Raw genomic sequence first — 115,343 nt, forward strand, 5'->3', positions numbered from 1 at the left:
GGGTGCTGACGGTGACCGAGCCGCGCGCCATGTCCAGCGTGTTGGCCGGCGCCTGGGGCGGCAAGCCTCCTGCCGAATTGACCGCCACTGCCGCCGCCACCCCGAAAATCCACCCGCCGCGGGTAGAAAAAGTCACCCCCGACGATGGCTGGGCCGTCGCCAAGCCATACTCGCCGGAACCGTCGGTCTCTGCTGCAGCAGCACCGCCGATTAAGGTGCTGGCCCTGTCGCAGGTAGTGCTGCCCGGCGCCGCGGTCGATTGCGAGGCCGAGGTTGCCCCATCAGTCGCGCCGAACGGCGAACCATGGCCGGTCCAGTCCGGCTACGTGGAAGGTTTCCCGGTCGGGAACAAGGGCGAAGACATGCAGCTGACGCTGGACAACAGTGCCAACGCCGCCCCGGTCTTCATCAAGGTGTACGACCTCGAGCGCCGCTCAAATGTGCGCTACGCCTACGTGCAGCCGCACGACAAGCTGGTAGTCGACCAGCTATCGAACGGCAAATACGAAATTCGCTACCAGAACCTGAACCTCGGCGCCGGCCAAAACGGCTGTACGCACAAATGAAAGTCGGGGTCAGGTCTGGCAATCCGCCACATTTTTCGCGATGCGAAAAATGTGGCGGATTGCCAGACCTGACCCCGACTTTTGTCTTTTAAGCTGCGCCGGCGGTCAGCGTTTCGCTCAGGCCCATTTCAGGGCTGGCCATCAGGCGGTAGATGTCCACCAGGATCAGCATGCGCTCGTCGATCGTGCCGAGGCCGATCATGTATTCGGAGCTGAAGGCGGTGCCCATGTCCGGCGCCGGCTTGATCTGCTCGGGTGTCAGCGTGGTCACGTCGGAGACCGAGTCCACTACCATGCCCACCACGCGGCCATTGATGTTGAGGATGATGACCACCGTAAACTGGTCATACACCGGCTCGCCCAGCTTGAACTTGATGCGCATGTCCACTACCGGGATGATGATGCCGCGCAAGTTGATCACGCCCTTGATGAATTCGGGCGCATTGGCGATGCGGGTTACCGCTTCGTAACCGCGGATCTCTTGCACTTTCAGGATATCGATGCCGTACTCTTCGGAACCCAGCTTGAATGCCAGGAATTCCTTGCCTTGGCTCGCGTCTTCTTGCGCAGTAACTTGCATGGTTTTTTCCTTTAGCAAAATCTGTGTTGTCAAAGCGTATCAGAGTGCAAAGCGATTTACGAGCGGGCAATTTTTAATTGCTAGCCAAGTCAAATCTGATTATGCTGGATGTAAAGATTAGCGCATTTTGATCAAGGAGACTTCATGGCGGACCCTCAAGCCGTCGATGACAACTGGCTGCTCGAAGAAGACGAAGAAGAAAAGCCAACGCCATCGGCCGGATCCCCTGAACAGCGGCTGTGGCGCGTGCTGATTGTGGACGACGACCAGGACGTGCATGCGGTAACCCGCCTGGCGCTGCGCAATGTCAGTTTCAAGGGGCGCGAGCTGGAGTTGTTCTCGGCCTACAGCGGCCGCGAGGCATTCGAGATCCTGCGCGACACGCCGGACATCGCCCTGGTATTGCTCGACGTGGTGATGGAGACCGACGATGCCGGCCTGCTGCTGGCGCGCCGCATCCGTGAGGAGCTGCACAATTCCATCGTGCGCGTGGTGCTGCGCACCGGCCAGCCGGGCCAGGCGCCGGAACAGCGCGTCATCATCGAATACGACATCAACGATTACAAGGCCAAGACCGAGCTGACCACGCAGAAGCTGTTCACCACCGTGATCTCGGCCCTGCGGGCCTATGAAAGCCTGAACATGCTGGAGCGTTCGCGCATCGGCCTGGGCAAGATCCTGGCCGGCGCGACCAACCTGTACCAGATCCATTCGTTGCGCGAATTCGCGTCGGGCGTACTGAACCAGGTGTCGGCCATCCTCGACGTGGGTGCGGACGGCGTGCTGTGCCTGATGCAGGTCGACACCGGCGACACGACTGTGGTGGCGGCGACCGGCGGTTATGCGCCGCTGGCGGAAAAGGAACAGATGCCGGAAAGCCATCCGCTGTGGCCGACCATCCAGAAGGCGTTCAAGGAAAAGAAAAGCCAGTTCGAACACCCGGCCAATGTGCTGTTCATCCATACCCAGGAGAGCCGCGACGTGCTGATTTCGGTGACGCCGCCCTGGCCGCTGGCCCAGATCCAGCGCGACCTGCTGGAAGTGTTCTGCGAGCGTATCGCCGCTGCCTTCGACAACCTGTACATGTTCGGCCAGCTGCGCAAGGCGCAGGAGGCCACGGTGGTGGCGCTGGCCGACCTGGCCGAATTCCGCGACGGCTGCACCGGCGGCCATGTGCGGCGCGTGCAGCAGCTGTCCTCGGCTATCGCGGCACGCATGAAAGAGCGCGGCATCTACGATGACGAGCTGACCCCGCAACTGGTCGACATGATCGGCCTCGCTTCGATCCTGCATGACGTGGGCAAGGTCGCCACCCCGGACCATATCCTGCTGAAGCCTGGGCCCCACACCGACGACGAGCGTGCGCTGATGCAAACCCATGCTGCTGTCGGGCGCAGCGTGCTGGAGCGTGCAGCCAATATGGTCGATGGCGTCAGCTACCTGACTTACGGCGCGGAAATCGCCGGCGGCCACCATGAGCACTGGGATGGCGGCGGCTACCCGAACCAGCTCAAGGGCAAGCAGATTCCTTTGTCGGCGCGTATCGTGGCCGTGGTCGATGTCTTCGATTCCTTGCTGCACGAACGTCCGTACAAGGAGCCGTGGCCGTATCCGGAAGTCATGACCTACATCCGTGACCGTTCCGGCACCCAGTTCGATCCCGAGGTGGTGGCAGCCCTGAACGACGTGGTTGAACGCAACCCGGGCCTGGGCCAGTCCTGAGCAAAACCCGCTGAGGCAACCCGACTGTGGCAGCCGCGCCGCGCTGCCACCTTCATTCTCACCAAAGTTCACGGCATGCAGCGTGCAAGCGCTAAAATAAGGACAGCCCTCGCTCTTGTCCTACGCCGAAAGCCATGAATGAACTGAAGGGCCTGACAGCGCTGGTCATCGAGCCCAACCCCAGCATGCGCGCCAGCTTGCACAATATGCTGAGCTTGTGCGGTTTGGTGCGTATTGACGATGCCGCCAGTTCCAACCAGGCCATCCGCGCGCTGGAAACCCGGATCTACGACCTGGTCCTGTGCGAATACGCCCTGGAAGGCGGCCAGGATGGCCAGCAAATGCTGGAAGACCTGCGCCACCACCGCCTGGTCAATGCCTCCACCATGTTCTTCATGGTCACCGGCGAAGGCGAGTTCAGCAAGGTAGTCAGCGCCGCCGAGCTGATGCCCAACGATTACATCCTCAAGCCTTTCGCAGCCGATGCCATGCTGGAGCGCATCTGGCGCGCGCTCGACCGGCGCAACGCCTTGCTGCCGGTGTACCAGTTGATCGACATGGGCGATTTGCGCGCAGCGATCGAAGCTTGCGAGGAAGGCGAGGAAGCGCAGCCGCGCTTTGCCATGGACTTTCGCCGCCTGCGCGCCGAAATGCACATCCAGGCCGGCGAACCGGACCTGGCGGAACCGCTGTATGCCGAACTGTGGAACAGCCGCCAGGTACCCTGGGCACGGCTGGGCCAGGCCAAGACCCTGTACCTGCGCAGCCGCTACGATGAAGCGCGCGCCATGCTGGAAGACCTGCTGGGCAGGAATACCCGCTTCCTCGATGCCTACGACTGGCTGGCGCGCACGCATGAAGCAAATGGCGACCCGGCGGCAGCGCAAGCCGTACTGGCCAATGCGGTTGAACTGTCGCCGCACGCGGTGCGCCGCCTGCGGCGGCTGGGCGAAGTGGCGCTGGAGGCGGGCGACGTCGATGGCGCCGAGCGCGCTTTCAAGCAGGTGGTCAGCAAGACCCGCTATTCCGAGTTCCGCACGCCGGAAGACCATGCCAGGCTGGCGCAAACCCTGGTCAAGAAGGGCGACCCGGTGCAGGCTGCCGCCGTGATCCGCGACCTCGACAAGTCGCTGTCGGGCACGCCCAACGCCGACGTGTGCAGCGCCATCGCCTCGGCCGCGCTGCATGAATTCACCGGCAACGTGGCGCGCATGAATGCCTCGCTGGACTATGCAGTGACGGGCGTGCGCACGGCCAGCGGCCTGTCGAATGAAATGAAGATGGAACTGGCGCGCACCTGCCTGGAGGTGGGCAAGGAGGAGCAGGCGACGGAAGTGATGCGTGACGTCATGCGCAACTCCGCCACGCCGGGCGCCATGGAGCGCGCCATGCGCATGATGGAAAAGAGCGGCCATGCCGAGTTGGGCCAGCGCTTGGCCGACGAAAGCCGCAACGAGGTCGGCGAGATGGTGGCCGCCGGCGCGGCGCTGGCCAAGAAGGGCGATTTCCGCGGTGCGGTCGACCTGATGCTGGAAGCCGTGGCCAAGCTGCCGGACAACTCGCAGGTGGCCTTCAACGCGGCGGTCGCCATCCTGAAATGCCTGGAAAACGAAGGCTGGGACGATGCCCTCGGGCGCCATGCGCTGGCGCTGGTGGCCACGGTGCGCCGCCTTGATCCTGCCAACGACAAGCTGAACGCGCTGGCCGGCCTGCACCAGGACATATTGAAGAAATACAACATCCGTCCCGCCGCGCGGCGCGAAGCCGGGGTGCGCGTCGCGATCTGATAGCCGCTGGGGCTACAATGGGCTATGAGCTCCCATCCACCAGAAGAACGCCCGGTCCGCGCCTACCTGCTGAAAAAGCTATGCAGCGACGACGAGGGCTTGTTTGCGCTTGGCGTGTCGATCGCGCGCGTAGTGCAAATGGCTGACTCGGACGACCAGGGCACGCAAAGCCTGGCCTACCACGTGCTGTCCGACGTCGCGCTGACGCAGAAGATCCTGCGCCTGGCCAATACGCCGCAGTACCGCCAGGCGTCGGGGGCGCCGGTAACCACAATTTCCCATGCAATTTCGCTGCTTGGTTTCGATAACGTGAAAACCACGGCGCTGGCCATGCTGCTGGTCGACACCATGGCCAACAGCAAGCATGCGCAAAGCGTGCGGGTCGAGCTCGAAGCAGCGCTGTGCGCCAGCCTGGTGGGGCGTGAACTGGCGCGCTACAGCCCTTACCAGAAGGCGGAAGAAGCGGCCATCGGCGCGTTGTTCAAGAACCTGGGGCCGTTGCTGATTGCCTCGCGCGAGCATGAGCGCTTCCGCGAAATCAATGCCCTGGTCGTGGCTGGCGAACATTCGCAGGCCCAGGCTTCGCAAATGATCCTGGGCAGCACCTACGACACCTTGACGGCGACCGTGCTGCGCGAATGGAAGATTCCCGATGTGATCATCCGCTCGTTGACTCCCTTGTATGGCAGCACCTTGCGGCCACCGGCGGACCGCACGGAGTGGATACGGCAGGTGGTGCACTTCAGCATGGATGCGGCACGTGCACTGACCCGGCTGGGCGGCGCGGCTGCCGACGACGTGCGGCTGCTGCACCAGCGCTTCGGCAATGCGCTCGGGCTGGAGCGCGAGCAGGTGACCACGGTGCTGACCCGCGCGCGCAGCAGCATGGATGCCTTGTTGAACAGCATGCAGCTGGATGGCGCTTCCGGCGGCAGTGCCGGTGAGCCGGGCGATCCTTACGCGGAATCGGCCGAGGCGCCGGGACCGGCGGGGACCTTGCCGAGCGTGCTGGCGCTGGCCAGCCTGGATGCGGGCGCGAAGGAGGGCGCTTACCCGAGCGGCAAGCCGTATGATGCACGCGAACAGCTGCTGGCGGGGGTGCAGGAGCTGACCGAGATGCGGGTGGAGGGCAAGGCGCGCGTCAATGAGCTGGTGCAGGCGGTGCTGGAGACTTTGTATCGCAGCATGGGCTTCCGCTTTGCGACGGTGTGCCTGAAGGATGCGAAGACGGGGCAGTTCCGGGCGCGTATCGCGCTGGGCGATAAGCGGGCCTTGCGCCTGGAGGGGTTTGTGTTTCCGCTGCAGGGCAAGGATCTGTTCCACCTGGCGCTGGATAACGATGCGGATTTGATGATCGCGGATGCGAATGTGGCCAAGATCCGCGACCTGCTGCCGAAGTGGCATCTGGATCTGTTGCCCGATGCGCGCAGCTTTATCGTGCTGCCGCTGGTGGTGCAGGGCGTGCAGCTTGGCTTGTTCTATGCGGATCGGGCGCTGCCGGCGCCGGAAGGCGTGCCGCCGGATGAGACTTCGCTGATTCGGGCGTTGAAGGCGCAGGTGTTGGCGGCCTTGTCGCCCTAGAACCGGTAAACCCGGGTCCGACCCAAGGGTCAGACCCTTCTCAAAAAGTCAAAGGCCCGGAACCACCCCCGCGGCAGGGAAGCCGTTGGGGGTCTGACCCTTCGGGTCTGACCCCGGTTTACCGGTTTTAAGCGGTCTCCGGCAGCCGCCCGGCAAGAGCCTCAAACTCAGAAACCGGCATCGGCCGCGCAAACAGATACCCCTGCGCCTCGTTGCAATACTTGCTGCGCAAGAATTCCACCTGCGCCTCGGTTTCAACACCCTCCGCCACCACCCCCAGCCCCAGCGCATGCGCCAGCCCGATGGTCGCGGTAACGATCACCGCATCATTCGGATCGCTCTCGATATCCTTCACAAACCCCCGGTCGATCTTGATCCGGTCGATCTCGAACAACTTCAGGTAGCTGAGCGACGAATACCCGGTCCCGAAATCATCGATCGCCACCTTGATCCCGCGCGCCCGCAGCTCGCGCAACAGTTCGCGGCTACGCTCCGGATCCTGCATCGCCGCCGATTCGGTGATTTCCAGCTCCAGCAAGGAGGGATCAATCCCGCTCTCGCGCAGCAACTGGTCCAGCAGCGGCAACAGCGCACCGCCGTGGCACTGGCGCGCCGACAGGTTGACCGCGAGCCGCAACGAACCTTCCCAGCGTCGCAGCAGGCCAACGGTCTGCTGCAGCACCCATTCCCCCAGCGGCAGGATCAGCCCCGACTCTTCCGCGATCGGAATGAAGCGATCCGGGCCCACCATGCCCAGCTCCGGATGGTGCCAGCGCAGCAGCACCTCCGCGCCGATCACGCGGCGCGTGGCCAGTTCCACCTGCGGCTGCAGGTAAAGCTCGAATTCCTTGCGCTCCAGCGCCTGCCACAGGCGGTTCTCCATCATCAGCCGGTCGTGGGTGGCGGCATTCATGGCCGCTTCGAAGAACTGGAAGTTGCCGCGGCCCTGGCTCTTGGCCGCATACATCGCCGTATCCGCATGGCGCAGCAGGGTGGCGCTGTCGTGGCCATCGGGCGGGAACATGGCCACGCCGACGCTGGTGCCGGTGTGGATGGTCTTGCCCGTCAGCTGGAACGGCTCGGCCAGGGCGGCCACGATGCGCACGGCAATCTGGCTCGCTTCGGCCGGCGTCACGTTGCCGCCCGTGACCACGATGAATTCATCGCCGCCCAGCCGGGCGATGGTGTCGACTTCGCGCAGCAAGTCGCGCAGGCGGTCGGCCACGGCCACCAGCAACTGGTCTCCGGTGGCGTGGCCGTGGGTATCGTTGATTTTCTTGAAGTGATCGAGGTCGAGGAACATCACTGCCGCCGTGCCGTTCGCGCGCCGGGTTTGCGCCAGCAGCTGGTCGAGGCGCAGGTTGAGCGACAGGCGGTTATCCAGACCGGTCAGCGGATCGTGGTGGGCCAGCTTGTAGATGCGTTCCTGCGCGCGCTGCTGCTCGGTCAGGTCGTGCAGGATGGCGACGAACACATTGCCGTCGGGGAGCTCGACCTCGCTCACTGAAATTGCAATCGGCAAGATGCTGCCATCGTGCCGGCGTCCGCTTGATTCGTGTTCGTGGGTGGCGCCGCCGGCGATATTGCGCAGCAGGCGCGCCGCGCTGTCGCTTTCCGCTTCCGGCAGCAGGATCGCCAGCGGCATGCCCGACAGCGCTTCCGTCGGATAGCCAAACAGGCGGCAGGCCGCCGCGTTGGCAGACACCAGCAAGCCCTCGGCATCGATGGTCAGGATGGCGTCGGCCGCCTTGTCGAGGATGGCCTGCAGGCGCGCTTCGCGTTCGCGCAAGCGTATCGTGCTTTCTTTCACCTGTTGCTGGATCTGGGCGCGTTCGCCGCTGGTCAGCAGCATCAGGGCGCCGAGCAGGCCGGTCAGCATCAGGCCCGCGCTCAGGACCAGCCAGCTTTGCCAGCCATGCTGGTGCACCATGTAGGCCGCCGAGGGAACCAGCACCAGTTCGTAGTCGCGGCCGCCAAGGCTGAGCTTGCGCCAATAGTCTTCGTCGTTCGGCGCGCGCGACAGCTGGTCGATCAGCGTTGTCGGGCCGGGCATGCTGCGATCCACCAGGCGCGCCTGGATATGCGGGAAATCGGCGTTGGCCAGCGCCCCGTTGACGTAGGAGTCGATCTGCATGGCCAGCAGCAGCATGCCCGCCGCCGGCTGGCCGTCGCCCGGGTCGACGGCTTGCAGCAAGACCACGCCGCTGCCTTCGCCAGGCATGGAGAGTGCCACCGGTGCGCTGGCGACCGGCTTGCCGGTACGCAGCGCCTCATGCACCGCTTGGGCGCGTACCGGTTCGGCCAGCCAGTCCAGGCCCTGGTAATGGCGGCGCGCGGCAGGCTCGATGAACAGTGTCACCATGTGGTCGCCTGGCGGCACCTCTGGCTGCTTGGAGGCGGCGTGGCTGTGCGTGTGGCCGGGACCGGTGGCGGGGGCGATCATGCGGAAATCGGGGTCGATGGCATCGCGCGCCCAGGTTTCGAAAGCCGGCCGTTCCGCCTCCGACACGAGGCGCAACCAGGCCATGGACAGCAATTCAGGGCGCTGGTCGAGGTAACCGTGCGCAATCTTGTCGAAGCCTTGCGCCGACATCACGCGTCCATAGCGGTTGATGGCGCGCGCCATGGCCAGGACATAGCGCTCATGCTCGCTGAAGCGCGACTGCAGCAAGTCGCCTACCTGTTGCGCCTTGAGACGGAAGCCTTCCAGGTGCTGCCGGGTTTCCCAGCGCGCCACCAGCACGTACAGCATGACGCACAGGGTGACCAGGAACAGTTGCGGCACGCCCACCAGCAGGCGGCGGCGCTGCCACAGCGCGCGCGGCTGGCCGAACAGCACCCAGCACAGCGGCGCCGCAAGCAGGACGCCGATGGCATCGCCGATCCACCAGGTGAGCCAGCTTGTCAGCAGCTCCGCTGGGGCAATGGCGCCGGCGGCAACTGCCGCAAGATTGGACAGCGTACTGCTCACCAGCGTGACGCAAACCGCCAGCAACAGGAAGCGCAGCACATCGCGGCCGGCGCCGATTTCCGGGCGGATGGCGCGCTGGAAATACAGGCCGCCCAGCCAGGCTTGCAGGGCGGAGCCGAAAGCGGCGGCAAGCGCAGCCAGTCCTTGCGGCAACGGTGGCAGGGGCAGCGGATTGGGCGCGCCCGGCAGGGGCAGGAAATTGATCAGCAGGGCGCCGACCGCAACCCCTGGCAGCAAGCGCGGGCCAAAGGTGACCACGCCAGCCAGGGCAATCCCGGCCGGCAGGAAGAGCGGGCTGGCATAACCGGGCGCCAGCGACAGGTAGAGGCAAAAGCGGCCGATGACCGCGTAAGCCGCCAGCATCAGCAGGTTGGCGGCCAATGTTTGCGGCCAGCCGGGAGAGGTATTCTTCACAGAATGAGCGCTCGGAGGCACAGGACAAGTTGACCGATTTTATAGCAAACGGTGCAACCCAAAAACAACACTTGCAAATTTGCAGGACTAGCCATTACAATCTCGCCCCGAAGCGCACGTCATGCAGCGTTTGCGAAATAAGCAAATAACGTTCTTGACAGTGTAAGAAAGTTGCTTCATACTCTGCGGTTCCTTCGCGGAGGGGTGGCCGAGTGGTTAAAGGCAGCAGACTGTAAATCTGCCCTCTTATGAGTACACTGGTTCGAATCCAGTCCCCTCCACCAAAATGCAGGAAGCTGAGTGAAGTTGTAGTCGAAAGAAGTCGGACCTCGCGGGTGTAGCTCAATGGTAGAGCTGAAGCCTTCCAAGCTTAAGACGAGGGTTCGATTCCCTTCACCCGCTCCAAGCAGCACAGTAGTAAAAATAAGCCCTTGTAGCTCAGTGGTAGAGCACTCCCTTGGTAAGGGAGAGGCCACGTGTTCAATCCACGTCAAGGGCACCAGAATTCTGCAGTATCTATCTGATTAGTCGGGCGCGTGCCCAGCAACTCAACATTTGTTAGGAGTCTAAAATGGCAAAAGAAAAGTTCGAGCGGACTAAGCCGCACGTGAACGTTGGCACCATCGGTCACGTTGACCATGGCAAGACCACCCTGACCGCTGCTATCGCAACCGTCCTGTCGAAGAAATTCGGCGGCGAAGCGAAAGCTTACGACCAGATCGACGCTGCTCCAGAAGAAAAAGCACGCGGCATTACCATCAACACCGCCCACGTCGAGTACGAGACCGCAACCCGTCACTACGCTCACGTTGACTGCCCAGGCCACGCCGACTACATCAAGAACATGATTACCGGTGCTGCGCAGATGGACGGCGCGATCCTGGTTTGCTCCGCAGCTGACGGCCCAATGCCACAGACCCGCGAGCACATCCTGCTGGCACGTCAGGTTGGCGTTCCATACATCATCGTGTTCCTGAACAAGTGCGACCTGGTTGACGACGCAGAACTGCTGGAACTGGTCGAAATGGAAGTGCGCGAGCTGCTGTCCAAGTACGAATTCCCAGGCGACGACCTGCCAATCATCAAGGGTTCGGCACGTATGGCCCTGGAAGGCGCTGCTGGCGAAATGGGCGAAGACTGCATCATGCGTCTGGCCGATGCACTGGATTCCTACATCCCAACCCCAGAGCGCGCTGTTGACGGCACCTTCCTGATGCCAGTGGAAGACGTGTTCTCGATCTCCGGCCGCGGCACCGTGGTGACCGGTCGTGTTGAGCGCGGCGTGATCAAGGTCGGCGAAGAAATCGAAATCGTTGGTATCGTTGACACCGTCAAGACCACCTGCACCGGCGTGGAAATGTTCCGCAAGCTGCTGGACCAGGGTCAGGCAGGCGACAACGTTGGTCTGCTGCTGCGCGGCACCAAGCGTGAAGACGTTCAGCGTGGTCAGGTTCTGGCGAAGCCAGGCTCGATCAAGCCGCACGCTCACTTCACCGGCGAGATCTACGTTCTGTCGAAAGATGAAGGCGGCCGTCACACCCCGTTCTTCAACAACTACCGTCCACAGTTCTACTTCCGTACCACCGACGTGACCGGCTCCATCGAGCTGCCAGCGGACAAAGAAATGGTTATGCCAGGCGACAACGTCTCCATCACCGTGAAGCTGATCTCCCCGATCGCTATGGAAGAAGGTCTGCGCTTCGCAATCCGCGAAGGCGGCCGTACCGTTGGCGCCGGCGTGGTTGCCAAGATCATCGACTAAGTAGTCGAAAAGAATCCAGCCAAGACTAGCGCCCGTCGCTGATGGGTGCTAGAATTACGGATTCCACTGTAAAGTTTTACGTAGGGGCGTAGCTCAATTGGCAGAGCGTCGGTCTCCAAAACCGAAGGTTGGGGGTTCGATGCCCTCCGCCCCTGCCACCGAATCTGGTGCAGGGCACCGAAAGTAAAAAGTAAATGTCTAATCAATCCGTGCAAACCGTTAGCACGACGAACGATAAGTTCAAAGTCGTGTTGGCAGTTGTGGCGTTGATTGCAGGCGTGGTCGGATTCTTCGTCCTGACCGGTAAACCAACCCTGGTGCGGGCAGCCGCGCTTGTGGTTGGTTTGCTTATTTCCGCCGGCATCGCGTACACCTCTGCTGCAGGCCGTGATTTCCTGAATTTTGCGAAAGAATCCGTTCGCGAGACCAAGAAAGTTGTTTGGCCGACCCACAAGGAAGCCCGTCAGATCACTCTGATCGTGTTCGCCTTTGTGCTGGTCATGGCGATTTTCCTCTGGGGCACGGATAAGATCCTCGAATTTGTGTTGTACGACCTCATCCTGGGTTGGAAGAAATAATGAGCGAAATTGTACAAGACGAGCCAGGCAAGGAAGAGCCTGCGCAGGCAGTGTCGACGCCAGTCAGCAACAAGCGCTGGTACGTCGTGCACGCCTACTCCGGCATGGAGAAAAGCGTACAGCGCGCCCTGATGGAGCGCGTCGAGCGCGCCGGCATGCAAGACCAGTTCGGCCAGATCCTGGTGCCGACCGAAGAAGTCGTTGAGGTTCGTAACGGCCAGAAGTCCGTTACCGAGCGCCGCTTCTTCCCGGGCTACGTCCTGGTGGAAATGGAAATGACCGACGAAACCTGGCACCTGGTGAAGAACACCAGCAAGGTGACCGGCTTCATCGGCGGCAAGTCGAACAAGCCGACCCCGATTCCTGCGCGCGAGATCGAAAAGATCATGACGCAAATGCAGGAAGGCGTGGAAAAGCCACGTCCAAAAGTGCTGTACGAAGTGGGCGAGCAAGTCCGCATCAAGGATGGCCCGTTCACCGACTTCAACGGCAACGTGGAAGAAGTCAACTACGAGAAATCCAAGGTGCGTGTGTCGGTCACCATCTTCGGTCGCGCTACTCCGGTCGAACTCGAGTTCGGCCAGGTCGAAAAGATCTAAACCGGTAGTTCGGTGTCTGACCCATTGGGTCAGACACCGGTTTGCCGGTTTTGCGGTAAATCGCCTGCCAGCGCGTCTAAGCTGGCAAAACCAAGAGGAGCCCCGCCGCGTGCGGGGCGCTACTACTCAATCCAACGATAGGAAGTGCCCAAATGGCAAAGAAAATCATTGGCTTTATCAAGCTGCAAGTTCCAGCTGGTAAGGCAAACCCATCCCCTCCAATCGGTCCAGCACTGGGCCAGCGCGGTCTGAACATCATGGAATTCTGCAAGGCGTTCAACGCGCAGACCCAAGGTATGGAACCAGGCATGCCAATCCCAGTCGTGATCACTGCGTTCGCGGACAAGTCCTTCACCTTCGTGATGAAGACCCCTCCAGCGACCTTCCTGATCAAGAAGCACTCCGGCGTGCAAAAGGGTTCGTCCAAGCCACATACCGACAAGGTAGGCAAGCTGACCCGCGCTCAAGCTGAAGAAATCGCTAAACTGAAGACCCCGGACCTGACCGCTGCCGACCTGGATGCTGCTGTTCGCACCATCGCTGGTTCCGCACGTTCCATGGGCATCACCGTAGAGGGCATCTAATCATGGCAAAACTGTCCAAGCGCGCTCAAGCCATCAAGGCTAAAGTAGACCGTACCAAAGTGTACGCTTTCGACAACGCTGTCGCCCTGGTTAAAGAACTGGCTACCGCCAAGTTCAACGAATCCATCGACGTGTCCGTTCAACTGGGCGTGGACCCTAAGAAGTCCGACCAGGTTGTGCGTGGTTCCGTGGTTCTGCCAGCTGGCACCGGCAAGACTGTTCGCGTTGCTGTGTTCGCAACCGGCGACAAGGCTGAGCAAGCTAAAGCTGCCGGCGCTGACGTCGTTGGTATGGAGGACCTGGCTGAGCGCGTCAAAGCCGGCGACATGCCTTTCGACATCGTGATCGCTTCCCCAGACACCATGCGTATCGTTGGTACCCTGGGCCAGATCCTGGGCCCACGTGGCCTGATGCCTAACCCGAAAGTTGGCACCGTCACTCCAGACGTGGCCGGCGCCGTGAAGAACGCCAAGGCCGGTCAGGTTCAGTACCGTACCGACAAGGCAGGTATCATCCACGCGACCATCGGCCGCAAGTCGTTCAGCGACGCAGATCTGAAGACCAACCTGGTTGCTCTGATCGACGCCCTGAACAAGGCTAAGCCAGCTTCGTCCAAAGGCGTGTACCTGCGTAAAGTATCCCTGTCGTCCACCATGGGCGCTGGCGTACGCGTAGACCACGCTGGCCTGAACGGCTAAGTTTTACACTTCGGTGCCAGTGGCTGACACGCGCAGCGTGTTGGCCCCTGGCACCGACTGAATAGTATTAAGTCCTCAGCCGGAAGGTTGAGGCGGATCTTTGGGTTGGCGGCGGTTCTGCCGCCGCCATGCCTTCAAAGACCGTTGGGCTCGGAGCATCAGGTAGGCTCTGGGTTAATAGTGAAAGCTCCCAACGCAGATGGTGATCCCGAACAAGTTTATGTAGTCCCTTTTGACTCCTAAACCTCGGACGCCGTTGTTCGAACCGATGCGAGGCGAAAGCCGAGCATTATTTAAGGAGAAGACCGTGGGTCTCAATCTGAATGACAAAAAGGCCGTCGTAGCCGAAGTTTCCGCAAAAGTAGCAACTGCGCAAACTATCGCTGTGGCCGAGTACCGTGGCATCCAGGTTGGTCACTTGACTAAACTCCGTGCTAATGCGCGTGCGCAAGGCGTGTACATCCGTGTTCTGAAGAACACCCTGGCACGTCGTGCAGTAGAAGGCACGCAGTTCGCCGCTCTGGCCGACTCCATGACCGGTCCGCTGATCTACTCGATCTCGGATGATGCTGTTGCTGCAGCGAAAGTCCTCGCCGACTTCGCCAAAACCAACGACAAACTGGTCCTGAAGGCTGGTAACTATGCAGGTAAGCAGCTCGACGTAGCTGGCGTTACCGCACTGGCGAGCATTCCTTCCCGTGAAGTCCTCATTTCGCAGCTGTTGGGCGTTATGCTGGCTCCGGTGTCGGGCTTTGCACGTGGCTTGGCTGCTCTGGCAGCCAAGAAAGAAACCGAAGCTGCTTAATCGCTGGCCTCGTTTCTTAGTCAATACCAATTCTGTAGTACTACAAACAAATTAGGAGTTTCAAATGGCAATTTCCAAAGACGACATCCTGAACGCAGTGTCCGAAATGTCCGTAATGGACCTGAACGAACTGGTCAAGGCATTCGAAGAAAAGTTCGGCGTGTCCGCAGCTGCAATGGCAGCTCCAGCCGCTGGCGGCGCAACCGGCGGCGCAGCTGCTGCTGAAGAGCAAACCGAATTCAACCTGGTTCTGTCCGAAGTCGGCGCTAACAAAGTTGGCGTGATCAAGGCTGTTCGCGAAATCACCGGTCTGGGCCTGAAAGAAGCCAAAGACCTGGTTGACGGCGCACCGAAGACCGTGAAAGAAGCAATGGCTAAGGCCGACGCTGAAGCAGCTAAGAAGAAGCTGGAAGAAGCCGGCGCGAAAGCTGACCTGAAGTAATTGAACCAAGGCGGGTTAACTGCCTTAGTTTAGGAAGCCAATGCGGCGGATCTCTCCCGAAAGGGAGGGTCCGCCCTTGGCTCCTTTGTCGTCTCTGAAGTAGAAGTTGTTGTTTTCTAGTGAATTGAGCTTTGCGAAGCGCGCCCGCAACGCTGAATTCTCTACCTTTTCCTGTCTCACACGGAGTGTCCATGCACTACTCATTTACTGAGAAGAAACGCATTCGCAAGTCCTTTGCGAAACGCGCCAACGTCCACAACGTTCCGTTCCTGCTGGCTACCCAGCTCGAGTCGTACGAGAACTTCTTGCAAGAGCACACTCCCGTTGCAAACCGCAAGAACGAAGGCCTGCAATCGGCTTTCACGTCGATCTTCCCAATCGTTTCCCACAACGGCTTCGCCCGTCTGGAATTCCTGTCCTACGTCCTGGGTGACCCGGCGTTCGACGTCAAGGAATGCCAACTGCGCGGCCTGACCTTCGCTTCCCCGCTGCGCGCCAAAGTGCGCCTGGTGATCCTGGACAAGGAATCGCCAACCAAGCCGGTCGTGAAGGAAATGAAGGAACAGGAAGTCTACATGGGCGAACTGCCCCTGATGACGACCACCGGCTCGTTCGTGATCAATGGTACCGAGCGTGTCATCGTATCCCAGCTGCACCGTTCGCCAGGCGTGTTCTTCGAGCACGACCGCGGCAAGACCCACTCGTCCGGCAAGCTGCTGTTCTCGGCACGTATCATTCCTTACCGCGGTTCCTGGCTGGACTTCGAGTTCGACCCGAAAGACATCCTGTACTTCCGCGTCGACCGCCGCCGCAAGATGCCGGTATCGATCCTGCTGAAGGCGATCGGCATGACCCCGGAACAGATCCTGGCGAACTTCTTCGTCTTCGACAACTTCAACCTGCGTTCGGAAGGCGCGGAGATGGAGTTCGTGTCCGAACGCCTGCGCGGTGAAGTCGCGCGCTTCGACATCGTCGATCCGAAGTCGGGCAAGACCATCGTCACCAAGGACAAGCGTATCAACGCCAAGCACGTGCGCGAAATCGAAGCAGCCGGCATCCAGCACATCTCCGTGCCGGAAGACTACCTGCTGGGCCGCGTACTGGCGAAGAACATCGTTGATCCGGAAACCGGCGAAGTGGTGGCACTGGCCAACGACGAGCTGACCGAAGACACCCTGGGCAAGCTGCGCGAAGCCAATATCTCCGCGATCCAGACCCTGTACACCAACGACCTGGACCAGGGCGGCTACATCTCCCAGACCCTGCGTATCGACGACACTGCCGACCAGACCGCAGCCCGTATCGCGATCTACCGCATGATGCGTCCTGGCGAACCGCCAACCGAAGAGTCGGTGGAAGCCCTGTTCAACGGCCTGTTCTACAGCGCCGACCGCTACGACCTGTCCGCCGTGGGCCGCATGAAGTTCAACCGCCGTATCGGCCGTGACGAACTGACCGGCGCCATGACCCTGTCGAACGACGACGTGCTGGCCGTGATCAAGATCCTGGTTGAGCTGCGCAATGGCCGCGGCGAAGTCGACGATATCGACCACCTGGGTAACCGCCGCGTACGTTGCGTGGGCGAACTGGCCGAGAACCAGTTCCGCGCCGGCCTGGTGCGCGTTGAGCGCGCCGTCAAGGAACGCCTGGGCCAGGCCGAAGCCGACAACCTGATGCCGCACGACCTGATCAACTCCAAGCCGATCTCGGCTGCTATCCGTGAGTTCTTCGGTTCGTCCCAGCTGTCGCAGTTCATGGACCAGACCAACCCGCTGTCGGAAATCACCCACAAGCGCCGCGTATCGGCCCTGGGCCCTGGCGGCCTGACCCGCGAACGCGCAGGCTTCGAGGTGCGAGACGTTCACCCGACCCACTACGGCCGTGTGTGCCCGATCGAAACGCCTGAAGGCCCGAACATTGGTCTGATCAACTCGCTGGCACTGTACGCCCGCCTGAACGAGTACGGCTTCCTGGAAACCCCGTACCGTAAAGTTGAAAACAGCAAGGTGACCGACAAGATCGATTACCTGTCCGCGATCGAAGAAGGCCGCTACATCATCGCCCAGGCAAACGCCAAAGTGAATGAAGAAGGCCAACTGGTCGACGAACTGGTATCGTCCCGTGAAGCCGGCGAAACCATTCTGGTCTCCCCAGAGCGCGTGCAGTACATGGACGTTGCGCCAGGCCAGATCGTGTCCGTTGCAGCATCGCTGATTCCATTCCTGGAACACGATGACGCGAACCGTGCACTGATGGGCGCCAACATGCAGCGTCAGGCCGTGCCTTGCCTGCGTCCTGAAAAGGCGCTGGTCGGTACCGGTATCGAACGTACCGTGGCAGTCGACTCCGGCACCACCGTGCAGGCCCTGCGCGGCGGCGTGGTGGACTACATCGACGCGGGCCGCGTCGTGATCCGCGTGAACGACGAAGAAGCACAGGCTGGCGAAGTCGGTGTGGACATCTACAACCTGATCAAGTACACCCGTTCCAACCAGAACACCAACATCAACCAGCGTCCGATCGTCAAAGTGGGCGACCGTGTGGCCAAGGGCGACGTGATCGCCGACGGCGCATCGACCGACCTGGGCGAACTGGCACTGGGCCAGAACATGACCGTGGCCTTCATGCCATGGAACGGCCTGAACTTCGAAGACTCGATCCTGATCTCGGAAAACGTCGTGAAAGACGACCGTTACACCTCGATCCACATCGAAGAACTGTCCGTTGTTGCCCGTGACACCAAGCTGGGCGCGGAAGAAATCACCCGCGATATTTCGAACCTGGCAGAGAACCAACTGGCTCGCCTGGACGAGTCCGGCATCGTGTACATCGGCGCTGAAGTGCAAGCCGGCGACGTGCTGGTCGGTAAGGTGACCCCGAAAGGCGAAACCCAGCTGACCCCGGAAGAGAAGCTGCTGCGCGCGATCTTCGGCGAAAAAGCATCCGACGTGAAAGACACCTCGCTGCGCGTTCCATCCGGCATGGTTGGTACCGTCATCGACGTGCAAGTGTTCACCCGCGAAGGCATCCCACGCGACAAGCGCGCCCAGCAGATCATCGACGATGAACTGAAGCGCTACCGCCTGGACCTGAACGACCAGATGCGTATCGTGGAAGGCGACGCCTTCCAGCGTCTGGAAAAGATGATGATCGGCCAAGTGGTCAACGGCGGTCCGAAGAAGCTGGCCAAAGGCGCCAAGGTCACCAAGGACTACCTGGACGACCTGGACAAGTTCCACTGGTTCGACATCCGTCCTGCCGACGAAGACATGGCCAAAGCCCTGGAAGCCATCAAGGAATCCATCGCCGAGAAGCGCCACCAGTTCGACCTGGCCTTCGAAGAGAAGCGCAAGAAGCTGACCCAGGGCGACGAACTGCAGCCTGGCGTGCAGAAGATGGTCAAGGTGTACCTGGCCGTTAAACGCCGCCTGCAGTCCGGCGACAAGATGGCAGGCCGCCACGGTAACAAGGGTGTTGTGTCCCGTATCGTTCCGGTGGAAGACATGCCATACATGGCTGACGGTACCCCGGCAGACGTGGTGCTGAACCCACTGGGCGTTCCGTCCCGTATGAACGTTGGCCAGATCCTGGAAACCCACCTGGGTTGGGCAGCGAAGGGCCTGGGCATCCGTATCGGCGAAATGCTGCAAGCGCAGATCAAGGTCGAAGAGATGCGCAAGTACCTGACCACCGTGTACAACGAGTCCGGCGCCAAGGAAGACATCGCTTCCCTGTCCGACGACGAGATCATGAAGCTGGCATACAACCTGAAGAAGGGTGTGCCGTTCGCGACTCCGGTGTTCGACGGCGCGCACGAATCGGAAATCCGCCGCATGCTGGACCTGGCGTATCCGGACGATATCGCCAAGCACCTGGGCATGACCCCGTCCAAGAACCAGGTCACCATGTACGACGGCCGCACCGGCGAAGCGTTCGAGCGCAAAGTCACCGTGGGCGTGATGCACATGCTGAAGCTGCACCACCTGGTCGACGACAAGATGCACGCCCGTTCCACCGGTCCTTACTCGCTGGTGACGCAGCAGCCTCTGGGCGGTAAAGCCCAGTTCGGCGGCCAGCGCTTCGGTGAGATGGAGGTGTGGGCACTGGAAGCGTACGGCGCGTCCTACGTGCTGCAAGAAATGCTGACCGTGAAGTCCGACGACGTGAACGGCCGTACCAAAGTGTACGAAAACCTCGTCAAGGGCGACCACGTGATCGACGCCGGCATGCCGGAATCGTTCAACGTGCTGGTGAAAGAGATCCGCTCGCTGGGTATCGATATCGACCTCGAGCGCAACTAAAACCGGTAAAGCAGTGTCTGACCCGCAGGGTCAGACACTGAGCCCGCGGCAGCCGCGTACCGGGTGTCGGACCCAGTGGGTCTGACACCGGTTTACCGGTTTTAAGTAAGTAAAGAATTCGTCACTATCTGGAGTGATACATGAAAGCCCTGCTCGATTTATTCAAGCAAGTACAGCAAAACGAGTCGTTCGACGCGATCAAGATCGGTCTGGCCTCTCCTGAGAAAATCCGTTCGTGGTCCTACGGCGAAGTCAAAAAGCCGGAGACCATCAACTACCGTACCTTCAAGCCAGAGCGCGATGGCCTGTTCTGCGCCAAGATCTTTGGCCCGATCAAGGACTACGAATGCCTGTGCGGCAAGTACAAGCGCCTGAAGCACCGCGGTGTCATCTGCGAAAAATGCGGCGTTGAAGTGACCCTGGCCAAAGTGCGCCGTGAGCGCATGGGCCACATCGAACTGGCTTCGCCGGTTGCCCACATCTGGTTCCTGAAATCGCTGCCGTCGCGCCTGGGCATGGTCCTGGACATGACCCTGCGCGATATCGAACGCGTCCTGTATTTCGAAGCATACGTCGTGACCGATCCAGGCATGACCCCGCTGAAGAAGTGCCAGATCATGTCGGAAGACGACTACGCCGCCAAGTACGAAGAGTACGGCGACGACTTTACCGCCTTCATGGGCGCTGAAGGTATCCGCGAACTGCTGCGCTCGATCGACATCCACCGCGATGCCGAAGCCCTGCGCGTGGAACTGAAGGAATCGAAGTCCGAAGCGAAGATCAAGAAGTACGCCAAGCGCCTGAAAGTGCTGGAAGCATTCCAGCGTTCCGGCATCAAGCCAGACTGGATGATCATGGAAGTGCTGCCGGTGCTGCCACCGGAACTGCGTCCACTGGTCCCGCTGGATGGCGGCCGCTTCGCGACCTCCGACCTGAACGACCTGTATCGCCGCGTCATCAACCGTAACAACCGTCTGAAGCGCCTGATGGAGCTGCGTGCTCCAGAGATCATCACGCGTAACGAAAAGCGCATGCTGCAGGAAGCAGTTGACTCGCTGCTGGACAACGGCCGTCGCGGCAAAGCGATGACCGGCGCTAACAAGCGTCCGCTGAAGTCGCTGGCTGAAATGATCAAGGGTAAGGGCGGCCGCTTCCGTCAGAACTTGCTGGGTAAGCGCGTCGACTACTCCGGCCGTTCCGTGATCGTGGTGGGTCCACAGCTGAAACTGCACCAGTGCGGTCTGCCAAAGCTGATGGCCCTGGAACTGTTCAAGCCATTCATCTTCAACAAGCTGGAACTGATGGGTCTCGCGACCACCATCAAGGCCGCCAAGAAGCTGGTCGAAGTGCAAGAGCCAGTGGTGTGGGACATCCTGGAAGAAGTGATCCGCGAACATCCGATCATGCTGAACCGTGCACCAACCCTGCACCGTCTCGGTATCCAGGCTTTCGAGCCTGTGCTGATCGAAGGTAAAGCGATCCAGCTGCACCCGCTCGTCTGCGCCGCGTTCAACGCGGACTTCGACGGTGACCAGATGGCAGTCCACGTTCCTCTGTCGATCGAAGCACAGATGGAAGCCCGCACCCTGATGCTGGCTTCGAACAACATCCTGTTCCCATCGAACGGCGAACCATCGATCGTTCCTTCCCAGGATATCGTGCTGGGCCTGTACTACGCGACCCGCGAAGCAGTGAACGCCAAGGGCGAAGGCATGATGTTCCCGGACGTGTCGGAAGTGATCCGCGCGTACGACAACAAGGAAGTGGAACTGGCGACCCGCATCACCGTGCGTATCGTTGAGAATCCAAAGGATCCAGCAACCGGCGAGTTCGTCCGTACCGTGACCCGTTACGAGACCACCGTTGGCCGCGCCATCCTGTCCGAGATCCTGCCGAAAGGCCTGCCATTCAGCGTACTGAACCGTCCGCTGAAGAAGAAAGAGATCTCCAAGCTGATCAACACTTCCTTCCGCAAGTGCGGCCTGCGCGCAACCGTGGTGTTTGCCGACCAGCTGATGCAGTCGGGCTTCCGCCTGGCAACCCGCGCCGGTATTTCGATCTGCGTGGACGACATGCTGGTACCGGAAGTGAAGAAGACCCTGATCGCGACCGCCGAAGCGGAAGTGAAGCAGATCGAGCAGCAGTACGCTTCCGGTCTGGTCACCGCCGGCGAACGTTACAACAAGGTCGTCGACATCTGGGGCAAGACCTCCGACGAAGTCGGCAAGGCGATGATGGACCACCTGAAGGTGGAAGACGTGGTGCGCCGCGACGGCACCCAGTCGACCCAGGAATCGTTCAACGCGATTTACATGATGGCCGACTCCGGTGCGCGTGGTTCCGCAGCACAGATTCGCCAGCTGGCCGGTATGCGAGGCCTGATGGCCAAGCCAGACGGCTCGATTATCGAGACGCCAATTACCGCGAACTTCCGCGAAGGCCTGAACGTTCTGCAGTACTTCATCTCGACCCACGGCGCTCGTAAAGGTCTGGCCGACACCGCGCTGAAGACCGCGAACTCCGGTTACCTGACCCGTCGTCTGGTCGACGTGACCCAGGACCTGGTGGTGATCGAAGACGATTGCGGCACTTCCAACGGCACCCTGATGAAGGCGATGGTCGAAGGCGGTGAAGTGATCGAAGCCCTGCGCGACCGTATCCTCGGCCGCGTGGCAGGCACCGACATCGTCAACCCAGAGACCCAGGCTACCCTGTACGAAGCCGGCACCCTGCTGGACGAAGACATGGTGGAAGAGATCGAACGCGTCGGCATCGACGAAGTGAAGGTCCGTACCCCGCTGACTTGCGACACCCGCTACGGCCTGTGCGCCAAGTGCTACGGCCGCGACCTGGGCCGCGGCCTGCTGGTCAACGCCGGCGAAGCAGTCGGTGTGGTGGCAGCGCAGTCGATCGGTGAACCTGGTACCCAGCTGACCATGCGTACCTTCCACATCGGTGGTGCGGCATCGCGTGCAGCAGTGGCATCGTCCGTCGAAGCCAAGTCGAACGGCACCGTGCGCTTCACCGCCACGATGCGTTACGTCACCAACGGCAAGGGCGCCCAGATCGTCATTTCCCGTTCCGGCGAAGTGCTGATCACCGACGACCACGGCCGTGAGCGCGAGCGTCACAAGGTACCGTACGGCGCGACCCTGATCGTCAAGGATGGCATGGCTGTGAAGGCCGGCGCTCCTCTGGCAACCTGGGACCCGCTGACCCGTCCGATCATTACCGAGTACGCCGGTACCATCCGCTTCGAGAACATCGAAGAAGGCGTGACCGTGGCTCGCCAGGTCGACGAAGTGACCGGCCTGGCCACCCTGGTGGTGATCGACGCCAAGCGTCGTGGTTCCCCAGGCAAGGCCCTGCGTCCACAGGTGAAACTGCTGAACGAAGACGGCGGCGAAGTGAAGATCGCCGGCACCGAACACGCAGTGGCGATCGGCTTCCAGGTCGGCGCGCTGATCATGGTGAAAGACGGCCAGCAAGTGTCCGTGGGTGAGGTTCTGGCGCGTATCCCGACCGAATCGCAGAAGACCCGAGACATTACCGGTGGTCTGCCACGCGTGGCGGAACTGTTCGAAGCACGTTCGCCGAAAGACGCGGGCATGCTGGCGGAAGTCACCGGTACCGTGGCCTTCGGTAAGGAAACCAAGGGCAAGCAGCGTCTGGAAATCACCGACATGGACGGCAACAAGCACGAGTTCCTGATTACCAAGGACAAGCAAGTGCTGGTGCACGACGGCCAGGTGGTGAACAAGGGCGAGATGATCGTGGACGGCCCAGCCGATCCGCAAGACATCCTGCGCCTGCTGGGTATCGAAGCGCTGGCACGCTACATCGTTGACGAAGTGCAGGACGTGTACCGACTGCAGGGCGTGAAGATCAACGACAAGCACATCGAGGTGATCGTTCGCCAGATGCTGCGCCGCGTGCAGATCACCAACGCCGGCGACACCGACTACATCGTCGGCGAGCAGGTGGAGCGTTCCGAACTGCTGGAAGAAAACGATCGCGTCAATGCCCTGAACAAGATCCCTGCAACGTACGAAAACGTACTGCTGGGTATTACCAAGGCATCGCTGTCGACCGACTCCTTCATCTCGGCCGCATCGTTCCAGGAAACCACCCGCGTGCTGACCGAAGCCGCGATCATGGGCAAGCGCGACGGTCTGCGCGGCCTGAAGGAAAACGTCATCGTCGGCCGCCTGATCCCAGGCGGTACCGGCCTGGCCTTCCACCGCGCCCGCAAAGAGAAGGAAGTGTGGGAAGCCGAAGAGCGCAAAGCGCTGCTGGAAGCAGAACGCGCCGCGATCGTGGCCGAACTGCCAGCGGACGAACCGCACCACAGCGACGAAGCGTAATCCGCTTCAACGCCAGAAAAAACGCCACCTTCGGGTGGCGTTTTTTTTTGCGCTACGGCAGAGCCCGTGTCACACCATGGGGTCACACCCCAAGGGTGACACGGGCTCTTCAGTTGATCCTGGCCTTGATCAGCACAGGCAGGTGATCGGATGGGAAGCGGCCGTGGAGTTAATCGGTCAGTGTTGCGTAGCTCAATACCGGGCCATAGGCTGGCTTCGCGCTGATATCGAATGCATCGGCCAGCCGAGACTTCATGATGGCAACCTGTTCGGTCTCCGGGACGGAATTCAAATCGCCGGCCACGATCACTGGCTCGGAGCCGGCAATTTCCTTTACCTTTCGCAGCATGAGCTTAGCCGATTCCCGGCGCGCCACCTCGCCTTCGTGGTCGAAGTGAACGGAAAAGAAGTAGAACTTGCGGCCAGTCTGGCGATCCTGCAGTTGCGCCCAGGAGGCGATATGGTTGCAGCAAGTAGCATCCCACCCCAACGTTGTCATGTTCCACGATAGGTAGTTCGGACTCACCAGTATAGGCGAGACGCATTGCTGGAAGCCCGCTGGCGCGAAATGGTAGGGTCTAATTAACAAACTGCTGCAAAAATGCCACCATTGGGTGGCGTTTTTATTTGCGCCAGCCCCAGAAATATTGTCAGGCGCCAATTGCATACTACAATCAGTATTTTCTGCATTCTGTTTGAGAGCGCTATGGCCGAATCCCTCCAAATCACCTGTGACGCGACGACTGTGGGCGATGATGGAAAAATGTACCTGCATGAGTCGATGTTCAGCGGCCTGTATGACTTGCCAAACAATCATGCGGAAATCGTGGCACGCCTGCACCCTGCCAAGCGCAAGCTGTTTGATGCACTGGTAGGCGGCGAGGAGATCGAGGTCGAGACGAAAGACGCGAAGGGTGCCGTTGTCAAGGTCAGGCTGGACAATGATGTCACGATCCATGTAAACCAGCGCTACGGCGGTGTGCGCCGCTTCAGCTATTCGTCCATTATTGCGAAACATGCCCGAAGCTATGGCGAAGTCCAGGCGAGAGGCTTCGACGCCAATTGCGAGCCGGTGATTCGGCAGATGCCTGACCGCAGTTTCAGGATCATTTTCAACACGATGCCGCCGCGTGGGCATGCGCTTGGGGCAGCCTTCAATATGGATCACTTCGGCGCCCACATGGTCAAGCTGACCGAGTCCAAGATGACCTGGGATGATCGTGACGTATTTCACCTTCCCTCCGCGACTGAGGCGGAAATTCGCGCCATTTTGCAGTTCATGCTCACTTACGGGAAGGCCTGAGGCCACGAGATGTGACCTCACTCGTTTCTCGACTACTTTTTATCGCTTGCCGCGGCCTTCGAATCGTCAATCAAATCGAACTTGCCGTCGGATGTCATGAAGAAGGTGCAGTCTGCACCGGTTGCACAGCCGCTGACGTGCTTTTTGCCGGGCGCTTGCATCAGGTAAGAGCCCGGGCCCAGCTTGGTTTCAGGGGCGCCATCGGATTTATGCACGAAAGTGCCGGACATGATCACGATCTTCAGCGCGTGGGTGTGGTGGTGCAGGGCGTTGACCTGCCCGGCGTCGAACTTCACCAGCACGCCGTAAGGGCCGCCTTTCATCCAGTCGCCCCACAGCTTGGCAACCTTGGTGCCGGCAACCGGGCCGGCTTCCCATTTCACCGACTCGGCCGGCCAGACCACATCTTCCATGGCCTTGCCTTTATCCTTGGCTGGCGCGTTGGCGCTCAGCAGGGTAGAAACCGCTAGTACCGCAAATGCCATTGTTCTCATGGTGGCGCTCCTTCTTATGGTTGGCGGGGAAACTGGCGTCCATTTATCGTTATAGCCCATCCGCAGCGGATTCCAAGTTGGTAGGCAGCGACACTCCTGTGCTGAAACGCCCGGCCTGGACGCTGATTCCAGCCGAGCCCGTGTCACACTTGGGGTGTGACCCCATGGTGTGACACGGGCTCGGCTGTAGGTGGGGTATATTGCTTCGATGGAGAGCGTCGAAGAGCTTGAGCGGTGGTTCAGGATGGCGGGCGTGCACTCGCTGAATGCCTGTGTCGGGCCGCTTCCCGGATCGGGGGCTGCGTTGGGGCGGTGGACCAGCGATGGGCCGGATCACGCCATTCGCTCCGTAAGCCCGCATCCGGGCACTTACCGCCTGGCGCTGATGATGGAGCCGCTCGATGCGCGCATCTGGCACGGCGATACGCCGGTCTGGGGCGGGACCATCGGAGCGAGCCGCTTTCGTCTTTGTCCGCCAGGGGAGCAGGGGCGCTGGAGCCAGTTGAGCGGCTGCGATATCGTGAATGTCTTCCTGCCGGTGCAGCTACTGGACCGCTTGGCGGCGCAGCGCGGCGAGGATATCGATGCCACGCTGGCGGCTAGCCAGTTCACTTCCGACCGCATGGTATCCGACCTGGTGCGCAAGATGCTCGATGCGCAGGCGCTGGCCGGGCCGCTGGCGGCGGAGATGTGCGACCACCTGGCCATGGCCCTGGCTTGCTACCTGCTCGAACATTATTCGCGCCCGGCCCAAGGCGCCGACAGCTCCCTCGGCGGTGCGCGCCTGCGCCGCGTGCTGCGGCATATTTCAGATCACCTGGATGCGCCGCTGGCCAATGCGGAACTGGCGTCCCTGTGCGGCATGAGTGCGGCGCATTTCTCGCGCGAGTTCCATCGGGCGGTCGGCTTGCCGCCGCATCGCTATGTGCTGACCCGGCGCCTGGAGCAGGCATGTATGGCACTCGCAGGCCGGGAGGCGCGCATTGTCGACATTGCGGAGGAGTTCGGGTTTCATAGTGCCAGCCATTTCACGCGCGCTTTCACGACGCAGTACGGCCTGTCGCCTGCGGCGTGGCGCGCCAGCCGCTGTAACAATTGTTAAAAGCAGGATTGTGCAAATTGCGCGCGTTTTTGCACGCGCCGCCTCTTTGATCGGCCACAGAATCTCCAGTTCCAAACCACAACAAATGGAGAGAGAACATGGCTTTACTTCGAAACTCACTGGTGCTGCTCGCGCTGGCGGCGGCGGGTGCTGCACAGGCCGACAATATCTCGCTGCGCATCGGCTTTGCTGAAGGCCGTAGCGGGGCGGAGTTCAAACCCCTGCATGCGGAAGTGGGCAAGTTTGCTGTGACGCCCAATGTGCGCCAGGGCGCGGAGGATGACCAGTGGGTGGTGGTCGCCAAGGATGCCCAGGGACGCGTGCTGCATGAGGTGAGCGTCAACAATGGTTTGCGCCGACATGTGGAGACCTTCAATCCGCGTTCGGGCGCTATCGACCTGTCGACCACGGTGCAGCAGCGTGAGGGCAGCTTTGAGGTGTCGCTGCCATTCGACAAAGCCACCGCGAGCGTGGAGGTGCTGCCGAAGAAGGGTGCCAGCACCGGCGCCAAGACGGCTCTTGCAGCACCTGCTGCGCTGGCGCGTTTCGATCGCGGCACCCTGGAACAGGCGGCAGCGAGCGGCAAGGCCTCGCGCTCGGCCATGCTGGCGGCGACGCCTTCCGCCACCGCGACGACCATCCTGAACAACGGCAGCGCGGCGACGCATATGGACTATGTGTTCATCGGCGACGGCTACACCGCTGCGGAAATGGATAAGTGGCGCGCCGATGCGCAGAAGGTGATCAATGGCTTCCTGGCCGATCCGCTGTTCAATGCCAACCGCGCTTCGATGAATATCCATCGAGTCGACGTGGCCAGTAACCAGTCGGGCGTGGACGAACTCGATAAGGGCATCTATCGCGATACGGCGATGGATGGGGAATTCGCTTGCTACAACATCGAACGCCTGCTGTGCGTGAACAATACCAAGGCGACCAATATCGCGGCTTCCGTGCTGGCGCCCGATGCGCGCGATGTGATTGTGGTAATCGCGAACTCGACGCGTTACGGCGGTTCGGGTGGCGCAGTGGCAACGCTGTCGATGCATGAGCAGTCGATCGAGGTGGCCTTGCATGAAATCGGCCATACGGCGTTTGCATTGGCGGACGAATACGAGTACGGCACCTGCAACACCAGCAGCGAGCCGACCGAAGTCAATGTGTCGCTGAACGGCACGCGTTCCGTCAAATGGGGCAGCCTGATTGCGGGCAGCACGGCCGTTCCGACCGGCCTGGGCGTGTATCCGAACGGTACTGTCGGCACTTTCGTGGGCGCGCAGTACTGCGGCTCGGGTAAGTACCGTCCGACAGAGAACTCGCGCATGCGCACGCTGGGGTATCCGTGGCATGCCGTGAATGAGGGCGCGGTGAAGAAGGTGTTTGCCAAGTACACCGGCTCCGGCTCGGTCACGCAAACCGGCACCCTGGCCAACGGCGGCAGCGCCATTGCGCCTAGCGCGTCGCCTGGCTGGGTGCAGGCCGGCGCTGGCGCCTTCTCGCTGCAACTGAGCGGTCCTTCCGGTGCCGACTTCGACCTGTTCCTGTACAAGTGGTCGGGTAGCGCGTGGACCAAGGTCGCTTCCAGCGAGGGCAATACTTCCAGCGAGTCGATCAGCTACAACGGCACGGCGGGCTATTACTACGCGCAGGTGAAGTCGTATTCGGGCAGCGGCAACTATTCGCTGACCTACGCTTTCCCTAAGCCTTGATCTCGCGCTGGCGTGCCTTTGTCAGCGAGGAGAATGCCTTGTCGTAGGACCATTGCACCAGTTCGACCAGGTAGTCTTCCGGGAAGCGGCGCACGTCGACAATCGTGACCCAATGGAAGCGGCCCATGTAGCGTGCCGGTTTTACGCCGGGCATGCCGGTGAGTTCGAGGAAGCGGTCGGGCGTGGCGCGGAAACTGAAGCGCCACTGTTCCGGTTCGCTGGTCTTGAAGTAGGCGAAGGTCTTGCCGCCGACCTTGTAGCTCAGTACATTGACCGGCGGTGCATGCAGCAGGCTGTCTGCGCCAGGCAGGCTGGCGCAGTGGGCTTTGACTTGAGTGATGTCCACTTTCGCTCCCGACTCGAAAGTGGACATTCTAGCGTCAACTGACCAGTAGTTTGGCCGATTTCAAGGTTGCGCTGTCCGGGCCCACCGAAATGGTGAAGTTGCCCGGTTCGACAACGCGCTTCATGTCGGCGTTGTAGAACTGCAGGTCGGCCGGCTTGATGTTGAAGGTGACGGTGCGCTTCTCGCCAGGCTGCAGCGTGATGCGCTGGAAGCCTTTCAGTTCCAGTACGGGACGGGTAGCGCTGCTGATGTCGTCGCGGATGTACAGCTGCACCACTTCGTCGCCGGCGCGCTTGCCGGTGTTGGTGACGTCGACGCTGACTTTCGTGCTGCCGTTGGCGGCGATGGTGGCTTGCGCCAGGCGCGGCTCGCTGAATGCGAAGCTGGTGTAGCTCAGGCCATAGCCGAACGGGTAGAGCGGCTTGGTGCTGCCGTCGATGTAGCCGCGGCGGGCGCTTGGCTTGTGATTGTAGAAGATCGGCAGTTGGCCGACGTGGCGCGCTACTGACACCGGCATCTTGCCGCCCGGGTTGGCGCGGCCGAACAGGACGTCGGCGGCGGCGTGGCCGGTTTCCTGGCCGAGGTACCATCCTTCCACCAGCGCGTCGGCACGTTCGGCCAGCAGGTTGACCGACAACGGGCGGCCGTTCAGCAGGAAGACCACGGTTGGCTTGCCGAGGTCGAAGATGGCCTTGGCCAGTTCGTTCTGCTGGCCCAGCATATCCAGCGTCTGGCGGTCTCCCAGGTGGTTGTCGGCCCAGGCTTCGCGGCTGGTCTGTTCGTTGTCGCCCAGGACCATGATGATGGTGTCGGCGTTGCGCGCGGCGGCAACGGCTTCGGCAATCAGCTTGGCGTTGGTCTGCGGTGGGGTGAAGATGATTTCGTCCTTGCCCCAGATCCGTTCTTCGGTGATGCGCACGCCTTCGCGGTATTCGAGCTGGAAGCCCTGGCGCTGGCTTTCGGCTTGCAGGCCTTCGTACACCGAGACCACGTGGCGCGGCACGTCGGAATAGCCGCCGATCGGGGTGTCCTTGGCGTGGGTGCCGAGCAGCAGCACCTTGCCGACCTTCTTGCCGTCCAGCGGCAGCAGGCCTTTGTCGTTCTTCAGCAGCACGACGGCGCGCGCGGCAGCCTCGCGGGCCAGGGCAACGGCCTCCGGCGTGGCGGTCAGGCTGTCGGCGATGGCGGCGTCGACGTAAGGCTGTTCGAACAGGCCGGAGAGGAATTTCCATTCGAGGATGCGGGACACCACGGTGTCGATTTCTGCGACGCTGACCTTTTTCTCCTTTACCAGTTGTGGCAGGAGCTGGTAGCCGAAGGCGTCCGGGGTTTCGATGTCAACGCCGGCTTTGACGGCGCGCGTGGCGGCGTCCTTCGGCATGTCGGCGAGGCGGTGGCGGGTGATCAGTTCCTTGACGCCGAAGTAGTCGGATACTGTCAGGCCTTTGAAACCCCATTCTTCGCGCAGCACTTTGTGCAGCAGCCAGTGGTTGGCGTGCGATGGCAGGCCGCCGATCTCGTTATACGAAGGCATCACGGCGGCCGCATTGGTTTCCTTGATGATGCACTCGAATGGCGGGAAGAATTCTTCGCGCAGCGTGCGTTCGGTGACTTCGGCGGGACCGATGTTGGTGCCGCTTTCCGGTTGGCCGTGGCCGGTCATGTGCTTCAGCGTCGTGAACACCTTGTCCTTGGCCAGCTTGCGTTCCTCACCCTGGAAGCCCAGCACGGCTGCTTTGCCCATCTCGGCGCACACGTGCGGGTCTTCGCCGAAGGTTTCTTCGATGCGGCCCCAGCGCGGTTCGCGTGCCACGTCGACCACCGGCGCCAGTGCCAGGTTGGCGCCGCGGGCACGCATCTCGCGGGCGGCGACGCTGAATACCTTGCGTACCAGCGGCGGGTCGAAAGTCGATGCGAGCGCGATCGCCTGCGGGAAGCTGGTGGCGTCCTTCGCCACGTAGCCGTGCAGGGATTCTTCGTGCATGAACAGCGGAATGCCGAGGCGCGTCTGTTCGACGGCCCATTTCTGCGCGGCGTTGGTGTAGGTTGCGGTCTCCTGCGCGTTGCGGTTGGCGCGGGCGCCGCTGTCGCCGGCGCCGCCTGCTTCGGCGCCGCCCTGGCGGTCGGAAGGGCGGGCCAGCATGCCGAGGCCATTCGGGTAAGCCTTGGCGGCTTTCGCGGCCGAGAATTCACCGTTGGCGTCCTGGATGATGCCTTTCTCCTGCCAGATGCACAGCATTTGCGCGACCTTTTCCTCCAGCGTCATGCGACCGAGCAGGTCTTTTACGCGGGCCGGCACCGGCGCGGCGGGGTCTTTGTACACGGGCCTTGCCGCTGCGGCAGCCATGGCTGCCGGCGTGCCGAGGGCGGCTACGCTAGCCGCGCCGGATAGGGATGAGAGGAACTGCCTGCGTTTCATGCTGTGTCTCCAGTAGTTGTATTCGTTTTATATTTTTCTTGAACCTGCTTAGCCTTCCATCTGCTCCAGCTCTTTGCCGCGCGTTTCATGCACATAGCGCAGGACGAAGAACAGGGAGATCACGGCGGCGACGGTGTAGATACCGTATGCGCCAGCCAGGCCGATGCCGCCGAGCAGGATAGGGAAGGTCACCGTGATGATGAAATTCGATGTCCATTGCGCAGCGCCTGCGACTGCCAGGCCGGAGCCGCGAATCTGGTTGGGGAACATCTCGCCCAGCATGACCCACATGACCGGGCCCCACGACAGGTTGAAGAAGATCACGTAGACATTGGCGGCGATCAGCGCAAGCACGCCCATCGAGCCGGACAGCGTCAGCTTGCCGCTTGCGTCGAGCGACGCGCTGGCGAATGCGAGCGTGACCAGGCCGAGCGTCACCGCCATGCCGATGGAGCCGATCCACAGCAAGGGCTTGCGGCCAATGAGATCGATCAGGAACACGGTGACGATGCAGGCGCCAATGCTCAGTGCACCCGAAAGGACATTAATCAGCAGCGCATCGCTCTCGGAGAAGCCAACGGCCTGCCACAGCACCGCGCCGTAGTAGAACACGACGTTGATTCCGACCAGCTGCTGGAATGTCGCCAGGCCGATGCCGACCCAGACGATAGGACGCAGCTTGCCGGTTGCCTTGTTGATCAGGTCGGACAGGCGTGGGCGATGGTGGTCTTCGGACAGCGAGACGTCGATCGCCGCGAACTTCTCCTTGGCTGCGGAGGCGCCATACAGGCGCTCCAGCACGGCCATGGCTTCGGATGTGCGCTTCTTCACGACCAGGAAGCGCGGGCTTTCAGGAATCGCCAGCAGGAGCAGAAGGAACAGCGCGGATGGAATCGCCATCATCCAGAACATCCAGCGCCACGCTTCCTGGCCGAGCCACAGTACGCCGGTCGAACCGCCGGCTGCTTTCGCCAGCATATAGTTGCTGAGGAAGGCACAGAACAGGCCGCTGATGATGGCGATCTGCTGGACGGTTGCGAGACGGCCGCGATAGCGGGCCGAGGCGACTTCGGCGATGTAGGCCGGCGACATCACGCTGGCCGCGCCGACGGCAAAGCCGCCCAGTACGCGGGCGGCGATGAACACCGCCGATGTCGTCGCGCAGCCTGCGCCCAGCGCCGACAGCAGGAACATCACGGAGGAAATGATCAGCACTGCACGGCGCCCCCAGCGGTCGCCAAGGCGGCCGGCGAAGAAGGCGCCGATCGCGCAGCCAAGCAGCATCGAAGCGACTTCGAAGCCGATGCCGGCGGAGGTCGAGTGGAAAGCCTGCTTCAGGCCATCGACCGTACCGTTGATGACGCCACTATCGAAGCCGAACAGGAAGCCGCCGATGGTGGCTACGCAGCTGATAAGGATGATGAGGCCAGTGTTCTCCTCTTCATGACTGGGTTCGGTATTTTCCAGGGCAATGCTGTTCATGGATGTCTCCTCTTTATTTATCGGGCCCGGTTCGTGCCGGGTCAGTGATTGTGGCGCGGCGTGTCGTTCGCGACGCCCCGGTAAGCCAGTGCCAGCTCCATGCACGCGCCGTTGGCCATCTGGCCCACGGTGGCACGATAGATTTCCTGCCATGGCGTCTGGCTAGGCGGTACAGGCGGCACGCCGTCTTGCTTGCGGCGTTCAATTTCTTCGTCGTCCACCAGCATATTGCAGCTGCCGGTGTTCAGGTCGATGCGCACCGTGTCGCCGGTGCGGATCCAGGCCAGGCCGCCGCCCACCGCGCTTTCGGGCGAGGCGTTCAGGATCGACGGGCTGTCGGAGGTGCCGGACTGGCGGCCGTCGCCAAGGGTCGGCAGGTTGTTGATGCCTTTCCTGATCAGCGCATCCGGCGGTTGCATGTTCACCACTTCCGCCGAACCGGGCCAGCCCACCGGCCCGGCGCCGCGGATCACCAGGATGGTGTTCTCGTCGATGCCCAATGAAGGATCGTTGATGCGGGCGTGGTAGTCGCCGGAGCCGTCGAATACCACGGCGCGGCATTCAAAGATGTTTTCCTGGCCGGGACGGCGCAGGTAGCGGTTGCGGAAGTCTTCCGAGATCACGCTGCTTTTCATGATCGCGAAATCGAACAGGTTGCCGCGCAAGACCATGAAGCCGGCTTGCTCTTTCAGCGGTTTGTCAAACGGCGTGATCATTTCGCGGTCGGCGCTCTCGCGGCCTTCCAGGTTCTGCGCCATGCTGCGGCCGGTGACGGTCGGGCGGTCGGCGCGCAGCTTGCCCGCCTTGTGCAGCTCCCACATGATGGCTGGCACGCCGCCAGCGCGGTGGAAGCGCTCGCCGAGGAATTTGCCGGAAGGCTGCATGTTCAGCAGCAGTGGGATGTCGTGGCCGTAGGTCATCCAGTCGTCTTCGTGCAGCTCGACGCCGGCGTGGCGTGCCATGGCCATGATGTGCTGCTGGGCGTTGGTGGAGCCGCCGATGGCGGCATTGACCACGATAGCGTCCAGGAAGGCTTCGCGCGACAGGATCGACGACGGCCGGATGTCCTGCTGCGCCAGTTCGACGATGCGGCGCCCGGTTTCATAGGCCATCTGGCCGCGCTCGCGGTAGGGCGCCGGGATGGCGGAACAGCCGGTGAGCGACATGCCCAGTGCTTCGGCCATGGCGTTCATGGTGGAGGCGGTGCCCATGGTGTTGCAGTGGCCCGCTGACGGTGCCGAAGCGGCGGCGATCTCGAGGAACTTTTCGTTGTCGATCTGGCCTGCTGCCAGTTGGCGGCGGCCTTTCCAGATCGCGGCGCCCGAGCCAACCAGTTCACCATCGAGCCAGCCATCGAGCATCGGCCCGCCGGACAGCACGATGGCGGGAATGTCGACGGTGGATGCGGCCATCAGCTGCGCCGGGGTGGTCTTGTCGCAGCCGGTGGTCAGCACCACGGCGTCGATCGGGTAGCCGTGCAGGATCTCGACCAGGCCCATATAGGCCAGGTTGCGGTCGATGGCGGCGGTGGGACGGCGGCAGTTCTCGAAGATAGGGTGCAGCGGGAATTCCATCGGTATGCCGCCCGCGTCGCGGATGCCGTCGCGCACGCGCTTGGCCAGGTCGAGGTGGATCCGGTTGCATGGGCTGATGTCGCTGCCCGATTGCGCGATGCCGATGATCGGGCGGCCGCTGCGCAGCTCTTCCGGCGTGATCCCGTAGTTCATGAAGCGCTCGAGATACAGCGCGGTCATGTCGATGTGGTCCGGATTGTCGAACCAGTCCTGCGAACGATAGCGGCGGGTGCTCATGCTGCTTTCCTGTCGAATTGATGTTGCGGCAGGCCGGGCACGTCCACGCGGAAGGTGAACACGCCGCCAGCCAGCGGGTGTGCGGCCAGGGCTTCTTCGCTCATGCCCTTGCGCGCGGTGGTGACGAAGACCGTGCGCAGGTCGGCGCCGCCGAAAGCGACCTTGGTGATGTTAGGGCAGGGCATCGGGATAGTTTGCGCCAGCTTGCCGTCCGGCGCATAGCGTTCGATGCGGCTGCCGCCGAACAGGGAGATCCAGAGGTGGCCCTCGGCGTCGACCGCGCTGCCGTCCGGGTGGCCGGGCACGCCATGCGCGTAGCGTACGAATTCGCGCTTGTTCGACAGCGTACCGTCAGCTGCGCTGTCGTAGGCATATACCACGCGCGCCAGGGTGTCGGTGTGGTAGAAGGTCTTGCCGTCCGGGCTGTGGCAGGGGCCATTGGTGATGATGATGTTGCCATCCATGGCTTGCAGGCCGCGTGCATCGAGGCGGTACAAGGAACCAGTGGGAGCGGATTCGCCGTTGTCCATGGTGCCGAACCACAGGCGCCCGTTGGCATCGATATAGCCGTCGTTGCAGCGGTTGCCCGGCTGCCCGGTTTCGATTTCCAATACTGTCTCGAACTTGCCGGCGGCGGTGAAGCGCGCAAGCTTTCCCGGCAGGCCGCAAATGAAATCGCCATCGGCCATCGGCAGCGCAAAGCCGATCTCGGCAGGAGCCTGCCAGCTCAGGCGTTCACCGCCATTCTCATTGCAGCGGTGCAGGCGGCGGCCCTTGATGTCGACGAAATAGAAGGCGCGTTCCGCGGCATGCCAGACCGGCCCTTCGGCCAGTGTGGCGCCGACTTCCCAGATGCATTGCGGCGAGCTCACGATCCGTACCATCCAGCGTCGACGAAGTAATCGCGGCCGGAGCAGCGCGCCGCATTGCCGGAAGCGAGGAACAGGGTCAGCGCAGCCACGTCATCCGGTTCCACGCGCTCGTGCAGGCACTGGGCGGCCAGGATCGCGGCTTCGTCTTCCGGCGAATGCCACAGCGCCATCTGGCGCGGCGTCTTGATCGAGCCGGGAATGATGCAATTGACGCGGATGCCGTCGGCGCCGAGGTCGCGGGCTAGGCCGCGGGTCAGGCCTTCGATTGCCGCCTTGGCGGTCATGTACAGCGACAGCTTGCCCAGCGCCAGGTGCCAGGAGATCGAGCCGAAGTTCAGGATCACGCCGCCGCCCGCAGCCTTCATGCCCGGCGCCACAGCCTGCGCGCAGAAGAACTGGTGGCGCAGGTTGACGGCCAGGCTGTCGTCCCAGTATTTGGCGGTGACGTCTTCCACCTGGTGGCGGTTGTCGTTGGCGGCGTTGTTGACCAGGACTTCAACCGGGCCGAGTTCGCGCTCGATCTGCTGGAACACGGCGCCGACCTCGTCGAGGTTGGTCAGGTCGCAATGGATGAAGCGCGGCGGATGTTGCGCACCTGCCAAGCTTTGCTCCAGCGCCTTCGAGGCCTCGTCCTGGATATCGAGGAAGACAACGTGCGCGCCCTGTTTGGCGAAGGCGTCGACGATGGCCGCGCCAATGCCGGTGCCGCCGCCCGTGATCACGACGCGCTTGCCGGCGAGGTCAGGGTAGGTGGCGTATACCACGGGTTTTCTTGCTGCTGTCATGTATTTATTCTCCTGCCGCGATGCCGCGGCGTGCCAGGTTGCGGTAGAGGGCGCGGACACCAAACGTCCACGGCGGCAGCTGGTCGCTGCGTTGCACGTGGTTGACCAGCGCGCCAAGCGCCGCGCTGCTGATGGTGACCCGGTCGCCCAGGTGATGGGTAAAGCCGGCGCCTTTCTGGCCACGGTCCTTGATCGGCGAGAACATCGTGCCGAGGAAGAGCATGAAGCCGTCCGGGTATTGGTGGTGGGCGCCCGCGGTTTGCGCGACCAGGTCGAGCGGGTCGCGGCTGATTTCGCACATGCGGCTAAGGCCGTCGAGCACGAAGTCGTCGTCGCTGCCTTCGATCGCCAGGCGGACTTCGGCGTTGCGCACGTCGCCCATGGTGAAACTGCTGTCGAACAGGCGGATGAAGGGGCCGATCGAGCAGGAAGCGTTATTGTCCTTGGCCTTGCCCAGCAGGAGTGCGCTGCGGCCTTCAATGTCGCGCAGGTTGACGTCGTTGCCCAGGGCCGCGCCGACAGCTTCGAAGCGGCTGTTCACTGCCAGCACGATCTCCGGCTCCGGATTGTTCCACTGCGAGGCAGGGTGCAGGCCGACATCGGCGCCGAAGCCGACTGCCGACATGGGCTGGGATTTCGAGAAGACTTCGGCGAAGGGGCCGATGCCCACTTCCATGTATTGCGACCATGCGCCGCGCGCATGGAATTCGCGCTTGAGCTGCTCTGCCTCCGGCGAGCCGGGTTTGATGCTGGACAAATCGCCGCCGATGGTGGACAGCAGTTCCGCGCGCAGCGCATTGGCGCGAGCGGGATTGCCGCCGGCCTGCTCTTCGATCACGCGTTCCAGCAGGCTGACGGCAAAGGTCACGCCGCAAGCCTTGATGGCCTGCACGTCGCACGGCGCCAGCAGGCGCACGCCTTTGACGTCACCAGCCAGTGCAGCGCCGATCAGTTCCTCGGCGCTGCCCAACTGTTCGCCGTCCACATCGCGTGCGAACTGCAGCACGTCCGGACGGTCCAGCAGGTCCGCTACCGTGGCCACATGCGCGGTGATATCGAATACCACGCCATTTCGTACCACGACGACGCAGGGGCCATCCACCGGCGCCGGGCGCCACACGCGCCCCACCAGCAGGGTATCTTCCAGGTCGTGCGGCAGGCACGCCGATGCATTAATCGTTTGCATAAAGTCTCCTTTGAATTCTTAACGGCCCAGGCTTGGCAGCTTGGGCGAGTACTGCCAGCCTGGCACCAGGTATTGCATGGCCATCGCGTCGTCGCGCGCGCCGGTGCCGACCTTCTTGAACAGTTCGTGCGCAGCTTCGATGCGCTCCATATCCGGCGCGATGCCCAGGCCCGGCGCCTCTGGTACCGCTACCTCGCCAGCTACAATTTGCGGCGGATTAACGGTCAGGCGTTCCTGCCCTTCCTGCCAGATCCAGTGGGTGTCGATGGCGGTGATACGGCCTGGCGCCGCAGCCGCCGCATGCGTGAACATGGCCAGCGAAATATCGAAGTGGTTGTTGGAGTGTGAGCCCCAGGTCAGGCCCCATTCGGCGCAGAGCTGGGCCAGCCGCACCGAACCTTGCATGGTCCAGAAATGCGGATCGGCCAGAGGAATGTCGACAGCCCCCAGCAGGTGCGAGTGCGCCATCTGGCGCCAGTCGGTGGCGACCATATTGGTGGCGGTTGGAATGCCGGTGGCGCGGCGGAATTCGGCCATGACCTCGCGGCCGGAATAGCCGTCCTCGGGGCCGCATGGATCTTCGGCATACGCCAGCAGGTGACCCTGGCCGCGGCACAGGGCGATCGCTTCGCCGAGCGACCAGGCGCCGTTAGGGTCGAGGGTTACACGGGAATCGGGGAAGCGCGCCTTGATGGCGGCGATGGCTTCCATCTCCTCGGCGCCGCGCATGACGCCGCCCTTCAGCTTGAAGTCGCGGAAGCCATAGCGATCTGCCGCTGCCGCGGCCTGGTCGGCGATGGCGGCCGGCGTCAGTGCTTCGCGGTGGCGGGCAGCGTACCAGCCGGTGCTGCCGCTGCCGGACAGGTAAGGCAGGTCGGTGCGCTGGCGGTCGCCAATGTAGAACAGGTAGGCCAGCATCGGCACGCTGTCGCGCTGCTGGCCGGCGCCGAGCAGTTCGCACACCGGCACGCCCAGGTGCTGGCCCAGCAGGTCGAGCAAGGCCGCTTCGATGGCGGTGACCACATTCTCCAGGCGCAGGTTGATTTCGTGCGGCTGCTTGAGCACTGCGGCTTCGGCGGCGGAGGTGACCTGGTGCTGCATGCCGCTGCCTTTGCCGGAGATCGCGGCGCGCACGGCGTTCAGGGTGCGGTTGAAGCGGCCGGTTTCGGTGCCGACCACCAGCGGAATGGCTTTTTCCAGCGCTTTGGTAATGCCGGCGCCGCCAGGTACTTCGCCAACGCCGGTGCGGCCCGCGCTATCCTTGAGAATGACGACGGTGCGAATGAAATAAGGAGCGTGCGCGCCGCACAGGTTGAGCAGCATGCTGTCGTGGCCGGCGACCGGAATCACCCGCATTTCGACGATGGCAGGCGTGCTGCCGCTGCCCTGAATTGTTGCGTGTACCATTTGATTACCCTAAAATGAATAGCGCTACCATTTCTCAAGTGTGAGGTATTTATGCGGGCAAGTCAACAGAAGTTGTGTGCATGGATTGCGGGGCTGGCCCTGCTGGCTGGCGCTGCCGGCGCCGGGGCGGCAACGCCGCAATGGCGCTGGGTTGCGTCGTGGGGTACGGCGCAGATGGTGCCTGAAGGACCCAATGAATTACCCGCCGCGCAATGGCGCGATGGCAGCCTGCGCCAGGTGGTGCGTGCCTCGCTCGGAGGGAAAGTGTTGCGGGTGCGCGTCAGTAATGCCTTCGGTACCGCTCCGCTGGCGCTGGAAGCGGCCAGCATTGCCCGTGCGGTGACGGCCGGCTCCCCCGATGTTGACGCTGCGACAATCCGCCCCCTGACCTTCGGCGGCCAAGCTGCGGTCGTGATCCCCGCCGGCGCCGAGTATTACAGCGATCCAGTTGAACTGCCGCACGCAGCCGGGACCGACCTGGCAGTGTCCTATTACTTCAAGGGCGAACCTGCGCGCCAGACCGGCCATCCCGGTTCGCGCACTACCAGCTTTACGCTGGCGGGTCGCCATGAGGCGGAAGCGAAATGGCCGGAGGCGGGCAAGGTGGTGCGCTGGTACGCACTGGCAGATATCGAGGTGCAGGCGCCGCGCGGCACTGCTGCGGTGGTGGCGATCGGCGATTCGATCACGGACGGCTATGGCACCACGACGGATGGCAATGACCGCTGGACCGACTTCCTGGTGGCGCGGCTGGCGCGGGAAAAGATGACCATCGGCGTGGTCAATGCCGGCATCGGCGGTGGACGCCTGCTGCGCGATGGCCTGGGCCCCAACCTGGCATCGCGCTTCGAGCGCGACGTCTTGGGACGCAGCGGCGTCACGCACGCGTTGGTGCAGATTGGCGTGAATGACCTTGGCGGCCAGCACCGCGCCGGTGAAGATACGCCTGCCGCGCGCGCAGCCCTGCTGGAAGCTTTGAAGGTGGCGCATCGCCAACTGGTGGAGCGCGCCCATGCCCAGGGAATCTGCGTGATTGGCGCGACCGTCACCCCCTATACCGGCAGCGATTACTACCGCCCTGCGCCACACAATGAAGAAGACCGCCAGGCCTTGAACAAATGGATACGCACGTCGGGTGTGTTCGATTCGGTGGCCGACTTCGATGCAGCGTTGCGCGATCCCGCGCAGCCGGAGCGCCTGCTGAACGCGCTCGATGTCGGCGACGGACTGCATCCTTCGATTGCCGGATATCGCGCAATGGCGGAAGCGTTGCCGCTGAACGCCCTGCTCTCTTGCGGAGCTGCGAAATGAGGCGGTTGTGCGAACTGTTGCTCGCCGTCGCCTTGCTTGGCGCCGGCGTTGCCGGACCGGCCCATGCGCTCGGACAGAAACCTTTCGTTGCGACTGAGCGTGCGGCTGCGGCGCCGGGCTCTGTCGTGCTCGTGGAAGCTGGCCGCGCGTCCACGCTATACGTCGATGCCGGCGACCATGCCGGCGTGCTGCATGCGGCAGCCTCGCTGCAGGAAGACATCGGGCAGGTCAGCGGCGTCTGGCCAGCGCTTGAGAAGTCCACGCCGCGCGGCAAGGACGTGATCATCATCGGCACGCTGGGCAAGAGCCGCCTGGTGGACGGCCTCGTGAAAGCCGGCAAGCTCGATGCAAAGGCTATAGTGGGTAAATGGGAGGGCTGGCTGGTGCAGTCGGTGGCGGAGCCGATGCCTGGCGTCGAGCGCGCCCTGGTGATTGCCGGCAGCGACAAGCGCGGCACGATTTTCGGCATCTACGAGCTGTCGGAACAGATCGGCGTATCGCCTTGGTACTGGTGGGCCGACGTGCCGGTGAAGCGAGCGAACGCACTCTACGCATCGCTGCCGGCACCTGTCAGCGATGCGCCGGCAGTGCAATACCGCGGCATCTTCCTGAACGACGAAGCGCCGGCGCTGACCGGCTGGGCCAAGCAGCGCTACGGCGGCTACAACCACCAGTTCTACGAAAAGGTATTTGAGCTGATCCTTCGCTTGCGTGGCAACTACCTGTGGCCTGCAATGTGGGACGCGGCGTTTTATGACGACGATCCGCTGAACGGCAAGCTGGCCGATGAATATGGCGTTGTGATCGGCACTTCGCACCACGAACCGATGGCGCGCGCCCACAAGGAGTGGACGCGCTACGGCAAGGGGCCGTGGGATTATTCGCGCAACGAGGCAGTGCTGAAGGACTTCTGGTGGAAAGGCGCTGTGCGTGCGAAAGACTACGAGAAGATCGTCACCCTTGGCATGCGCGGCGACGGTGATGAGCCGATGTCGGAAGAATCCAACGTCGCGCTGCTGCAGCGCATTGTCGGCGACCAGCGCAAGATGCTGTCGAAGCTTCCTGCCGCGCCGCAGGTATGGGCGCTGTACAAGGAGGTCCAGGACTATTACGAGAAGGGCATGCGCGTGCCGGATGACGTAATCCTGCTGTGGTGCGACGACAACTGGGCCAATATCCGCCGCTTGCCGACAGCGGAAGAGCGCAAGCGCCCAGGCGGTGCCGGCGTGTACTACCACTTCGATTACGTCGGCGGCCCGCGCTCGTACAAGTGGCTGAACGTGACGCCGATCCCGAAGATCTGGGAGCAGATGCACCTGGCGTGGGAATACGACGCCCGCAAGCTGTGGATCGTGAATGTCGGCGACCTCAAGCCGATGGAGGTGCCGATCGAGTTCTTCCTGAGCTATGCGTGGAAGCCGGATGCATGGCCGGCATCGCGCCTGCAGGAGTACTTGCAGCAGTGGGCGGCGCGCGAATTCGGCCCGGAGCATGCCGTGGAGATCGCGGACATCGTCGCGAAGTACACCAAGTACAACGGTCGACGCAAGCCAGAGCAACTGGAACCGGAGACCTACAGCCTGGTGAACTACAACGAGTCGGAGCGCGTGGTGGGGGAATATCGCGCGCTGGCCGAGAAGGCAGAGCGCATCAATGGCCAGCTGCCGGAGGCGAAGCGCGATGCTTTCTTCGAACTGGTGCTGTATCCGGTGAAAGCCGGCGCCGTGGTCAATGAGCTGTACGCAACGGCTGGGATGAACCGCTTGTATGCCCGCCAGGGCAGGGCCGCTGCCAATGTACTGGCCGAGCGTGCACGCGAGCTGTTCCGCCAGGATGCTGCGCTGTCGGAGCAATACCATGCGCTGCGCGGTGGGAAATGGAACCACATGATGTCGCAGACCAGGCTTGGCTACACCTACTGGAACCAGCCGCCGCTGAACGTAATGCCGGCCGTGAACGAAGTGCAGTTGCCGGCTGCCGGCGCGCTCGGTGTAGCCGTTGAAGGGCACGCGGCCGTGTGGCCTGGCCCGGGAGCAGAAGCGCTCGCCTTGCCGGCGCTGGACGCATACGAAAAGCGGGCGCGCCATGTTGAAGTCTTCAATCGGGGATCGCTGCCGCTGTCTTTCACCATTATTGCTGACCAGCCCTGGCTCGTCCTGTCGCGCACCGAAGGCAGTGTGGAAGTGCAGGAGCGGATCAGCGTCGACGTCCGATGGGCCGACGTGCCGCGTGATGCGCGCGAAGCGACGCTGACCATCAGCGGCGACGACGGCTCGCGGGCCATGGTCCGTGTTCCGATCCGGCAGCGCGAGGTAGCGGTCGAAACGGCCGTAGCCGGGCAGGGCGGCCGGTTCGTGGAGACTGGCGGTGTGGTATCGATCGAGGCGGCCCACTTTACGCGGCAGGTGACACCGGCGGGACGCTCCTGGCTTCTGGTTCCGGATCATGGCCGCACCTTGTCGGCCATGACCGCATTGCCGGTCCACGCGACAGGCGGCCTGGCTGGGCCGCAAGCGATGCGCCTTGAGTATGACGTCGCGCTTGCCAAGCCGGGCAGGTTCACCCTGCATACCACGCTGGCGCCGACCCAGAAGTTCCAGCCCGGTGGAGGTTTGAAGTTCGCGGTGTCGATCGACAACGAAGCGCCGCAAATCGTCAACATGCACGCCGATGCATCGCTGGCTGTGTGGGAGCGCTCGGTGAGCGATGGTGCGGTGACCTTCCGCACCACCCATGCCGTGCGCAGCGCGGGAGCCCACACCATCAAATTCTGGGCGATCTCGCCTGGCGTAGTGCTGCAGAAACTGGTGCTGGATGCCGGCGGGCTGAAGCCAAGCTATCTCGGCCCGCAGGAAAGTCCCCGGCTCTAAGCGGCGGAGCGCTGCGGCATCGCTCGCAGCGCCCCTGCAATCGCCTCGCGCAATGGCTTGGCGCGAAGCTGCGCGTCGTAAGGACACGGCCGCATTGGCAAGTTGTCGGTGCGCGGCGCCTCGTGCCAGGTTTGCAGCCAGCTGATATCGTCCGACATCCCCCACAGCAGGAAATCGCGGCACTGTGGATAGCTGAACGTCGCGTCAAGGAAGTCGCGCGCCAGTGCCGCCACGCCCGCGTCGCGCGCTGCGATATCGCCCGGCAGCTTGCGGTCGTTGACGTCGAACTCCGTGACCAGCAGATCCAGTCCCATGCCCGTTACTTCGTCGAGGAAGCGCCGCCATTCAACCAGGTCGTGCGAGGCATTGCGGGAATCGTCCCAGGAGCCGATGTGGCCCTGGATGCCGAGCGCTTGCACCGGCGTGCCGCGCTTCTTCAGCGCCTGCAGCATTTTCAGCACGCCGGCGCGATGCTTTGTGCTGCCTTCATCCCAGCGCATGTAGTCGTTGTACACAAGCTGCGCCGACGGCAGCTGCTCGCGTGCGAGGCGGAAGCACAAATCCACCTGCTCGATGGCGCCAAGCCGTTCCGTGAACACATTGCTGCGCATGCTGCCGGTATCGGGATCGACCGCCTCGTTCACGACGTCCCAGCTATAGATGCTGTCGCCGAAGTGGCGGGTAACGGCGCCAATATGGGCTTGCAGCAGGCGTTCGGCTTCACGCGCCGGCGCAGCGCCGAAATCGTGCTGGTTGACCCAGTCAGGCAGCCATTTGGACGGTTGCCACACCAGCGTGTGGCCACGCACGTTCATGCCTTTGGCGCGAGCCCATTCGAACATTGCATCGGCGCGGGTGAAGTCGAATTGGCCGGGCCTGGGCTGCACGGCCTGCCATTTCGTTTCGTTCTCGGCAACGATAGTGTTGCATTCACGCGCCATCAGTTCGAGATAGGCGGGCTTGCGATGGGCGTAGCCGAGGGCGTTCCCAAAACGCATGCCTTTCGCTGCGGCGATTGATTTCAAAGGGGTTTCTGCCCCGATGGCGAGTGCGGGAAGGGAGGCCGCTGCCGCCCCCGCGGCAAGCCATTGCATCACCTGGCGTCGATTTTTATTCATGAAAAGTCTCCTGTTGGCTTGAATTTTGAGATAAGCTACTACGAAATGGTTGCGCAAACATAATAAAAAACTGGGAGACGAAGGATGGCTATTTGGCAGCGTGTCGTGCTGGCGCTGGCCCTGCTGCTGCCGCTTGCGGCAGCGCAGGCGGAGCAGGAAGACGGATATGAGCTTTGGCTGCGCTATCGGACGCTTGCCGGCGTAGCGTTGCCCAAGCAGATTGCGTTGGCAACGCCTGGATCGCCGACGGTGCAGGCGGCCGTGCAGGAATTGCAGCGTGGCTTGCGCGCCATGGCTGGCAAGGAGCCATCACTTGCCGTGCTTTCGGCGGGCGCCCAGCCGGCCAGCGGCGCTATCGTGCTGGCAACCCGCACGCAACTTGCAGCAAGCGGTGGCCAGGCTGCCGTGGCCGGCGCGCTGGAAGGACTGGGCGACGAAGGATATCTGCTGCGCTCGATGTGCGAGCCGAATGGGCGCAGGTACACGCTGATCGCAGCCAACAAGGATATCGGCCTGCTGTACGGTGCCTTCGCCTGGCTGCAGGCCGCGCAACTAGGCAAACGACTCGATGCGCTGGATGAACGCAACGCGCCGAAGCTGGCGCGGCGCGTCTTGAACCACTGGGACAACCTGGATCGCACCGTGGAGCGCGGATACTCAGGTGAATCGATCTGGAACTGGTGGGAGCTGCCGGATATCCGCGACCAGCGTTACATCGACTATGCGCGCGCCAATGCTTCTCTGGGCATCAATGGCACGGTGCTGAACAACGTCAACTCCAAGCCGGAGATCCTGACTGCACCCTGGATCGCGAAAGCTGCCGCCCTTGCTGACGTTCTGCGTCCCTACGGCCTTCGCGTCTATCTCTCGGTGCGCTGGTCGACGCCCCTGGAGCTGAAGCAAACCCGCACCGCCGACCCGCTCGATCCGCAAGTCGCGCAGTGGTGGCGTGACAAAGCCGACGAGATCTACCGCGTCATTCCCGACTTCGGCGGCTTCCTCGTCAAGGCCAACTCGGAAGGCCAGCCCGGCCCGCAGGATTACCACCGCACGCACGCTGAAGGCGCCAATATGCTGGCCGCCGCACTGGCCCCGCACAAGGGCATCGTCATGTGGCGCGCCTTTGTTTACGCCTCGGAACAGCCTGACGACCGCGCCAAACAGGCCTACAGCGATTTCGCACCGCTGGACGGCAAGTTCGCGCCGAACGTGGTGGTGCAAGTGAAGAATGGCCCGCTGGATTTCCAGCCGCGCGAACCGGTGCATCCCCTGTTCGGCGCGATGCCGAAAACGCCGCTGATGATGGAGTTCCAGGTCACCAAGGAGTACCTCGGTTTCGCCACCCACCTGGCCTACCTCGGCACGCTGTACGAAGAAACACTGCGCGATGCGGCGCCTGCGGTCGCCGGCATGGCAGGCGTCGCCAATATCGGCAGCAGCCGCACCTGGAGCGGTTCGCACTTCGACCAGGCCAACTGGTACGCCTTTGGCCGCCTTGCCTGGAACCCGCAGGCCAGGGCGCGCGATATTGCGCTGGAATGGGCCGGCCGTACTTTCTCTGCGAAGGCCGCGCCGGACATCGCCGGCCTGATGATGATGTCGCGTGAAGCCGTGGTGGACTACATGACGCCCCTCGGCCTGACACACCTGATGGGTACCGGACACCACTACGGCCCCGCGCCGTGGGTGTCGGACCTGGCGCGCCCCGAATGGAACCCGGCCTATTACCACCGTGCCGACAGCAAGGGCATCGGCTTCGACCGCACGGCGACCGGCAGCAACGCCCTGGCCCAGTATGCGCCGGCGCTGGCGCAGCGCTGGTCGGACCCGCGCAACACGCCGCCTGAATACCTGTTGTGGTTCCACCACCTGCCGTGGGATTACGCGATGCCGTCCGGCCGCACGCTGTGGGCCGAGTTGTTGGCGCATTACGACAGCGGCGTCGCCGCTGTGGCGGAAATGCAGCAGCGCTGGCAGCGCCTCAAGCCGTTGATCGACGCCCGTCGCCACCAGGAAGTGGCACAGCGGCTGGCCGTGCAACGCCAGGAGGCGCAATGGTGGCGCGACGCCAGCATCGCCTACTTCCAGTCCGTATCGAAGCTGCCGCTGCCCGCTGGCGTGCAGGCGCCGCCGCATAGCCTGGAGTACTACAAATCGCTGCACTTCCCGTTCGCGCCGGGACATGGCTGATACAGAACGATACTTTTTTTGTTTGTGTTGGTAGCGGTAACAATTTATGTTACCAAATGGTAGTAATAACTATAATTTGGAGAAGACAGATGCAAGTAATATGCAGAGAGACCCTGCTGGGACTCACCGTCATGGCCGGCATGATTGCCCAGGCCTATGCACAGGAAACGGTAACGCCAGAGAGCAATGTGGTGAAGGTGACCGGCTATCGCGGCAGCCTGGAAACTTCGGCGCGAGACAAGCGTGAGGCGATCGGCTTCCAGGATTCCGTGTTCGCGGAAGACCTGGGCAAATTCCCGGATACGAACATCGCCGAATCCCTGAACCGCATTCCAGGCATCCAGGTCAGCCGCGAGATCAGCGGCGAAGGCCTGAACATCCAGATCCGCGGCCTCGGCACCAGCTTCACCAAGGTCTTGCTGAACGGCGCCCCGGTGGCGGTGGCATCGACCGGCCGCACCGACAACCAGAACACCAACCGCGAGGTTGACCTGGACATGCTGCCGACGGACCTGTTCCGCAAGCTGACCGTCAACAAGAGCCCGACCGCCGGCCTGCTGGAAGGCGGCGCCGCCGGCGTGGTCGACATGCGAAGCGCCCGCCCGTTCGACAACAAGGGCCGCTACATTGCAGCCAACGTGACCGCTACCGAAAATTCGGTCGCCAAGAAAGTCGGCAACCGCGGTTCCGTCCTGGCCAGCAACACCTGGGGCAATACCTTCGGTATCCTGGGCGGCATCGCCTGGGGTACCAACAAGGTCCGCACCGAGGGTTTTGAAACCATCGGCTGGACCAATGCCAACCTGAGCGCCGCGCAAAGCAGCTCGCCTACACGCAACAACACCGGCGGCGGCAACTGGACCATCCCATCGACCGTGCCGGCCGGCGCGGGCAACGGACTCACCACCGGCGCCACCATCGACCAGGCCTTCCTGCTGGCGAATAATCCGGGCCTGAACATCACCCAGATCGACAACGCCATCATCCCGCGCCTGGGACGCCAGATGGTCGAAAGCGGCAAGAAGGACAAGGTCTCCATCGTCGGCAGCCTGGAATACCGCCCGACCGAAAACCTGCAGTTCTACCTCGACACCCTGGGCGGGAAGAAGAAGAACACCCTGCAGCGTATCGACATGAACTGGGTCGGCCGCAACGGCGCCATGATCCCGCTGAACATGAAGGTCGACCGCGACGATTGCACCAATGGCTGCGTGGTCACCAGCGGCACCTTCGCCAATGCCCAGCACTTCCTCGAATTCCGTCCTTATACCGAAGACGTGACCTTGTGGGGCGCCAACCCGGGCATGGAATGGAAGATCAACGACAAGTGGAAGATGGATGCGCAAGCCAACATCACCCGCTCCACCTTCCTGCGCGATTCGCCGACCGTGATGCCGATCACCGCGCTGGGCACCGGTAATACCGTCGCCTTCGACAATACTTCGGGCGACGTCCCCACCATCAGCTCGAACATTGACCTGAACAACCCGGCCAACTTCCAGTGGAGCGGCGGCCGCGTGAACCTGCAGCAGGAAAAGCGCAACACCGAAACCAAGGGCGCGCGCGCCAATGTGACCTGGGGCGAAAAGTCCTTCAACGTCAAGGCCGGCTTCGCACTGGACGACATTTCGCGCCGCATTACCGCCAAGGACAATTCCGGCGCGTGGCAGGCAGCTGTTTGCGGCAACAATCCGAGCGTGTTCCTGCTTGGCCCGAACGGCGCACCGTCGTGCAACGGCGCCAGCACCCCGGGCGCCAGCGCGGCTGCGCTGTATCCAGGTTTCGGCACCGGCTACACTGCCGGCCGCACTGACACCCTGGTGTACAACGGCTCCCTGATTCCGGCGACCGCGCTGCAAAGCTACCTGCAGCCTGGCCCCGGCTTCGTCACGCTGGACTGGAACAAGTTCCGCCAGGACTCGCACTACGACCAGTTCGTGGCGACCGCGCCGGAAACCGGTTCCTCCAACACCAGCGCCTCCGCCGGCTACATCAAGGAAAAGACCAAGGGCTTCTACACCGAGGTCAATGGCGAAGCGGACCTGGCAGGCATGCAGCTGCGCTACAACGCCGGCGTGCGCCGCGTGAAGACCGACCAGACCGTGGGCGCCTTCAATTCGATTCCCGATCCGCGCAACGCAACGCTCACGCTGAACGGCAGCAAGTACCCCAACATCGACAGCTTCTACTACCTCGACACCAGCTACAGCAACACGCTGCCATCGGCCAGCGCCGCCCTCAGCCTGCGCAAGGACCTGCTGCTGCGCGCCTCCGCATCGCGCTCGATGACCCGTGCCGATCCGAACGCGTTGCGTCCGGGCATCAACTTCTCCAATCCGTCGGCCGATATCGGCAGCGTCGGCAACGCCTCGCTCAGCCCCTACCTGTCGGATAACATCGACGTCGGCCTGGAGTGGTACACCGGCCGCGAAGGCTATGTCAGCCTGACCCTGTTCCAGAAGAAGATCAACGGCTTCACCGTCAGCGAAAACGTCACTACCCCGTTCCGCGACCTGGCAGCCTACGGCGTGACCTGGGACGCGCTGACCCCGGTGCAGCAGGCAGCCATCAATGCGCGCGGCGGTCCCGACGCGGCCACCGTGGTCCTGACCCGCCAGAAGAACGCTTCAGGCGAGCTGAAGATCCAGGGCGTGGAACTGGGCTGGGTGCAACCGCTGGACAAGCTGCTGCCGGTGCGCGGCTTCGGCTTCTCCGAGACCATGACCTACACCAGGCAGAAAGCCAGCGGCGAAGGCACCAACGGCTTCGTGGCGCTGGGCGTGCCGCGCCTGACCAACAGCTTCACCGCCTACTACGAGCAGTCCGGCTACAGCATCCGCTTCTCGCACAACTGGACGGAAGGCAGCCAGGTATCGGGCGCCAACCAGAACGGCATCACCAATGCCGCGCTGTTCGTGAACGACTACAAGCAGCTGGACATGTCCTCCAGCGTGGACCTGGCCAAGGTCTTCGACCGCGACAACTGGCCAACGCTGACCTTCGACATCACCAACCTCAGTGATTCGGCGCAGCGTACCTACTTCCAGTACGAGAGCGCAGCCTTTACCAGGTACAAGCCAGGGCGGACTTTCAGCCTGGGGCTGCGTGCAAAGTTCTGATCGCCTGTGGTAGAGTCCCTTTGTTGTCCAACCACAAAGGGTCTTTTAAGCAGATGTCGAGCAAGAAGGTAAAGCCGAAGCCAGGAGCCACGGCGCCGCGCAGCGGGGCGCCGACCATGTCCGACGTGGCCAAGCTGGCCGGCGTCTCGCCGATGACGGTGTCGCGCGTGATGAACGGCGACCCGAACGTACGCAGCACCACGCGCAAGAAGGTGGACGAAGCAGTAGCGGCACTGAATTACGTACCCAACCAGGCGGCGCGCCGCCTGGCCGGGGTACGGCCTGTACGCATCGGCTTCCTCTATTCGAACCCCTCGGCTGGCTACCTGACCGAATTCCTGGTCGGCTTGCTGAACCAGGCGTCGCTGAATAACGTGCAACTGGTGGTGGAGAAGTGCGAAGGGGAGCAGTGGAAAGACAAGACCCAGCGCCTGCTGGATAACGGCGTCGACGGCATCATCCTGCCGCCGCCGCTGTGCGATGTGCCAGGCTTGATCGACCTGGTGGCAAAGGCCCATGTGCCGGCAGTAACGGTTGCCTGCGGCCAGCCCGACAAGCGCGTCAGCGCCGTCAGCATCGACGACTACCAGGCCGCCTACACCATGACCAACCACCTGATTGCGCTGGGCCACCAGCGCATCGGCTTCGTCATCGGCCATCCGAACCAGACCGCCAGCGCACGCCGCCTGGCAGGCTTCAAGGCTGCCATGTCCGACAAGGGACTGGCGATGCCGAAAGAATTGACGGTGCAAGGGATGTTCACCTACCGTTCCGGCCTCGACGCGGCCGAGCAGCTGCTGGCACTTGAGCATCGCCCGACGGCAGTTTTCGCCAGCAACGACGACATGGCCGCCGCCACGGTGGCGATTGCCCACCGCATGGGACTGGACGTGCCGGGCGACCTGACGGTAGCCGGCTTCGACGACACCGCGCTCGCCACCACCATCTGGCCCGAGCTGACCACCGTGCGCCAGCCGATTGCCGACATGGCGGAAACCGCCGTCAAATTCCTGGTGCACCAGATCCGCGCCCAGCGCGAAGGCGACCCGCAGCAGCCGGAACACCTGGTCATGGATTCGACCCTGGTGCGCCGCCAGTCCGATGCCGCGCCGCGCATGCGCCCGCCGGCCAGGAGCGTCGCCAAAGCCTGATGAAAAATGGGGTACGTCCCCATTATTTGGTCATGCTAATATTTGGCTCATGATCGCTTCGGCCCTGTTTACCCCGGCCCAGCAAAAGCTGCTGGGCTTATTGTTCGTGCGCGTGAATGAGGGATTCCACCTCAATGAAATCATGCGCCTGACAGGGCTGGGCAGCGCTTCCGCACAGCGCGAGCTCAAGCGCCTGCACGAATCGGGGCTGATCGTTTCCGAACGCATTGGCAATGTGCGCCGGTTTCGCCCCAACAAGGAAAATCTGGTCTATCCGGAGCTGGCCAGCCTGGTCAAGAAGACTTTCGGCCTGGTCAGCGTGCTGAACTCGGCGCTGGCGCCAATGCGCAAGCAGCTCAGCGTGGCTTTCGTCTACGGCACCACCGTCAAGCAAGCGGAAGATTCCAGCGCGCCGGTCGAGCTGCTGCTGATCGGCGAAAACACCACGTATGGCGAGCTGCTGAGCCGCTTGCCGGTGGCCGAGCGCCTGCTGCGCCGCAAGATCAATCCCAACCTGTATTCCGTCGACGACTTCCAGCGCCGCTTGCGCGAGCAGCAGCCATTCATTCTCAAGATGCTGGGAGAGCGCAAGGTGTTTGTGCTGGGCGACGATACCGACCTCGATCACATCATCAAGGAAGTCCACCCGGAGGATGAGCATGGAGACGCGTTACCGGACATTTAAGGAGTTCTACCCCTTCTACCTGAAGGAGCACTCCAACAGCACCTGCCGCCGCCTGCATTTCGCCGGCTCCACCATTGTCCTGCTGCTGGTGGCGATGGCCATCGTCAGCGGCGAGCTGGCGCTGCTATGGCTGCTGCCCGTGGTGGGCTACGGTTTCGCCTGGGTCGGCCACTTCTTCTTTGAACACAACCGGCCGGCCACGTTCAGGTATCCGTTGTTCAGCCTAATGGGCGACTGGGTAATGTTCCGCGATATGCTTACGGGCCGGGTTGCATGGTGAGGGCGCCGTGCGCGGCAGGCTGATGGCCACGCGGGTATAGCGCCCCGCCTCCGATTCGCAGCCAATCTCGCCGCCGAAGGCCGACACCACGCGCTTGCAGAAGGCCAGGCCCATGCCGGTGCCGCCGCCATTGCGGTGTGTGGTATAGAACGGCTCAAAGACGTGCGGCAGCACGTCGGGCGCAATGCCATGGCCGTTGTCGCTTACCACCAGCCAGTTATGGTTGCCGCGGGAATAGCACTCGACATCCACTGCACCGCTGCCACCGGCCTTCACCGCCTGCAGCGCGTTCTTCAGCAAGTTATACAGCACGAACATCAGCAGTACGTCCGAACCGTGAAAGCTGTACTCGTTGCGGATGGTGACGCGCACCTGCGCGCGTTCGCTTCCGGAGAAAGGATAGCAAGCCATCGCTTCATCCACGCAGACGCTGATGGAATGCACGGCGAAGCTCTCGCTGCGCATGATGCCATCGCGCGCAGAGGCCAGCAACATGTCCACGATGAAGTTCGAGCGCGACACTTCGGCGTCGATGCTGCGCGCAATCTCGCCCAGGTGTTCCAGCTGGCGCGTGCCGAGTGCGCCCTGGTGTTCCGGCCGGTAGCCAGCGATCAGCTCGGGCAGGTTGCGCGCCAGGATGCGGGTCTGGCTGCGAATGCTGGCCAGCGGGGTGCGCATTTCATGGGCGATGGTGGCGGCAGCGGCCATCGGGTCGGCCAGCAGGTTATGGCGCACCATGGCTTGGGCGATCAGGCCCAGGGAGGCCATGATGAACAGCACGCCCGGCGGATACATTTCGACCCCGTAGTTGCATAGGTAATCGCTGGCCGCGCCGAAGTAGATGAGAATGCTGACCAGCACATAGCGCAGGCGCGTGCGCTCGGTTGATACCGCGCGCTGCTGGCGGTGGTACAGCAGCCACAAGGCGCGCCCGATCACAATCACGGTCTGCGCCAGGTGCAGCGGGTGCAGCCAGCCGGCCTTGGGATAGGCGCCGTAGAAATAATGCTGCAGCCCGGACAGCATCCAGTCCGTGGTTGGCAGCAGCAGTCCCAGGCCACCGGCAAACAGGTAGCTGAGGTAGAGGCCGGGACGCTCGTCCTTGCTGCCGGTCAGTTCGATGATGAAGTGGTACAACGTGGTCGGCAGGAACAGGATGGGCAGGTAGCCCAGGCGCGCCAACACCATGGCGGTGGTGTCGTTATGCGTCAGGAACAGCAGCGCCCAGCTCGCCTGCCAGAAGAAGGTGGTGGCGCATACGGAAAAAAAGGTCATGCCGACCCGGTTTGGGCCGCGCGAGCGCAATACGTACAGCCCATAGCAGATAAATAGGGCTGAGACCAATGCCGGAATTAGCGCATACATTGAGTTTCCTCAGCTTAAAAAGGGATTGTTAACAGCTTATTGTCAAGAAATTAGACAAGTATTGAGGAATATCAATAGTTCGGCGCGCCAATCGGAAAAAGTAAGGGCTGGCATTAAGCCGTTTTACTTTTATGGAGAAATAGTCCTATGTACGTCCACGTCCCAGCCCCCGACGCTCCTGCCGCAGCCGAAATGACCTTCCACCACAAGCTTTCGATTTTCCTCAAGGATTCCAATGCCTACGGCAATACCTACTTTGCGCGGTATTTCGAATGGCAAGGCATTTGCCGGGAGAAGTGGTTTTATGAATGTATTTCCCGCGACATGCTGCAGGCGGAGGGGGTATTTATTACCAAGCATGCCCAGAATGATTACCTGCAAGAGACCTTCCCATTCCAGGAAGTGTCGTGCGAGGTAAATACCTACGACGTCAGGAAATGCTCGTTCTGGCTTGAATTCCGCTTTTATGCCGATGGAAGCCCGGTATCGGTGGGCCGGCAGCAGATCGTGTTTGCCAACCACGCGAAACAGATTTCGCCGCTGCCCGAGCTGGTGCTCAAGCGCATCAAGCGCTACGCCCTCAAGAAATAACTGCCCAGCCCGTGTCCCACCATGGGGTCACACCCGAAACGGGACACGGGCACGGCCATTGCGCGCTTGAGGTCGTGTCTCACTTCGGGTGTGACCCCACGGTGGGACACGGGCCCATCTGTTAGCGCGATGCGGCGATCCAGGCGTCGACTTTGGACTCCAGCAGGGCCAGCGGCACGGTGCCGTCGCCCAGCACGATGGCGTGGAACTTGGCCAGCGTGAATTTGCTGCCCAGGGCCTTCTCGGCCTTGGCGCGCAGCTCCTGGATCTTCAGGGCGCCGGTCTTGTACGCCAGTGCCTGCGCCGGCCATACCATGTAGCGTTCGGTCTGGTTGCGCGCGACACTTTCGTCGCCCAGGGTTTCGGTCATGTATCGGATCGACTGCTCGCGGGTCCAGCCTTTGGCATGCATGCCGGTGTCGACCACCAGGCGCACTGCGCGCAGCATTTCGTCGTTCAGGTGGCCGAAGTATTGGGCAGGATCTTCGTACAGGCCCATTTCCTTGCCCAGGGTTTCCGCGTACAGCGCCCAGCCTTCGGTGAAGGCGGTATTGCCGCCGAATTTGCGGAACTTCGGCATGTCCAGTTCCTGCATCAGGGCGATGTGGAAGTGGTGGCCAGGTTTGCCTTCGTGCAGGAACAAGGTGTTCATGCCGGTGCTGCCGTATTTGGTCGGGTCGGTGACCACGGACCAGAACACGCCTGGACGCGAGCCATCCAGCGCTGGCGCGGTGTAGTGGTCGGATGCGGTATCGCGGCTCAGTTCAGGCTCCAGGCGCAGGTCCAGCTTGGCCTTGGGGATCAGGGTGAACATGGCGGGCAGCTTGGTGTCCAGCAGGTCGTTCAGCTTGTGGTACACGGCTTGCACTTCGTCTTCCGTTTTGAACGGGAAGAACTTCGGCTGCTGCGACACCCAGGTCGGCAGGCCGGCGGCCGGGCCGTTGTAGCCGAGTTTCGGGCCCAGCTTGGCGTATTCGGCCTGGATGCGCGCTACTTCGCGCAGGCCGGTCTGGTGGATTTCTTCGGCGCTCTTGCTGGTGGTGGTGGCATCGGCGATGCGTACCTTGTACCAGGCGTCGCCGTTCGGCAGGGCATTCCAGCCGGTGCTGGTGCGGCAGGCCGGGATATATTCTTGCTCCACGAAGGCGGACAGCTTGGCCAAGGCTGGATTCAGCTTGTCGGCCACGGTGGCGCGGAAAGCGGCGGCCAGGCGCTGCTTGTCGGCGTCGCTGAAGCTGGCCGGGAATTTGGTGACCGGCGTGAAGTAGATGTTCTTTTCAGGCGTTTCGCTGACCAGTTTTTGGAACTGCGGCAGCGCGGCAATCATGATGGCTTTCGGCTGGGTGATGCCCTTGGCCATGCCTTCCTTCATGTTGGCGATGGCCTGGTCGATCCAGGCTGGAAGCTGGTTCAGGCGGCTCAGGTAAGCTTCGTATTCCTTGACCGTGGTCAGTGGCTGCGATGCGTCGCCGCTCGAGAAGTTGGCCAGCGTGACCGGCATGCTGTCCATATGGCTGATCGGCAGCAGGTGTTCAGGGAAAGGCTCGTACGCCAGGTAAGTCTTCAGCTCGAAGGCCATCACGTCGTAGCTGATGCGGTCGCCGCGATTGAGCTGCGCGCGCGGGATGGCCTGCAGGCGCTTGGTGAAAGTGCGGTACAGGTCGAACTGCTTGCTGCGCGAGGCGGGCCAGATGGCGGTGCCCAGCTGGTCGTCGAAGCGGTTGTCGCCATTCTGCGTCGCGCCTACCGGATCGAACTTGGCGATGGCATCGTAATACTCGTCGGCCAATGCCCAGAACTGCTTCTTTGCCGCCTCATTGCTCTTGGCCGGAGCTTTTTCCAGCGCCGCAGGTTTGGCCGCGGCAGCATTGGCGTGGACCGGGGCATACGCCAGCAAAACGGCGGCCGCCAACGCGCCGAGGGTAATACGATGTTTCATTTTTCTTGATCCGGGTAAATGAAGGAGCGATAAGCATAGCCGAGCAAGCCCGCTGCTACAATGTTGCAAGATCGCTAAACTGGAACGAGGGAGCCGCATGTCGTATCCGCACATCGTTCCCCTCCAGAGCGCACCTGATGATCAACCGCGGCACGGGCCCTATGAAAAAAATCCTGGCAATGATGATTCCAGTGGCGGCGATGGCTGGATGCGCAACGGCGCCAACCGCGCAGCGTGGCTGCGTAGCGGAAAAGTTCGACAGCTTCCTGCCGCGCTACATGAGCGATCGCCAGTTCGCCGCCGAGCGCACGGTGTTCCCGCTTGAATCGCTGGCGACGGCGGAAGAAAAGAAAACGCTGGTAGCGCGTGAGCAGTTTGCGGCATCGGCCCTGCTGGCAGACATGATCAGGACCGATCACCTGTCGACCAGGCAGCTCGCAACGCCGGGCGGCATGGAGTTGAACGTGTTCCGGCCCGACTCGGATTCGCTGGTTTATTTCTACCGCTTCCGCCAGCAGGATGGCTGCTGGTACCTGTGGCAATTCGAGGACTCGTCGCTGTGAAAACAGGCGGCATCCGCCGGCAGCCAGGCCGGCCGGGAGCCGCGGCGGGCCGAGTCCCGGGCCTTAAGTAGCGTCCAGCGACTCCGCGCCGGTCATCAGCGATTCCACTGCCCGCTCGAACAGCGGCGAGTATTCCACCGGCCGCAGGCTGCCGTCGCGCATGGCTGCCAGCAGGGCTGCGCGCGAGTACACCAGTGGCGTGGTGTGGTCCGGCGCCGTGAACAGGAAGCCTGCATTGCGCGCCGCCACGGCACCCAGGCGCAGCGGCACGTAACTGCCGCCAGACAGCAGTTCGAAGCCGTTGCCGGCTTGCGCCCATTGCAGCCATTCGTCCTCGTAGCTCGATACCGGGGCCAGTGCCGGGTCGGGCTGCACGGTGGCCAGGACGCCATGCAGCGCAAACTCGGCGCTGAACTGCGGCTGTGCCGGCAAGGCATCGGCATGCGTGGTGGCGGCCAGCGCCGGCTGTCCCGCGTCAATGGCGGCGAAGCGTTCGCGCAAGCCTGCCACGTTCATGCGCGGCGTGGTCGGCATTGGCATATTGTTGGACAGCACATCCATGTGCAGCGACACCAGCTGGTCCAGTGCCGCCTGCGCATCGGCTTCGCTCATGCCGATCGTTGCCAGGCCGGCCCTCAACTCGCGGCCCAGCGACGGCAGCATTTTCATCAGCACCGAGCGTTCCTCCGGCAGGATTTTTTCCTGCGCGCTCCACACCAGTTCCGGCAGCAGCTTGCCGTAATCGGGCTGCTTGCCATAAGTGTGTACCATCACCTGCGCCCAGGTGCCGGTGATGAAATCCATCATGCGGCGGTCGACATTGACCGATTCGAGATGGCCGCGCAAGTTGTCCGCCAGGGCCGCCACGAAAGGCGCCACTTTCACCGCCCGTTCGAAGGCCGGCATCGAGCGGCGCACCACCGGGTCGCATTCGCGCAGCAGGGCGGCCAGGAAGCTATCCAGTTCCAGGGCCGCATCGGCGAACACGGAAGCGTCGTGCTCGTATTGCTGCAAGACCTGGTTGACCAGCCGTTCCACTTCGCCCTGCAGCGGCACGACCAGCGTCGAATCGGCACCGATGCCCACCGCGGCGCTGCCGATGCGGTCCAGCAGATGGCGCGCCGGCAGGTGGGCGCCTTGCAGCACCGCCAGGTCTTTCAGTGCCGCGCGCAGGAAGGGCGCGTGCAGGCGGCTCAGTTGTTCGCGGATGCCTTTGGGAAGCTGCTCGTCATTCAGGATGAACTCGAACAGCAGGCCGACCAGTTCCACCACGATGCGTTCCGAACTGTGCGGCAGGTTTGCCATGCGGTCGAGCAGGGCCAGCGGCGGTTGCGGGCCGCTGCCGGCATGTTCGCGCTGGAGCTGGCGCAAGGCGGTATCAAGCTGCACGCGCAGCGTGTTCTGCGCCTGCGGCGCACTGCGCCGGATGCCCGAGGGATTGAACATGCTGAAGACCAGCTCCTGCAGTTCCGGCTTGGATGGCACATCGGCTTGCCCGTGCAGGATGCTGGGCGGCGAGTCTTGCTGGATTTCCTTCCGTACCGCCCCCAGGCGCGCCACGCGCTGGCGCATGGCGACGTCGGCGTCGGCCTGCCCGGTTGCGGCGCGTTGCCATGCCAGGCGGTCCTGCTCCAGCCGGCTCAGGGCCGAGGGACGTGCCACCAGGCGCGAACGGATGCCGCGCGATTCGAATACTTCGCGCAGGCGGTTGTAGAACTCACCCAGCTCCGCCGTCATGGCGTGCGACAAGGTATCGAACAGCAGTTTGCTTTGCGCCTCGTCTGCCACCATGGCGCTCAGGGCGTCGTACAGGGAGCGCGCCAGCAGGTAAGGGCGGAACGGGTTTTCACGCTCGCGCACTTCGCTGTCGCCGTGCATCTGGGCGATGATCAGGTTCAGGTGGCCCAGGCTCAGTTCGTCCGCGTCGCGCAGCTTCAGCAGCAGGCGCTCGACTTCGATCTGACGCGTTACCACTTCGTCATCGATCAGGGTCAGGGTATCGGCGCGGAAGTCGTGCAGCCCGGTGCGCAGGTCGGTGTGCATGGTCTGCATGGCGCGCGCCAGCAAGCCTGCGTAAGAGCGCTCCATGCGCGCACGCATGGCAGCACCCTGCTCACGCAGGAAGAGGCGGCACGCCCCGGCAAGACGCTGGTCCGCCGGCGGCGCCGTACGCAGGGCTTCGCCCAATACTGCGTCCGCCTGCTCGGTCATCCGTTTGCACATTGTCGCAAAGCCTGTTTGCGCTTCTTCTAGGGCGAGTGCAAGCACCCTTTTCAACGTTTGCATATGCCTAGATTCTATCGAAATGTTGCGCCCAACAGTCAACAATTTAACGGTCGAAAATGTGTCAAAATGCAATTTTGACCGGAGTTTCCTGCAATGCGTATCGCGCTAGTTGCTGCCTTGATGTTAACCGCAGTGTCGGCCCAGGCCGATGTCAGCCTGGTGGGCACCATGAAAGAGAGAGCCCTGTTATCGGTTAACGGCGGTGCACCACGCACTTTCCCGGTCGGTGCCACGCTGCCTGATGGTAGCAGACTGGTTGGCGTCACGTCGGGCGAAGCCACCATTGAAGACGGCGGAAAACGCTATGTCATTCGCCTGGGCGAGTTCGCCGCGTCCAAATCCGATGGTGGCGGCAATTCGATGGTGCTGTCGCCCGATATGAATGGCCATTACGCGGTGGCTGGCGAAATCAATGGCTTCCCGGTGAAAATGATGCTCGATACCGGCGCCACGCTGGTGTCGATTCCGGCCGCGCTGGCGGGCAAGATGGGCATCGACTACAAGAACAAGGGCCGCCGGGCCTTTACTCAGACGGCAGCCGGCACGGCGCCGGTGTGGATTGTGAAACTGGACAAGGTGAAGGTGGGCGAGTTCGAATTCGCCAACGTGGAAGGCTCCATCAACGAAGCCGGCCTGGGCGTCATCCTGCTCGGAAATTCGGTGCTCAAGCGGCTTGACATGAAGACGGAGTCTGGCCTTCTGACGCTGACAAAGCGTTTCTAGCATACAGCGCCGCTACCACGTCCGATTGCGTCACGATGCCGGCAAAGCGGTCTTCGTGATCAAGCACGGGGATGTGGTGGAAGCCGGAATCGGCCATCAGCGGCACCAGTTCCGTGATGGGCGTGTCGATGCTGGCCGTGCGCGGGTGCTTCACCATGATCTGGCCGACCACCTCCGGCTTTTCCGAATGCGTGGTGCCTGACGGACGCAGGAAATCCAGCAACTGGCGGCGCATGCCGTGGTAGTCGTCCAGCCCGCCGTGCGCCATGAAGTCGCTGGTGGTGACGATGCCGATGACGCGCCGCACGCGGTTCAGGACCGGCACGGCTGCAATACGGTGCTGGCGCATTTCGCGCCAGGCATCGGCCAGCGGGGTGGCGAATTCCGCCGTCACCACGTCCTTCGACATGATGTCGCCGCAGGTGATGATGCCGAAGCGGCGCTGGTAGGCGCGCATCTCGGTCTTCAGGAACAGTTCTTCCAGGTCGTCGCGGCTGATATCCAGTTCCTGGTTGTACTGGCGCAGCACCGCGTCCAGGTCTTCCGGCTGGAAGCCGAAGCGCACCGTCGGCACCTCGTCTTTGGTTGCGTGCGGGTTCGGGTGTGCCAGCTGCTGGCTGTGGGGATAGCGGCGCCCGGTCAGATTGTTGTAGACGATTGCCGCCAGCACGACCAGCACGCAGTCCACCAGCACCGGTCCCAAAGGCAGGCGATAGCCCATGGCATGCACGGCCGGCCCGCCGATCACCATCATCAGCGCCGTGGCGCCGCCGGGCGGGTGCAGGCAGCGCAGCGCGTACATGGCGGCAATCGCCAGCGGCGTCGCCAGTGCCGCCGCCAACGGGCCGGGGCCGAAGAACTGCACGCAGGCCACGCCCATCAAGCCGGACACCACATTGCCGCCAATGACGGCCCATGGCTGCGCCATCGGGCTGGCGGGAAGGCAGAACAGCAGCACGGAAGAAGCGCCAACCGGGGCCACCAGCCACATCGCGTTATCGCCCAGCAGGTAGTGGGCGGCGAAGCTGGTTATCAAAAGGCCAAGCAGGGCGCCGACACTGGCGCGCAGGCGCTGGCGCTGGCTGGTATTGCTGCGGGCGGGAAGCAGGGAAAGAAGCACGGAATTCAGCATCCGGCCATTATCCCACGGTTGGCCGTGACTCTCAGCCACCGGCCCCGTGCGACACAAGGTCAAGCGGCAGGCTGGTGGTGTACTTGATCTGCTCCATTGAGAACGCGGACGAAACGCCGGTCAGTTGCGCGGCCTTGATCAGCTTCTTGTAAAAACGGTCATACCCATCGATATCGGTGGTCACGACTTTCAGCAGGTAATCGATGTCGCCGCTCATGCGATGGAATTCCTGCACTTCCGGCAGCGCCACCACGGCGGCGGCAAACTTTGCCAGCCACTTCTCGTCATGCTGGCTGGTGCGCACGCTGACAAAGACGGTCACCGGCAAGCCCGCCTTGCGGCGGTTGATGATCGCCACGCGGCGGTCGACATAGCCATCCTCCTCCAGGCGCTTCAGGCGCTTCCAGCATGGCGTGGTCGAAAGGCCAACCTTTTCCGCCAGCTCGGCCACGGACAGCGTGCCATCGACCTGCAGCGCCCCCAGGATCGCGTAATCGAAGCGGTCAAGATCATTCATTTTTATTTATATGGTTATTTGGAATGCTTATTCTACATTAAGGCTTGTTTGAGGTAATTTTGGAATGCCTGATTCACGACCAGTTCGTAAACTATTGAGTATGAGCAAAGAAATCTACCTCGACGGGAATGCCACCACCTGCGTGCTGCCGGCCGCCATTGATGCGGCGGTGCAAGCCATGCGCGACTGCTTCGGGAATCCCAGCAGCACCCACGCAACCGGCCTCAAGGCCAAGGCCATGATGGACGCCGTGCGCCAGCGCGCCAAACGCCTGCTGGGCGTGGGCAACGGCCGCATCATGTTCAACAGCGGCGCCACGGAAGGCATCCAGACCGCGGTGCTGTCAGCGCTGTGCGCCTTGCGTGAACGCCGTGAGCGCGGAGAAGCGATCGGCGCCCTGCTGGTGTATGGCGCCACCGAACACAAGGCCGTGCCGGAAGCGCTGGCGCACTGGAATCGCTTGCTGGGCCTGGGCCTCGAACTGAAAAAGCTGCCGGTGGACGGCGACGGCCGCCACGACCTGGCCGCGCTGCGCGCCTTGGCGCCGCAAGCGGCCTTCGTCTGCACCATGGCGGCCAATAACGAAACCGGCGTGGTGTCCGACCTGGTTGGCATTGGCGCCACGCTGGCAGCCAGCAAGGCGCTGTGGATGGTCGACTGCGTGCAAGGCCTGGGCAAGCTGCCGCTGGACCTGGGCAACACGCGCATCGACTACGCCCCGTTCTCCGGCCACAAGCTGTACGCGCCGAAAGGCATCGGCATGCTGTATGTGCGCGAAGGCGCGCCATACACGCCGCTGGTCATGGGCGGCGGCCAGGAAGCCGGGCTGCGCTCCGGCACCGAAAACATGGCGGGCATTGCGGCGCTGGGCGCCGTGCTGGCCGCGCTGGAAGAAGGCGGCACCTTCCGTTCGCCGTCGGAGCTGCACGGCTTCCGCGATAAACTGGCCGCCAGCCTGCGCGCAGCTTTCCCCGGCATCGTGTTCAACGCACCGCTCGACAAGGCGCTGCCGACTACCCTGAATTTCTCCGTGCCCGGTTTGTCGAGCAAGGAGCTGCTCGATGTATTCGACGCCGCCAATGTGCGCGTCAGCGCCGGCAGCGCCTGCTCCGCCGCCAAGGCTGCACCAAGTTATGTGCTGGATGCCATGGGCCTGCCGGCCTGGCGCAGCAGCAGCGCGGTGCGCATGTCCTTCGGTCCGCTCGCCAGCGAAGAGATCATCAACGAAGCCTGCGCCCGCATCGAACGCTGCGGCATGGCGCTGCGCGACGCAGGCCTGATGGATACGCCGGTGTCCGGCGCCGTCGTGCCGGAAGGCGTGCTGCAACTGAGCCTGGCGGGCAATCACACCTGGCTGCTGCTGGACGAGCCGTCGCGCCAATGCATCGTGATCGACCACCAGGCCGAACTGGGCGAACGTATTGACAGCCTGCTGCACAGCCACGGCTACAAGCTCGCGGCGCGTCTCAGCACGCGCGACGGCGGCGAAACCGACAGCTTCGCTTTCGGCGCACACGCGGTGCGCCGAGTGGCGCTGGATTCAACGCGCTCGGCTTACCTGCTGTGCAGCGGCGACAAAGTCGACTACGCCTTCACCGGCCTGGCGGCGTTGTCCGAACTTGCCGGCAAGGTGCCCGCCGATGCGTTGGTATGCGCCGGCCGCGAAGAAGTGAACGCCTGCTGCACCAGCTTGCGCGCCGAGGCTCAGGCCAGCAAGGCGAGCACGGAACTGAACCTGGACAGCATCGCCCTGGCGCGCCTGCTGGAAGCGCAACCCCAAGCCGTGCTGGTGGACGTGCGCGAAACCTACGAACAAGCCGCCTGCATTCCCGGCGGGCGCGCAGCGGAAAGCGTGCCGCTGAGCCGTCTGGCGGCCTTCGTGCCGGGCTGGCTGGCGGCCGTCGACCAGCCGCCGTTGGTGTTCTTCTGTCGCAGCGGGAACCGCAGCGCCAAGGCAGCGCAATGCCTGCGCCGCCTTGGCTACCGGAATGCCTACAGCCTGGCCGGCGGCGTCGCGCTCGCCGCGCCCGAGTTGGCGCTGGCTGCATGATTTTGTGAGCTTGTATCCTGTTTGCGGCGGCCTGCGGGCCGCCGTTTTTTTTGTGCCAACCGGCTCAGAGCTTCATTTCCAGCATTGCACGGAACAGGACGCTGGTCGGGGTGATGGTGGTGTCGCTGCGTCGCCCGGTGGCCTCGACATAGGAAGACTGCGCCAGGTTGTCCTGACGCAGCATGTTCGATGCCGACAGGCGCAGCTGCGTCTTCGGCGTGAACTTCCACAAGCCATACAAGTCCAGCGCGCGCTTCGGCACCGAATAGGCGTACTGCCTGTCGGAGATGCGCACTTCGCCGCCGCCCTGGTAGCTGTAGGAGCCGCCCAGGGTCAGCGGCAGCTTGTCCAGCTTCCAGTCCGCGCCGACGGTGCCGCTGACCGGCACCTGCTGGTCGAGGCGGTTGTTCGGGCCCGGTACGGTGTCGAGCTTCGACCAGCTGCGCGTCAGGTTGGCGCGCATCTCGACGCCCGGTGCTTCCTTCATGATCGAGCGCAAAGGCAGCTTGGCTTCCAGCTCGATGCCGTAAGTGTTTGCGGTGCCGGCATTGACCGGGCGCGACACCCACACGCCATCGATCAAATCCACCCGGCGGCGCGTGATGTCTTCGATGCGGCGCGCGTAAGTGCTGGCCGACAGCAGGCCGCCGCCTTCACCCAGGTAGTGCTCGAACGCCAGGTCCAGGCCCCAGGCCAGTTCCGGCTTCAGGTTCGGGTTGCCCATCATGTCCGGCGAAGTCGAGCTGTTGTTGTTGGAGGTGAAGCGGCGCGGAATCAGGTCGCCCACCCCCGGCGCCTTGTAGGTGCGGGTCAAGCCGAAGCGCACCTGGTCCTTCTTCTTGTCGCCCAGCTTGTACAGGGTCTGGAACAGCGGGCTCAATACGCTGGAGTTGTTGTCGATGCTGCCGTAGTCGGTGCCGGTGCTCTTGATGTTCACGCCTTCCCAGCGCAGGCCAAAGTAGACGGACCAGCGCTCGGTCACGTTCCATTCATCCTGTGCGTAGGCCGCCAGGCGGGTCACGTCGGCGGAATAGACTTCGTCAAGGTTCTGCGGCGCGATGCCGGCCGGCGCGCGCAGGTATTCTTCGCGCTGGATGCGGTCCTCATCGCGCTTGCTGTAGCCGATATCCCAGCCGGTAGCCAGGGCGTGGCCCGGCACGATCGGGCTGGAGTACTTGCCGGTCGTGGTGAAGCCCTTGTCGGTCGACTCGGAAGTGACGCTGCGCTTGCGCTCAACCTGCGTGCCGGTCTGCAGGTTCGGCGCGCCCACGTTGCGGTGGTTGTAGTTGAGGCCTGCCTTCATATCCAGCTTGGCGCCGTCGGCCAGCGGGCGCGCCCAGCTCAGATCCGTGCGGAACAATTCCATGTCGGCCTTGATATCCTGGTCCAGGCTGCTGAACATCGGCTCCTGGCCGTGCACGGTGCTGATGCGTTCCGTGTTGTGGGCGCGGAAGCGGTTGACCGCAATGAAGCTCTGCGAAGTGATCACGTCGCCCGGCTTGATCGTGTAGTTGATGCGCGGCGCCAGGTTGAAGTTGCGGAAGTAGCCTTCGCTGGTGGCTTCGCCCCGGCGCAGCAATGGTGCACTGCCGCCAGCTTCGGTGACGGTATGGCTGGGGCGATCGAAATCGCCGTGCAGGAAGCCGCCGCCGATCGAATACGACCACGGTCCCTTGCGGTCCGACATCTGCAGGTTGACGCTGGCGCCGGGCTGGCCGTTATCCGATTGCAGGCCGGCCTTGATCTCGGTCTGCGCGGTGGAGATGGCTTTCTTCAGCACGATGTTGATGCCGCCGGCAATGGCCTGGGTGCTGAACTCGGCGGTGGCGGCGCGCATCACTTCGATGCGCTCGATCATGTCCGGTGTCAACGAATCGAGCGAGAAGCCCGGTGGCGCAGGCTCGCCGTTCAGCATGATGGAGGTGTAGCCGCTGCCCAGGCCGCGCATGCGGATATTGCCGCCGCGGCCTTGCACGCCGTCCAGCGTGATGCCTGGCAGGCGCTTGAGCACTTCGCCGATGCTGGTGTCGCCATTCTTCAGGATCTCCTCCTGCGTCACGACGATCTTGGTCGCGGTGTCGTTGCGGCGGATATCCATCGCCGCGCTGCCCTTGATTTCAACCTTGGGCGTGGCGTTTTCGACGGGAGTTTGTTCCTGGGCGTAAACGCCGTGCAGGGCCTGGACGATCAGCAGCAGGGGGAGGGCGATTTTCTTCATGCAAATGGCGGTGGCTTTTGGGAAACTCAACAGGATACACTGCCGCGTGCCGAACTTAGCAAAAAAACTCGTGCTCTTTCTGATGCGAAATTTTGCGCCTGAAACGCGCTGATCTGTAAGAAACCCATATGTACGCTAGCGAACAGTCGCATGTCGTGCGCCCGCCTACCATTGCTTGGAACATACTGCCGGTCTACACGGCAGTTCCAAGAATAAGTGTGAGGCCCCCCTTGAAAGAGAACCCTTTTTTATGGCCGGCCGCAAGTGCCGGTTTCAAGGAATCGGAATCGGGGTCCCTGGAAAAGGGGACCGGTGAGGAAGATGATTTGCCGCTGCGCGGTGAGCTGTTCAGCGCGCAACAGATGGAGCAGCATGGCCGCGCGCTTGCCGCCAGCCATGAGCTCAGCAAGCGTGGCGGCGGCGACCGCCTGCTGGCAAGGCTGAGCGAGAACGAAGCGCTGATCGGCGCCACCTGCGAGGGCCTGACCGAAGCGGTCAAGGAAGGCCGCCAGATCACGCCGGCATCGGAATGGCTGCTTGACAATTTCTACCTGATCGAAGACCAGATCCGCACCGCGCGGCGCCACTTGCCCAAGGATTACAGCAAGGAGCTGCCGCGCCTGGCGAAGGGCGCGCCGGAAGGCACGCCGCGCGTCTACCAGATCGCCCTGGAAATCATCGCGCACGGCGACGGCCGCGTCGATCCGGAAAGCCTGAGCCGTTTCGTCGAAGCCTATCAGGAAGTGGCGACCTTGAAGCTGGGCGAGCTGTGGGCCATCCCTATCATGCTGCGCCTGGCGCTGATCGAGAACCTGCGCCGCGTGGCGGCGCGCGTGGCGGAAAACCGCTTCCAGCGCGACCTGGCCAATAGCTGGGCCGACCAGATGGTGGAAATCGCCGACAAGAACCCGAGCGGCTTGATCTTGCTGGTGGCTGACATGGCGCGCTCCGAGCCGACCATTACCAGCGGCTTCGTGGCCGAACTGGCGCGCCGCTTGCAGGGACAAAGCCCGGTGCTGACCCTGGCGCTCAACTGGATCACCTACCGCCTGGCGGAGTCCGGCCAGACCATCGAGCAGCAGATCCAGGCTGAAATCCATTTGCAGGCAGCCGAGCAGGTCTCGATCGCCAACAGCATTGGCAGCCTGCGCTTCCTCGGCACCATGGACTGGCAGGAGTTTGTCGAGACCATGAGCGTGGTCGAGCAGTCCTTGCGCGAAGATCCGGCCGGCACCTACCCGGACATGGACTTCTCCACGCGCGACCAATACCGCCACAGCGTGGAACGCATGGCGCGCTATTCGCGTGCCACTGAGGCGGAAGTGGCGCAGCAGGCGCTCGAGCTGGCGCGCACGCGCGCCGCCGACCAGGACACGCGCCTGCATCACGTTGGCTATTACCTGGTCGGCGACGGCATGCTGCTGCTGGAGCGCCAGGTCGGCGTCCGCCTGCCGCCGCTGCGCTCCCTCAAGCGCACCATGCGCACCTCGCCCTTGCTTTCCTATCTCGGGGCAATCGGCGCGCTGTCGGTGATCGCCACTGCGCTGATGCTGGAGCGCGCCTGGCGCGACGGCGTGCAGCCGTGGGCGCTGCTGGTGCTCGGCATGCTTGCCCTGATGGGCAGCAGCCAGCTGGCGCTGGCCCTGGTCAACTGGGTGGCGACGCTGTTTGTCGAGCCGCGGCCCTTGCCGCGCATGGATTTTCGCAATGGCATTCCGCCCGATGCGCGCACCATGGTGGCGGTGCCGGCCCTGCTGTACAGCCGCGAGAACGTCGATGAACTGTGCGAGCAGCTCGAGGTGCGCTTCCTTGCCAACCGCGACCCCAACCTGCGCTTCTGCCTGTTGACCGATTTCGCCGACGCGCAGGAGGAAACGCAGCCGGCCGACGCCGCCCTGACCGAGCGCGCCGCCGCCAATATCGCGCGCCTGAACCTGAAATACACGGAGCAGGGCGCGGCCGCGCCCTTCCTCCTGCTGCATCGCCCGCGCCGCTGGAACGCTGCGCAGCGTACCTGGATGGGCGAAGAGCGCAAGCGCGGCAAGCTGTCCGACCTGAACCGCTTCATGCGCGGCGGTGCGCAGGATGCGTTCGCGCTGATCGTTGGCGATATAGACGACCTGCCCGCCTTTAAATACGTGATCACGCTCGATAGCGACACACAGCTGCCGCGCGATGCCGCGCGCCAGTTTGTCGCCACCATGCGCCATCCGCTCAACCTGCCGCGCATCGACCTGCGCCTGCGGCGCGTGGTGGCCGGCTACGGCATCCTGCAGCCGCGCGTCGCGGTCAGCCTGCCGAGCGAGAACGCTTCGCGCTACGAAAAACTGTGCGGCGGCGAACCGGGAATCGATCCGTATACCCGCACCGTCAGCGACGTCTACCAGGACGTCTTCGCCGAGGGGTCCTTCATCGGCAAGGGCATCTACGATGTCGACGTGTTCGAGGAAGTGCTGGGCGGGCGCCTGCCGCAGAACCGCATCCTGAGCCACGACCTGCTGGAAGGCTGCTACCTGCGCGCCGGCCTGCTGAGCGACGCGCAGCTGTATGAACACTATCCGTCGCGCTACCGCGACGACGTGAGCCGGCGCCAGCGCTGGATGCGCGGCGACTGGCAACTGCTGCCATGGCTGATGCGGCGCGTGCCGCTGGCGGGCGGCAAGCATGAAAGGAATCCGCTGTCGGCGCTGTCGCGCTGGAAGCTGTTCGACAACCTGCGCCGCAGCCTGGTGGCGCCGGTCCTGACCTTGTCGCTGCTGATGGCCTTTGCCGCCTTGCCGCACCCGTGGTTCTGGGCCTGCGCCGTGTTGGCGATCATCTTCCTGCCGCCGCTGGTGAGCGCCATCCACGACCTGGCGCACAAGCCCGACGACACGCTGTGGAGCCAGCATGCGCCGGCTTCGCTGCGCCGCAGCGGCATGCAGTTCGCGCACGCCTTGCTGACGCTGGTATTCCTGCCGTACGAGGCCTATGTCAGCCTGGACGCCATCGTCCGCACCGGCTGGCGCCTGCTGGTATCGCGGCGCCGCTTGCTGGAATGGCGGGCATCGGGGCTGTCGCATGCCGGCACCAGCCTGGCCAGCAACTGGCGCACCATGTGGATCGCGCCGCTGCTGGCGCTGGGAGCCGGCGCCGGCCTGGCCGTGTTGCGCCCGCAGGCCGTCGAGGCGGCGCTGCTCTTCGTCGCAGCATGGTTCGTCTCGCCGGTGGTGGCATGGTGGATCAGCCTTCCCATAGCGCGCGTGCAGCGGGCGCTGAAGGAAGACCAGAACCTGTTCCTGCATAAGCTGTCGCGCAAGACCTGGCTGTGGTTCGAGACCTTCGTCGGCCCGGAGGACAATTGGCTGCCGCCGGACAACATGCAGGAGCATCCAACCCAGGTGGTGGCGCATCGCACCTCGCCCACCAATATGGGCATGGCCCTGCTGGCCAACCTGACCGCCTACGACTTCGCCTACATTTCCGGCGCACAGCTTGCGGCGCGCACAGCCAGCACGCTGGACAGCATGGCGCAGCTTGAACGGTACCAGGGCCACTTCTACAACTGGTACGACACCCAGTCGATGAAGCCGCTGCATCCGATCTATATTTCCACCGTCGACAGCGGCAACCTGGCCGGGCACTTGCTCACGCTGCAGGCCGGCCTGGTCGGCATCGCCGAACTGCCGATCGTGAATCCGAACCTGGCGCAAGGCCTGGCCACCACCTGCGCCCTGGTGCGTGAAGCGGCAGCAGCGGCGGGCAGCGTGGCGGCCGATTCGCTGGCCGCGCTGGAAGCGGCCATTGCTGCGCCGCCGCCCGCCTATCCGCCAAGCTTGCGGCAGCAGCGCGCCTGGCTGCTGCGCGCTTGCGAGGGCGCGGAACTGTTCCTGCGCCAGGCCGCGGCGGCACTCGATCCGCAAGTTGCAGCGTGGGCCGGTGCGCTGCATGTGCAGTGCCGCAGCCTGCTGGACGAACTGGATGGCTTCGCGCCCTGGATCACGGCGCAGGCCGAAGCGCAATACGACACGACGCTTGACCGCGTACCGACCTTGCGCGAACTGGCCAGCTGGCCCCTGCCGGGGGCGGTGCTGAGCGACCTGGCGCCCGACGAGCGCGAACGCCAGCAGCAGCTGGCGACGCTGGTGGAGCAGGGCGCGGCGCGCGCGCGCGAGCGGCTCGACACGCTGAACCGGCTGTCGCACCAGGCCAACGAATTCGCCCAGTGCGAGTACGGCTTCCTGTTCAACCAGACCACCAAGCTGCTGGCCATCGGCTATAACCTGAGCGAGCGGCGGCTGGATGCGAGCTGCTACGACCTGCTGGCCTCCGAAGTGCGGCTGGCCAGCTTTGTCGCCATCGCCCAGGGACAACTGCCGCAGGAACACTGGTTCGCCATGGGACGCCAGCTTTGCATCGTGCACGGCCAGCCGGTGCTGCTCTCCTGGAGCGGCTCGATGTTCGAGTACCTGATGCCGCTGCTGGTGATGCCGACCTACCCGAGCACCTTGCTGGACCAGACCTACCAGTCGGTGGTGGCGGCGCAGGTGGAATACGCCAGGCAGCGCAATGTGCCGTGGGGGATTTCCGAATCGGGCTACAACACCACCGACGCGGCGCTGAACTACCAGTACCGCGCCTTCGGCGTACCGGGCATCGGGCTGAAACGCGGCCTGGCGGAAGACCTGGTGGTGGCGCCGTATGCCACCATGCTGGGGCTGATGGTCGACCCGGATACCGCTTGCCAGAACCTGCAGAAGATGGCGGCCATGGGCTTCATGGGACGTTACGGCTTCTACGAGGCGATCGATTACACGGCGGCGCGCCTGCCGCGCGGCCAGCAATACGCCATCATCAAGTCCTTCATGGTGCACCACCAGGGCATGGGCTTGCTGGCGCTGAGCTACGTGCTGAACGGCCGGCCGATGCAGCGCCGCTTCGAATCCGACCCGCTGCTGCAGTCGACCCTGCTAGTGCTGCAGGAACGCAGCCCGCGCATCGGCGCCTTCCATTCGGCCAGCGCGGAGCAGGCCTCGGTGCGCAGCACGGTGCCCGAGCAGGCGGCGCCGATGCGCATCATGAGCCAGCATACGCCGCCGGTGCCGGAAACCCAGCTCCTGTCGAACGGCCGCTACCACGTGATGGTGAGCAGCGCCGGCGGCAGCTACAGCCGCTGGAACAACCTGGCCGTGACCCGCTGGCGCGAAGACAGCACGCGCGACAACTGGGGCCAGTTCTGCTACGTGCAGGACGTGGAGGACGGCGCCGTCTGGTCCACCACCTACCAGCCGACCCAGGCCGAGCCGAAGCGGCTGGAGGTGATCTTCTCCGAAGGGCGGGCAGAATTCCGCCGCAGCGACAACGAGATCGAGCTGTACACGGAAATCGTGGTGTCGCCGGAGGACGATATCGAAATGCGCCGCACGCGCATCAGCAACCATTCCGACCGGCGCCGCATCATCGAGGTCACCAGCTTCGGCGAAGTGGTGATGGCGCCGGCGCCGGCGGATAACGCACACCAGGCATTCAGCAAGCTGTTCGTTCAGACCGAGATCGTGGAGGACGAAAGCGCCATCCTGTGCACGCGCCGCCCGCGCGGCAAGGATGAGAAAACGCCTTACTTGCTGCATGTGATGACGGTGCACGATGCGCAGGTCCAGCAGGTCTCCTATGAAACCGACCGGGCGCGCTTCATCGGCCGCGGCAACACGGCGCACGCGCCGCTGGCGCTGCGGGAGCCTGGGCCGCTGTCCGGCAGCGAGGGCTCGGTGCTCGATCCCGTGGTGGCAATCCGCTACCGTATTGCGCTGGAGCCGGGGCAGGTGTCGGTGATTGACGTGGTGACCGGCATGACCGACACGCGCGATGCCGCGCAATACCTGATCGACAAATACCAGGACCGCCACATGGCGGACCGCGTGTTCGAGCTGGCATGGACGCACAGCCAGGTGGTGCTGCGGCAGCTGAATGCCAGCGAAGCCGAGGCCCAGTTGTACGCGCGCCTGGCAAACCATGTGATCTATCCGAATGCGGCCCTGCGTGCCGATGCCGGCGTCCTGGTGCGCAACCAGCGCGTCCAATCCGGCCTGTGGGCCTACGCCATTTCCGGCGACTTGCCGATCGTACTGATGGAAATCCGCGACGCCGCCAATATCGAACTGGCGCGGCAGCTGGTGCAGGCGCATGCCTACTGGCGCCTGAAAGGGCTGGTGGTGGACTTGGTGATCTGGTACGAGGACCGCTCCGGCTACCGCCAGGCCCTCCATGACCAGATCATGGGCTTGATCGCTTCCGGACTTGATGCGCAGGCGATCGACCGGCCGGGCGGCATCTTCGTGCGGCCGACCGATGGCATCGCGCCGGAAGACCGGGTGCTGCTGCAGACGGTGGCGCGCGCCGTGCTGAGCGACGAACGCGGCACGCTGGCCGACCAGTTGAAGCGCGGCGTGGCGCCCACGCTGCGCATGCCGCCGCTGATGGTGGAAGCGCGCGCCGAAGCGTTTGAACGCGATGCCGCGGCGGGCGTCCCGTTGCCGGATGACTTGATCCTGGTGAATGGCCTGGGCGGTTTCACGCCGGACGGCAAGGAATATGTGATCGCCACCAGCGCCGGACAACGCACGCCGCTGCCGTGGTCGAACGTGATCGCCAACGCGCAGTTCGGCAGTGTTGTATCGGAAAGCGGCCAGGCCTACACCTGGCAGGAGAACGCGCATGAGTTCCGCCTGACGCCATGGCATAACGACCCGGTATCGGATCTGAGCGGCGAAGCGTTCTACCTGCGCGACGAGCAGAGCGGCCGTTTCTGGTCGCCATGCGCCTTGCCCGCGCCGGGCGCAGGCAGCTACCTGACGCGCCACGGATTCGGCTATTCTTCGTTCGAGTACGCGGAAGCGGGCATCAACAGCCGCATGACCACCTTCGTGGCGCTGGATGCGCCGGTGCGTTACACGGTGATCCGCGTGCGCAACGATTCCGACCAGGCGCGCAAGCTGTCGGTAACGGGCTACGTGGAATGGGTGCTGGGCGATATGCGCTCCAAGTCAGGCATGCATATCGTGACTGAAATCGATCCGGTGACCGGCGCCCTGTTTGCACGCAACGCCTACAACACGGAATTCTCCGGCCGCGTAGCCTTCTTCAATGCCGATGCTTCCGTGCGCAGCGTGACCTGCGACCGCACGGAATTCATCGGCCGTAACGGCAGCCTGGCCCGGCCGGCAGCGCTGCGGCGCGTGCGCTTGTCGGGCAAGGCCGGCGCGGGACTGGATGCCTGCGCGGCGATCCAGGCGCCATTCGAGCTGCAGCCGGGGCAGGAGCGCGAGATCGTGTTCGTGCTCGGCATGGGCGGCCGCCGCAATGCCGACGCCACCAACGTGGTGCAGCGCCACGGCGGGCGCGGGGCGGCGCTGCAGGCGCTGGGCGAAGTGCATGCGCATTGGGACAAGGTGCTGGGCGCGGTGCAGGTGCAGACGCCGGAGCCGGAGCTCGACGTACTGGCCAATGGCTGGCTGATGTACCAGACCATTGCCTGCCGCATGTGGGCGCGCAGCGGCTATTACCAGAGCGGCGGTGCGTTCGGCTTCCGCGACCAGCTGCAGGACGCGATGGCGATGGTGCATACGCGTCCCGACATCCTGCGCGAGCATTTGATCCTGTGCGCGGCGCACCAGTTCGTGGAGGGCGACGTGCAGCACTGGTGGCATCCGCCTTCCGACCGAGGCGTGCGCACGCACTGTTCGGATGACTACCTGTGGCTGCCGCTCGCGGCATGGCGCTATGTGTCCAGCACGGGCGATATGTCGGTGCTGGATGAGCAGGCGCCCTACCTGGAAGGCCGCCCCGTGCAGCCCGAGGAGGATTCCTATTACGACATGCCGAGCCGCTCGGCCCATGCGGGTGACTTGTACGAGCACTGCGTGCGCGCCATCCGCAACGGCCTGCGGTTTGGCGAACATGGCTTGCCGCTGATCGGCTCCTGCGACTGGAACGACGGCATGGACAAGGTGGGCGAGCATGGCAAGGGCGAGAGCGTGTGGCTGGCCTGGTTCCTGATCGAGGTGCTGCAGCGCTTTGCCGAAGTGGCCGAGAGGCGCGACGACTCCTCTTTCGCCAGCGAATGCCGCGAGCAGGCCAAACAGCTTGCCGCCAATATCGAAGCCAATGCCTGGGACGGCCAGTGGTATCGCCGCGCCTACTTCGACGACGGCACCCCGCTCGGCTCCGCGCAGAACGAGGAATGCCAGATCGACTCGATCTCGCAAAGCTGGGGCGTGCTGACCGGCGCCGCCGACAAGGCGCGCGTGGAAGGCGCGATGGAGCAGGTGGAAGCGCGCCTGGTGCGGCGCGAGTTCGGCCTGATCCAGCTGCTCGATCCACCGTTCGACAAGTCCGCGCTCAATCCCGGCTATATCCGCGGCTACGTGCCGGGCGTAAGGGAGAACGGCGGCCAGTACACCCACGCCGCCATCTGGACTGTGATGGCCTTCGCGCGCCTGGGCGATGTTGAACGGGCCTGGGACCTGATGCGGATGATTAATCCGGTACGGCACGGTTCCGATGCCGAATCCTGCGCTCGCTACAAGGTCGAGCCGTACGTGGTGACCGCCGACGTCTACGCCGTCGAGCCGCACGTCGGCCGCGGCGGCTGGAGCTGGTACACCGGTTCTTCGGGCTGGATGTACCGCCTGCTGCTGGAGTCCCTGCTCGGCCTGACGCGCCAGGCCGACAAGCTGCTGCTGGCGCCGCGCCTGCCGGCATCCTGGCCCGGCTTCACGCTGCACTACCGCCACGGCAGCAGCACCTACGTCCTGCGCATCACCCGCGGCGAAGCCACCGCCTCGCCAACGGAAATCGCCCTGGTCGACGACGGCACCACCTACGAGATAGACATCAAAGTGTGATTTGAAAGTCGGGGTCAGGTCTGGCAACAGGACATTTGCGCTGCGCAAATGTCCTGTTGCCAGACCTGACCCCGACTTTAGGTGTGCTATCCTCTGCGCGCTTGTAACAACAGAGAGATGCCATGTTCCGACTGTCTTTGACTGCTGCTGCGTTGGCGGCTGCGTTTGCGCTACCCGCGCGGGCGCAGGATCCGCTGAGCTTTGCGCGCTACGACCAGGTGCGCACCACCGACCTGCACCTGGACCTGAGAGCCGACTTCACGCGCAAGACGCTCGACGGTTATGCGGAACTGTCGCTGAACTGGATCGACAAGTCGGCGCGCACCCTGGTGCTTGACACGCGCCAGCTCAAGATCGCGCGCGTGCAAGTGCAGCGCCCTGACGGCAACTGGGCGCCGGCCTCCTTCATGCTCGACAAGCAGGATCCGAAGAAGGGCCGCGCCCTGCGCATCGCCCTGCAATCGCAGCCCGAGAAAGTCCGCATCTATTACCGTACCGCGCCGACCGCGAATGCGCTGCAGTGGATGAATCCCGAGCAGACGCTGTCGGGCAAGCGCCCCTTCATGTTCAGCCAGTCGGAAACCATCGATGCGCGTTCGTGGGCGCCGGTGCAGGATACGCCGGCGGTGCGCTTTACCTACAGCGCCCATATCGACGCGCCGGCCGGCATGCGTGTAGTAATGAGTGCGGAAGGCGACCAGCATGCGACCGGCAAGGGCGGCTGGAACTTCAAGATGCCGCAGCCGATCCCGGCCTACCTGCTGGCCATCGCCATCGGCGAAATCGAACTGCGCAACCTCGGCCCGCGCACCGCGGTGTACGCGGAGCCCGGCCGCATCGATGCCGCTGCCTACGAGCTGGCCGACACCGAGAAGATGATCAATGCTGCCGAAGCGTTGTACGGCCCTTATCGCTGGGGGCGCTATGACATGCTGGTGCTGCCGCCATCGTTCCCGATCGGCGGCATGGAAAACCCGCGCATGACTTTCCTGACCCCGACCATGATCGCAGGGGATCGCAGCCTGAACGACCTGATCGCGCACGAGCTGGCGCATAGCTGGTCCGGCAACCTGGTGACCAACGCTTCGTGGAAGCACTGGTGGCTGAACGAGGGCTTTACCACCTACGTCACCACCCGCATCGTGGAAAGCCTGTACGGCAAGGAAGTGGCCGACATGAACCTGCAGGTGGAGCAGGCCGAAGCCGTCGCGTCGTTGAAAGACATCCCGCCCGCCAAGCAGGCCTTGCTGACCAAGGACCCCGACACCAACCCGGACACCTACACCGACGAGGGCCTGGCCTACCCGAAAGGAGCCTGGCTGCTGCACACGCTGGAGCAGCGCGCCGGCCGCGACGTGTTCGACCCCTTCCTGCGCGGCTGGTTCGACCAGCACGCCTTCCAGTCGGCGACCACCGCCGAATTCGTCGAGTACCTGCGCAAGAACCTGCTGGCCAAGAATCCCGCCATCATGGGCGATGCGGAGCTGGACGAATGGCTGCACGGCAGCGGCATCCCGGCCGGCGCGCAGTACGTGAATTCGCCGCGCCTGGCCGCGCTGGACGGCAAGCGCGACGCCTGGTTGAAAGGCGACCTGGGCACCAGCCTGCTGGAGACGCAGCAGTGGACCGCGCTGGAGTGGATGCATTTCCTGAACGGCATCGACAGCAAGGCCAATGCTGCGCAAATGAAGGAGCTCGATGAGGCCTTCAAGCTGCGCGATACGAAGAATAATGAAATCGGCTTCCGCTTCCTGCTGGCGTCCGTGCATGCGGGCTACGGCGTACGAGAGCCGTTGAATGCCTTCCTCATGAGCGTGGGGCGCCAGAAGTTCGTGGTTCCGCTGTACAAGGCGCTGCTGAACAACCCGAACGAAGCAGCATGGGCCAAAGGCGTCTACGCCAAGGCGCGGCCGCGCTACCATCCTGAGACCCAGGGTTCCGTCGACAAATTGCTGAAGAAATGACCATGCTGCTGAAGAAACGAATTGCCACCCTGCTCATGCTGGCCTTCGCAGCCAGTGCCGCCATCGGCGCGCCGGCCATCGCCGCGGCGGAAGGCGCGGTAGCCGCCGCCGCTGCCAGTGCGCCAGCCTTCGACCTTGAGCGTGACGTCAACCTGGCGCTGAAGACCTTCGACGTGCCCGGCATGGCCATCGCCATCGTCAAGGACGGCAAGGTGGTGGCGACCAGGGGCTTCGGCGTGCGCCGGCTCGGCAACCCGGCGCCGGTCACGGAGCAAACGCTGTTCGAGATTGCCTCGAACTCGAAAGCCTTTACCGCTGCCGAACTGGCGCAACTGGTGGACGAGGGCAAGCTGGGCTGGGACGACCCGGTTACCAAGCACCTGCCCGGTTTCCAGATGGCGGACGCCTACGTGACCCAGGCCATGACCGTGCGCGACCTGCTGGTGCACCGCAGCGGCCTCGGGCTGGGCGCCGGCGACCTGCTGTGGTGGCCGACCACGACCTTCAGCACCGATGAAATCATCGACCGCCTGCGCAACGTGAAGCTGGCGACCAGCTTCCGCAACAGCTACGCCTACGACAACCTGCTGTACATCGTGGCGGGCAAGATCGTTGCGCAGAAGTCCGGCAAGAGCTGGGAAGAGGCGACGCGCGAACGCATCCTGGCGCCGCTGGGCATGACCGGCAGCACCACCAATGTCGATGACATGCTGAAAACGGCCGACTACTCGGCGCCGCATAGCAAGATCAATGGCAAGGCCGCCGTGGTCAAGCCGATGCCGGTGCAAAACGCGGTTGGCGCGGTCGGCATCCAGACCAATGCGCAAGACATCGCCAAGTGGATGCAGGTACTGCTCAACGAAGGCAAGATGGAGAACGGCAAGCAGCTGTTCAGCGCCAAGCAGGCGCGCGAGATGTGGACCCAGCAAACACCAATGAAGATCAGCGAGCCGAAACCGGCGCTGGCTGCCACCAGGCCTAACTTCGCGGCGTACGGCCTGGGTTTCCAGCTGCGCGATTACCGCGGCCGCAAGGTCGCCATGCACGGCGGCGCGCTGCAGGGCTTTTATTCGCGCATCGTGATGGTGCCGGAAGAGAAGCTGGGCGTGGCCATCTTCACCAATGCGGAAAACGGCCCGGCCATGACGGCGCTGCAATGGCGCATCCTGGACCACTACATGGGCGCGGCGCCGACCGACTGGATCAAGCTCTACGCCGAGCAGGAAGCCGAAATGTACAAGGAAGAACTGGCGCGCCAGGGCAAGCTGTCCTCGGCCCGGGCGGCGGCATCCAGGCCTTCGCTGCCGCTGGCATCCTACAACGGCGACTATAGCGATCCCTGGTATGGCACGGTGAGCATCAGGCAGGAAGGCGGCAAGCAGCTCATGTCGTTCAGCCGCACGCCGGATCTGACCGGCACGCTGGAGCACTTCCAGCACGACACGTTCATCGTGCGCTGGAAGGAGCGCAATTTCAACGCCGATGCCTATGTGACGTTTTCGCTGAATCCGGACGGTTCCATTGATCGCATGAAGATGGCGCCAGTGTCCACCGAGACTGATTTCAGCTATGACTTCGCCGATTTGTCCTTTACTCCGGTGAAAAAATGACAAAATTCCGACAAACTTGAAACGAAGTGTGAGAATCATTCATGTGCGCATGCAGCATAATAGCGGCTGGTTTGTGCACTTGGGAGAATGAATGACTAGCCTGATCGTTTCAATTGCCGTCGTCTTGGGCGGTCTTTTCGTTGCCGGATACGGCTTTGTCACCTTGATGAGCCGCCTGCAATCCCGCTAGGAAGCTCCAGTTCAAATACCTTGCGCTTGCGCGCCGCGATCTCCCCCAGGGCGCGCTGGAAAGCCGGGTAGCCGTTCAACAGCTTGTCGAAACTGCCATCGGCTTGCGCAAGTTTCAAGCCTCGCTCCACCCGCTCCGCCATCGCCTTGTTGTCCTTGCTGACAAAGAAATAGAACGGTACGCGGTAATGCAGGAAGATCGTCGGTTCCACCATCAATCCATCCTTCCCATACACCTTTTCCTCGGCCCAGGCCTCGTGCACGCCGCGCGGCATGTAGTCGAAGCGCTTTGCTTTCAGCATCGGGAACAGCGAACTGTAATTGACCGTCGTTTCAACCGGCAAGCGGTTGTGGCGCAACACATCCACCGAAGGCCAGTTGACGCCCGCGCCGGCAACGAGCTTGCGCAGGTCGCCCAGGCTGCGAACCTCGCGGAAGCGGGCTTCATCCTCCTTGCGGATCATGAAGACGCGATAGTCGTTCAGCTCGCGCACCAGGGAGATGCGAATCGGCAGCAGGTCGCGTTCCCGCTCGGCGTTGGTGCCGTCCCACATGATGTTGATGACGCCATTGCGCTTGAGTTCCAGGGCGCGGCGCGGGCTGGTCAGTTCGTGGGGATAGAACTCGATGGAGAAGGGGCCGTCGGTCTTTTCCAGCGCGAGGCGCAGCAGCAGGTGAAAGTAGGTGACCTGTACCTCGGAGCCAGGCGTGACCGAGGGCAGGACGAAGCGCATCAGCGGCGCATTGGCCGCGTCGCCCGCATTGGCCAGGGTGGATGCTGCCGCCAGCAGCAAGCCGGCGGCAGAGCGTTGCAGCTTTTTCAGCACTGATTACTGCGGCTTGACGAACTTCAGCGTCATGCGGTCGCTCTCGCCAATGGCAGCGTACTTGGCGCGGTCCTTGTCCTTGTTGGTGAAGGTCGGAGGCAAGGCCCACACCCCGTTCTCGTGGTTGGCGTCATCCTTGGCATTGGCGTTGACTTCAGACTTTGCCACCAGCTTGAAGCCGGCCTGTTCGGCCATCTTGATGACATAGGCTTCGTGCATATAGCCGGTACTGGCCTTGGCATCCTGGGTCATGGCGGACGGCAGGCGGTGTTCCTCCACGCCGAAGATACCGCCTGGTTTCAGCGTGTCGTAGATGCTGGCCATCAGCTTCTTCATGTTCTCGTCGCCGGTGCCGATCCAGTTATGGATGTTGCGGAACGTGAGCACCATGTCGGCGCTGCCTTTCGGCGCGTAAGTGTATACGCCGTTGCCCGGTTCGAAGGCGCCCAGCACCACCTTGTCGCGGCCCGGCTGCTTGGCCAGGAACTCCTGGAAGCGTTCAGCCGACTTGCGCACGCGTTCGTCGGCCGATTGCGGGCTGGAGCCGGCGGTAATCAGCTTGCCCTGGTCGCGCAGGTAAGGGGCCAGGATTTCGGTGTACCAGCCGCCGCCCGGCGACAGTTCGACCACCGTCATGTTCGGCTTGATGCCGAAGAAGGTCAGGGTCTCGTAAGGATGGCGGTACTGGTCGCGTTTGACGTTGTCCGCGTTGCGGGTAGGGCTGGCGATTGCAGCTTTCAGGGCAGGATCTGCCAGTGCAACGCCGGAAAAACCGGTAAAGCCAACGGCCAGCAGGCCGGCCAGGACGTACTGTTTCATTCAGGAGTCTCCTTTTTTCGTTGGGCAGGCGACGCAGCGGCTCCGGTCGCCCGGGACTTGATGATCGTGCAAGCTGGCCGCCCGGTCAAGTGTCCGCGCGGACGGTGTGCGGACACTGCCCGGACACTTTTTGCGGATATGTTTCAGCTTTGTACAAGCTTTACACAATGGCATAAAAATTGCGTACGATTTGATCCCTGCAAGCTGTCTTAGGTAAAAACGATAACCCTGGAGAGACTATGGAACGACGTGCATTCCTCAACATGAGCGGCGGTGCAATGGCTGCCATGATGATGCCTTTTGGCCGCGCCATTGCGGCCGACGAGCTGGTAAAGCCCGTGGAAGTGAAGTTCAAGAAGATGCTGGCAGATACCGCGCTGACCGCGGCCACCCAGGCCGGCGCCAGCTACTGCGACGTGCGCATCGGCCGCTACCTGAACCAGTTCATCACGACCCGTGACCTGAACATCGAAAACGTCACCAATACCGAATCCGCTGGCGTGGGCGTGCGCGTGATCGCCAACGGCGCCTACGGCTTTGCCGCCACCAGCGACATGTCGCCGGACGGCGTGGCCGGCGCGGCGCGCCAGGCGGTCGCCATCGCCAAGGCGAACGCCAAGCTGCAGGCAGCCGGCGTGCAGCTGGCGCCGACGCCGGGCGTGGGCGAAGTGTCGTGGGCGACCCCGATCAAGAAGGACTGGCGCACCGTGCCGATCAAGGAGAAGGCCGACCTGCTGATCACCGCCAACAAGGGCGCGCTGGAAGCCGGCGCTTCGTTCATCCAGTCCTTGCTGTTCCAGGTTAACCAGCAGAAGTACTTCGCTTCCACCGACGGTTCCTATATCGACCAGGACCTGCATCGCCTGTGGGTGCCGTTCTTCGCCACGGCCGTTGACAAGTCGACCGGCAAGTTCCGCAGCCGTTCCGACCTGGGCACCCCGGTCGGCATGGGCTATGAATACCTGGACGGCCGCAAGGAAGACAAGATCAAGGCAGCGGGCGGCGTCGCCACGCTGTACAACCGTACCTATGACCTGGTCGAGGATGCGAAGGCCGCCGGCCGCCAGGCCAAGGAAAAGCTGACCGCCAAGTCGGTCGAGCCGGGCAAGTACGACCTGGTGCTGTCGCCGGAACATATGTGGCTGACCATCCACGAATCCGTCGGCCACCCGACCGAACTCGATCGCGTGCTGGGCTACGAGGCCAACTTCGCCGGCACTTCCTTCGCGACCCTGGACAAGCAGCAGTCGAAGAAATTCAAGTACGGTTCGGACCTGGTCAACATCGAGGCAGACAAAACCATCCAGGGTTCGCTGGGGGCGGTCGGCTACGACGACGAAGGCGTCAAGTGCAAGAAGTGGGACATCATCAAGGACGGCATCCTGGTGAATTACCAGGCTACGCGCGACCAGGCGGCGGTGATCGGCGAGAAAGAATCGCACGGCTGCTCGTACGCGGACTCCTGGAGCAATGTGCAGTTCCAGCGCATGCCTAACGTTTCGCTCAAGGCTGGCAAGAAGAAGATGACCCCGGACGAACTGGTGAAAGACGTGAAGAAGGGCATCTACATCGTGGGGGCCGGTTCCTTCTCGATCGACCAGCAGCGCTACAACTTCCAGTTCGGCGGCCAGATGTTCTACGAGATCAAGGACGGCAAGATCGGCCAGATGCTGGAAGACGTGGCTTACCAGTCGAATACCCAGGAGTTCTGGAACGCCTGCACCGCCATGTGCGATGAGCGCGACTGGCGCATGGGCGGCTCTTTCTTCGACGGCAAAGGCCAGCCGATGCAGGTGAGCGCGGTGTCGCACGGTTCGTCAACTTCGCGATTCAACGGCATCAACGTGATCAACACTGCCCGCAAGATCGGCTAAGGCGAAAGGACTACGAATGAAGATCCTGAATCAGGAAGAGACCAAGCGCATCTCCGACAAGGTCATGTCGCTGAGCAAAGCCGATGAGTGCATCGTCACCATCAACGGCAGCCGCACCGGCAATATCCGCTATGCGCGCAATGCCGTGTCGACTGCCGGCCTGGTGGAAAATACCCAGCTGTCCGTGGCGGTCGCCTTCGGCAAGAAGCAGGGCACGGCAGTCATCAACGAGTTTGACGACAAGTCGCTGGCGAAAGCCGTGCAGCGCGCGGAAGAACTGGCAAAACTGGCGCCGGAAAATCCGGAGTTCATGCCGACGCCGGACAAGCAGGCGTTCAAGGGCTCCGACACCTTCAGCAAGTCGACCGACGCGATCAATCCTGAGTACCGCGCGCAGGTGGCGGCTTACAGCATCGAGGCCTGCAAGAAGAAGGGCCTGGTCGCTGCGGGCTTCTTTACCGACCAGTCCTCGTTCGAGACAGTCGCCAACTCGCGCGGCGTGTTCGGCCACCAGTCGCAGACCGGCATCGACTTCACCTGCACCGTGCGGACCGAAGACGGCCGCGGTTCGGGCTGGGTGCGCCGCGATGCTCAGGACGTCAATCGCTTCGATCCGCGCGCAGCGGCCGAAGTGGCGATGGAGAAGGCGATCCGCTCGGCAGAAGCCAAGGCGCTGGAGCCTGGCCGCTATACGGTGATCCTGGAACCTGCCGCGACTTCCGACCTGCTGGCGTTCATGTTCAGCAGCTTCGACGCGCGTTCGGCCGACGAGGGCCGCAGCTTCCTGGCCAAGAAGGGCGGCGGCAACCGCATGGGCGAAAAACTGTTCGACGAGCAGGTGAACGTGTGGGCCGACCCGTGGGATAAGGATATTCCTGTGCTGCCATGGGATAACCAGACCTTGCTGGCGCGCGAGCGCATGGACATCATCAAGAACGGCAAGATCGCTTCGTTGAACTACTCGCCGTTCTGGGGCAAGAAACAGGGCCAGCGCGCTGTAGGCCAACCGGGCAATATCATCATGTCCGGCGGTTCCAAGTCGACCGAGGAACTGGTTGCCTCGACCAAGAAGGGCATCCTGGTGACCCGTACCTGGTATATCCGCATGGTCGATCCGCAAACCGTGCTGCTGACCGGCCTGACCCGCGATGGCACTTTCTACATCGAGAACGGCAAGATCAAGCACCCGGTGAAGAACTTCCGATTCAATGAAAGCCCGGTGACGATGTTGAACAACATCGAGGAACTGGGCCGTCCGGAAGTGCTGGCCGGCGACGAGTCGCAATTCCAGCTGCTGATTCCGGCCATGAAGGTGCGGGACTTCAACTTCACCTCTTTGTCTGACGCTGTATAGGAAACCGAAGAGCGCAGCCGCCGCGCCACAAAGTGTCAGACCCTGTGGGTCTGACACTGCTTTACCGGTTTAAAAATGGAGCAACACATTGGAACGCAGATCCTTCCTGAAAGTCGCCGCTGCCGCCGGCGGCACCATGCTGGTCCCCGTCTTCGGCAACGCCATCGCCGCCGAAGACCTGATGAACCCGATGGCCCGCAAGTTCAAGAAAGAACTCGCCGACGCCGCGCTGAACGCCGCCACCAAGGCCGGCGCCAGCTACTGCGACGTGCGCATTGGCCGCTACCTGAACCAGTTCATCACCACCCGCGACACGCGCGTTGAAAACATCGTCAACACCGAATCGACCGGTGTCGGCGTGCGCGTGATCGCCAATGGCGCCTACGGCTTCGCCGCCACCAACGCGCTGACAGTCGACGCCGTCGCCGACGCCGCGCGCCAGGCAGTGGCCATTGCACGCGCCAACGCGCGCCTGCAGGCCTCGCCGGTGCAACTGGCGCCGGTCAAAGGCGTGGGCGAAGTCGCATGGCAGACGCCTTTCAAGAAGGATTGGCGCGAAGTGCCGATCAAGGAAAAGGCCGACATGCTGCTGGCCGCGAACAAGGCTGGCCTGGATGCCGGCGCCTCCTTCATGACAGCCAACCTGTTCCAGGTCAATCAGCAGAAATACTTTGCCTCGACCGACGGTTCCTACATCGACCAGGACGTACACCGCCTGTGGGCGCCTTTCACCGCGACTGCAGTGGACAAGGCAACCGGCAAGTTCCGCACCCGCGACGGCCTGTCTTCGCCGGCCGGCATGGGTTACGAATTCTTCGACGCCAAGCCGGAGCACAAGGTGCGCGCGGCAGGCGGCGTGACGCAGTTGTACAACGGCGGCTACGACATCATCGAAGACGCCAAGGCCGCCGGCAAGCAAGCGCGAGAAAAGCTCTCGGCCAAGTCGGTCGAGCCAGGCAAGTACGACCTGGTGCTGAGCCCTGAACACCTGTTCCTGACCATTCACGAGAACGTCGGTCACGCAACGGAACTGGACCGCGTGCTAGGCTATGAAGCCAACTACGCCGGCACCTCCTTTGCGACGCTGGACAAGTGGAAGAGCAGGAATTTCAAGTACGGTTCCGACATCGTCAACATCGTGGCCGACAAGACCACTCCCGGTTCGCTGGGCTGTGTGGGCTACGACGATGAAGGCGTGCCTTCGAAGAAATGGGACCTGATCCGCAACGGCATCCTGGTGAATTACCAGGCCACGCGCGACCAGGCGCACATCATCGGCGAGAAGGAGTCTCACGGTTGCTCATATGCGGATTCCTGGAGCAGCGTGCAGTTCCAGCGCATGCCCAACGTCTCGCTGGAAGCAGGCAAGAAGCCGCTGTCGGTGGACGACATGGTCAAGGACGTGAAAAAAGGTATCTACATCCTGGGCCGCGGTTCCTATTCGATCGACCAGCAGCGCTACAACTTCCAGTTCGGCGGCCAGTTGTTCTACGAGATCAAGGACGGCAAGGTCGGCCAGATGCTGAACGACGTGGCATACCAGTCGAACACCCAGGAGTTCTGGAACTCTTGTTCGGCCACCTGCGACCAGCGCGACTGGCGCATGGGCGGTTCGTTCTTCGACGGCAAAGGCCAGCCAAGCCAGGTCAGCGCCGTGTCGCATGGTTCCTCGACCACGCGCTTCAACGGCATCAATGTGATCAACACTGCCCGCAAGATTGACTAAGGACGCGATAGATGAAACTCCTGAGCAAAGACGAAGCAAAAAGCATTTGCGACAAAGTGATGGCCATGTCCAAGGCAGACGAGTGCCGCGTCAACCTGAGCGGAAGCCGCAAGGGCAACGTGCGTTACGCCAACAACAGCGTTTCCACTGCCGGCCTGATTGAAGATACGACCTTGGTGGTCAGCGTCGCTTTCGGCAAGAAGCAAGGTTCCGCCACCTGCAACCAGTTCGACGCCAAGTCGCTGGAAGCGGCCGTGCGCCGCGCCGAGGAAATCGCGCGCCTGGCCCCGGAAAATCCGGAATTCATGCCGGCCGTGGGCAAGCAGGACTTCAAGGCCAGCAATACCTTCAACCGTAATGCCGAGGCATTCAATCCCGAATACCGCGCAGATGTGGCCTTCGCCAGTATCGCCGCCGCCAAGAAGGCCGGCTTGCAGGCGGCGGGCTTCTTCAACGACAGCATTGGCTTCGACTGCATCGCCAACTCGAACGGCGTGTTCGGCTTCCAGGAACTGGGCGGACTGAATTTCACCGTGACCACCCGCACCGACGATGGCCGGGGCTCGGGCTGGGTCAATCGTGCCGCCTACGATCCGAAGGCATTCGATCCGCGAGCGGCATCCGAAATCGCCATCGAGAAGGCCTTGCGCTCGGTGGACGCCAAGGCCTTGGAACCGGGGCGCTATACCGTGGTGATGGAACCTGCGGCCACCAACGACCTGTTGAATTTCATGTTCAGCGCCTTCGACGCGCGCTCGGCCGACGAAGGGCGCAGCTTCCTGTCCAAGAAGGGCGGCGCCAATCGCCTGGGCGACAAGCTGTTCGACGAGCAGGTGAATGTCTGGACCGACCCGTGGGATGCCAATGCGCCAGTACTGCCATGGGACCAGGGCTCGATGCAGGCACGCGCGCGCCGTGACCTGATCAAAGGCGGCGTGATCACCTCGCTCGATTACAACCGCTACTGGGCACAGAAGCAGAAGAAAGAAGCGACTCCGCCGGCGGGCAATATCATCATGGCGGGCGGTTCCAGGTCGACCGAGGAACTGATTGCTTCGACCAAGAAGGGCATCCTGGTGACCCGCACCTGGTATATCCGCATGGTGGACCCGCAATCGGTGGCGCTGACCGGCCTGACCCGCGACGGCACCTTCTACATCGAGAACGGCAAGATCAAGCACCCGATCAAGAACTTCCGCTTCAACGACAGCCCGGTGTCGATGCTGAACAACATCGATGAACTGGGGCGTCCGGTGCTGATCGGCGATACTGATGCGCGCAAGCTGATGATCCCGGCCATGAAGGTGCGGGACTTCAACTTCACGTCGCTGTCCGACGCGGTCTGAGGAATGCCCGCCTACGATTTCTACTTCACGCGCCTGACTTACGAGTCGGGCGACTGGGATGTCGATATCCGCATGCCGAGCAATGTGCTCAACTCCCTGGTCGAATACACGACCCTGAAGGTTGATCCCGTTGAACGCATCGTCGCGCTGTCCGATCCGAAGATGCTGGAGGCGCCGTTCTGCTACCTGGCGGGCCATAAGCTGGTGCAGTTCACGCCTGCCGAGCGCAAGAACTTCGAGCGCTACGTGCGTGGCGGCGGCTTTGTTTTCGTGGACGACTGCAACCACGACATCGACGGCTTGTTTGCGAAATCGTTCGAGGCGGAAGTGGCCCGCATCTTCGGCCCGAAGGCACTGCACAAGATTCCCAACAGCCACCCGCTGTATTCCGCGTTCTTCAAATTCGACGGACCGCCGAATACCGGGATGGAGTTGAATGGCTGGGGTGACGACCTGGTGCACGACTACCTGAAGGCCGTGGAATTCGGCGGCCGCATCAGGCTTTTGTATAGCAATAAGGACTATGGCTGCGAGTGGGATTACGACTTCCGCAACAAGCGCTGGCTGGCAATCGACAACACGCGCTTCGCAGTCAACATCATTCAATACGCGTTGGGAGCATGACCGTGGCTGAAAGCGGCTGGAGCGAAAACGAGATCGGCGTACTGCACGCCAAGGTGAAGGCACTGAAGGCGAGCATGGGCCGCGTCATCATCGGCCAGGAAGAAGTGATCGACTCGCTGGTCATTTGCCTGCTGGCCGGCGGCCATGCGCTGGTGGAAGGCGTGCCGGGCCTGGGCAAGACGCTGCTGGTGAAGTCGCTGGCGCAGGCCACCGACATGGAATTCCGCCGCGTGCAGTTCACCCCGGACCTGATGCCGTCCGATATCGTCGGCACCGAGATCCTGGAAGAGGATCATGCGACGCGCAAGCGTGAGTTCCGTTTCCAGCAAGGGCCGGTGTTCACGCAGGTGCTGCTGGCGGACGAAATCAACCGCGCGCCGCCGAAGACGCAGTCGGCGTTGCTGGAAGCGATGCAGGAACGTTCGGTGACCTTTGCAGGCCAGACGCACAAGCTGCCGCGCCCATTCTTCGTGCTGGCGACGCAAAATCCGATCGAGCAGGCAGGCACCTATCCGCTGCCTGAAGCGCAGCTGGACCGCTTCCTGCTGCATATCGATGTCGGTTACCCGACGGAGGACGAAGAAATCGCGATGGTATCGGCCACCACGCACGCCGGCTTGAAAGATGCGGAACCGGCGATGGACGTGGAAACCTTGCTGCGCCTTCAGGCGCTGGTGCGCGATATCGAAATCGGCGAGCACCTGCTGCGCTACGCAACGCGCCTGGTGCGCGCCACCCGTCCGCGCGAGACGAGCGTCGAAGCGGTGAAAAAGCACGTCGGCTGGGGCGCTGGACCGCGCGCGGGCCAGGCCCTGGTGCTGGCCTCCAAGGCGCGTGCATTGATGCAGGGCCGCCTGGCGGTCACCCGCGAGGACATCGGCCACATGCTGCTGCCGGTGCTGGCGCACCGTGTCCTGCGCAATTTCGAAGCGGAAGCTGACGGCATTGCGATTGCCGACATCCTGGCCGCACTGCGCGACGCAATCAAGCCCGAGTAAGCATGCTGGAAACACCCGCGTTGCTGGCGCACTCCGCCGACCTTGAGCTGGTGATCCGCCATGTGCTGGCGGGTCTCGGCCATGGCATTCATGCGGGCCGCGAACGCGGCGCCGGTGTGGAGTTCTCCGAGTACCGTGCGTACGCGCCCGGCGACGAATGGCGGCGCGTCGACTGGAAGCTGCTGGCGCGCGCCGACCGCTATTATGTGCGCGAGGCGGAGCGTGATAGCCATGTCGCGACGTGGCTGGTACTGGATGCAACAGCCTCGATGGCAGAGCCAAGCCGCCGCGTCGATGGCTTGAGCAAGCATTGGTATGCCCGCACGGCGCTGGCTTGCGTGGCGGCGATTGCGCAGCGCCAGGGCGATGCCTTCGGGCTGCTGGTGCTCTCCAACGGCAAGGTCGAATTCACGCAAGCTTCGCGCGGCCCGCGCCATCTGCAGCGCGTGTTGGCGGCCCTGCAGCGCGCCACGCCGTCCGGCGGGCTGCCGGATGCTGAAACCCTGCGCGCAAGCCTGCACTTCGCGCGTTCGCAAAGCATGGTGTTCGCTGCAACGGACGCTTTGGACTGGCCGTCGCCGCTGAGCGAAGCGCTGGTGCGCTTGCGCCATATGCGGCATGACGTGCGCCTGCTGGCCTTGCGCACCGAAGCCGAAGTCGAAGCGGATTTCGCTGCCGGCCACGCCTATCGCGATCCGGAGGAGGGCGCTCGCCTGCATAGCTTTACCCGCGCCGACCGCGACAATTACCGCAAGGCGCTTGACTCCCACTTCGGTGCCGTGCGCACCGCATGTCGTCAGCATGACGTGCCGTTATGCGAAGCGCAGATTGAACAATCTTTGGGCGAAGCCCTGCGGGTGTGGTTGAGGAATCCGGAGGCGCGCAGGCCATGACCAGCATGCAGCCTTTCTGGTGGCTTGCCTTGCCGGTGCTTTTGCTGCCGGTGTGGTGGCATATGCGCAAGCGCGAGCGCACGCGCACCGACATTCTCGCCACTGCACGCTTCCTGCCCGCAGCAGCGCCGCAACAGCAGCGCGTGCTGCGCTGGTCGGACGTATTGCTCCTGTTGGTGCGGATGGCATTGCTGTTTATGCTGCTTGCCTGGCTGGCGGTGCTTGTCATGCCGTGGAAGGGCGACACGGTGTTCATCGACCCATCGCTCGAATCCTCGCCGTGGGCTGCGCAACAGGTGCAATCGGCTGGCATGGGCGCCGCTGCCCGCGAGCCGCTGCCCGCCGACCTGTGGAACTGGCTGGCCCGTAACGAACACGAATGGCGCCCGGAGGCGCGCTTCCTCATCCTTGCTCCCCGTGCCGCCATGCCCGCGCTTCCCCCGCGCCTGGCCCACGCAGCAGAGCTCCGCCTCGCTCCTTCCGCCATCGCCGCCCAGCCGCCCGTCGCTGCCGCTGCGACGCCCCGCAAGCGCCACGTCGTCGTGTCCGCGCCAGCCGAGCGCCTGCCTCGCTGGCAAGCGTTGTTTGCTGCCTTCAGCACCGCCGCCGACGGCGCCAATCTCTACCTTCTCTCCGACACCCCAACCACGGACACTGAGCTGATAGTCTGGGACCATTCAGGCAACGAACCTCCAGCCTCATGGAAGGCCCCTCTCTGGTGGCGCACCGCCGTCACTAACGGGCAAACGCAAACCCCGGAGGGCCTCGCCTGGACCGCCCCGCAATGGCCATTGCATGACGTCGATGCAGCCCGCGCACTTTACGAGCGCTGGCAAGCAGCAACTGCGCAGATGTCACCTTATCCAATGCCCGCGCAAACCCTGAAGGCCGGGCGCAAAGAACCGCTAGCCGCACCGCTGGCCCGTTCACCAGAATGGCTGGCGCTCGCCTTGCTGGCGCTGTTCGCAATCGAAAGGATCCTCACCCATGCCCGCAGCCGCTGACCACCTGGCCAGCGTGCGCCAACGCATGCTGGATGCCCTGATCCGCCGCCGCATCTCCAGTTGGCTTTTGCCGCTGCTGCCCGCAGCCGGGTTGGCTGCAATAACGCTCGCAGGTACCTTTGCTGCAAAGCTGCTGACGCTGACCATTCCGCTTGCACTGGCAGGAGCCGCCATGCTCTGGGCGGCGATTGACTTCGCGCTCTGGCGCAAGCGGGTGGATGCCCAATTGTCGTCCTGGCTGAACGACGCGGTTCCGGAACTGGAGGACAGTAGTGCCATGCTGGCCGCTGCCCCGGACACGCCACTCGGCCGCCTGCAACACAATCGCCTGATCGCGCGGGTCGGCCAGGTACTCGACGATGAGCGCTTGCGCAGCATCGCAATGCAGAAAGCCCGCTTCAATGCGATTCCGCTTGCCCTGGCAGCCGTGGCGGCCGCCGCTGCATGGGCCTATGTCGCAGCGCATAGCCCTCAGTACGCGCCGCCCGCGGGCACCGGTGCGGCAGCGCCGGCAGCCATCGCGGCAGCCGGCATAAGCCTGCACGCCGAGCCTCCGCCGTACACCGGCGTGAAGCCAAGTGAAGGCGCGCCGCGCGACCTGCAGATTCCCCAGCACAGCAAAGTGCGCTGGTGCGCGGTCAACGCCGATGCCATCATTGAGCTTGGCGACGGCCAGAATTTGCGGGCGACGGCGGGCCGCTGCGCTGAATGGACCGCAAGCGATTCCATCTTCTGGCGTAGCCGCCATAACGCCAGCCAGCGCTACACAATCCGCGTCACGCCTGACCAGGCCCCGCAAGTCGCCATTGCCGCGCCGAACGAATCGGTCAGCGTCCTGAAGCCCGACGCCCAAAGCGCACAGCTCAGCGTCAGCGTCAGCGACGACTACGGGGTCGTCAAAGCAACCCTGCATATGACCCTCGCGCGCGGAAGCGGCGAAAACATCCGCTTTACCGACAAGGAAGCTCCGCTTCCCGCTTCGTCCGATCCGCGCAAGCGCAGCTGGAACAAGCAATGGATGCTGAAAGAGCTCGGCATGGAGCCCGGTGACGAACTGTATTTCTTTGTGCGCGCCAGCGACAACGCTCCGGTCCCGCATGTTTCGCAATCGCCAACCTACACGTTGCGCCTGCCCGGCCAGCAAGGCGAAGCACTCGAATCGACTGCCCTGCCATCGATGGTGAAACCGGAAAACCTGCGCAGCCAGCGCCAGATCATCATCGACACCGAACAACTGGTGGCCGACTCGCCGCGCCTGGGCGCCGCAGAACTGCGCGCCCGCAGCGAGAAGATCGCTGGCGACCAAGCCAAGCTGCGCTTGCGTTATGGCCAATTTCTTGGCGAGGAGTCTTCCCTGTTCGGCGACGAAGAACACGGCGATGGCGATGGCCATGAACACGGTGGCGCCGGCACCCAGGGCCCGGGCGGTTTCGGCACCGGAAATATCGCCGCCCAGTTCGGCCACGCCCATGACCAGGAAGGCAACGCCACCATCTTCGATCCGGCCACCAAGGAAGTCCTGCGCCGCGCATTGCGGGCGATGTGGGACGCCGAAAAGCTGCTTCGCGCCATTGCACCCAAACCGGCCTTGCCGCCGGAGTACAAAGCGCTTGGGGCGATCAAGGAACTGCAGCAGGCGGAACGCGTCTACCTGCACCGCACAGCCTTCGTGCCGCCGGCCATCAAGGAAGAAAAGCGCATGAGCGGTGAGATGACTGGCGCGGCCAGCTACCGCCGTGCGCAAGGCACGGCCAACGAATTCGTGCCGGCCGATGTGCGCGAACTGGTGCAGGCCCTCGGCGGAGATGGCGCGCTGCCCTCACTGTGGACCAAGGCTGCGCGCGAAGCAGTTGCCCGCATCAAGGATGAAGAACAACGCCTGTCGGCGCAAGCCGCCGTGCAGGATGTGGCTGATGGTTGCCAGTCATGCCGTGTCCAGTTGCGTGCCTGGCTGCGTGCGACCGTGCAGCAGCCGGCAGTGCTGTTGCAGGCACGCCCGCAAGCGCAGACAAGGTTTGGCCAGGCATTGCAAGGGAAGGGCGCGCCGTGAACGTGGATATCAACTTCCTGTACGGTGGTGCGGTGTTAGCCGGCACGGCAAGCGCCTTGCTGTACTCACGCAAGAAGCGCTGGATAGACGCTGCCTTGGGCCTGGCGGCCGGCGCCTCGCTGGCGACCCTGCTTGCCGCCCCCGCTGCTCCTGTTGGCGGTGCGCAGCCAATAGTCCTGGCGACAGCAAGTGCTTCGCCAGCGGCACCGGACGATCGGTTGGCGGAGGCGCTGGCACAGATGCCGTCGGCGCTTCGCGATACCCCTGTGGAAGTGCAGGGCCAGGGCCTGTACGAGGCGCAATGGCGTGACATGCCCGTACGCCCTATCCAGTGGAAGCCGGCACAGGACGGCCTGCTTTGGTTGGACTTTCCACGCTCCCTGCCGCTCGGCCGCAGTTTCGCGCTGACCGTGCGGCGCGATGCCCCGCAGGCGGGCTGGCGCTTGCAGCTGCTGGCTGAAAATGGCCAGGTGCTGGCTGAATCGCGCGCCGCGGCTGCGGCAGACACCTTGACCGTGCAATGGCAACCGCCCTTGGCTGAATCGATGGTCTTGCAGGCGCGCCTGCTCGACATGGATGGAAAGACCGCTGCGCAAGGCCCGGTGCCGCTGCGGGTTCTGGACGCCGTCCCCTTGCAGGTGCGGGGCCGCTTTGGCGCTGCGTCCTTTGACGCGCGCGTGCTGTACCAGTTGTTGACGGACTCCAACGCCATCGTCGATTGGCAAACCACGCTTGGCAAATCGCTGACGCGCAACGAAGAAGCACGCGCACCGCTGACGCATCCCAACATGCTGGTAGCCGATGCCGCCTGGCTTGAACGCGGCGGACTGCGTGGTGCGCTGGCGCAGGTTGCTCAAGGCTTGCCGCTGCTGGTCCTTGGCGGCAATGCAGACGATGCAGCGTTGTGGCAGCGTGAGACTGGATTGAAGCTGTCGGCGCAATCGGCCACCACGGAGCAGGAAGATACGCGCCACCTACCATTCGCAGGCGCCACCCTGGCGTTCGCTCCCGGCGCACAAACGCCGATGGCCAGCGGCGCCTGGCAGCCCGTCGCGCGCGACAAGGACGGCAAACCCTGGTTGTGGCAGCGAGACTGGCAAAAAGGCCGCATCCTGTGGCTGGGCGTTCGCGACTGGCACCGGCACGCCATCAGCGAGCCGGCGGCTCTCGGCCAGTGGTGGCAGCAAGTGATCGACTTTGCCGCGTCGGGCAGCGAACAGAAATTGCGCTGGCTTGATGCCGACCCAATGCCGCTGCCAGGCTTGCGCACTGAAATTTGCGCGCAAGGCGTGGCGACGGGCGGCGCTGTCACGGTGGGGCAGGAGGCCCTGCACTGGCAGGCCCGCAGCGAGCGCGCGGATTCGGCGTGCGTTGCACTGTGGCCGCGCGGTGCTGGCTGGTTACCGGTACGCACCGGCCAGGCGGAAAGCGCAGTCTACGTGTACGCTGCGCAAGACTGGCCGGCATGGCAGGCTGCGCTGCGGCATGACGCGACTGCCCGTTACGTTAGCCGCAGTGCACAGCCGATTGCCGGACTGGGTGCGGTCGATGCGGCCACGCTGCGTACCGGCGAACCGCAACCGTGGCCTATTGCAGTGCCGCGCTGGATGCCTGGCCTTGCGTTTGCCTTCTGCATGTTGCTCCTGTGGTGGCGTGAACGCCGCTGAACCGCAAGCTGTGCTAATGTCATCGCATGAAAGCGATCGACGAATTCCGTGCCAGGCCGGGCCTGCGCCTACGCGACAAGGATGCGAAATCGGACAGCAAGCCCGATCGGGAAATGCTGGACAAGATGTTGGACGACATCTCCGACCTGCAGGAGATGTTGTACGCCGAGCGCAAACGCAAGCTGTTGATCGTGTTGCAGGGCACGGATACCTCCGGCAAGGACGGCACCGTGCGCCACCTGTTCAGCAAAATCAACCCGATGGGCTTGCGCGCCGTGGGTTTCCGCGCGCCGACCGAGATCGAAGCCGCGCACGACTTCCTGTGGCGCATCCACCGCGAAGTACCCAAAGCCGGCGAGATCGCGGTCTTCAACCGCAGCCATTACGAAGACGTGCTGATCACGCGCGTTCTCGGCAAGATCACGCCGCAGGAATGCAAGCGTCGCTATGCCCAGATTCGCGACTTCGAACGCATGCTGGCCGAAAGCGGCACCACCATCGTCAAGCTGTTCCTGCACATTTCAAAGGATGAGCAAAAAGAACGCCTGCAGGAGCGAGTGGACGATCCGCACAAGCACTGGAAGTTCGACCCCGAAGACCTGAAGCAGCGCGAACTCTGGAAGAACTACCAGAAAGCCTACGAGGATGCGATTACGGAGACCGACGCCGGCCATGCGCCGTGGTACGTGGTCCCCTCGGATTCAAAACGCTATCGCAACGAAGTCGTTGCCCGCCTGCTGCTGGAAACCCTGCGCGGCATGCGGCTCGACTGGCCGCCGCCGGACAAGCGGCTGTTGAAACTCAAGGTTCGCTAGCCCAGTCCCGCACATAAGCCGGCGCCGCGGCCTTGCACTCCGGATCGGTGACCGGCGCGGTGCGCCATTGCACGAACGGCAGTTCGCCCGCCCAGGCAGCGATGCCCATGTCTTCCTCGTCGTCGTTTGGCCCGCCGCTGCGCACCTTGCACGCCGCTTCCGCCAGCGGGATCCGCAGCACTGTGGTGGCAGCATGTTCCTTGTCGTTGCCGCCGCGGACCTCGAGGCGGCGGCCCGGCGCCAGATGATCCATGAAGGCATCCAGCGTGCGGCGCTGCTCCGTCTCGTCGACCGCTTCGAAGCGGCCGTAGATCATTACCGAGCGATAGTTCATCGTATGGTTGAAGGCCGATCGCGCCAGAACCAGGCCGTCCAGGTGGGTGATGGTGACGCAGGCATCCTGCGCCATCAATTGCTTCAGCATGCGGCTACCGTTGGAGCCATGGATGTACAGGTGGTCGCCTTCGCGCCAGCAGGCGGTCGGGATGCAGTGCGTGCACTGCCCGTCGCTGAAGGCGATATGGCAAATGTAGGCGGCATCGACGATGGCGCGCACAAGGTCGGGTTCATAGGCGGCGTTGGCGGCGCCACGTCGCACGCGGGTGCGGTCGGATGGGGGAGGTGTTGTATTCATGGCATCGGACTATAATGTCCTGCTGGCCCCTGTAACAGGTCCAGGGCTATGCAAAACCATGGAGCCACGATTGGACTACTCGCTGCTGATCTCGAACTTCACCGCCAGCCATGGCCACCACGGCTGGCCGCGCCAACGCCTGCTGCACGAATGCCTGCGCTCTGCCATCCGCGACGGCACGCTGGCTCCCGGCACGCGCCTGGTTGCCACCCGCGCGCTGGCAGCGGAACTGGGCGTGGCGCGCAACACGGTGCTGTACGCCTACGAGCAGCTCACCAGCGAAGGCTATGTGGTGACCGACCGCAGCGGCACCATTGTTGCCGCCGTGGCGCCTGCCCGGCAGCAGCAAGCCAGCGTGGTGGTCCCGCACAAGGGCCTGTCGCAGCGGGCGCAGAACCTGCGCCACAGCACCGCTTCTGCCGCCAGCGGCACGCCCTTCGTGCCGGGCGTTCCCGACCTGCCAAGCTTCCCGATCGGCCTGTGGCGCCGGTTGCTGGAGCGCGCCTGGCGTTCGCTGCCCACCGACAAGCTGAATTACGGCGACCCGTGCGGCGAACCGGTGCTGCGCGAAGCCATCGCCGACTACCTGCGCGCCTCGCGCGGCGTGATCTGCGAAGCGGCGCAAGTGTTCATCACGGACGGCAGCCAGAGCAGCCTTGACCTGTGCGGACGCGCCTGCGCCGACGCCGGCGAAACGCTGTGGATGGAAAACCCCGGCTACGGCGGCGCCATGGCCGCCTTCCGCGCCGCCAGCCTGAAGCTGGAGCCGATCGAGGTCGACGAGGAAGGCATCGCCCCGCGCTCCGAAGACTGGAAGGAGCGCCCGCCGCGCCTGATCTACACCACCCCTTCGCACCAGTACCCGACCGGCACCGTGCTGTCGCTGGCGCGCCGCATGGCCCTGATCGACGGCGCACGCGCCTGCGGGGCCCTGATCATCGAAGACGATTACGACAGCGAATTCCGCCACGACGGCCCGCCGCTGGCATCGATGCAAGGCTTGCAGCCGGACGCCCCGGTGCTGTACTGCGGTACCTTCAGCAAGACCATGTTCCCCGGGCTGCGCATCGGCTACCTGGTGGTGCCGCCGTGGCTGGTGCGGCCGCTGGCGACCATGCGCCAGCAATCGGCCTCGCGCGGGCGCGCCGCCGACCAGCTGGCACTGGCCGAATTCCTGCGCAGCGGCCAGTTCGCCCTGCACCTGCGCCGCATGCGCCGCGTCTATCGCGAACGGCGCGACGCCCTGGTGGAAGCGCTGGACAGGCAGCTTGGCAGCATCGCCAGCGTACAGGGCGCCTCGGCCGGCATGCACCTTGCGCTGCGCTGGGAAGACCCGCGCCTGTCCGACGTGGAGATCAGCCGCCGCGCCCTCGAGCAGGAAGGCATGATTGCCAACGCCCTCAGCGTGCACGCCGTGGCCGGCCAATGCAGCTGGCGCGGACTGGCCCTGGGCTATGGCCAGGTCGATCCCGCCGGGGTAGATGCGCTGGTCAAGCGCCTGGCCGGTGTCATTCATTTAACGGCCTACGAAAATTTTTACCGAAAGTTCAAATAGTTGATCGAAAACCTGCGCCGCTTGTTTTTAGAATGAAGTAAATCTGGCCTGACCAGATGTAGTCAAAAACAAAAAACGAATACTGGGGCGCAATGAATCAACATTTCCTGAAGCTGCGGCAGAATTTCAAGGCCGACATGATGGCGCGCTACGCCGTCGACGAACAACTGTTTGACGAAACCAGCCAGTGCATCGCACCCCTGGCCGTGCCGTTTTCGGTGCGCCGCGGCGAGCTGCTGCAGCGCGTTGGCCAAGCCTCGCGCGACGTCTTCTGGCTGACCGGCGGCGTGGCCCGCGTGGGCTATGTCAGCGAAAGCGGCAATGAAGTCACGATGCGCTTCGCCACCGAGAGCCATATCGCGAACGCCTATGAAGACTTGCTGGAGTTCCGCGGCGAGCTGCCGGCGCGTTCCTTCATCGTGGCCGAGACCTCGGTGCAGGGTTTCCGATTCGACTGGGAGCAAATGAGCGTGGCGCGCAGCCAGCACCCGGTGCTGACCGCCTACATGACGCGCCTGCTGGAGTTTGCCGTATGCAGCCAGGCGCGCCGCTTCATCACGCACACCGCTTCGAGCGCCGAAGAGCGCCTGGCCAATTTCAGGGAAGAGTATCCGAACCTGGAACGCCGGATTTCGCAGAAGGTGCTGGCATCCTACCTGCAGATCACGCCAGCCTACCTGTCGCAGCTCATGCGCCGCGAACAGGAAGCCGCCTAGCGCTCCTGCTGCTCCTGCTCCTGGCGCAGCAGGGTGGACATGTATTGCGGCGTAATGCCCAGGAAGGAGGCCAGCGATTTCTGCGAAATACGCTGCTCCAGTCCCGGGTATTGCTCGCGGAAAGCCGCCAGGCGGCAGTTGGCGGACGTCATGCTGCGCACCAGGCAGCTTTGCGAATAGCGGCGGATCGAGTGCTCCGACACCTTCAGGTAGTACTCGCGCATGATGCTGTGCTCTTCGCGCAGGCGGGCCATGGTGGCCCATTCCACGCGGATCGCCGTCACCGGGGTCTCCGCAATGATGAATTCCTGGGCCGGCTGGCCGTCCTGGGCCGCCAGCAAGTCGTGGTGCGATCCGCAGGTATCGCCTTCCGCCGAAAACGCCATCGTCACATCGGCGCCATCCTGCGTGATCATGCCGCGCCGCGCCACGCCGCGGTAAAGCCAGTAAGCCACGCTGGCCGGCACGCCCGCGCGCTGCAGGTATTCGCCCTTGCGGAAATGTACCTCGACCACGTGCGGGGCGAGAATGCGATTGAAGGCATCGAACATTTCACGCGATACGCCGATGCGGCTCATCGAGTATTCGCTGAATTCTTCTCGCTGTTTTAGGAATGCTTCGGACATTGCGGCAACTCTTGGTCTTTATGACAATATTGTTTCTTGCCTGAAACCACAGGCCCCGCAATATAAACCACTGAAAGACGCCGGGCAATCCCGCCGTGACGACTGTTGCGTCCTACCAGTTAAATTTAGTAACTACTTAATAATCTTCAACTATTTAAACAGGAAACGCGCGCGCATGTAGCTATACTACGCGTTGGCCATCCAGTCGCGCATGCCGTCCACCCAGGGACGGGCATTCAGGTTAAGCGATTTCCTGATTTGGTTGGCGCGATCGTACAACAGTGAGAAATCGATCGATGGCGAACGCTTGAAAGCAATCACCACGATGTTGGCGTCGTGCACTTCCGGCAGCCACACCACCGCGTCGAACACCAGTTCCATGTGCTGCAGGTTCTTGGCGTAATTGTCGAAATCGCCAAATACATTGGTGGTCATGATGCCGTCCGGGCCCAGGCAGTCGAAGCAAGCCTGGTAGAACTCAGGCGTATCGAGCACCGGGCCGCGCGCTTCCTCGTCGTACAGGTCGACTTGCAGCACGTCCACCGTGCCATGGTTGCGCCGGTCGAGCACGAAGTCCATGGCATTCATCTGGCGCACCTCGAGCCGCTCGTCGTTCGGCGGCAGGCCGAACTTCTCTTCGCAAATTGCAATCACGTTCGGATTGAGTTCAATGGCGGTGACGCGCGCCTTGGGGAATTGGCGGTAGCTGAACTTGGTCAGGGCCGCGCTGCCCAGGCCGAGCTGGACAATATGGCGGGGAGCGGGAATGAATAGCGTCCACATCATCATCATGCGCACGTATTCAAGCTCGATCATGTCGGGCTTGGACAGGCGCATGGCGCCCTGCACCCAGGACGTACCCAGGTGCAGTGAACGGACACCTTCGAACTCGGTGATGGTGGCGGGAGGAAAACCAGGCTGGTCGAATCTACGGGAAGTCATGGCCGTAAGTTTACCAGCCCGGCGCTCAAGCTTCCCGGCGGCGCCTGCAGGCCGCTGCGCCGGCCCCGCCGAGCCCCGCCAGCAGCAGGGCATATGCGTCCGGCTCCGGCACCGCGCTGATGTTCAGCGTTCCCGAGTAGCTGGCCGAGGCGGGCGTGAAACTGGTGTCTTCAAAATTCACGTAGCCGAAGACACTCAGTTCTAGTGGACCCGAGATCACGGTCGGCAACAGGAAACCGTATTCGAAGAGACCCGGACCGATCAGGCTCAAGGCGTTGCCATTGACGTAGGCGGCGGTGAAGGTGACATCGGTGTTCGGGCTGAAGCCCAGGGTCACCAGGCTGGCATCGACCGAATAGGTGCCGGCGCTGGGCGAGAAATAGAAGGTATCAGAGAAGGCTCCCTGTTCCAGGTGGGTCACGCCGAAAGCGGCGGAAAGTTCGGTGGCGCTGCCGCCGAGGTTGACGTTGGTAACAACGTTGTCGGCCTGCACCGCCGTGGCGGCCAGTGCAAGCAGCATACCCATGGCTGTCTTCATGGTGTTCTCCTGAAAGCGCAGGCGAGGCGCCTGCACATTCCAAGGTAGGCCGCACCGCTACTGTTTGATCTACATCAAAGCGGAAGGATGATTGCCACCGCAAGACCGCCACCATCGCGGTTGGCCAGCGCGATGCGGCCACCATGGGCTTCGGCGATCTCGCGCGCCAGCGCCAGGCCGAGGCCGGTGCCGCTGCGCTTGGTGGAATAGAATGGCACCAGGGCGTTGGCCAGCACCGCCTCGCTCATGCCGGGGCCGCGGTCCTGCACTTCGATGCGCAGCATGCCTTGCTGGCGGCGCAGCTCGAGGCTGACTTCTTCGGGTGGCGAGCCTGACTCGTGGGCATTCTTCAGCAGGTTGAGCAAGGCTTGCTCCATCTGGGCGGCGTCGAAGGCGTGCGCTTCGGCCGGCACTTCGCCATGCAGCTTGAATTGCACCTGGTCGGACAAGGCGGCCAGGAAGGCGCCCCAGTCCTGCTGTTCAAGCCGTGGCGTGGGCAGCTTGGCGAAACGGGCATAACCGAGGATGAAGCCCTCGAGGTGGCGTGTGCGTTCCTCAATGGTGGCCAGGATTTGCGGCAAGCGCTCGGTCTGGCCGCGCCGCACCAGTTCGCTGCCCGAATGGGCCAGCGAAGTCAGGGGGGCCAGCGAGTTGTTCAATTCATGGCTGATAACGCGGATCACCTTCTTCCATGTCTGGACTTCCTGGCGGCGCAGTTCCTGCGTGAGCTGGCGCAGCAACAGCAGTTCGTGCGGACGGCCATTCAGGCTGAAGCTGCGCCGCGCAAGGTGGAAGACTTCTTCCTCCTCGCTGTCGCCGATGGTAAACAGGCCATCGCCGCCGCGGCCCAGGGCTTCGCGCAGGGCCGGCTGTACGCGCGCCAGCAACTCCGCCAGGCGCAGGCCCTCCAGCTTGCGGCCCTCGTTGACCAGCTGGCGCGCCGCCAGGTTGCCGAACACGATGGCATCGTTGTCGGTAACCAGCAGCATGGCGACCGGCGTGTGCTGGACCATGGTGTCGAGCAGGAGCTCGCGCTGCACCAGGCCAAGACGCTGCTCGCGCAGCACCTGCCCCAGTTCGTTGTGAGCGGCTACCAGGTCGCTCAATTCATCGTTCTGCGGCCAGTGCAGGCTGAAGGAAAAGTCGCCATCGCGGTAGCTGGCAACGGTGCCGGTCAGCGCGCGATACAGGGAAAGCTGGCGCTGCAGCTGGGCGCGGATGGTAATCACCGCCAGCGGTACCAGGCACAGCAATGAAATGCCAAGCACGATGGACGGATGCTTCGGCAAGAGCTGGTCCAGCCCCAGCGCAATCAGGATTCCCGTCGCCGTCAGCGTCCCCACCAACGCCGACCACAGAGTCAAAAGCGAAAGGCGCATAGCTTATACGGTCGTGCTCGTGTCACACCCTGGGGTCACACCCCAAGTGTGACACGGGCTCGTCTGCGCACCAGATGGGGTCGTGTCACCTTTGGGGTGTGACCCCATGGTGTGACACGGGCTGGGCCGTAGTGGAGGGCGGCTCATGGGCGGGCGATGCCGAGGCGTTCCATGCGGCGGTAGAGGGCTTGGCGCGAGAGGCCAAGCTCGGCGGCGGCCTGGGCGACCACGCCGCTGGCGCGCTGCAGGGCGCTGACGATGGCGTCGCGGTCGGGTTCCTGCTCGGGACTCGTTAGCGCGCCGTGGCCGTTCATGGTGTTCGCTGGAAGGCCGAGGTCGGGGACGGTGATGGCGTCGCCTTGCGCCAGCAGGCTGGCGCGTGCCATCACGTTCTTCAGCTCGCGTACGTTGCCGGGCCAGCCGTGCGCCAGCAGGGCGGCTTCGGCGTCGGGGCGCAATTGCCGTTCCTGGCCGAGGAAGTGGCGCGCCAGCGGCAGGATGTCGCCGGGGCGTTCGGCCAGCGGCGGCAGGCGCAGTTCAATCACGTTCAGGCGGTAGTACAGGTCTTCGCGGAAGGTGCCGGCGCGGATCATGGCGGGCAGGTCGGCATTCGTTGCGCTGACCACGCGTACCTTCACCTGGCGTTCGCGGTTGGAACCGAGTCGTTCGAAGCGGCCGGTTTCCAGCACGCGCAGCAGCTTCATCTGGCCTGCCAGCGGCAGGTTGCCGATCTCGTCGAGGAACAGGGTGCCGCCGTCGGCGGCTTCAAACTTGCCCTCACGGGCCTTGGAGGCGCCAGTGTAGGCGCCAGCGTCGGCGCCGAACAGTTCGGCTTCGATCAGTTCGGCGGGCAGGGCGCCGCAGTTCAGCACCACGAAGGGGCCCTCGCGCACCGAGGAATTGGCCTGGATGATTTCGGCGATGCGTTCCTTGCCGGTGCCGTTCGGGCCGGTGATCAGCACTGGCACGTCGGCGCGGGCGACCTGGCAGGCGAGCGATATTACACGCTCGGTGGCGGGGTCGTTCCAGACCATATTGTGCAGCTTGTAGCGTTCCAGTTCGCGGCGCTGGCGCAGTTCGTCGCTGCGGTGCTGGTTGAGGGCGCGGTTGGCCTGGCCCAGTTCCAGCAGGTTGCGCACGGTGGCGATCAGGCGCTTGTCGTCCCAGGGCTTGGACAGGTAGTCGGCGGCGCCGGCCTTGATCAGGTCGACGGCGGCGTCGAGGTGGGTCCAGGCGGTCAGCAGGATGACCGGCAGGTCGGGGTGGCGCTTGCGGATGGCGCGGAACAGCTCTACGCCTTCTTCGCCGGAGGTGGTGTCGGCGCTGAAGTTCATATCCTGCACCACCAGGTCGATGCTGGCGCTGCGCTGGTCGAGCAGGGCGAGGCCTTCTTCGGGGGAGGCGGCGTGCAACGCTTCGATGTCGTGCAGCGAGAACAGGACTTCGAGGGCGACTGCGACTGCGGCGTTGTCGTCGATGATCAGTACGGTTGGCATTTTGGCAGGATACATTAAAACCGGTAAACCGGGGTCTGACCCAAGGGTCTGACCCCGAACGGTTTTGAGGTCGGCGGTTGGGTTGGAAGATCTTGACTTTCGACGAAGATCAAAGGCGCAAAACCCAAACCACCGGCAGGCGGGCTGACAGGGTCTGACCCTGTGGGTCAGACCCTGGTTTACCGGTTTAGGCCGAACGGGTCGCCAGCGCCGGCGAGATGGAAGCTGCGCGCCACGCCGGCCCGTACACGGCGGCGATGCCGAGCGCCCAGGAAGCCAGCGCGCCAACCACCATATACTCGGCGGGCAAGCGCGCCAGCTCGAGTTTCGATACCAGCAACTGGTTCAGGGCCAGCGCGCCAAGCAGGCCGCCGACAATCCCGGTAGTGGTGATCATCAGGTTCTCAGTGACGAAGTAGCGCAGGATGTCGAGCTTGCGCGCCCCAAGCGCCCGCCGTACGCCAATCTGCTTGCGGCGCTGCGTGACCCACAGGCTGGCCATGCCGACGATGCCGCTGGCGGTCACCACCATCAGCAGCACGCTGACAGTGATCAGCATCCAGCACAGCGCGTTGTCGGCGCGGTAGCGCTTGACGCGCTCTTCGGACTGGGTGGTGGTGCGTACCACCACTTGGCCGTTATGCAGCTTGCGGATCGCTTCCTCGGCATCCTTCATGGCGCGGTCGCGCTGGCCCGGCTCGGCGCGCAGGGTGTACAGCGAGCGCGAGCTGCCCGTGATGCGGGCCGGTACCATGGTCGACATTTCGCCGTCCTGGCCCATGGCGGCGGACGGGGTCTGCAGCGTGTCGATCACGCCCACCACCGTCACTTCGCGCGCCTCGGCGCCGGTGCCGTAGTACATCTTCTTGCCGACAAAGCTGGGCGCGTCCGGCCACACCTTCTGGCCGGTGGCTTTGGTGATCAGGGCCACGGTGGGGAAGGCCTTGCTGGTGTTCTGGTCGATTTCCGGCGCATCCTGCGGGGTGAAATCGCGGCCGTCGACGATCTTCAGGCCCCAGGTCTTGACCAGCGAGTCCGGCGTCACGTACATGGACGGGCTGGCGTTGCTGCGCTCCTGCTCGCGGCTGGCGGCCACGCTGTTGTAGTTGCCGGAGTTGGACAGCGTGATCTGGTTGGTGTCGGCCACCGAAACGATGCCAGGCACGGCGCGCAAGGCCGCCGCCTGCGCTTTCTGGTTCGCCAGCTGCTGTTCATGGCCGCCCGGGGTGAGCGGTTTCACGCGCAGGTTGAACACTTCTTCTTCATTGGCGATGCCGGTCGGGCGCGCGGCGACAGCCTGGCGCACGCTGACGATGTGCATGGCGTTGGCCAGGATGGCGAGGCTGAGCGCCACTTGCACGGCCACCAGGATCGGGCCGGTCTTGGAGCGCATCAGCGCGGAAAAGATTGGTTTGATTTCCATGGTTATCCTCACTGCGATTTCAGTTGCAGGGCCGGGGTGACCTGGCAGGCGCGCCAGGTCGGCAGCAGCCCGGCCAGCATGGCGGCGCTGACGGACATGACGAAGGTCACCAGCAGCATCATCCAGTCCATATGCGTGGTGACGGCGATCTGCTCGGAGATGCTGCCGATCAGGGCCAGCGCGCCCAGTGCCAGCACCAGGCCGAGGATGCCGCCGGCCAGGCCGACCACGGCGCTCTCGATCAGGAACTGGGTGAAGATTTCCTTGCGCGAGGCGCCCAGGGCGCGCCGCACGCCGACTTCCGGTGCGCGCACAGAGAACTTGGCCAGCAGCAGGCCGATGGTGTTGACCAGGCAAAGCAGCAGGAAGCCGAAGGCCAGCATGGCCGACAGGCGGCTGTCCTTGCCGACCACTTTCTGTTCTTCCAGCCATTCCATCACGTTGAACAGCTTGTTCGGCGCGTTGCGTTGCAGGCGTCCCAGCTTGCGCTGTTCGGCGGCGTAGGCGTCCAGCCAGGCCTGCAGTTGCGGGCGGTCGGATGCCGAATGCAGTTCGAACCAGAACTGGATCCAGATGCATTCCGAATCGAGCAGGGCCTGGTAGCCGGGGCCGCGGTCGCTGCTGCAGTTCATATTGCCGTTCTGTCCCATTTCGTGACGGATCGCGTTGTGGAAGGGGATGTAGAACTCGTCCTCGTCGCCGAAGGCGCCGGGGCCGCCGATGATGCGGTGGTAGCGCGGCACCGGCTTCCAGTTGCCGTACACGCCGACCACGGCGTAGTCGAAGCCGCGGAAGCGCACGCGCTGGCCGACCGGGTTGGCATTGCCGAACAGGCGTTCGGCCAGTTTGCCGCTCAGGACCATCACGTCGGCGCCGGACTTGTCGTCCGCTTCGTTCCACGGCCCGCCGTGCACGAAGGGGACTTCAAACATGGCGAAGAAGTCGCGCGTCGGCGACAGGCCTTCGGTGGTGAACACCGGCAGGTCCCTGCGCGCCGGTTCGATGGTGCCGTCTACGCCGCGGACGGCGGTGCGGCGGTCGCCCTGGCCGGAAGCGAGCAGGTTGACGGCGTCGCGGTAGGACATCTCGTCGCCTTCACGCTCGCCCGGGGTGTAGCCCTTGAGCGGCCCGTTGTCGACCAGCGGCACGATCAGGCGCTCGCTCTTGTGCGGGATCGGGTCGCCCGACATCACGTGCAGGATGGTCAGGGTCGACACGCTGGCGGCCACGCCGACCGCCAGGATCAGCACCATCAGCGCGGTCAGGACCGGGTTGCGGCGCAGGCTGCGCACGCCCAGCAGGAAATAGTACTGGATCATCTCAGGCCTCCTTGGCGACCACCAGCGACGGCGATTTGCGCACCAGGTCGGACACCTGGCCGTCGATGATGTGGACGTTGCGCTGGGTGCGCTGGGCCAGTTCCGGGTCGTGGGTCACCATCAGGATGGTGGTGCCTTCGGCGTTGATCTCTTCCAGCAGTTCCATCACGCCGCGCGCCATCTGGGTATCCAGGTTGCCGGTCGGTTCGTCGGCCAGCAGCAGCTTGGGCGAGCCGGCCAGGGCGCGGGCGATGGCCACGCGCTGCTGCTGGCCGCCGGACAGTTCGGCCGGGTAATGGCGCATGCGCGAAGCCAGGCCGACCTTGGCCAGCGCGTCTTCGATGCGCTCCTTCCGTTCGGCGGCATTGAAGCCGCGGTAGCGCAGCGGCACGTCGACGTTGTCGAACAGGCTCAGGTCGGGAATCAGGTTGAAGCCCTGGAAGATGAAGCCCAGTTTCTCGTTGCGCAGGCGCGAGCGGGCGTTGTCGTCCATGCCCTTGACGTTGATGCCGTCCAGGACGTAGTCGCCGCTGGTGAAGTCTTCCAGCAGGCCTGCAATGTTCAGGAAGCTGGTCTTGCCGGAACCGGAGGGGCCGGTGACGGTGACGAACTCGCCCTGCTTGACTTCGATTTCGAAGCCGCGCAGCGCGTGGGTTTCGATCATGTGGGTGCGATAGACTTTGCTCAGGTTATTCATGCGCAGCATGGTTTGCCTCTCCGTAGGGGTTATTTGTTGATCGAGACGCGCTTGGCGTTCTCGAAGTTTTCGGTACCGGCGATCACGATCTTGTCGCCTTGTTTCAATCCATTGACGATTTCCACGGCGGCCACGCTGGTGGCGCCAAGCTGCACCGGGGTGCGCACGGCGATGCCGTCCTGCAGCAGGTAGACATAGCGGCCGCCTTCCGACTCGACGAAAGGACCGCGCTGCACCATCAGCACGTTCGGCTTCTCGTCGATCAGCAGGCGCGCCGCTACGCGCTGGCTCTGGCGCAGGCCTTCCGGCTGCTTGTCGAAGCGCACGCGCGCCAGCACCTGGTTCTTCACCACTTCCGGCGACAGGGCCGACAGCTTGCCCTTGGTCTTGGCGCCGGCCACTTCGATTTCGGCGGTCATGCCCAGGCCCAGGTCGTTGACATAGGATTCCGGCACTTCCAGTTCCACTTCGAGCTGGGACAGGTCGACCAGCGTCATGAGCGGCGTGTTGGCCTGCACCACGCTGCGGTTGGCCACCGACAGGGTGCCGATGAAGCCATCCACCGGCGCGCGCACGGTCAGCTCGTCGACGCGGCGCTGGGCGTTGGCAAGCGACAGCTTCTGGCGCTCCATCTGCGCGGTCTTGGTCTTCAGCTCCAGCGAGACGTTGTCGCCTTCCAGTTCGGCGGCCTGCTTGGTGTGCCTGGCGCGGATGTCGGCGGCGGCCACGGCGTCCTTGGCTTTCTGCATGTCGATCTTGGCGATGATGCCTTCGGTCGACACGCTTTCGTAGCGCTGCAGGGTGCGCATGGCGGATACGCGCTCGATTTCCGCGGTGTCGGCTTCGCGCTGGGCGGCCAGCTTCTGCTTGCGGGCCAGGATCTGCTGGCGCGCCACTTCGGCCTGCAGTTCGTTGAACAGCGTCTGTTCCTTTTTCAGTTCGTCGGTCAGGTCGGGCGATTCCAGCACGGCCAGCACCTGGCCTTTCTTGACGGTGTCGCCAGCGTGCACTTTCAGTTCGACCGTGGAGGTGGAGGTCGAGTACAGGGTCGGACTGACGGCGGCCACGATGCGGCCGTTGACGGCGGCATCGCGGATCAGGGTGCCGCGCGTGACTTCGCCGATGCGCAGGCGGGCGGCGCTGACCGATTGCTCGCTGCCGCTCCAGCTTTTCAGCAGGCCATAGCCAGCCGCAGCCAGCGCGAGCCCGACCACCAGCAGCAGCACCTTGCGGCGCGGGAAGCGGCTGGCCGGAGGGGCGATCACTTGGTCCTGGTGTGAGGTGTCGCGAATCATATTCTTGTTCCTGGTGTTGGTGATGTGGTCAATCTTGCTGATGCATGAAGTGTGCCAGCACCTAAGCCTTTGATTCCTATGACGTCCGCCTTGCCGCGGCTGCTGTCCGCGAGCGTCCACCGTGTCCACCTGTCCGCCATGCCCAGTCAACCGGACTACTTGATTTTTTTGTAAGCGGCTATACTTGTTGGCTTATCTTTATGGCAAGGGGTGGTTCTGTGGAGTATTCGTTCTCCGACAGCGCGGTGGCGCGTTACGATGAACTGGCCGGCGCCAGCGGCAACGGCGCGGTGGATGGGCAAACATGGCAGGATTTGCTGCTCGCGCCCTACCTGCGGGCGGTCGGCGAGGGGGCCAGCATCTTTGGCCGCCAAATGCTGTATCGGCGCTTGCGGCGCGGCGCCAGCGCTGCCGCGGCCGATCGTGTGCGCGCCTTGCTGGCGGACGTCGGCGCGCGCGAGCGTCTTGCCACGCAACTCGCGCCTTTACGCAAGGCCAGCGCAGAGGTCAGCGAATCCTTGTTCGTCCCGGTGACAGGCGCTGTCGTGCAGACCGAGTCGCCGCTGCCGCCCGTGCCGCGCTGGTCGGCCTGGCTCTGGCTGGTGCCCGTAGCCTTCCTCGCCAGTGTTGCCGCCAGCTTTTTCTGGTTGGTGGCACTGGTTCCGGCGGTTGTGCTATCGCTGGTGCTGATGGCGATCCAGATTGCTTTCCACTCTCGCGTCCAACAGTGGGGAGCCATTTCCGAGGCGCTGCGATTGCAGCTCTACGCACATAGCCAGCAAGCAGACGCACCCGGCGCCGGCCAGGCAGCCCAACTGCGCAGCAAGCTTGCGCGCAATGGCTTCTCCACTGCGCCTGGCGTGACCGAGTATGCCGACTGGATCATGCTCGCCAACCTGAAGCACTATTTCGCCACTTGCCGCCTGGTGCGCGGAAACGCGGCCTTCCTGCGCGAGAGTTTTGAACTGGTGGCCGGCTGCGATGCCGACCTTGCGCTGGCGCGTCATCTTTCCACGCAAGCGCAATGGTGCTGGGCGGAGGAGGGCTGGGAGCAGGAGGTCCAACTGCGTGCGGTCCGACACCCGCTGCTGCCTGATGCGCAGGCGCTGGACCTGGAACTGGATGGCAAGAGCGCCTTCATCAGCGGCCAGAATGGCATCGGCAAAAGTACCCTGCTGCGCACGGTCGGCCTCAACCTGCTGGCCGCGCGCGCATTCGGCTTCTGCTACGCGGAGGCGGCGCACGTGCCGAACCTGCCGGTCTATGCCAGCATGCAGAATGAAGACGCTCTTGATGGCGGCGAAAGCCTCTACCAGTCGGAACTGCGCCGCGCACATGAATTGCTGGCGCTGGCCAAGGAGCCGCAACGCGCGGTCTTCATCATCGACGAAATTTTCCGCGGCACGAATCACCTCGAGTCGGTTTCCGCTGCAGCCGCAGTCCTGGAGCAACTGGCCGGCCGTGGCACCGTGCTGGTGTCTTCGCACAACGTGGTGCTGGCGCAACTGCTCGAGCAATGCTGCGAGCCGCTGCTGGTGCAAAAACGCGCCGACCGCCTGGTGTTGACGCCCGGCGTGCTGGCCGAAACCAACGGCCTGACCCTGCTCGCCCAATCAGGCTTCGACGCGTCGATCGAACAACGCGCCCGCGATGTCTACAAGCGTCTTTCAGGCCGCCTGCTGCCGGCCTAAGACAGACGTTCGCCGGCGCAGCCAAAGCTTGGTCAGGCCGTACATGATTGCGATGACGCCGACCCACGCGGCGTAGACCACGGCCAGGGAAGGCTCGTAGCCTTTCGGTAGCGTGAATCCTCCCGGACCGCCTTGCGGGGTCGCGCCGTAGCGCAGCATGAAGTACGGCCCGGAGAGGAAGTGAATCATGGCGATGTGGATCACGTAGAAGAACATCGGGGTGCCGCCGAACAGCATCAGCAGCGGCACGGGGCGCAGGCGCTCGAACCACGCCAACAGGGGCAGAGCAATGCCGATCGTCACGCACAGGTAGAGGAGCGACGGCGGGTATTTGTGCACGCGGATGAAGGAAATGAAGTCCCACACGAAGCCGCGTCCCTGCGGCGACCAGGGATCGGGATCTCCGTAGAAGTTGCCGCTGCGCAGGGCGACGAAGACCATCAGCAGCACGGCGCCTGCAACCAGCAGGAAGCGCTGCCGGCGTGCCGGCTCCCATTGGAACACGGGGCCCAGCGCGTAGCCGGCCGCGATCAGGCCGAGCCATGGCATCAATGGATAGGCGAGATACACGCCGTAATTGCCGGCCACTGGCCAGAATCCGCGCTGGTGCCAGGCCAGCCACAGCGGGTGGGTGGACTGGATCGAATCGAGCAGGTTATGCGGCAGGATCAAGAGCGCGGCAATGAGCGCGATCGCGGGCCAGGGCAGCCACGCCAGCCCGGCAAGGAAGATCATCCCCATGCCCAGTGCCCACAGCACCTGCAGGATGGTGACGTTGTAGCCGAACTGCCAGCTGAAGCTGATCCAGGTCGCTTCAAGCACCAGCAGCAGGAGGCCGCGCGTCACGAGATAGCGCGACAGCGCGGGAATTCCGCTCTTGGTCCCCCGCAGGTAGGCCGAAGTACCAGCCAGCAGCACGAACGTCGACGCGCACAGGTGCGTGATCCAGCGCGTGGCGAACCACAGCGGCGTGGTCTTGGCCAGGTCCTCCGGATCGAAAAGTGCAGCGCCAAAGAAGTCGCGCGTATGGTCCAGCGCCATCAATACAATGACCAGGCCGCGCAGCATGTCGATGCTGGCGAGCCGCTTCGTAGTCTGCATGAGCGTCCCCCATGTTTATTTGCTATGCATTGTGGGCGCGAATTGCCATCCAGGCAAATATTTAATTTCTGTCTTGACAGAAATTTGTGTAAGCATAGAATGACAGGCATGGAACTGAAACCGATAGCCGAACGATTTGTACTGCACTGGGGCGAGATGGGTTCGCGCTGGGGCGTCAACCGCACCGTGGCGCAAATTCATGCGCTGCTGTACCTGGCCGCGCGTCCCATGGACGCCGAGGAGATCCAGAATACGCTGGGCGTGGCGCGCTCCAACGTCAGCAACAGCCTGAAAGAGCTGCAGTCCTGGAACCTGGTGAAAGTGGTGCACCTGAAGGGCGACCGCCGCGACCATTTCGAAACCTCGACCGATGTGTGGGAGCTGTTCAAGCTGATCGTGGCCGGGCGACGCCAGCGCGAGATCGATCCCACCGCCGCCGCGTTGTCGGAGTGTCTCGCCAACCCTGCGATGGCGGACGAGGACGAAGGCACGCGTGAACGGATCGAGGAAACGCTGAAGTTCATCGAAGTGATGGCGACGCTGTCGGATGAACTGCTGCGCTACAAGCCGGAAACGCTGATGAAGACGTTGGGCGTCAGCGCAAAAATCAGCCGGGCCATTCGCGGCAAGCAGTGATCGGGCAATAACGGAGGCGGGCGGCAATGCCCGTTTTTTTGAACATAAAATTTCTGTCTTTACAGAAATTACTGTCGGGGGAGGTTGTAAAATGTTGATCGCCTATGAAATCGTGATACCGCTGCTGGTTGGCCTGGCTGTCAGTCGCTACTTGCGTGATGTGCTGCGCCGCCTGCTGGTCGACCTGTGCGGAACGGCGGAACGCTCCGAATTCTGGGTGCGTGTGACCACGGTCCTGATTACCGCCTTCCCGGTGCTGTTGGCCTTGTGGTTCGGCCACAGCGACGCGCGCGATGCCAACCTGGCCAGCGTGCTGCGCACTACGCTGATCATGACTACCGCGGGCATCGTGGCGGGCGTCGCCGTGATGGCCTGGAGCATCGCAAAGTCGATTCCCAAGGCGGCCAAATGAAGGTCCTTGTTTGCGGCGCGGCTGGCTTCATCGGCCGCGCCATTTGCCTGCGATTGGCAGCGGCCGGACACGAAGTCCTGCGCGGAGTGCGCCGTCCTGCAAGGGGCGACGTGGTAGTCGATTACTCTGCCGACCTGCAGGCGGCCGACTGGCTGGAGCGCCTGCGCGGCGTCGATGCCGTAGTGAATGCTGTCGGCAGCATCAGCGAAAAGGGCGCGGCCACGTTCGAAGCACTGCACGCCCGCGCGCCGGTTGCCTTGTTTGCCGCATGCGCCCAGGCCGGCGTACGGCGCGTCGTGCAAATCTCGGCGCTCGGCGCGGATGGCGGCGACACCGCCTACTTCACCAGCAAGCGTGCGGCCGACGAAGCGTTGATGGCACTTCCATTGGAATGGATCATTTTGCGCCCATCGCTGGTGTTCGGTGCGGAAGGCGCGTCGGCTGCAATGTTCTGCCGGGCCGCCAGCATGCCGATGATTGTTGCGCCGGCCTTGGGCAAGGCGCGCTTCCAGCCGCTTCACGTCGACGACCTGGCGCAGGCGGTAGCAGCTGCGCTCTCTCCGGCGACGCCGGCACAGCGCGTGATCGATATCGCTGGCGACAGTGCCGTCAGCTACGATGGCATGCTGTCCGCCTACCGTAGCGCGATGGCCTTTCCTCCTGCCCCAGTGCTGCACGTTCCCGCAACGATCATGGCGTGCGCGGCCTGGGCCGGACAGTTCTGCGGCGCGCTCCTGACGCCGGAGACCTGGCGCATGCTGCGTGCGGGCAGTGCACTGCCGGAAGGCTGCGCCGCCAGCGCCGCCCCGATATGCGAGCTATTGGGCCGTTCGCCGCGCGGCTTCAACGACTTCATGACGCCCGCCGAACGTGAACTGTTTCGCCTGCGCGCGCTGGCCGGCTGGCGCACCGCTTTGCTGCGCTGGGTCCTGGCGATCGTCTGGCTGGCGACGGCCATCGTGAGCGCCTTCGTCCACCCGCAAGCGGACAGCCTGGCATTGCTGGCACGTGTCGGCATTGAAGGAATCCCAGCCATCGCCGCGCTGTATGGCGCAGCGGCCCTGGACTTCGTATTCGGCATCGCCTGCATCGTCCGCCCGCGCCGCGCGCTCTGGCTGGCGCAGGGCGCGCTGATACTCGGCTACAGCGCGGCAATTGCGGCCTGCCTGCCGGAATACCTGTGGCATCCCTTCGGCCCCTTGCTGAAAAACCTGCCGATCCTGGCCATCCTGTTCATCTTGTTTGCGGAGGAAAAAACGTGGACTACCTGACTCTCAAGACCATCCACATCCTGTCCTCGGTGCTGCTGGTCGGCACCGGTTTCGGCACGGCGTTCTACCTGTTCTTCGCCAACCGTTCGCGATCGGTAGAGGCGATTGCCGTGGTCTCGCGGCTGGTGGTGCGCGCCGATTGGTGGTTCACCACGCCGGCCGTGATCGTGCAGCCCCTGTCCGGCGCCTGGATGATCCACCTCGCCGGCTACCCGCTGGACGCGTTCTGGATCAGGGCTTCGCTGGCGCTGTACGTCCTGGCGGGCGCCTGCTGGCTGCCGGTGGTGTGGTACCAGGTCAGGATGGGCAAGCTGGCGCTGGCAGCGCATGCCGCCAACACCGCGCTGCCGGCCCAGTACTGGCGTTATGCGCGGCGCTGGGAACTGCTTGGCTATCCGGCCTTCATCGCCATGCTTGCCGTGTACTGGCTGATGGTGCACAAGCCGGTATGAGGCTTACTTGTCCTGCGACTGCGGCTTGCCCTTGTCGATCACTTCGCGGCAGTCGCCTTTGAACCTTGCGTTGTCGTAGTTGGTCCAGCCGTAGCTGTCCACGACACGCTTGTGCACCTGGAAGTCCTTGTTGAGGAAGCTCCAGGCCGGCTTGTCGTCCGGGTAGCGGATGTTTGCCACGTCCAGCATGGTATGGAAGATGTTTTCCGTTGCCAGCTTGGCCTTGCGGTTGCGCAGCAAGGCGCCCACCTTGTCCGGGTAGCGATCGAGATACTGGTCCGAGAACCACATGAAGGCCGGCACATGGAATTCATAGTCCGTGTTGTGGCCGTGGAAGGCCAGGCGGCATGTGCCGTCGTACAGGGTCTGGCCATGGTCGGCGACGTACAGCATCGATGCCAGCTGGCCCGTGCCTTTCAGGTCGCCGATCACCTGCGACAGGAACCAGTCGGTGTACAGGATCGAGTTGTCGTAGCTGTTATTCAGTTGCTGCTTGATCTTCAGGTCGGTGTAGGCCGGCTTGTCGACGCCGAACAGCGAGGGCTGCCACTTGTCGAATTCCTTCGGGTGGCGCTGGCTGTAGTTCCAGTGGCTGCCCAGCGAGTGCAGCACGATCAGCTTTTTCGGCGCCGGGTCGGCCAGCGCGCGCTTGAGCGGCTCGAACAGCACGTCGTCGTAATTGGAGTGGTTGGTGAAGCCGCCCAGGTTGAGGAACTGGATCACGTCCGCTTCCTTGGCAAACACCGACACCGGCGTATCGTACTGGCCGAACGAGATCTGGTTCGACAGCCACCAGGTCTTGAAGCCGGCTTCCTTGTAGGCCGTCAGGAAGGATTTTTCGCTGAAGCCATCCTTCAGGCTCTGCGTGGCTGGCTTGCGCGAAATGATGACCGGCACCGACAGGCGCGTCGCCGATACCGACGTGATCACGTCCGACAGCGGCACCAGGTTGCTTTCCTTGGCCAGCAAGGGATTGGTCTCGCGCTTGTAGCCGTTCAGGCTCCAGCGGTCGTAGCGCGACGATTCGCCCAGCACCATCACCACGATTTCCGGCTGCGTGCCGCCGTCGACCTGGCGCGCGCCGAACTCGAAGCTGGCGCTGCGTTCATTGAGGTCTGCCAGGTAGCGCCGCTCCTTGTAGAAATCATAGCCGCGCGCGGCCAGGCCGAAGGGCCAGGATTCGATGAAGGCGCTCGGATCGAACGGCAGGCGCGCCCAATAAGGCAGGGCCGGACCGGGCAGGTGCAGGGCGTGGGCGCCGGCTACTGCGGCGCGCGCTGAGGCACTCTCGCTGGAATCGTCATCGCTGGCGGCGCTTTCGCTTGCACTGTCGCTGTCTTTCGCGGCGCTGGCGGCCATGCTGGCTGCCGGGCGCGCCGGCGCCGCGTTGATGCCGAATTCATAGCCCCAGGCCGCCGTGGCGGCCAGTACGACCAGGGAGAACAGTGCCAGCCAGCGCGAGCCACCATGCCAGTCCAGCCCGCGCGTCTGGCGCGCAGCGCGGAAGGTCAGTACCCACCATACGGCGACGCCCACCATCACGGCCAGCATGGTCCATACCTTGCGGCCGAGGAACTCCAGCGCTTCCTGCGGGCTGGTTTCGGCCAGGATGCCGAGGTGGTGGGTGGAAATGCCCTGGCCGTAAAATACGAACAGGTAAATTTCGGTCGGCAACGCCAGGAAGGCGGGGATCAGCAGCCAGTGGAAGTAGGCCGGGCGCTTGAACAGTGCCCATATCGTGACCCAGGCCACGAACTCGATCCCCAGCAATTGCCACGGCTGCTCCACCGGCTTGCCCAATAGCAAAGGCAGGAAAGGCACTGCGGATAGCGCCAGGTAGCTAAACAGGATGAACAGGGTGGAAGGGCGCGGCAGCATTGCTTACAGGAAAGTACAAAATGATCGCTATTATGCTGCCAATAGCGGGCCGTGGGGCGTTCCAATACTGCCACTTTATTCAGCATTCCGGTTGACTGAGCTGTTAACCAGGTATATACTCGCGAGTTCTCAATTTAGTCTGCGCATCGTATACGCCTCGTTTTGAGTGACGTTCAGCGCACACTGGAGATACCGTTTTAGCCCCCGGGCAAAGCTGCCCGGGTTGTCAATGCTGTAATTTTGTTGGATTTAAAACGATGCCAACCATCAACCAATTGATTCGCCAACCACGTACCAAGCTGGTCGTGAAGAGCAAATCGCCGGCACTTGAAAACTGCCCGCAAAAGCGTGGCGTGTGCACCCGTGTGTACACCACCACTCCTAAGAAGCCTAACTCGGCACTGCGTAAAGTTGCAAAAGTGCGTCTGACCAACGGCTTCGAAGTGATTTCGTACATCGGCGGTGAAGGCCACAACCTGCAGGAACACAGCGTTGTCCTGCTGCGCGGCGGTCGTGTAAAAGACTTGCCAGGTGTGCGTTACCACATGGTCCGTGGCTCTCTGGATACCCAGGGCGTGAAAGACCGTAAGCAAGCTCGCTCCAAGTACGGTGCGAAGCGCGCTAAGGCCGCTAAGAAGTAATTTGCAATTTAACTGAGTTGAGGCGGTCGCGAGACCGAGTAAGTGGAAGGCTATGATGGCCTCCGCGAGTGCCCGAGGCACTCAACTGAAGAAAAGGAAATGACATGCCACGTCGTCGTGAAGTACCCAAGCGCGAAATTCTGCCGGATCCAAAATTCGGTAGCACCGAAGTCGCTAAATTCGTTAACGTTCTGATGCTGTCCGGCAAGAAGTCGGTTGCAGAAAACATCATCTACGGTGCCTTTGACCATATCCAATCGAAGTCCGGCAAGGACCCGCTGGAAGTGTTCACCGCAGCGATCAACAACGCCAAGCCACTGGTTGAAGTGAAGTCCCGCCGTGTTGGCGGCGCTAACTACCAGGTTCCAGTCGAAGTGCGCCCAGTGCGCCGCCTGGCCCTGTCCATGCGTTGGCTGCGTGAAGCCGCTAACAAGCGCTCCGAAAAGTCCATGCCACAGCGCCTGGGCGGCGAGCTGCTGGAAGCCGCGGAAGGCCGTGGCGGTGCAATGAAGCGCCGTGACGAAGTCCACCGTATGGCTGAAGCGAACAAAGCGTTCTCGCACTTCCGCTTCTAATACGTTTGGCCGGCCATTCGTGGCCGGCCTAGTTCAAGCCGGGCGCATTTTTCTAGTAAAAATGTTGCTCGGTTTTGTCCATTCAAAGATTTAGGATCAATTATGGCCCGCAAGACCCCCATTGAGCGCTACCGTAATATCGGTATCTCCGCTCACATCGACGCCGGTAAGACCACCACTACCGAGCGCGTGCTGTTCTACACCGGCGTGAACCACAAGATTGGTGAAGTGCACGACGGCGCCGCCACCATGGACTGGATGGAGCAGGAACAAGAGCGCGGCATTACCATTACCTCGGCAGCGACCACCTGCTTCTGGAACGGTATGGCCAACAACTTCAAGCCACACCACATCAACATCATCGATACCCCAGGGCACGTTGACTTCACCATCGAGGTGGAGCGTTCGATGCGCGTTCTGGACGGCGCTTGCATGGTTTACTGTGCAGTGGGCGGCGTGCAGCCACAGTCTGAAACCGTATGGCGCCAGGCTAACAAGTACAAGGTCCCTCGTCTGGCCTTCGTGAACAAGATGGACCGTACCGGCGCCAACTTCTTCAAGGTCTACGAGCAGATGCGTTCGCGCCTGAAGGCCAACCCAATCCTGATCCAGATCCCGATCGGCGCTGAAGACAACTTCAAGGGCG

At 63.2% G+C, this 115,343-nt stretch carries 84 protein-coding genes and 4 tRNA genes (2 of these 88 running past the window's edge); 55 read left to right on the top strand and 33 right to left on the bottom strand.

The window, feature by feature from the left end; genetic code table 11:
* Positions 1-566, top strand: partial view of a J domain-containing protein gene (locus ACN9MW_RS03450; RefSeq protein ID WP_426167600.1) — the 3' portion only. The gene continues 379 nt to the left of window position 1, outside the view; the window shows 566 of its 945 coding nt (coding positions 380-945); its start codon lies beyond the left edge, outside the window; the stop codon is at positions 564-566.
* A gap of 88 nt (positions 567-654) precedes the next feature.
* Here ACN9MW_RS03450 and ACN9MW_RS03455 read toward each other — a convergent pair whose 3' ends face one another.
* Positions 655-1,146, bottom strand: coding sequence for a chemotaxis protein CheW (locus ACN9MW_RS03455; protein WP_426167602.1), 492 nt, complete (start codon positions 1,144-1,146; stop codon positions 655-657).
* A 144-nt stretch (positions 1,147-1,290) separates the two neighbouring features.
* Here ACN9MW_RS03455 and ACN9MW_RS03460 point away from each other — a divergent pair, with 144 nt between their 5' ends.
* The 3 genes from ACN9MW_RS03460 (at position 1,291) to ACN9MW_RS03470 (ending at position 6,236) form a co-directional block, all read left to right on the top strand.
* Positions 1,291-2,868 (top strand): DUF3369 domain-containing protein, encoded by a 1,578-nt coding sequence (locus ACN9MW_RS03460; protein WP_426167604.1) that lies wholly within the window; start codon positions 1,291-1,293, stop codon positions 2,866-2,868.
* A 134-nt stretch (positions 2,869-3,002) separates the two neighbouring features.
* Positions 3,003-4,655 carry a tetratricopeptide repeat protein gene (locus tag ACN9MW_RS03465; protein ID WP_426167606.1) on the top strand — a complete coding sequence of 551 codons (1,653 nt, stop codon included), beginning with the start codon at positions 3,003-3,005 and terminating at the stop codon, positions 4,653-4,655.
* Positions 4,656-4,679: 24 nt separating this feature from the next.
* Entirely contained in the window at positions 4,680-6,236 is a 1,557-nt protein-coding gene (locus ACN9MW_RS03470) for an HDOD domain-containing protein (protein ID WP_426167608.1), read from the top strand.
* A 127-nt stretch (positions 6,237-6,363) separates the two neighbouring features.
* Here the strand turns inward: ACN9MW_RS03470 and ACN9MW_RS03475 are convergent, their stop codons facing one another.
* Positions 6,364-9,621 carry an EAL domain-containing protein gene (locus ACN9MW_RS03475; RefSeq protein WP_426167610.1) on the bottom strand — a complete coding sequence of 1,086 codons (3,258 nt, stop codon included), beginning with the start codon at positions 9,619-9,621 and terminating at the stop codon, positions 6,364-6,366.
* A gap of 198 nt (positions 9,622-9,819) precedes the next feature.
* Between ACN9MW_RS03475 and ACN9MW_RS03480 the strand changes: the two genes are divergently transcribed.
* The 13 genes from ACN9MW_RS03480 to rpoC all read left to right on the top strand — a co-directional run bounded on the left by ACN9MW_RS03480 (position 9,820) and on the right by rpoC (position 23,754).
* Positions 9,820-9,905: transfer RNA gene (locus ACN9MW_RS03480), tRNA-Tyr, on the top strand.
* A 47-nt stretch (positions 9,906-9,952) separates the two neighbouring features.
* A tRNA-Gly gene (locus ACN9MW_RS03485) sits at positions 9,953-10,026 on the top strand.
* A 22-nt stretch (positions 10,027-10,048) separates the two neighbouring features.
* Positions 10,049-10,123: transfer RNA gene (locus ACN9MW_RS03490), tRNA-Thr, on the top strand.
* Between the two features lie 69 nt (positions 10,124-10,192).
* A complete protein-coding gene (tuf, locus tag ACN9MW_RS03495; protein ID WP_426167612.1) occupies positions 10,193-11,383 on the top strand; it encodes an elongation factor Tu in 1,191 nt (396 codons plus the stop codon).
* 82 nt (positions 11,384-11,465) lie between these two features.
* A tRNA-Trp gene (locus ACN9MW_RS03500) sits at positions 11,466-11,541 on the top strand.
* A gap of 36 nt (positions 11,542-11,577) precedes the next feature.
* Complete coding sequence (secE, locus tag ACN9MW_RS03505) at positions 11,578-11,961, top strand: preprotein translocase subunit SecE (RefSeq protein ID WP_090436079.1); 384 nt, start codon at positions 11,578-11,580, stop codon at positions 11,959-11,961.
* Positions 11,961-12,560 (top strand): transcription termination/antitermination protein NusG, encoded by a 600-nt coding sequence (nusG, locus tag ACN9MW_RS03510; protein ID WP_426167614.1) that lies wholly within the window; start codon positions 11,961-11,963, stop codon positions 12,558-12,560. The genes secE and nusG overlap by 1 nt, the downstream gene beginning before the upstream one ends.
* Positions 12,561-12,712: 152 nt before the next feature.
* On the top strand, positions 12,713-13,144 hold the full coding sequence (rplK, locus tag ACN9MW_RS03515) for a 50S ribosomal protein L11 (RefSeq protein ID WP_130316656.1): 432 nt from the start codon (positions 12,713-12,715) through the stop codon (positions 13,142-13,144).
* A 2-nt stretch (positions 13,145-13,146) separates the two neighbouring features.
* The gene (rplA, locus tag ACN9MW_RS03520; RefSeq protein WP_130316657.1) at positions 13,147-13,842 is read left to right on the top strand and encodes a 50S ribosomal protein L1; all 696 of its coding nucleotides are present in this window, start codon (positions 13,147-13,149) and stop codon (positions 13,840-13,842) included.
* 307 nt (positions 13,843-14,149) lie between these two features.
* A complete protein-coding gene (gene rplJ / locus ACN9MW_RS03525; RefSeq protein ID WP_028103002.1) occupies positions 14,150-14,647 on the top strand; it encodes a 50S ribosomal protein L10 in 498 nt (165 codons plus the stop codon).
* A 64-nt stretch (positions 14,648-14,711) separates the two neighbouring features.
* A complete protein-coding gene (gene rplL / locus ACN9MW_RS03530) occupies positions 14,712-15,089 on the top strand; it encodes a 50S ribosomal protein L7/L12 (RefSeq protein WP_155452697.1) in 378 nt (125 codons plus the stop codon).
* A gap of 191 nt (positions 15,090-15,280) precedes the next feature.
* Entirely contained in the window at positions 15,281-19,390 is a 4,110-nt protein-coding gene (rpoB, locus tag ACN9MW_RS03535; protein ID WP_426167617.1) for a DNA-directed RNA polymerase subunit beta, read from the top strand.
* 140 nt (positions 19,391-19,530) lie between these two features.
* Entirely contained in the window at positions 19,531-23,754 is a 4,224-nt protein-coding gene (gene rpoC, locus ACN9MW_RS03540; protein ID WP_426167619.1) for a DNA-directed RNA polymerase subunit beta', read from the top strand.
* A gap of 169 nt (positions 23,755-23,923) precedes the next feature.
* Here rpoC and ACN9MW_RS03545 read toward each other — a convergent pair whose 3' ends face one another.
* On the bottom strand, positions 23,924-24,421 hold the full coding sequence (locus ACN9MW_RS03545; RefSeq protein WP_426167621.1) for a hypothetical protein: 498 nt from the start codon (positions 24,419-24,421) through the stop codon (positions 23,924-23,926).
* Between the two features lie 39 nt (positions 24,422-24,460).
* On the opposite strand from ACN9MW_RS03545, the gene ACN9MW_RS03550 reads away from it, so the two are divergent.
* A complete protein-coding gene (locus ACN9MW_RS03550; RefSeq protein WP_426167623.1) occupies positions 24,461-25,057 on the top strand; it encodes a hypothetical protein in 597 nt (198 codons plus the stop codon).
* Between the two features lie 32 nt (positions 25,058-25,089).
* On the opposite strand, the gene ACN9MW_RS03555 is transcribed toward ACN9MW_RS03550, so the two are convergent.
* Positions 25,090-25,551, bottom strand: a complete 462-nt coding sequence (locus tag ACN9MW_RS03555) for a cupin domain-containing protein (protein WP_426167625.1) — start codon at positions 25,549-25,551, stop codon at positions 25,090-25,092.
* Positions 25,552-25,759: 208 nt separating this feature from the next.
* On the opposite strand from ACN9MW_RS03555, the gene ACN9MW_RS03560 reads away from it, so the two are divergent.
* On the top strand, positions 25,760-26,653 hold the full coding sequence (locus tag ACN9MW_RS03560; RefSeq protein ID WP_426167627.1) for a helix-turn-helix domain-containing protein: 894 nt from the start codon (positions 25,760-25,762) through the stop codon (positions 26,651-26,653).
* Positions 26,654-26,751: 98 nt separating this feature from the next.
* The gene (locus ACN9MW_RS03565; protein ID WP_426167629.1) at positions 26,752-28,362 is read left to right on the top strand and encodes a M64 family metallopeptidase; all 1,611 of its coding nucleotides are present in this window, start codon (positions 26,752-26,754) and stop codon (positions 28,360-28,362) included.
* Here ACN9MW_RS03565 and ACN9MW_RS03570 read toward each other — a convergent pair.
* Genes ACN9MW_RS03570 through ACN9MW_RS03605 form a run of 8 tightly spaced genes read right to left on the bottom strand, consistent with a single transcriptional unit; the run spans position 28,352 to position 38,670 of the window.
* The gene (locus tag ACN9MW_RS03570; RefSeq protein ID WP_426167631.1) at positions 28,352-28,708 is read right to left on the bottom strand and encodes an MmcQ/YjbR family DNA-binding protein; all 357 of its coding nucleotides are present in this window, start codon (positions 28,706-28,708) and stop codon (positions 28,352-28,354) included. The two genes, ACN9MW_RS03565 and ACN9MW_RS03570, sit on opposite strands and share 11 nt — an antisense overlap.
* Before the next feature lie 34 nt (positions 28,709-28,742).
* Positions 28,743-31,127 (bottom strand): glycoside hydrolase family 3 N-terminal domain-containing protein, encoded by a 2,385-nt coding sequence (locus ACN9MW_RS03575; protein ID WP_426167633.1) that lies wholly within the window; start codon positions 31,125-31,127, stop codon positions 28,743-28,745.
* A gap of 48 nt (positions 31,128-31,175) precedes the next feature.
* Positions 31,176-32,609 (bottom strand): sugar porter family MFS transporter, encoded by a 1,434-nt coding sequence (locus ACN9MW_RS03580; RefSeq protein WP_426167635.1) that lies wholly within the window; start codon positions 32,607-32,609, stop codon positions 31,176-31,178.
* Positions 32,610-32,650: 41 nt separating this feature from the next.
* Positions 32,651-34,420, bottom strand: a complete 1,770-nt coding sequence (locus tag ACN9MW_RS03585) for an IlvD/Edd family dehydratase (protein WP_426167637.1) — start codon at positions 34,418-34,420, stop codon at positions 32,651-32,653.
* Positions 34,417-35,304, bottom strand: a complete 888-nt coding sequence (locus ACN9MW_RS03590) for an SMP-30/gluconolactonase/LRE family protein (protein ID WP_426167639.1) — start codon at positions 35,302-35,304, stop codon at positions 34,417-34,419. The genes ACN9MW_RS03585 and ACN9MW_RS03590 overlap by 4 nt, the downstream gene beginning before the upstream one ends.
* Positions 35,289-36,056 (bottom strand): SDR family NAD(P)-dependent oxidoreductase, encoded by a 768-nt coding sequence (locus tag ACN9MW_RS03595; RefSeq protein ID WP_426172110.1) that lies wholly within the window; start codon positions 36,054-36,056, stop codon positions 35,289-35,291. Before ACN9MW_RS03595 ends, ACN9MW_RS03590 begins: the two co-directional genes overlap by 16 nt.
* A gap of 25 nt (positions 36,057-36,081) precedes the next feature.
* Positions 36,082-37,263 carry a fumarylacetoacetate hydrolase family protein gene (locus ACN9MW_RS03600; protein ID WP_426167641.1) on the bottom strand — a complete coding sequence of 394 codons (1,182 nt, stop codon included), beginning with the start codon at positions 37,261-37,263 and terminating at the stop codon, positions 36,082-36,084.
* 18 nt (positions 37,264-37,281) lie between these two features.
* Positions 37,282-38,670: an enolase C-terminal domain-like protein gene (locus ACN9MW_RS03605; RefSeq protein ID WP_426167643.1), complete on the bottom strand. Its 1,389-nt coding sequence runs from the start codon at positions 38,668-38,670 to the stop codon at positions 37,282-37,284.
* Positions 38,671-38,721: 51 nt separating this feature from the next.
* Here ACN9MW_RS03605 and ACN9MW_RS03610 point away from each other — a divergent pair, with 51 nt between their 5' ends.
* Together ACN9MW_RS03610 and ACN9MW_RS03615 are read left to right on the top strand one after the other, a co-directional pair.
* Positions 38,722-39,981: an SGNH/GDSL hydrolase family protein gene (locus ACN9MW_RS03610; protein WP_426167645.1), complete on the top strand. Its 1,260-nt coding sequence runs from the start codon at positions 38,722-38,724 to the stop codon at positions 39,979-39,981.
* Positions 39,978-42,851, top strand: coding sequence for a glycosyl hydrolase 115 family protein (locus ACN9MW_RS03615; protein ID WP_426167647.1), 2,874 nt, complete (start codon positions 39,978-39,980; stop codon positions 42,849-42,851). Before ACN9MW_RS03610 ends, ACN9MW_RS03615 begins: the two co-directional genes overlap by 4 nt.
* Here ACN9MW_RS03615 and ACN9MW_RS03620 read toward each other — a convergent pair.
* Complete coding sequence (locus tag ACN9MW_RS03620; RefSeq protein ID WP_426167649.1) at positions 42,848-43,969, bottom strand: endo-1,4-beta-xylanase; 1,122 nt, start codon at positions 43,967-43,969, stop codon at positions 42,848-42,850. The two genes, ACN9MW_RS03615 and ACN9MW_RS03620, sit on opposite strands and share 4 nt — an antisense overlap.
* A gap of 84 nt (positions 43,970-44,053) precedes the next feature.
* Between ACN9MW_RS03620 and ACN9MW_RS03625 the strand changes: the two genes are divergently transcribed.
* The 5 genes from ACN9MW_RS03625 to ACN9MW_RS03645 all read left to right on the top strand — a co-directional run bounded on the left by ACN9MW_RS03625 (position 44,054) and on the right by ACN9MW_RS03645 (position 51,394).
* Entirely contained in the window at positions 44,054-46,159 is a 2,106-nt protein-coding gene (locus tag ACN9MW_RS03625; RefSeq protein WP_426167651.1) for an alpha-glucuronidase family glycosyl hydrolase, read from the top strand.
* 89 nt (positions 46,160-46,248) lie between these two features.
* Entirely contained in the window at positions 46,249-49,278 is a 3,030-nt protein-coding gene (locus tag ACN9MW_RS03630; protein ID WP_426167653.1) for a TonB-dependent receptor, read from the top strand.
* A 53-nt stretch (positions 49,279-49,331) separates the two neighbouring features.
* A complete protein-coding gene (locus tag ACN9MW_RS03635; RefSeq protein ID WP_426167655.1) occupies positions 49,332-50,429 on the top strand; it encodes a LacI family DNA-binding transcriptional regulator in 1,098 nt (365 codons plus the stop codon).
* Between the two features lie 49 nt (positions 50,430-50,478).
* Entirely contained in the window at positions 50,479-51,114 is a 636-nt protein-coding gene (locus ACN9MW_RS03640; protein ID WP_426167657.1) for an ArsR family transcriptional regulator, read from the top strand.
* A complete protein-coding gene (locus tag ACN9MW_RS03645; RefSeq protein ID WP_426167659.1) occupies positions 51,089-51,394 on the top strand; it encodes an Mpo1-like protein in 306 nt (101 codons plus the stop codon). The genes ACN9MW_RS03640 and ACN9MW_RS03645 overlap by 26 nt, the downstream gene beginning before the upstream one ends.
* Here the strand turns inward: ACN9MW_RS03645 and ACN9MW_RS03650 are convergent.
* Complete coding sequence (locus ACN9MW_RS03650) at positions 51,338-52,759, bottom strand: ATP-binding protein (RefSeq protein WP_426167661.1); 1,422 nt, start codon at positions 52,757-52,759, stop codon at positions 51,338-51,340. The two genes, ACN9MW_RS03645 and ACN9MW_RS03650, sit on opposite strands and share 57 nt — an antisense overlap.
* Before the next feature lie 147 nt (positions 52,760-52,906).
* Here ACN9MW_RS03650 and ACN9MW_RS03655 point away from each other — a divergent pair, with 147 nt between their 5' ends.
* Positions 52,907-53,350, top strand: coding sequence for an acyl-CoA thioesterase (locus tag ACN9MW_RS03655; protein ID WP_426167663.1), 444 nt, complete (start codon positions 52,907-52,909; stop codon positions 53,348-53,350).
* A gap of 121 nt (positions 53,351-53,471) precedes the next feature.
* Here the strand turns inward: ACN9MW_RS03655 and ACN9MW_RS03660 are convergent, their stop codons facing one another.
* Positions 53,472-55,289, bottom strand: a complete 1,818-nt coding sequence (locus ACN9MW_RS03660) for a DUF885 domain-containing protein (protein ID WP_426167665.1) — start codon at positions 55,287-55,289, stop codon at positions 53,472-53,474.
* A 161-nt stretch (positions 55,290-55,450) separates the two neighbouring features.
* On the opposite strand from ACN9MW_RS03660, the gene ACN9MW_RS03665 reads away from it, so the two are divergent.
* Positions 55,451-55,852, top strand: coding sequence for a hypothetical protein (locus ACN9MW_RS03665; RefSeq protein ID WP_426167667.1), 402 nt, complete (start codon positions 55,451-55,453; stop codon positions 55,850-55,852).
* A gap of 63 nt (positions 55,853-55,915) precedes the next feature.
* On the opposite strand, the gene ACN9MW_RS03670 is transcribed toward ACN9MW_RS03665, so the two are convergent.
* Entirely contained in the window at positions 55,916-58,075 is a 2,160-nt protein-coding gene (locus ACN9MW_RS03670; RefSeq protein WP_426167669.1) for a DUF1631 family protein, read from the bottom strand.
* Between the two features lie 156 nt (positions 58,076-58,231).
* On the opposite strand from ACN9MW_RS03670, the gene ACN9MW_RS03675 reads away from it, so the two are divergent.
* The gene (locus ACN9MW_RS03675) at positions 58,232-58,861 is read left to right on the top strand and encodes a TIGR02281 family clan AA aspartic protease (RefSeq protein WP_426167671.1); all 630 of its coding nucleotides are present in this window, start codon (positions 58,232-58,234) and stop codon (positions 58,859-58,861) included.
* Here the strand turns inward: ACN9MW_RS03675 and ACN9MW_RS03680 are convergent.
* Both ACN9MW_RS03680 and ACN9MW_RS03685 read right to left on the bottom strand, forming a co-directional pair.
* Positions 58,803-59,993, bottom strand: coding sequence for an HPP family protein (locus ACN9MW_RS03680; protein ID WP_426167673.1), 1,191 nt, complete (start codon positions 59,991-59,993; stop codon positions 58,803-58,805). The two genes, ACN9MW_RS03675 and ACN9MW_RS03680, sit on opposite strands and share 59 nt — an antisense overlap.
* Positions 59,994-60,024: 31 nt before the next feature.
* Entirely contained in the window at positions 60,025-60,510 is a 486-nt protein-coding gene (locus ACN9MW_RS03685; protein ID WP_426167675.1) for an Lrp/AsnC family transcriptional regulator, read from the bottom strand.
* 100 nt (positions 60,511-60,610) lie between these two features.
* Here ACN9MW_RS03685 and ACN9MW_RS03690 point away from each other — a divergent pair, with 100 nt between their 5' ends.
* Positions 60,611-62,560, top strand: coding sequence for an aminotransferase class V-fold PLP-dependent enzyme (locus ACN9MW_RS03690; protein ID WP_426167677.1), 1,950 nt, complete (start codon positions 60,611-60,613; stop codon positions 62,558-62,560).
* A gap of 64 nt (positions 62,561-62,624) precedes the next feature.
* On the opposite strand, the gene ACN9MW_RS03695 is transcribed toward ACN9MW_RS03690, so the two are convergent.
* Positions 62,625-64,778: a TonB-dependent receptor plug domain-containing protein gene (locus ACN9MW_RS03695; protein WP_426167679.1), complete on the bottom strand. Its 2,154-nt coding sequence runs from the start codon at positions 64,776-64,778 to the stop codon at positions 62,625-62,627.
* 230 nt (positions 64,779-65,008) lie between these two features.
* On the opposite strand from ACN9MW_RS03695, the gene ACN9MW_RS03700 reads away from it, so the two are divergent.
* The 3 genes from ACN9MW_RS03700 to ACN9MW_RS03710 all read left to right on the top strand — a co-directional run bounded on the left by ACN9MW_RS03700 (position 65,009) and on the right by ACN9MW_RS03710 (position 77,234).
* Positions 65,009-73,660 (top strand): GH36-type glycosyl hydrolase domain-containing protein, encoded by an 8,652-nt coding sequence (locus ACN9MW_RS03700; RefSeq protein WP_426167681.1) that lies wholly within the window; start codon positions 65,009-65,011, stop codon positions 73,658-73,660.
* Positions 73,661-73,782: 122 nt separating this feature from the next.
* On the top strand, positions 73,783-75,624 hold the full coding sequence (locus ACN9MW_RS03705; RefSeq protein WP_426167683.1) for a M1 family metallopeptidase: 1,842 nt from the start codon (positions 73,783-73,785) through the stop codon (positions 75,622-75,624).
* A gap of 2 nt (positions 75,625-75,626) precedes the next feature.
* Entirely contained in the window at positions 75,627-77,234 is a 1,608-nt protein-coding gene (locus ACN9MW_RS03710) for a serine hydrolase (protein ID WP_426167685.1), read from the top strand.
* 158 nt (positions 77,235-77,392) lie between these two features.
* Here the strand turns inward: ACN9MW_RS03710 and ACN9MW_RS03715 are convergent, their stop codons facing one another.
* Both ACN9MW_RS03715 and ACN9MW_RS03720 read right to left on the bottom strand, forming a co-directional pair.
* Positions 77,393-78,250 (bottom strand): substrate-binding periplasmic protein, encoded by an 858-nt coding sequence (locus ACN9MW_RS03715; RefSeq protein WP_426167687.1) that lies wholly within the window; start codon positions 78,248-78,250, stop codon positions 77,393-77,395.
* A 3-nt stretch (positions 78,251-78,253) separates the two neighbouring features.
* Positions 78,254-79,069: a class I SAM-dependent methyltransferase gene (locus ACN9MW_RS03720; protein WP_426167689.1), complete on the bottom strand. Its 816-nt coding sequence runs from the start codon at positions 79,067-79,069 to the stop codon at positions 78,254-78,256.
* Between the two features lie 239 nt (positions 79,070-79,308).
* Between ACN9MW_RS03720 and ACN9MW_RS03725 the strand changes: the two genes are divergently transcribed.
* The 11 genes from ACN9MW_RS03725 (at position 79,309) to ACN9MW_RS03775 (ending at position 93,420) form a co-directional block, all read left to right on the top strand.
* Entirely contained in the window at positions 79,309-80,943 is a 1,635-nt protein-coding gene (locus tag ACN9MW_RS03725) for a TldD/PmbA family protein (RefSeq protein WP_426167691.1), read from the top strand.
* A 16-nt stretch (positions 80,944-80,959) separates the two neighbouring features.
* Complete coding sequence (locus ACN9MW_RS03730; RefSeq protein ID WP_426167693.1) at positions 80,960-82,297, top strand: TldD/PmbA family protein; 1,338 nt, start codon at positions 80,960-80,962, stop codon at positions 82,295-82,297.
* Between the two features lie 88 nt (positions 82,298-82,385).
* Positions 82,386-84,023, top strand: a complete 1,638-nt coding sequence (locus tag ACN9MW_RS03735; protein ID WP_426167695.1) for a TldD/PmbA family protein — start codon at positions 82,386-82,388, stop codon at positions 84,021-84,023.
* An 11-nt stretch (positions 84,024-84,034) separates the two neighbouring features.
* Entirely contained in the window at positions 84,035-85,369 is a 1,335-nt protein-coding gene (locus ACN9MW_RS03740) for a TldD/PmbA family protein (protein WP_426167697.1), read from the top strand.
* 3 nt (positions 85,370-85,372) lie between these two features.
* Positions 85,373-85,993 (top strand): DUF4159 domain-containing protein, encoded by a 621-nt coding sequence (locus ACN9MW_RS03745; RefSeq protein ID WP_426167699.1) that lies wholly within the window; start codon positions 85,373-85,375, stop codon positions 85,991-85,993.
* On the top strand, positions 85,990-86,991 hold the full coding sequence (locus tag ACN9MW_RS03750) for an AAA family ATPase (protein ID WP_426167701.1): 1,002 nt from the start codon (positions 85,990-85,992) through the stop codon (positions 86,989-86,991). Before ACN9MW_RS03745 ends, ACN9MW_RS03750 begins: the two co-directional genes overlap by 4 nt.
* Positions 86,992-86,993: 2 nt before the next feature.
* Positions 86,994-87,884 carry a DUF58 domain-containing protein gene (locus ACN9MW_RS03755; protein WP_426167703.1) on the top strand — a complete coding sequence of 297 codons (891 nt, stop codon included), beginning with the start codon at positions 86,994-86,996 and terminating at the stop codon, positions 87,882-87,884.
* Positions 87,881-88,888, top strand: a complete 1,008-nt coding sequence (locus ACN9MW_RS03760; protein ID WP_426167705.1) for a hypothetical protein — start codon at positions 87,881-87,883, stop codon at positions 88,886-88,888. Before ACN9MW_RS03755 ends, ACN9MW_RS03760 begins: the two co-directional genes overlap by 4 nt.
* On the top strand, positions 88,872-90,938 hold the full coding sequence (locus ACN9MW_RS03765; RefSeq protein ID WP_426167707.1) for a DUF4175 family protein: 2,067 nt from the start codon (positions 88,872-88,874) through the stop codon (positions 90,936-90,938). Before ACN9MW_RS03760 ends, ACN9MW_RS03765 begins: the two co-directional genes overlap by 17 nt.
* The gene (locus ACN9MW_RS03770; protein WP_426167709.1) at positions 90,935-92,605 is read left to right on the top strand and encodes a hypothetical protein; all 1,671 of its coding nucleotides are present in this window, start codon (positions 90,935-90,937) and stop codon (positions 92,603-92,605) included. Before ACN9MW_RS03765 ends, ACN9MW_RS03770 begins: the two co-directional genes overlap by 4 nt.
* Positions 92,606-92,631: 26 nt before the next feature.
* Positions 92,632-93,420, top strand: coding sequence for a PPK2 family polyphosphate kinase (locus ACN9MW_RS03775; protein ID WP_426167711.1), 789 nt, complete (start codon positions 92,632-92,634; stop codon positions 93,418-93,420).
* On the opposite strand, the gene ACN9MW_RS03780 is transcribed toward ACN9MW_RS03775, so the two are convergent.
* The gene (locus tag ACN9MW_RS03780; protein WP_426167713.1) at positions 93,407-94,054 is read right to left on the bottom strand and encodes a pyridoxamine 5'-phosphate oxidase family protein; all 648 of its coding nucleotides are present in this window, start codon (positions 94,052-94,054) and stop codon (positions 93,407-93,409) included. The two genes, ACN9MW_RS03775 and ACN9MW_RS03780, sit on opposite strands and share 14 nt — an antisense overlap.
* Before the next feature lie 70 nt (positions 94,055-94,124).
* Between ACN9MW_RS03780 and ACN9MW_RS03785 the strand changes: the two genes are divergently transcribed.
* Together ACN9MW_RS03785 and ACN9MW_RS03790 are read left to right on the top strand one after the other, a co-directional pair.
* Positions 94,125-95,609, top strand: coding sequence for a PLP-dependent aminotransferase family protein (locus ACN9MW_RS03785; RefSeq protein ID WP_426172111.1), 1,485 nt, complete (start codon positions 94,125-94,127; stop codon positions 95,607-95,609).
* A gap of 92 nt (positions 95,610-95,701) precedes the next feature.
* The gene (locus ACN9MW_RS03790; protein WP_426167715.1) at positions 95,702-96,325 is read left to right on the top strand and encodes a Crp/Fnr family transcriptional regulator; all 624 of its coding nucleotides are present in this window, start codon (positions 95,702-95,704) and stop codon (positions 96,323-96,325) included.
* Here the strand turns inward: ACN9MW_RS03790 and ACN9MW_RS03795 are convergent.
* The 9 genes from ACN9MW_RS03795 to ACN9MW_RS03835 all read right to left on the bottom strand — a co-directional run bounded on the left by ACN9MW_RS03795 (position 96,322) and on the right by ACN9MW_RS03835 (position 106,040).
* Positions 96,322-96,951 carry a Crp/Fnr family transcriptional regulator gene (locus ACN9MW_RS03795; protein WP_426167717.1) on the bottom strand — a complete coding sequence of 210 codons (630 nt, stop codon included), beginning with the start codon at positions 96,949-96,951 and terminating at the stop codon, positions 96,322-96,324. The two genes, ACN9MW_RS03790 and ACN9MW_RS03795, sit on opposite strands and share 4 nt — an antisense overlap.
* A 186-nt stretch (positions 96,952-97,137) precedes the next feature.
* On the bottom strand, positions 97,138-97,893 hold the full coding sequence (locus tag ACN9MW_RS03800; protein ID WP_426167719.1) for a spermidine synthase: 756 nt from the start codon (positions 97,891-97,893) through the stop codon (positions 97,138-97,140).
* A gap of 25 nt (positions 97,894-97,918) precedes the next feature.
* The gene (locus ACN9MW_RS03805) at positions 97,919-98,431 is read right to left on the bottom strand and encodes an FxDxF family PEP-CTERM protein (protein WP_426167721.1); all 513 of its coding nucleotides are present in this window, start codon (positions 98,429-98,431) and stop codon (positions 97,919-97,921) included.
* A 74-nt stretch (positions 98,432-98,505) separates the two neighbouring features.
* The gene (locus tag ACN9MW_RS03810; protein ID WP_426167723.1) at positions 98,506-99,810 is read right to left on the bottom strand and encodes a sensor histidine kinase; all 1,305 of its coding nucleotides are present in this window, start codon (positions 99,808-99,810) and stop codon (positions 98,506-98,508) included.
* Between the two features lie 143 nt (positions 99,811-99,953).
* Entirely contained in the window at positions 99,954-101,306 is a 1,353-nt protein-coding gene (locus ACN9MW_RS03815; RefSeq protein WP_426167725.1) for a sigma-54-dependent transcriptional regulator, read from the bottom strand.
* 187 nt (positions 101,307-101,493) lie between these two features.
* Positions 101,494-102,729, bottom strand: coding sequence for an ABC transporter permease (locus ACN9MW_RS03820; protein WP_426167727.1), 1,236 nt, complete (start codon positions 102,727-102,729; stop codon positions 101,494-101,496).
* 8 nt (positions 102,730-102,737) lie between these two features.
* The gene (locus tag ACN9MW_RS03825) at positions 102,738-104,048 is read right to left on the bottom strand and encodes an ABC transporter permease (RefSeq protein WP_426167729.1); all 1,311 of its coding nucleotides are present in this window, start codon (positions 104,046-104,048) and stop codon (positions 102,738-102,740) included.
* A gap of 1 nt (position 104,049) precedes the next feature.
* Complete coding sequence (locus tag ACN9MW_RS03830; RefSeq protein ID WP_057261435.1) at positions 104,050-104,754, bottom strand: ABC transporter ATP-binding protein; 705 nt, start codon at positions 104,752-104,754, stop codon at positions 104,050-104,052.
* A 20-nt stretch (positions 104,755-104,774) separates the two neighbouring features.
* Positions 104,775-106,040 (bottom strand): efflux RND transporter periplasmic adaptor subunit, encoded by a 1,266-nt coding sequence (locus ACN9MW_RS03835; protein WP_426167732.1) that lies wholly within the window; start codon positions 106,038-106,040, stop codon positions 104,775-104,777.
* A gap of 218 nt (positions 106,041-106,258) precedes the next feature.
* Here ACN9MW_RS03835 and ACN9MW_RS03840 point away from each other — a divergent pair, with 218 nt between their 5' ends.
* Positions 106,259-107,731 (top strand): MutS-related protein, encoded by a 1,473-nt coding sequence (locus ACN9MW_RS03840; RefSeq protein WP_426167734.1) that lies wholly within the window; start codon positions 106,259-106,261, stop codon positions 107,729-107,731.
* Here ACN9MW_RS03840 and ACN9MW_RS03845 read toward each other — a convergent pair.
* Complete coding sequence (locus ACN9MW_RS03845) at positions 107,708-108,832, bottom strand: DUF1624 domain-containing protein (RefSeq protein ID WP_426167736.1); 1,125 nt, start codon at positions 108,830-108,832, stop codon at positions 107,708-107,710. The two genes, ACN9MW_RS03840 and ACN9MW_RS03845, sit on opposite strands and share 24 nt — an antisense overlap.
* A gap of 108 nt (positions 108,833-108,940) precedes the next feature.
* On the opposite strand from ACN9MW_RS03845, the gene ACN9MW_RS03850 reads away from it, so the two are divergent.
* From ACN9MW_RS03850 to ACN9MW_RS03865, 4 genes are all read left to right on the top strand, one after another.
* A complete protein-coding gene (locus ACN9MW_RS03850) occupies positions 108,941-109,468 on the top strand; it encodes a GbsR/MarR family transcriptional regulator (protein WP_426167738.1) in 528 nt (175 codons plus the stop codon).
* Positions 109,469-109,559: 91 nt separating this feature from the next.
* Positions 109,560-109,880 carry a hypothetical protein gene (locus tag ACN9MW_RS03855; RefSeq protein WP_426167740.1) on the top strand — a complete coding sequence of 107 codons (321 nt, stop codon included), beginning with the start codon at positions 109,560-109,562 and terminating at the stop codon, positions 109,878-109,880.
* Positions 109,877-111,151, top strand: a complete 1,275-nt coding sequence (locus ACN9MW_RS03860) for an SDR family oxidoreductase (protein ID WP_426167742.1) — start codon at positions 109,877-109,879, stop codon at positions 111,149-111,151. The genes ACN9MW_RS03855 and ACN9MW_RS03860 overlap by 4 nt, the downstream gene beginning before the upstream one ends.
* Positions 111,139-111,603, top strand: a complete 465-nt coding sequence (locus ACN9MW_RS03865; RefSeq protein ID WP_426167744.1) for a DUF2269 family protein — start codon at positions 111,139-111,141, stop codon at positions 111,601-111,603. Before ACN9MW_RS03860 ends, ACN9MW_RS03865 begins: the two co-directional genes overlap by 13 nt.
* 3 nt (positions 111,604-111,606) lie before the next feature.
* On the opposite strand, the gene ACN9MW_RS03870 is transcribed toward ACN9MW_RS03865, so the two are convergent.
* The gene (locus tag ACN9MW_RS03870) at positions 111,607-113,481 is read right to left on the bottom strand and encodes a phosphoethanolamine transferase (RefSeq protein WP_426167746.1); all 1,875 of its coding nucleotides are present in this window, start codon (positions 113,479-113,481) and stop codon (positions 111,607-111,609) included.
* A 257-nt stretch (positions 113,482-113,738) separates the two neighbouring features.
* On the opposite strand from ACN9MW_RS03870, the gene rpsL reads away from it, so the two are divergent.
* The 3 genes from rpsL to fusA form a co-directional block, all read left to right on the top strand.
* Positions 113,739-114,122 carry a 30S ribosomal protein S12 gene (rpsL, locus tag ACN9MW_RS03875; RefSeq protein ID WP_028102972.1) on the top strand — a complete coding sequence of 128 codons (384 nt, stop codon included), beginning with the start codon at positions 113,739-113,741 and terminating at the stop codon, positions 114,120-114,122.
* Between the two features lie 104 nt (positions 114,123-114,226).
* Positions 114,227-114,697, top strand: coding sequence for a 30S ribosomal protein S7 (rpsG, locus tag ACN9MW_RS03880; RefSeq protein WP_155452640.1), 471 nt, complete (start codon positions 114,227-114,229; stop codon positions 114,695-114,697).
* Between the two features lie 102 nt (positions 114,698-114,799).
* Positions 114,800-115,343, top strand: partial view of an elongation factor G gene (fusA, locus tag ACN9MW_RS03885; protein WP_426167749.1) — the 5' portion only. The gene runs 1,562 nt beyond the window's last position; the window shows 544 of its 2,106 coding nt (coding positions 1-544); it begins with the start codon at positions 114,800-114,802; its stop codon lies off the right edge, out of view.

Source organism: Pseudoduganella sp. R-34 (assembly GCF_049904655.1).
Taxonomy (GTDB): Bacteria; Pseudomonadota; Gammaproteobacteria; order Burkholderiales; family Burkholderiaceae_D; genus Rugamonas.

Bases quoted from the DNA above. Each gene is read 5' to 3' on its own strand.
- ACN9MW_RS03455 (WP_426167602.1), bottom strand. From the start codon at position 1,146: ATGCAAGTTACTGCGCAAGAAGACGCGAGCCAAGGCAAGGAATTCCTG.
- ACN9MW_RS03460 (WP_426167604.1), top strand. From the start codon at position 1,291: ATGGCGGACCCTCAAGCCGTCGATGACAACTGGCTGCTCGAAGAAGAC.
- ACN9MW_RS03465 (WP_426167606.1), top strand. From the start codon at position 3,003: ATGAATGAACTGAAGGGCCTGACAGCGCTGGTCATCGAGCCCAACCCC.
- ACN9MW_RS03470 (WP_426167608.1), top strand. From the start codon at position 4,680: ATGAGCTCCCATCCACCAGAAGAACGCCCGGTCCGCGCCTACCTGCTG.
- tuf (WP_426167612.1), top strand. From the start codon at position 10,193: ATGGCAAAAGAAAAGTTCGAGCGGACTAAGCCGCACGTGAACGTTGGC.
- secE (WP_090436079.1), top strand. From the start codon at position 11,578: ATGTCTAATCAATCCGTGCAAACCGTTAGCACGACGAACGATAAGTTC.
- nusG (WP_426167614.1), top strand. From the start codon at position 11,961: ATGAGCGAAATTGTACAAGACGAGCCAGGCAAGGAAGAGCCTGCGCAG.
- rplK (WP_130316656.1), top strand. From the start codon at position 12,713: ATGGCAAAGAAAATCATTGGCTTTATCAAGCTGCAAGTTCCAGCTGGT.
- rplA (WP_130316657.1), top strand. From the start codon at position 13,147: ATGGCAAAACTGTCCAAGCGCGCTCAAGCCATCAAGGCTAAAGTAGAC.
- rplL (WP_155452697.1), top strand. From the start codon at position 14,712: ATGGCAATTTCCAAAGACGACATCCTGAACGCAGTGTCCGAAATGTCC.
- rpoB (WP_426167617.1), top strand. From the start codon at position 15,281: ATGCACTACTCATTTACTGAGAAGAAACGCATTCGCAAGTCCTTTGCG.
- rpoC (WP_426167619.1), top strand. From the start codon at position 19,531: ATGAAAGCCCTGCTCGATTTATTCAAGCAAGTACAGCAAAACGAGTCG.
- ACN9MW_RS03545 (WP_426167621.1), bottom strand. From the start codon at position 24,421: ATGCAATTGGCGCCTGACAATATTTCTGGGGCTGGCGCAAATAAAAAC.
- ACN9MW_RS03550 (WP_426167623.1), top strand. From the start codon at position 24,461: ATGGCCGAATCCCTCCAAATCACCTGTGACGCGACGACTGTGGGCGAT.
- ACN9MW_RS03555 (WP_426167625.1), bottom strand. From the start codon at position 25,551: ATGAGAACAATGGCATTTGCGGTACTAGCGGTTTCTACCCTGCTGAGC.
- ACN9MW_RS03560 (WP_426167627.1), top strand. From the start codon at position 25,760: ATGGAGAGCGTCGAAGAGCTTGAGCGGTGGTTCAGGATGGCGGGCGTG.
- ACN9MW_RS03565 (WP_426167629.1), top strand. From the start codon at position 26,752: ATGGCTTTACTTCGAAACTCACTGGTGCTGCTCGCGCTGGCGGCGGCG.
- ACN9MW_RS03575 (WP_426167633.1), bottom strand. From the start codon at position 31,127: ATGAAACGCAGGCAGTTCCTCTCATCCCTATCCGGCGCGGCTAGCGTA.
- ACN9MW_RS03580 (WP_426167635.1), bottom strand. From the start codon at position 32,609: ATGAACAGCATTGCCCTGGAAAATACCGAACCCAGTCATGAAGAGGAG.
- ACN9MW_RS03585 (WP_426167637.1), bottom strand. From the start codon at position 34,420: ATGAGCACCCGCCGCTATCGTTCGCAGGACTGGTTCGACAATCCGGAC.
- ACN9MW_RS03590 (WP_426167639.1), bottom strand. From the start codon at position 35,304: ATGGTACGGATCGTGAGCTCGCCGCAATGCATCTGGGAAGTCGGCGCC.
- ACN9MW_RS03600 (WP_426167641.1), bottom strand. From the start codon at position 37,263: ATGCAAACGATTAATGCATCGGCGTGCCTGCCGCACGACCTGGAAGAT.
- ACN9MW_RS03605 (WP_426167643.1), bottom strand. From the start codon at position 38,670: ATGGTACACGCAACAATTCAGGGCAGCGGCAGCACGCCTGCCATCGTC.
- ACN9MW_RS03610 (WP_426167645.1), top strand. From the start codon at position 38,722: ATGCGGGCAAGTCAACAGAAGTTGTGTGCATGGATTGCGGGGCTGGCC.
- ACN9MW_RS03615 (WP_426167647.1), top strand. From the start codon at position 39,978: ATGAGGCGGTTGTGCGAACTGTTGCTCGCCGTCGCCTTGCTTGGCGCC.
- ACN9MW_RS03620 (WP_426167649.1), bottom strand. From the start codon at position 43,969: ATGAATAAAAATCGACGCCAGGTGATGCAATGGCTTGCCGCGGGGGCG.
- ACN9MW_RS03625 (WP_426167651.1), top strand. From the start codon at position 44,054: ATGGCTATTTGGCAGCGTGTCGTGCTGGCGCTGGCCCTGCTGCTGCCG.
- ACN9MW_RS03630 (WP_426167653.1), top strand. From the start codon at position 46,249: ATGCAAGTAATATGCAGAGAGACCCTGCTGGGACTCACCGTCATGGCC.
- ACN9MW_RS03635 (WP_426167655.1), top strand. From the start codon at position 49,332: ATGTCGAGCAAGAAGGTAAAGCCGAAGCCAGGAGCCACGGCGCCGCGC.
- ACN9MW_RS03640 (WP_426167657.1), top strand. From the start codon at position 50,479: ATGATCGCTTCGGCCCTGTTTACCCCGGCCCAGCAAAAGCTGCTGGGC.
- ACN9MW_RS03645 (WP_426167659.1), top strand. From the start codon at position 51,089: ATGGAGACGCGTTACCGGACATTTAAGGAGTTCTACCCCTTCTACCTG.
- ACN9MW_RS03650 (WP_426167661.1), bottom strand. From the start codon at position 52,759: ATGTATGCGCTAATTCCGGCATTGGTCTCAGCCCTATTTATCTGCTAT.
- ACN9MW_RS03655 (WP_426167663.1), top strand. From the start codon at position 52,907: ATGTACGTCCACGTCCCAGCCCCCGACGCTCCTGCCGCAGCCGAAATG.
- ACN9MW_RS03660 (WP_426167665.1), bottom strand. From the start codon at position 55,289: ATGAAACATCGTATTACCCTCGGCGCGTTGGCGGCCGCCGTTTTGCTG.
- ACN9MW_RS03665 (WP_426167667.1), top strand. From the start codon at position 55,451: ATGAAAAAAATCCTGGCAATGATGATTCCAGTGGCGGCGATGGCTGGA.
- ACN9MW_RS03670 (WP_426167669.1), bottom strand. From the start codon at position 58,075: ATGTGCAAACGGATGACCGAGCAGGCGGACGCAGTATTGGGCGAAGCC.
- ACN9MW_RS03675 (WP_426167671.1), top strand. From the start codon at position 58,232: ATGCGTATCGCGCTAGTTGCTGCCTTGATGTTAACCGCAGTGTCGGCC.
- ACN9MW_RS03680 (WP_426167673.1), bottom strand. From the start codon at position 59,993: ATGCTGAATTCCGTGCTTCTTTCCCTGCTTCCCGCCCGCAGCAATACC.
- ACN9MW_RS03685 (WP_426167675.1), bottom strand. From the start codon at position 60,510: ATGAATGATCTTGACCGCTTCGATTACGCGATCCTGGGGGCGCTGCAG.
- ACN9MW_RS03690 (WP_426167677.1), top strand. From the start codon at position 60,611: ATGAGCAAAGAAATCTACCTCGACGGGAATGCCACCACCTGCGTGCTG.
- ACN9MW_RS03695 (WP_426167679.1), bottom strand. From the start codon at position 64,778: ATGAAGAAAATCGCCCTCCCCCTGCTGCTGATCGTCCAGGCCCTGCAC.
- ACN9MW_RS03705 (WP_426167683.1), top strand. From the start codon at position 73,783: ATGTTCCGACTGTCTTTGACTGCTGCTGCGTTGGCGGCTGCGTTTGCG.
- ACN9MW_RS03710 (WP_426167685.1), top strand. From the start codon at position 75,627: ATGCTGCTGAAGAAACGAATTGCCACCCTGCTCATGCTGGCCTTCGCA.
- ACN9MW_RS03720 (WP_426167689.1), bottom strand. From the start codon at position 79,069: ATGAAACAGTACGTCCTGGCCGGCCTGCTGGCCGTTGGCTTTACCGGT.
- ACN9MW_RS03725 (WP_426167691.1), top strand. From the start codon at position 79,309: ATGGAACGACGTGCATTCCTCAACATGAGCGGCGGTGCAATGGCTGCC.
- ACN9MW_RS03730 (WP_426167693.1), top strand. From the start codon at position 80,960: ATGAAGATCCTGAATCAGGAAGAGACCAAGCGCATCTCCGACAAGGTC.
- ACN9MW_RS03740 (WP_426167697.1), top strand. From the start codon at position 84,035: ATGAAACTCCTGAGCAAAGACGAAGCAAAAAGCATTTGCGACAAAGTG.
- ACN9MW_RS03745 (WP_426167699.1), top strand. From the start codon at position 85,373: ATGCCCGCCTACGATTTCTACTTCACGCGCCTGACTTACGAGTCGGGC.
- ACN9MW_RS03750 (WP_426167701.1), top strand. From the start codon at position 85,990: ATGACCGTGGCTGAAAGCGGCTGGAGCGAAAACGAGATCGGCGTACTG.
- ACN9MW_RS03755 (WP_426167703.1), top strand. From the start codon at position 86,994: ATGCTGGAAACACCCGCGTTGCTGGCGCACTCCGCCGACCTTGAGCTG.
- ACN9MW_RS03760 (WP_426167705.1), top strand. From the start codon at position 87,881: ATGACCAGCATGCAGCCTTTCTGGTGGCTTGCCTTGCCGGTGCTTTTG.
- ACN9MW_RS03765 (WP_426167707.1), top strand. From the start codon at position 88,872: ATGCCCGCAGCCGCTGACCACCTGGCCAGCGTGCGCCAACGCATGCTG.
- ACN9MW_RS03775 (WP_426167711.1), top strand. From the start codon at position 92,632: ATGAAAGCGATCGACGAATTCCGTGCCAGGCCGGGCCTGCGCCTACGC.
- ACN9MW_RS03780 (WP_426167713.1), bottom strand. From the start codon at position 94,054: ATGAATACAACACCTCCCCCATCCGACCGCACCCGCGTGCGACGTGGC.
- ACN9MW_RS03790 (WP_426167715.1), top strand. From the start codon at position 95,702: ATGAATCAACATTTCCTGAAGCTGCGGCAGAATTTCAAGGCCGACATG.
- ACN9MW_RS03795 (WP_426167717.1), bottom strand. From the start codon at position 96,951: ATGTCCGAAGCATTCCTAAAACAGCGAGAAGAATTCAGCGAATACTCG.
- ACN9MW_RS03800 (WP_426167719.1), bottom strand. From the start codon at position 97,893: ATGACTTCCCGTAGATTCGACCAGCCTGGTTTTCCTCCCGCCACCATC.
- ACN9MW_RS03805 (WP_426167721.1), bottom strand. From the start codon at position 98,431: ATGAAGACAGCCATGGGTATGCTGCTTGCACTGGCCGCCACGGCGGTG.
- ACN9MW_RS03810 (WP_426167723.1), bottom strand. From the start codon at position 99,810: ATGCGCCTTTCGCTTTTGACTCTGTGGTCGGCGTTGGTGGGGACGCTG.
- ACN9MW_RS03815 (WP_426167725.1), bottom strand. From the start codon at position 101,306: ATGCCAACCGTACTGATCATCGACGACAACGCCGCAGTCGCAGTCGCC.
- ACN9MW_RS03820 (WP_426167727.1), bottom strand. From the start codon at position 102,729: ATGGAAATCAAACCAATCTTTTCCGCGCTGATGCGCTCCAAGACCGGC.
- ACN9MW_RS03825 (WP_426167729.1), bottom strand. From the start codon at position 104,048: ATGATCCAGTACTATTTCCTGCTGGGCGTGCGCAGCCTGCGCCGCAAC.
- ACN9MW_RS03830 (WP_057261435.1), bottom strand. From the start codon at position 104,754: ATGCTGCGCATGAATAACCTGAGCAAAGTCTATCGCACCCACATGATC.
- ACN9MW_RS03835 (WP_426167732.1), bottom strand. From the start codon at position 106,040: ATGATTCGCGACACCTCACACCAGGACCAAGTGATCGCCCCTCCGGCC.
- ACN9MW_RS03845 (WP_426167736.1), bottom strand. From the start codon at position 108,832: ATGCAGACTACGAAGCGGCTCGCCAGCATCGACATGCTGCGCGGCCTG.
- ACN9MW_RS03850 (WP_426167738.1), top strand. From the start codon at position 108,941: ATGGAACTGAAACCGATAGCCGAACGATTTGTACTGCACTGGGGCGAG.
- ACN9MW_RS03855 (WP_426167740.1), top strand. From the start codon at position 109,560: ATGTTGATCGCCTATGAAATCGTGATACCGCTGCTGGTTGGCCTGGCT.
- ACN9MW_RS03860 (WP_426167742.1), top strand. From the start codon at position 109,877: ATGAAGGTCCTTGTTTGCGGCGCGGCTGGCTTCATCGGCCGCGCCATT.
- ACN9MW_RS03870 (WP_426167746.1), bottom strand. From the start codon at position 113,481: ATGCTGCCGCGCCCTTCCACCCTGTTCATCCTGTTTAGCTACCTGGCG.
- rpsL (WP_028102972.1), top strand. From the start codon at position 113,739: ATGCCAACCATCAACCAATTGATTCGCCAACCACGTACCAAGCTGGTC.
- rpsG (WP_155452640.1), top strand. From the start codon at position 114,227: ATGCCACGTCGTCGTGAAGTACCCAAGCGCGAAATTCTGCCGGATCCA.